The sequence below is a fragment of the Kribbella caucasensis genome (assembly GCF_004361855.1).
Lineage (GTDB): Bacteria > Actinomycetota > Actinomycetes > Propionibacteriales > Kribbellaceae > Kribbella > Kribbella caucasensis.
In genome coordinates this window covers 56,010-169,810 of record NZ_SNWQ01000016.1, presented here as the reverse complement: position 1 = coordinate 169,810, position 113,801 = coordinate 56,010, and the positions used below count along the sequence as shown (strand labels likewise).

Below are 113,801 nucleotides of genomic sequence, written 5' to 3'. Positions count from 1 at the left end.
ACATGACCCAGATCGGCGCCGACAAGGCGTGGGCGATCAACCCCGGTTCGAAGGCGATCACCGTCGGCGTACTGGACACCGGTGTCGACGACCAGCACCCCGATCTCAAGGCGAACTTCGACGCGACCCGGTCCGCGTCCTGCGCCTACGGCAAGGTCGACACCCGGCCCGGATCCTGGCGGCCGGTCGGCGAGCACGGGACACATGTCGCCGGTTCGATCGCGGCGGCCAAGGACGGCAAGGGCATGGTCGGCGTCGCCCCCGGCGTACGGATCTCCTCCATCCGGGTCGCCGAGGCGGGCAGTCAGCTGTTCTTCCCGGAGAACACGGTGTGCGCGTTCATGTTCGCCGCCGACAAGGGCGTCTCGGTGACCAACAACAGCTACTACACCGACCCGTGGTTGTTCGTCTGCCCGACCGACCCTGACCAGGACGCGATCGCCGAGGCGGTCCGCCGCTCGGTCGCGTACTCGGATTCCAAGGGCGTGGTCAACGTGGCCGCCGCCGGCAACGAGAACTACAACCTGGCCGAGAAGTCCGCCGACGACACCAGCCCGAACGACTCGACCCCGGGACCGCGCAACGTCTCCAACGACTGCCTCAACCTGCCGGGCGAACTCCCCAACGTCGTCGTGGTCGCGTCGGTCGACACCGACAACCTGAAGTCCGGGTTCTCCAACTTCGGCGACAACAAGATCACCGTGGCCGCGCCCGGTGAGGAGGTCTACTCGACCATCCCGGGCGGCGGCTACCAGACCCTGCAGGGTACGTCGATGGCGTCGCCGCACGTCGCGGGTGTCGCCGCGTTGCTGCGCAGTGTGAACCCGAAACTCACGGCCGAGCAGGTGCGGGAGCGACTCGGCGGACAGGCCAACGACCTTCCGTGCCCGGCCGCGTCAGGTGGCGAGTGCACCGGTTCCGACGCGAACAACTCGTACTACGGCGAGGGGCTGGTCGACGCCGCCGAGGCCGTCGGAGTGGCAGGCAGTACGTCGGGCACCGGGGTGACTGTGACGGAGCCGGGTGAGCAACTCGGGTTCGGTGGGTTGCCGGCGATTCCCTTGCTGATCAAGGGGATGAGCGGCAAGGGCGGGATCAGCTACACCGCGACGGGACTGCCGCCGGGCTTGTCGATCGACCACGAGCGAGGCTGGATCATCGGGGTGCTCACACCGGGCGCAGGCCGGTACAAGGTGACCGTGACGGCCCGCGACGCCGAGGCGCGCACGGCCTCCGCGAGTTTCTTCTGGAACGTCTGGAGCTTCTGAGCTCTGTCTTGGCCTGGAGCCTCAGAAGCCCTCGTCGATGAGCAGCGGGATCGCCATCTCGTCGTCGGTGAGGGAGCCGTGCAGGCCGATCAGGGCGGCCTCCTGCGGGAAGCGCTGGCCGGCGACCAGCGCGATCGAACCGAGCGACGCGACCACCACATCACCGATCCGCGGCGACACGCGCTCCTCGACCGGACCGAACCAGCCGCGCCCAGCCGCCTCCTCACGCGTCAACACCAGCGCCTGATCGCCGAGCCGCTCCTGGTACGTCGCCACGACGTCCGGGGTCGCGCCGTCCACGCAGTACAGGTGCCTGAAGCGGGACTCGCCGCCGATCAGCCGGAGTCCGTTCAGCAACGCGGGGTCGGCGTCGAGGTCGATCCGGTTGTCGGGCTGGACGTCGACCATCCCGTGGTCCGCGACGACGACGAGCACGGCGTCCCGCGGCAGCGATGAGCGGACGCGCTGGGCGAAGGTATCGGCGGCCGCGAGTTCCTTCCGCCACTGCCACGACTCGCACCCCTGCCCGTGACCGGTGTAGTCGAGCTGCGAGTCGTACACGTACACCAGCGATGAACTCCCCTCCCGGCTCGCGAACCTGGTCGCGTCGAGCCGGTCGTCCACGGTGTCCGCGCCGCGGTGGGCACTCCCCCGGAACGCGGCAGCCGTCAGCCCGGACGTGTCGAACCGCGCCTTGCTGACGTTGCGCGTGGCAACCCCCGCGGCCGCGATCCGCTCGAACACGGTCCGATGCGGCTGCCAGATCCGGGGATCGACCGGTTTGTCCCAGGCCAGCGCGTTCAGCAACGCGCCGGTCTCCGGGACGATCGAGCTGTAGCCGACGATGCCGTGTGCACCCGGTGGGAGACCCGTACCGAGGCTGGTGAGGCTGGCGGCGGTGGTCGACGGTACGCCGGAGGTCAGGGCCCGACCGGTCAGCGAGGACAGGTACGGCGCGAGGTCGGCGTTGCGTCGCAGGAGGTTCCAGCCGAGGCCGTCGAGCAGCAGTACGGCGTACCGGGGTGCTGGTGGTAGGCCGAGCGTGTTCTGCTCACCGGGAACCGACAGGGCGCCGGCGACCGACGGGAGGACGTCCGCGAGTGACCCGCCGCCGTAGGCAGGAAGCATAGGCGTCGGGCCGGACACCCCGGACTACCTGCTGGTCGCGGAGGAAAGCGCCGCCGCGAAGTCGAGCACCTGCTGAATGCCGGCCGGGCCGTCGGCGGCGGAGCTGATCCGCAACGAGATGTCGTCGGCCGCGACGGAGCCGGTGTACCCGTGGTCGGCCTCGCAGTTCGGGTCCGCGCAGACGGCGGGCTCGAGATCGATCCGGTTCACCATGCCCCAGCCGATCGTCAGCACCACCTCACCGCCCAGCGCCGGATCCGAGGTGCCGGCCGCCGCCGTACGCCGCGATCCGTAGCCGGCCGGATTCGGGACCACCCGGTTGATGACGACGGCGTTCACCCGGTTCAACGGGATCGCCTCGGTCGAGGTGGACGCGTACGGCGCCTGGATCAGGTCGTCGGCGGCGTGCTCGTCGGTATGGCCGACGATCAGCCGGGACGGGGTGAGCGCCAGGATGGTGATGTGCCGGCGCACTTCGTCCCGGTCGAAGGTCGGTTCGTGCTGCAGCACGAACGCCCGGATCGGCTCCCCTGCGATCGCCACCGCGAGCGAGTCCGATACCACTTCTGGGTAGTAGCCGCACCGGTCGATCGACTCGCGCAGCTCGGACGAGGCATCCGCAAGCTCCGGAACCGGCGCATTCAGGTCACGCATCTGCCCATCCTCGCATGCACCCCGCTCAACCCCACTTTCCGCTCACCTTCCCCCGGCCCGACCCGCCGATCCGGCCCGCGCTTGGCTGGCAGCAGCGGCACCTGGTTGCCGCCGACCGGACGAGGCGTACCACTCGATAGAACGGGGAGGTTCGTTGCGAGACCGGGGTGAGTTTCTTACCTCAACAAACGGCCAGAAACCCACCCCAGACGGTAGTACGCACGTACTACGTCCGCCTAGCCGCTCGTCTTGAATGCGGACGGATACGCGTCGCGGTAGCTGACCAGCTTCCCGGCCGGCGTCTCCACGGATTCAGCCGCCAGTACGCCGCGGACGATCGCGCGTGCCAACGTCCGCGCACCGGCGGCGAAGATCGTCTCCAACGCCGGCAACGCCTCGCTATCGGTCACGCTCAACCGCGGCGTCCCCGCCGGAGCAGTGGACAGCGCGAACACCGAGTCGCCGTCGACCAAGGTGTGGATCGGATCGATCGCCCGAGCGAGTCCGTCATGGGCGACCATCGCCATCCGCCGCGCGGCCGTCTTGTCCAGAGCGGCGTCGGTCGCGACGATCGCGATCACCGTGTTCATCCCGGGAAGAGACCCAGTCGGCGGCTCGGGAGCCGGTTCCACCGGAGTCCGCAGTCCCGCGAACTCCTCCCCCAGCCCGTACCGCTCTCCCAGCAACCGCCCGTCGGCGCCGACCGTGGACCCGACCGCGTTGACGATCACGAGCGCGCCGACCGTCGTACCGTCGTCCAGCCGCACACTCGCCGACCCGGTGCCACCCTTCAGCCGGCCCGCACGCGCACCAGCCCCGGCCCCATGGTTGCCCTCAGCAACCGGACCGTCGCCGGCCGCCTCGATCGCCTCCCGTCCCCACTCGGCCGTCGGCCGCGCCTGGAACCCACCACCCCGGCCGAGGTCGAACACCACCGCCGTCGGCACGATCGGTACGACGTCACGCTCGCCCGGCCCGACCCGCACCCCCTGACCACGCTCCTCCAGCCACCCCATCACCCCGCCGGCCGTGTCGAGCCCATAGGCGCTACCACCGGTCAGCACGATCGCGTGCACGCCGGCGTTGGAGTTCACGGGGTCGAGCAGGTCGGTCTCGCGGGTCCCCGGGGCGCCACCGCGTACGTCGACACCCGCAACCGCAGTACCGGGAACGTGGACGACCGTAGTACCGGTCAGGTACGGCGGATCGAGGCGCTGGACTTGTCCGACGAGGACTCCGGGGACGTCGGTGATCCCGTTGTGCGGGCCTGGCTGCATGGGGACAGGTCTAGCACCTCAACTAGTCAAATTCGTTCCCCACCCCACCGCCCTGGTCAGGCGAAATCCGGTTGCGGGCTTGTTTAGCGTGGATGGCATGAACGCCGATCACCTCTGTGGACTCCTGGCCGAACCGTCGAGACTGCGCACGTACGCCGCTGTCGTCCTCGGCGCGCGCACTCCGGAGGAGATCACCGGGGCGGCCGGACTCGAGCTGCCGGTGGTCGCGAAGGCGCTCCAACGGCTCGGCAAGAACGGTCTGATCCAGTCCGATGCTGACGGTCTGTACGCCGAGGAGTCGGTCTTCAAGGACGTGGTCCGCACGTCCCGCCCCGAACGCGAGCCGCTGGACCCCGACCCGTCCCGCGACGCCGTCCTGGCCTCGTTCATCCGGGACGGCCGGCTGACCCACTTCCCGACCGTGCCGGCCAAGTTCCGGATCGTGCTCGAATACCTGGCCACCTCGTTCGACCCCGGCACGGAGTACCCGGAAGCCACCGTCAACGCCATCCTGAACAGCTGGCACCCCGACCACGCAGCCCTCCGCCGCGAGCTGGTCGACGCAGGTCTCCTCACCCGGGCCAACAGCCTCTACCGCCGAACCACCTGACCCGCTCGCTCCAGCGTCCCCACCTCAGGCATTGCCCGCAACAACCCGAGCACGCCCTTCACTGCGTACTCCCGATGCTCGGGTGCCAACGCTGTATCCAACGCGGCGCCCACCTGACCGTTCAGATGGTTCAGCAGGATCGCCAGCCCGGTCGCGAATCCTTCCGGGCCGGCGATCTCCCCCGGTCCGCCAGCTGCCCGATAGGCATCAACGATGAGGCGCAGGTTGCCCTCGGCACCGACATGGTTGACCAGTACGGCGCCGAGCTCCCGCCACGGCGCCATCTGCCCCGCGTTGTCCCAGTCGACCAAGACACTTCCCGCTGCCGACCGCAGTACATTCGTGTTCGTGAGGTCGCGGTGACACCAGACCATGTCGCCGATGGGCGCACTGTTGACCAGACTCGTCAGCTCGGCACAAAGCGGAACCAGCCGCCCCAACTCACCCGCCCAGTCCACCCCAGCCGCTGCCGCGCGATCCACCAGCTCATCCCACTCGACGTCGACGTGGTGATACCACGGCTCAGGCGTGTGGTCCCCGGTCTGCCAGTCCAGCGAATGCATCGCACCCATCTGCCTGGCCACCCAGGCGCTCACGTCCACATCCGAATGGTCCGGCGCATCCCCATCAGCCCACTGATAGAGACGCCAGGTGGTTCCGTTGCAGTCGGCAACGTACCCACCGGTCGGAGTCGTCAGCGGTTCGGGGCTCGGTACTCCGGCTGTGGCGCAGGCCGCGCGAAAGGCGACCTCCTCGGCGACGGCCTCCTCCTGCCAGTCGAACCAGAACGGTTCCTTCGCCGCGTAGGAGCCGGCGGAGGTGGACAGCTTCCAGACGGCTCCCATCGCGCCACGGGTGACGCGCTCGAAGCCAACCGGCCGACCGACACCGAAGGCGGCCGCGATGGACTGGGCGGACTCGACGGTCATGGATGGTCAGGTTAGCCGACGTACGGGGGTGTCCTGGCGGGGTTTTTCGTTGGGCGCGATGCGGATCGCGGTGTCCAGTACCGTGGCGCCGGTGGCTGCGACCAGGACCGAGCGGAGGTCGAGGCGGACGACTTCCTCCAGTTCCAGCGTGAGGCGGGAGACGCGGTGCAGCAGGTTCTCGATCGCGGCGATGTCGACCGGATCAGAGCCCCGGTAGCCGTACAGCAGCGGGGCGGCGCGGACCTCGCGGACCATCTCGGCCGCGTCCGCGGTGGTCAGCGGCGGCATCCGGTACGAGCGGTCGTGGAGCAGATCCGTCGCCACGCCGGACAGGCCGAAGGTCACGACGGGGCCGAAGGCAACATCTTCCAGCGCCGAGATCACCACCGGGACACCGGGCGGCGCCATCTTCTGGACGACGAACTGGGCGCGGCCCGGATCACTGGCGACGCCGAACGTCCGGGTCATCTCGTCCCACGCTCCGCGCATGTCCTCCTCGTCGTGGATGTGCCGCCAGATGTCGGCCAGGTCCGGCCGCATCCGCCACTGCTCCGCGGTCGCCTTGAGGATCACCTCGAACCCGAGGTCGGCGGCCCGCGCGACCGCCTCGTCCGCCGACTGCACCGGGAAGGCGGGCAGCACACTGATGTCGTAGAAGCTCAGCAGTCGTTGCCGATCCGCCTCGTCGAGGTCGGCCCCGGACGGATGACGCTGCAGGAACTCCTGGACGAAATCCTCGGCCCCGGCGGTGTCGATATCGGGCAGGTCCGGGATCCGCGAGTCCGCCCGGCGCCGCCATTCGGCGTACTGGGTGGCCTTGGCCAGCGCGCCCACGGCGTACTGCGGGGAGGAGAACGACGGGATCGAGCCGCGCGCGGCGCCACCGTTCTCGTCGGCGACGCGCAGTTGCTCGGGGACGCTCCGCGAGGCGAGGAAGGTGGAGACGACGGGCTTGTCCGAGCCGGCGGCCGCGGCGGCGACAACCCGCGCGACCTCGTCACCGTTCGACAGGACCGGCGGGGTGAAGACCACCACGACCGAGTGGACCCGGTCGTCGGCGAACACCTCGGTCAGCGCCTGCTCGAAGTCGGCCGCGGACGCGTCGGCGTGCAGCGTGTAGGGCTCCCCAGCCACATCCAGCCCGCACGCCGCCATCGTGTCGAGGGCGAGCAGCGTCAGGGCGTCGGAGTTGCTGACGATCGCGACCCGGCGTCCCTTCGGCAGCGGCTGGTGCGCGACCAGTTGCGCCACGTCGAACAATTCACCGGCCGTATCGACGCCGATCAGCCCACTCTGCCGGAACAGCGAGTCGACGGTTGCCGCTGGCAACTGGCTGCGCCGGACGGTATGCCCGAGCGGGACACCCTGCGTCGCCCGGCCGGACTTGAGCGCGATCACCGGCTTCCGCCTCGCCAGCCGCCGCGCGACCCGGCTGAACTTGCGCGGATTGCCCAGCGACTCCAGGTAGAGGAGGACCACCTCGGTCGCCTCGTCGGAGTACCAGTACTGCATCAGGTCGTTGCCGGACACATCGGCCCGGTTCCCCGCCGACACGAAACTCGACAGACCCAGTCCACGACCGACCATGTCCGCCAGGATCGACACCCCGAGCGCCCCCGACTGGCAGAAGAACGCGACCCGCCCCCGGCTCGGCATCAGCGGCGACAACGTGGCGTTCAGCGTCACCCCGGGAACCGTGTTGATGACGCCGAGCGCGTTCGGCCCGATCACGCGCATCCCGTACGAGCGGGCCAGCCCGACCAGCCGGCGTTGCCGTTTACGCCCTTCGTCCCCGATCTCCGCGAACCCGCTCGACACCACGACAAGCCCGCGCACCCCCTTCGCCGCGCAGTCCAGGACGACGTCGACGACCGCCTCGGCCGGTACGGCGACGACGGCCAGGTCGACCGTGTCGTCCACGTCCCGGATCGTCGCGTACGCCGGTACGCCATCGATCTCGGCCGGCCCATCGGACTCCCAGCCCGCGTTCACGGCGTACAGGCGGCCCGGGAAACCACTGTCGCGGATGTTCCGCAGCAACGCGTTCCCGATCGTGCCCGGGCGCCGGCTGGCCCCGATCACCGCGACGCTGGCCGGGGTCAGCAGCCGCGCGATCGACAGCGCCTCGGACCGCTGTTCGCGCGCCTGCATCACCCCGAACGACGTGTCGGTCGGCGCGATGTCGAACTCGACCATGATCACGCCGTCCTCGAACTCCCGGGCCACCTTGTACCCGGCCTCGGTGAAGACGGTGATCATCTTCCGGTTGTCCGGCAGCACCTCGGCGACGAAGCGCGTGATCCCGTGCTCGCGCGCCGCCTGAGCGAGGTGCTCCAGCAGCAACTGGCCGAGCCCGCGACCCTGGTGCGCGTCCTCGATCAGGAACGCGACCTCGGCGGACCGCCGGCCGGTCCGCTCGTACCTTCCGACGCCGATCATCGCGTCGCCGACGGTCACGATCAGCGCCTGCCGGTCCTGGTAGTCCACCTGGGTGAACCGCTGCACGTCCCGGTCCGAAAGTTGCGGGTACGGCGCGAAGAACCGGTAGTACTTCGACTGCTCGGACACCCGCCCGTAGAACTCGACCAGCAACTCCGCGTCCGCGGGCGTGATCGGCCGCAGGTGCGCCGTCGCCCCATCGCGCAGCACCACATCCGCCTCATACTCCGCTGGGTAGTCCGCGGGGAGGTCAGCGCCGGGTTGGCGCGGTCGCTGTCGCTGCTCCGGCCGTGTCACCCGCACAGTCTATTGACAGTCCAAGTGCTGACGACGCCATTTCTCGCCCCTCAACCTCAGCTGAAGGTGCACACCGGGTTCCGGTTGAGGTACAGGCGCGCGGGTGCGATTGCCTGCCGCACCCGGCTCGGCAATAGTGCGAGGCATGAGCGAGGAACAGAGCACCTCGGACAACACCCGTACCTTTCGCGAGGCGCGCGACTTCCTGATCGCGCACCGGGAGGACTACGAGACCGCGTACCGCGACTTCAACTGGCCCGTGTTCGATCGGTTCAACTGGGCCCGGGACTGGTTCGACGCGCTCGCGGTCGAGCAACCGGAAGTCCCCGCGCTGACCATCGTCGAAGAGGACGGCGAGGTGAACTCGCTGACCTATGCGGAGATGGCGGAGCGCTCCCGCCAGGTCGCGGGCTGGCTGAACCAGGCAGGGCTCCAACCTGGCGATCGGGTGCTGATCGTGCTCGGCAACACCGTCCCGCTCTGGGAGACGATGCTCGCCTGCATCCGGGCCGGTGCGGTGATGATCCCCGCGACCACGTTGCTCACCGACGCGGACCTGGCCGACCGGATCGAGCGCGGCGGCGTACGGGCTGTTGTCACGAGCAGCGCGGAGGCCGGACGCTACGAAGGGATCGCGGACTACTGCCTGCGCGTCGCGGTCGGCGACCGGGTCGACGGATGGCTGCACTACGACGACTCCGCGCAGTACGACGGGCCCGTGCCCGACGTGGAGACCGCGGCCCACGACTCGTTGCTGCTGTACTTCACCTCCGGGACCACCAGCCAGCCGAAGCTCGTCGAGCACACGCAGGTCAGCTACCCGGTCGGCCACCTGTCCACGCTGTACTGGATCGGCCTCCAACCCGGCGATGTGCACCTGAACGTCTCGTCACCCGGCTGGGCCAAGCACTCATGGAGCAACGTGTTCGCGCCCTGGAACGCGGGGGCGACGGCCTTCCTCTACAACTACGCGCGCTTCGACGCCGAGAAGATGTTGCGGGTGCTGCAGACGTACGGCGTGACCACGTTCTGCGCGCCGCCGACGGTCTGGCGGATGCTGATCCAGGCCGATCTGACGGCCGTCGACGTGCAGATCAGGGAGTGCATCTCGGCCGGCGAACCGCTCAACCCCGAGGTGATCGAACAGGTCCTGAACGCCTGGGGCGTCACGATCCGGGACGGCTACGGCCAGACCGAGACGACCGCGCAGATCGGCAACCCGCCGGGTCAGCCGGTCAAACTGGGTTCGATGGGCCGCCCGCTGCCGGGGTACTCGATCGCCCTGGTCGACCCGGGCACGGGTGAGGTCGGCGACGACGGTGAGATCTGCATCGAGCTCGCCCCGCCGCCGGTCCCGTTGATGCGTGGCTACCGGGATGCCAAGGACCTCACCGACGAGGCGATGCGCGGCGGTTTCTACCACACCGGCGACGTCGCCAGCCGGGACGAGGACGGCTACATCACGTACGTCGGCCGGGCGGACGACGTGTTCAAGGCGAGCGACTACCGGATCTCGCCGTTCGAGTTGGAGTCCGTGCTGATCGAGCACCCGGCCGTCGCGGAGGCAGCCGTCGTCCCGTCGCCCGATCCCGTCCGGCTCGCCGTGCCGAAGGCGTACGTCGTACTGGTAGCCGGTCGCGAACCGAGCCGGGAGCTGGCCGACGAGATCCTGTCGTACTGCCGCGAGCACCTGGCGCCGTACAAGCGGATCCGGCGGATCGAGTTCGCCGAGCTGCCGAAGACGATCTCCGGCAAGATCCGCCGGGTCGAGCTGCGTACCGACGAGGCCGCCAAGGTGGATCGCGGCGAGCGGGCCGAACACGCCTACGACGAATCGGACTTCCGCCCGGGCTGAACGTGATGGAATGACCCGATGTCGCTCGACACGGGTCTGGGCATCGCGGCCGTCGCCGTACTGCCGTTGCTGGTCGGGATCGGTGTCATCGGGTCGCGGCTCGCGTCGCTGCGACACGACAAGGGCATCGTCACCGCGGCGCTCCGCGCGATCCTGCAACTGGCCGCCGTCGGTCTCGTCGTCGGGCTCGCGCTGCACTCGATCTGGGCGACCCTCGCGTTCGTCTTCGTGATGCTCGCGGTGGCGTCGGTGACGAGCGGCCGGAGGATCCGGTCGACCGCGCCGGTCCCGGGCCAGTACGCGTTCTGCGCGCTCGCGATCGGCGGCGGGGCGGCCGTGGTGATGCTGCTGCTCATCCTGCCCGGCGTGGTCCCGCGCAATCCGGAGACGATCCTGCCGATGGGCGGCATCATCGTCGGCGGCACGATGACCGCGACCACGCTGGCCGGGCGACGGTTGCTGCAGGAGTACGGCACCCGGTACGGCGAGTTCGAGGCCGGACTGTCGATCGGGCTGATGCCGCCGGACGCGTTCAAACTGGTCGCCGGACCGCTCGCCGGGGACGCGTTGCTGCCGGTGCTCGACCAGACCCGCACGGTCGGACTCGTCTCGCTGCCCGGCGCGTTCGTCGGGATGATCCTCGGCGGCGCCTCCCCGATCGAGGCGGCCGCGTTGCAATTGGTGGTGCTGCTCGGACTGATCACTTCCGAGGTGCTGGCGATCTGGATCATGACGGAGTTGCTGTCCCGGGCGTCGTTGCCCGACGGGCGTACGGTTTCCTCATGAACGACGACAACAGCATCTTCAGCCGCATCAACAAGCTGGTGGCCGAGGAGCACGAGCTGCGCAGCAAGCACACGGCCGGCGACGTGACGGACTCCGACGAGCGCGGCCGGCTGCAGGCCCTGGAGACCGAGCTGGACCAGTGCTGGGACCTGCTCCGCCAGCGCCGCGCCAAGCGCGAGTTCGGCGAGGACCCGGACAGCGCCCAGGCCCGCTCGTCCGAAACCGTCGAGGGCTACCTCGGCTAGAAACAAGTCGGCGGCGCCGCCCGAGCAGACAGCGCCGCCACTCAATTTCTGTCCCCACCCCACCGCCCCGGTCTGGTCAAATCCAGTCAGAAACCGCGCAGTTTCTCCGGGGTGATGCGGATCAGCACCGGGTACTCGCGGTGGAACTGCTCAGCGGGCATGTCGAGCCCCGCCAGGCCGCTGGCGTACTTCGCGTCGTAGTCGGCCAGCTCGTCGGCCGTCGGCCCTGCTTCGTCGATCACCGCTTCGCCAGTGATCACGCCGACGTCACCGCCGGTGTGGGTGGCGTTGAAGTTCACCGCGACCCGGCCGTTCGCGGCGATCTTGTGCACTTTCGCCTTCGCCGCCTGGCTGAAGACGAGGATCTCCCGGCCGGTCCAGGTGAACCAGACCGGGTTCGGCGCCGGTGTACCGGACCTTCCGACAGTGGTCAGCCAGACCACGTCCTCATTCGCGAGCTGCTTCTCGATCCGGGCGCCGAATCCGGTATTCGTGTCGATCGTGAACATTGAAGCCTTTCGGTCGCAGGGCTCACGGACCCAGCCGGCCCCACTCGATCGCCGGGCAGCGGTTCATCACCATCGTCAGTCCCGCGGCCGTCGTCCGGGTGTAGGCGTCCGGATCCACTACATCAAGCTGGAACCACACAGCCTTCGCGTTGATTCCGGCCGCCTGGTCCGCGATCTCACCGGCGAGTTCCGACCGGACGAAGACGTCCACGCAGTCCACCCCGAAGGGGATGTCCGCCAGCGTCGCGTACCCCTGCTCGCCGTGCACGGTCTCGGCCGACGGGTGCACCGGCACGATCCGCTTCCCTTTGCCCTGCAGGAACCGCGCCACGCCGTACGCCGCCCGGCTGGTGTTGTTCGACAGGCCCACCACCGCCCAGGTCTGGCAGTCGGCCAGGATCTTCCGGATGTCGCTCTCGTCGGCCCAGCTCTCCATGCCTCGATCCTCCCTCGCCCGGCAAATTCCAACCTCCAGCCTCCGACCTCAACCCGGGTTGAGGTCAACGGCGCAGATAAGTGAGCACGGCGGAGACCCGGCGATCGTGTCCCTCCTCGAGCTGGAGCTTGGCGAAGATGTTGCCGACGTGTTTGCGGACCGCGGCCTCGCTCACCACCAGCTGCTCGGCGATCGAGGAGTTCACCCGGCCCTCGGCCATCAAGGCGAGCACCTCGAGCTCACGTGGGGTCAGCGCGGCCAGCGGCCCGTCGTCCCGTCGCCGCGCGAGCAGCTGGCGGACCACCTCGGGATCCACCACCGTCCCGCCGTCCGCCACCCGGTCGAGCGACGCGAGGAACTCGGTCACATGCCCGACGCGATCCTTCAGCAGGTACCCGATCCCGCCGCTGGTCGACTCGAGCAACGACGACAGGTACGCGTCCGCGACGTACTGGGACAGCACCAGGATCCCCATTGCCGGGAAGTCGGCCCGGATCGCGGCCGCCGCGCGCAGTCCCTCGTCGCTGTGCCCGGGCGGCATCCGGACATCGGTGATCACCACGTCCGGCGGATTTTTCCGGACCACGGCCAGCAGGGTGTCCGCGTCGCCGACGGAATCGCGGACCTCATGACCGGCACGATCGAGAATGCTCGCCAGCCCCTCGCGCAACAGCATCGAGTCCTCGGCCAGCACGATGCTCAGTCGTCGAGCCGGCACGGGCACTCCATTCGCAGTCGGGTCGGCCCACCGGGTGGGCTGGACAGGTCGAGTGTGCCCCCTAACGCGTCCAATCGGGTCACCAGGCCGGTCAATCCGGTACCCGCGGCCGGATCCGCTCCGCCGACGCCGTTGTCGGTGATCGCGACCACCAACCTGTCCCCGTCGATCCATCCGTCGACCTCGCACCGGGTCGCCGACGCGTGCTTCGCCACGTTGCCCAGCGCCTCGCTGATCACGAAGTACGCCGCCGCCTCGATCGGCCTCGGCAACCGCGACGGCAACGCCATCCGCACATCCACCGGCAGCGGACTCCGGTCGGCCACCTCTCGTACGGCGGCCTCAAGCCCAAGGTCGACCAGGACGCGCGGGTGGATCCCCCGGACCGCCTCGCGCAGATCCGCCAGCGCCGCCTCAGCCTCCGTATGTGCCTTGACGACCAGGCGCTTCCCTTCTCCCTCAGGTAGATCGAGCTCGGCCAGTCCCAGCGTCATCGTCAGCCCGACCAGCCGCTGCTGCACCCCGTCGTGCAGGTGCCGCTCGATCCGGGCGCGCTCGGTCTCGAACGCGTCCACCAGATCCAGCCGGGACCGGCGCAGCGCGGCCACGTTCCGCTGCAGCTCCTCCTCACGGGGACCCAGCAGCGCCTTCGCCAGCTCCGCCTCGGTCCCGGCAAGACAGCCCAGGATGTACGACGTCACGGCGTACCAGGCGGGGCCGAACGTGACGACGAACAGGATCCCCTCACCGTCGCTGTCCAGGGTCCACGGACCCATGGCCAATGCGTCGTGCTCCGCGATGACCGGCGCCGCCAAGGTGACTCCGAGGACGGTCGCGCTGAGGCCGGCGAACACCGCACTGACCAAGGCGACGAAGGTGCCCAGGAGTACGCCGTACCCGAGTGCCCGCACCGACGCCTGTTCGCGTCGGCGGAACTTCAGCCGCTCGCGGCGGGACATCCGCGCCGGCATCACCGCATGCGGGCTGGCGACACCGCCCGGCAGCATCAGCCGTACCCGCCAGCGCTCCACGACGCCGATCAGCACCCCGAGCAAGGGGAACGCGGTCAGCATCAGAATGCCGATGATGAGCGGGCTCAGCACCGTACTCACGCCGACGGCGGCGACCAGGACGGCGATGGTGATCGCGCCGACCGGCACCGAGCTGAGCAGGTAGGCATAGCTGCGCCACGGCCAGGACGAGACGAGATACCGCCTCGAGGCCAGGGCCACCCACACACTCTTCACCGGGTCAACCCTAGGGGCGGACCGGTCCCGGAGTCGGTAGCTTGCGCGCTACCACGGGTCTCCCCCACGGGCCAGGGTGGAAACAGTCGCGCCCCGGTTCGCTGGAACCATGACCACTACCGCGCCGATCCACCCAAACGTCCACGTGGGCGAGCCGCCCGCCCTACTGCTCGACGGCATCACCAAGACCTACCGGTCCAAGGCCGGCGCGGTCGACGCGCTCCGCGGCGTCACGTACCACTTCCACCGCGGCTCGTTCACCGCCGTGATGGGCCCGTCGGGCTCCGGTAAGTCCACCCTGCTGCAGTGCGCGGCCGGACTCGACAAGCCGACCACCGGCACGGTCCTGCTCGGCGGGACCGGGCTGCACGGCCTCAGTGAGGTCGCGCTGACCAAGCTGCGCCGCGAGCAGATGGGATTCGTGTTCCAGGCCTACAACCTGCTCCCGTCGCTCACCGTCTACGACAACGTCGCCCTGCCGCTCCGGCTGACCGGCAAGCGGCCCCGACGCGATGAAGTCCACCAGGTACTCGACCAGGTTGGCCTCGGCGGCATGGCCCGGCGCCGTCCGGCCGAGCTCTCCGGCGGCCAGCAGCAGCGCGTCGCGATCGCCCGCGCTCTGATCACCCGGCCCGCGGTCTTCTTCGCCGACGAACCGACCGGCGCACTGGACAGCACCGCCAGCCGCCAGATCCTCAGCTTGTTGCGCGAGGCAACCGACCGGGCCGGTCAGACCGTGGTCATGGTCACCCACGACCCGGTCGCAGCCGCGTACGCCGAACGAGTGCTGTTCCTGTCCGACGGCCTGGTCGCGGGCTCACTCGACCGGGGTACCCCGCAGCAGATCGCCGCCGCGATGAGTGACCTGGAGCGATGATGTTCTTCCTGAGTCGTCAGACGGTCCGCCGGCACCGCTCCCTGTACGCCGGCTCCTTCGTCGCCCTCGCGGTCGGCGTCTTCCTCCTCGGCCTGGCCGCCACCGCGACCGCCGCCACCATCGCGTACGACGCGCCGCCGGGCAGCAGCATCCCGGTCAGCCTGCCCGGGTACGACGGGGAGCCGGCGCGCACGGTCGACGTGCCGTTGTCCGGCGAGGACGCGTCCGGGTTGCAGGTCGTACTCAGCATGGTCGGCGTGATCTCCGGGTTCATCACGATCTTCGTCATCGCCAGCACGTTCGCCTTCGCGGTGGCCGCGCGGCGCCGTGAGATCGGACTGCTCCGGCTGATCGGGGCCACGCCGGGACAGATCCGGCGGATGGTGCTCGGCGAGGCGCTGGTGGTCGCGTTCGCGGCTTCGGCGACCGGCACCGTACTGGCTCAGCTGGCGACTCCCCTGCTGCTCGCAAAGGCGTCATACACGGAATTGGCACCGGTGAAGCTGGAGCCGGCCAGTCCGTGGCTGCCGCTGGCGATCGCGATGGGGGCCGGGATGGTCGTGGCGATGCTCGGTGCACGGTCCGCGGCCCGTCGTGCCGGGAAGGTCGGGGCGGTCGACGCGTTGCGGGAGGCCGCTCTCGAACCACCGCGGATCGGACCGGTACGGATCGGGTTCGGCGTCCTGTTCCTGGCCGGTGGGATCGTGTTGCTCTCGTTGATCCGGCCGTCGTCGGGTGAGGCGGCAGCGCCGTTGGCCATGTTCACGCCGATGCTGCTCGTGATCGCGCTGACCCTGCTCGCGCCGCTCGTCGTGCCGTGGATCGGGCGACTCTGGGCGATCCCGCTGGTCGCGTGGACCCGGGTCTCCGGGCGGCTGGCGAGGAGCAACGTGGTCGCCGCGCCCCGGCGCAGCGCGTCCTTGGCCGCGCCGATCCTGGGGATCTCCGCGATCGCCGGTTCGATGGTGCTCAGCCTCAGCTTCGTCGCCGACGCCGCGGCCGCCACCATCCGGGACAGCGTTCTCGCCCCGATCGTCGTCACCGCGCCTGCGGAAGAGAGCGCCTCGCCTGCCGCCGGCTCCGGCCGCCCGGATCGCGAACTGCGCGAGCGCATTCTCCAGACTCCCGGTGTCGCCGCCGTCGACGGCAGCATCCCGCTCCGACTCATCCGGACCGACTCGGACTCGGCAGAGCTCGAGGATGCCGAGGGGATCGATCTCACGGTCGCACCCAAGGCACGCAGGATGACGGCCGTCGAAGGCGACCTGTCCAAGCTGGCCGGCAAGACCGTTGCCATTGGCAAGGAGATGGCCGGCTTCGAGCAGTACGAGGTCGGCGACGAGATCCCGGTCACCTACACCGACAGGAGCACCGACCGGCTGAAGATCGTGGCGATCCTGGCGGACGCCTTCGGGGTCAACGCGTCCCTGATCATCCCCGAGGACCTGGCCCGTGCGCACGCGCCGAACGCTCAGCCGGCCCAATGGTTCGTGCTCCCGGCCGATGGGGTCAGTCCGGACTCGGTCGTGGCCGGCCTTGACCAGAATCTGGCCGGCAGCGGAGCGGACGCCGTACCGGCCGCTGTCTGGGAGGCTGCGCAGGATGAAGGCGTCCGGCAGGGCAACCAGCTGGGCCTGATTCTGCTGCTCGGACCAGCGGCGCTCTACAGCGCGATCGCGATCGTCAACACGCTGCTGATGGGCAGCCTGCAGCGGGGGCATGAGTTCGTGACCTCGCGGCTACTCGGTGCGACACCGGCCCAGATCCGGCGGATGGTGTTGTGGGAGTCGACCCTGGTCGGCGTGGTCGCGCTGAGCTTGGGGACGGCAATCACGGTCACGGTCGGGATCCTGATCCGGCACGCGATGACCGACGGCCTGGCCGACGTCGCGGTGACCGTACCGTGGGGGCCGCTGCTCGGGATCGCGGGCACCTGTCTGGTCCTGGCTGTCGGTGCGGCGCTGGCGCCGACCGCGGTGATCCTCCGTCACTCCCACCCGTCGGCAGCCGCCGCGGAATAGCCTCACCCCGCCGGTCTTCGCCCACTCGTCGGCGCGGCGACGTAGGGTTGGCGCGATTGGGCCGGGTCGCTGCCGTGGTTAGGGGCTCCGACCAGGGACAATGGCGCTGCCGCCACCACCGCCGCGGCGCGTCTCAGCAGCACGCACGAGGAGTTCGCAGACCCGCATGGCACGCCGTTCCAGCACCACCACCGAACCGGAAGACTTCGAGGAGCGCATCCTCGATATCGACGTCTCCGACGAGATGCGCACGAGCTACCTGGAGTACGCCTACTCGGTGATCTACGCCAGGGCGCTGCCGGACGCGCGGGACGGGCTGAAGCCGGTACAGCGCCGGATCCTGTTCTCGATGGCGGAGAACGGTATCCGCCCCGAGCGCGCGCACGTGAAGAGCGCCCGCGTCGTCGGTGAAGTGATGGGTAAGTACCACCCGCACGGCGACGGCGCGATCTACGACGCCCTGGTCCGGACCGCACAACCGTGGTCGATGCGGGTCCCGCTGATCGACGGCCACGGCAACTTCGGATCTCTGGACGATGGTCCGGCGGCCATGCGTTACACGGAATGCCGGATGGCGCCGTCGGCGATGGCGATGACCAACGGCCTGGACGAGAACGTCGTCGACTTCAAGCCGAACTACGACGGCCAGGAGAACGAGCCGTCGGTGCTGCCGGCCGCCTTCCCGAACCTGCTGGTCAACGGCGCCGCCGGGATCGCGGTCGGTATGGCGACCAACATGGCGCCGCACAACCTGATCGAGGTGATCCAGGCACTGCGGCACCTGATCAAGACGCCGGGCGCGGACCTCGACGACCTGATGCGGTTCATCCCCGGCCCGGACCTGCCGACCGGCGGCAAGATCGTCGGACTGGACGGCATCAAGGACGCCTACGCCACCGGCCGCGGCAGCTTCAAGATGCGCGCCACCGCCCGGATCGAGAACGTCACCCCGCGGCGCAAGGGCATCGTGGTCACCGAGCTGCCGTACACGGTCGGCCCGGAGAAGGTGATCGAGAAGATCAAGACCCTGGTCCAGGCGAAGAAGCTGCAGGGCATCGCGGACGTCAAGGACCTGACCGACCGCAACCACGGCACCCGGCTGGTGATCGAGGTCAAGAACGGGTTCGTCCCGGAGGCGTTGCTGGAGCAGCTGTACAAGCTGACGCCGCTGGAGGACGCGTTCCACATCAACAACGTCTGCCTGGTCGACGGCCAGCCCCGCACCCTCGGCCTGCGCGAGCTGCTCGACGTCTACCTGCAACACCGGTACGACGTGACCCGGCGGCGCAGCGAGTTCCGCCGGCAGAAGGCCCAGGACCGGCTGCACATCGTCGACGGCCTGCTGATCGCGATCCTGGACATCGACGAGGTCATCCAGATCATCCGGACCAGCGACGACGCGGCCTCCGCGCGGGCCCGGCTGATCGAGATCTACGACCTCAGCGAGATCCAGGCGAACTACATCCTGGACATGCCGCTGCGCCGGCTGACCAAGTTCTCCAAGCTCGAACTGGAGACCGAGAAGGCCGAGCTGGAACGCGAGATCGAGAAGCTGACCGCGATCCTGGAGGACCCGGGACTGCTGAAGAAGATCGTCTCCGAGGAACTGGCCGACATCGCCAAGACCTACGGCACCCCGCGGCGTACGGTCCTGCTGGAGTCGTCGGGCGCGACCAAGACCGCTGCCGTCCCGCTCGAGGTGACCGACGACCCGTGCTGGGTGCTGCTGAGCTCCACCGGCCTGCTCGCACGGACGAACGGGGTCGAACCCTTCGTCGAAGGCGAGAGCCGGGCCAAGCACGACGCGATCATCTCGGCGATCAAGAGCACCGCCCGCGGTCAGTACGGGCTGGTCACGAGCGCCGGCCGGCTGATCCGGCTGGAGTCGCTCGACCTCCCCGCCGTACCGACCACCGCGAACGCCCCGAACCTGCAGGGTGGCGCGCCCGTGGCCGAGTTCGTATCCCTGGAGCCCGGTGAGAAGGCGCTGGCCCTGAGCACGATGGACCCGGAGTCCGTCGGCGTCGCACTCGGTACGGCGGGCGGCGTGGTCAAGCGGGTCGTCCCGGATCACCTCAGCAACCGTGACTCGTGGGAGATCATCCGGCTCAACGACGGCGACGAAGTGGTCGGCGCGGTCGAGCTGGTCACCGGTGAAGAGGAGCTCTGCTTCATCACCAGCGACGCCCAGCTGCTGCACTTCCCGGCCTCGGTGGTCCGCCCCCAGGGCCGTACGGCGGGCGGTATGGCCGGCGTCCGGCTCACCGGCGGGGCCAAGGTCACCTATTTCGGCGCGGTCGACAGCGCGAAGGACAACATCGTGCTGACCATCTCCGGGTCCTCGTCCGCCCTGCCGGGCACGGAGATCGGCGCGGTCAAGGTGACGCCGCTGACGGAGTACCCGGGCAAGGGTCGTGGCACCGGCGGCGTCCGCTGCCACCGGCTGCTGAAGGGCGAGGACGGCCTGCTGCTCGCGTACATCGGCGCGGGCCCGCTCCGCGCCAGTGCGAGCAGCGGCGCCCCGGTCGAACTGCCGCCGCTGGACGCCCGCCGCGACGGGTCCGGCGTGCCGGTGGCCCAGCCCATCGCCGCCTGCGCCCCGAACCTGGCAGGCTGACCCCATGAAGAGACTGGTCGCGCTCGGCGCGGTGCTGGTGCTGGCGATGACCGGCTGCAGTGACAACAAGGACGATGGTGGCGACGGCCAGAAGACCGGGGAGGATCCGGTCGCCCTGCTCACCGAGGTCAAGAAGACCATCGACGAGGCCGCCAGCGTGCACCTGGTGCTGACCGGCCGGGACCTGCCGGACACGGCCCAGACGCTGGCGAAAGGCGACGGGGTGGCGACACACGCGCCGGCGTTCAAGGGCAAGCTGACGGTGCGCGCGGCCGGTTCCCCGATCGATGCCGACGTGGTCGCGGTCGGCGGCAAGGTGTACGCCAAGCTGCCGTTCACAACGAGCTTCGCCGAGCTGCCGCCGTCCCAGCTGGCCGGGCTCGGCGCGCCGGACCCGGCGATCTTCCTCGACCCGGCGAAGGGGATCACGTCGGTCCTGCCGACGCTGAAGGATCCGGTGATCAAGGGTGAGACGCGGGAAGGCTCCAAGGTGCTGACCGAGGTCACCGGTGCGGTGCAGGGCAAGACGCTGCAGGGCATCTTCCCGAAGGCGCCGGCCGACCAGGACTTCCCGAGCAGCTTCAAGATCGACAAGGACACCAAGCAGTTGGTGTCGGCAACGATCAGCGGCCCGTTCTACGACGGCGCCACCAGCAGCTACGACGTCACCCTGGACCGGTACGGCGAACAGGTCGAGATCACCAAACCGTGAGCGAGGATCCGGCGACCGGTGAGTCGGGACCCGGCGGAGCTTCGGCGGCCAGTTCGGCTTCGTTCGACAGTCCGCGGACGCGGCTGACGCTGGCCTCGATCGCGGTCGCCTTCGCGGCTGCGGACACCTACGTCGTCGTACTGGCGTTGCCGGACATGATGGCCGGGGTCGGGCTCTCGGCCGACGAGTTGCAGCGGGCGGCCCCGATCATCTCCGGCTTCCTGCTCGGCTATATCGCTGTACTCCCCCTGATCGGCCGGATCGCCGACGTGGTCGGCCGCACGCCCGTGCTCGTCGGAGCTCTACTGCTGTTCGCGGTCGGCTCCCTGATCACAGCAGCGGCGTACGACCTGCCCCTGGTCGTGACCGGCCGCTTCCTGCAAGGCGTCGGCGGTGGCGGCCTGGTCCCCGCCACACTGGCCTTGGTCGCAGACCTCTGGCCACCCCAGAAGCGCGGACTCCCACTGGGCGTCGTCGGCGCGGTGCAAGAGATCGGCTCGGTCCTCGGCCCATTGTTCGGCGCCGCCGTCCTCGCGATCGCGGACTGGCGCTACATCTTCTGGATCAACCTCGCCGTCGCCGTCGTGCTGGCCGTCTTCCTCCGCGGCCGGCAACGACCACCGCTGTCCGCCGCCGTCGGACTCCTTGCCTGCATAGGACTCGGGCTCACCCTCACGGCACCCCAACGACTGGCCTCGGGTGTCACGCTCGGCCTGCCCTTCGTCCCCTTCACCGGTGAGTCCCGGCTCCTCACGCCCATCGGTCTCGTCACCCTGCTTCTGTTGCTCCTGTGGATCGCGCTGCTCCTCCGCAAGATCCGCCTGCGCGCGTTGCTCGACGAGATCGACCTAGTCGGCGCCCTCCTGCTGGCCGTCGCCCTCTCCGGCGTCGTACTGGCCTTCGCCACGGCCGATCCCGAGCGCGAGGTGATGGCGCCCGCCGGCCCGTGGCTCCTGGTCGGCGCCGGGATCTTCGCGATCGCGTTCGCCCTGTGGCAGCGCCGTACCGCGCTCGCGATCGTTCCGCCCGGCCTCCTCGGTCCGAAGCCGGCCTGGGGCTCCCTCCTCGTCAGCTTCCTCGTCGGCTCGGCCCTGATCGCGGCCCTCGTCGACGTCCCGGTCTTCGCCCGTACGACGCAGGGCGGTGGCCAGCTCGCGGCCGCACTCGTGCTGCTGCGGTTCCTGATCGCGTTACCCGCCGGCGCAGTCGTCGGCGGCTGGCTGACCCGTCGATACGGGCTGGGACTGATCACCGGAGCCGGCCTGGCGCTGTCGGGCGCGATGTTCGTCTGGATGGCGTACTGGGACCGCGACGCCCTCGACCACGCGCCGGCGACGATCGCCCTGCTGCTGTGTGGGTTCGGCTTCGGTCTCGCGCTGTCACCCGTCAACACCGCCATGCTCGGCGCGACTCGACCGGACAGCCACGGACTCGTGAGCGCGCTGGTCGTGGTCGCCCGGATGGTGGGCATGCTGGTCGGCGTCTCCGCGCTCACCGCGATCGGCCTGCGCCGGTACTACACGATCGTCGCGGACGTGCCCTCGCCCAACGAGCTGTGCCCGGACAAGCCCGGCCAGTGCCGCCCGTTCCTCGACGCACTCCGCGAGGCGGCGATTTCACAAGTGCACACGATCTTCGCCGGCGCGGCCGTCTGCGCGTTCGCGGCCGCCGTACTGGCTGTCCTGCTGCTCGGGCGGCGGCGCGCTGTCCACCCGTGAGAAGGGTGATGGGGCGAACGGGCTGCGGCGCGCTGTCCACGCGTGAGGACGGTCATGGGGCGAGCGGCCCGGCTCGCGTACCGTGATCCGTGTGACTGCGAGAACCGCCGCCCTCGACAGCGCCGGGCTCTGCTCGGCGATCTGCCGAGAGCTGGACGAACCGATGCCGGGGACGGCCGTTGTGGCCGCCGGCTGGGTCGTCGTGGAACAACCCGGGCCCTGGGGCCGCAAAGCGCCGACCCAGAGCCACCTCGATCCCGATTTCGGCGCCAAGATCGATGCCGACTGCAAGAAGGTGGATCTGCGCTTCGGGCTGATCCGCTCCCCCGGCAAGCACGCCGACGCCGTACCGCGCGCCCATCAGGTGTACGTCGCGAGCACCGCGCCCGGCCGGACGTGGTTACTCGGCGGCTGCGTCGACGAACCGGCCGCGCTTGCCTCGTTGGACCTCGACGCGGTCAGCCGGGGCGATCTGGACGCCGTACGGGCGTCGTTGCCTGAGCTGTCGCCGGTCACCCAGCCGGTCCTGCTGATCTGTACGAACGGCAAGCGCGACGAGTGCTGCGCCTTGTTCGGGCGTCCCCTGGTCACGGCGATGGCGGCCGTCGCTCCCGGACGCGTCTGGGAGTCGAGCCACCTCAGCGGGCACCGGTTCTCACCGACCGCGGCCCTGCTGCCCGCCGGGACCCTGCACGGCCGGCTCACCGTCGAGTCGGCCACCGCCGTCCTCGCCGCGGCCGATCGCGGTGAGACAGTCATCGACACGCTGCGCGGCCGGAGCACCTGGACCAAGCGCGGCCAGGTCGCCGACATCGCCGTCCGCGACCTCAGCGGCGAGGTCGCGCTGGAGGCGCTCAGCGTCATCGCGGAGGACCTCGAGACGGTCACCGTCCGGCACACCGACGGCCGGACCTGGATCGTCGACGTCGCCGCCGAACCCGCCGACCCGCCCCGTCCGGAGTCCTGCGGAAAGGAACCCTACGACATGTCGATCCTGCGTGCCGGTACCGTCCGTTCCGGAGCCCACCGATGACCAGAACCCCAGTCGACAACCACGAGGCCGGTGACCTGGCGGCCGAGGGCGTTGAGCCCGGCGGGCCAGCGGCCGAGGGCGTTGAGCCCGGCGGGTTCGAGGCCGAGGGTGTTGAGCCCGGCGGGTTCGAGGCCGGTGAGTTCGGGGCCGGTGAGCTCGAGGCTGGTGGGTTCGAGGACCTGCTGGCGGCCAACGCGGAGTACGCGAAGAGCTTCGCCTACAGCGGTTTCGACGGGATCGCCCATGCCGGTATCGGCGTGGTCACCTGTATGGACTCGCGGATCCCGCCGCTGGAGATGCTCGGCCTCAAACCGGGTGATGCCAAAGTACTGCGCAGCGCGGGCGGCCGGGTCACCGAGATCACCATGACCGGGCTCGTCCTCGGCGTACAGCTGCTCGGGGTCCGCCGGATCATGGTGATCCCGCACACCCGTTGCGCGATGGCCGCGATGTCCGAGGACGAGATGCGCGCCAAGGTCGAACGCGCCGCCGGGAAGCCGGCCGGGTACCTCCCGCTGGCCGTCATCCCCGACCAGCTGAAGGCACTCCGCCGCGACGTCGCCGCCGTCCGCGAACACCCGCTGATCGGCGACGACATCCTCGTCGGCGGCTTCATGTACGACGTAGACACCGGCCGCCTAACCCAAATCACCTAACCCAGCCGCCCGCCGTACCGCCCGCCGAACACCCCGCCCGCCCCGGCCACATCTCAGAGGCTAGCCTCTCAGCTTGATGGTTACCCCCTGAGAATCCGAGGGGGCAACCATTCATCTCGGAGGCTAGCCTCTGAGATGCCGCTTGGTCGGGGGCTGGTGGGCCCGTGAGATGACCGGCTAGCTGGGGTTGAGGGTTACCTTGCCGGTGTCGAGTTCGTAGTAGGCGCCTACGAGTCTGACCTTGCCGGACTTTTCCAACGGGCCTAGCACGGTGGACTTGCGGAGTTGCGCGAGTACGAGGTCGACGTTGGCGTGTACGGCGTTGTCCAGGCGGTCCCCGCTCTTCCCCTTGACCTGACGGACGGCCGGCGCGAGCGCGTCGACGAGGTACCCGATCTCGCCTGCCTCCGCCTCGGTCCGCTGCGCGTCGAGTGCCTTGATGGTCGCGGTGAGAGCGCCGCACCGTTGATGCCCGAGCACCATCAGCAGCGGCGTGCCGAGTTCGGCGACCCCGAACTCCAGGCTCGCCGTCACCGAGTGGTCCAGCACCTCACCGGCGCTGCGTACGACGACCAGGTCGCCAAGTCCCTGGTCGAAGACGAGCTCGATCGGCACCCGCGAGTCAACACAACCGAGCACGGTGGCGAACGGATGCTGTCCCTTGCTCACGGCAACCCGGCGCTCCTCCCCTTCGTCGACTTCCTCGCTCCGGTTCGCCACGAACCGCTGGTTCCCCTCGACCAATCGCTGTAGCGCTTCCTTGCCGTTGGCAACCGGCGGCTGAATCGTGGGGGCGGCCGCGGGGCGCGCGGAGCCGGGCGTAGAGTGCGCTACCGGTGTTCCGGCGGCGCTGTCATCGGCCGCACAGGCGGTCAGAGCCGCCGCGCCCAGACCGGCGCCGAGCGTGCTGCTCAGCGTCGTGGTCAGGAAGCGGCGACGTGTCGTGGGTCGTCGGCCGGAGGCCTGTCGGACAGTGGTCTGCTGCATAGTGGCTGGTTGCATAAGGGCTTGTCGGACGTTCGCTTGTCGGGTTGGGGCTTGGCGGGTGGTCAAGTTTCTGCTCCTCACGAGATCCGGCCTGGGTGCAGACCGCATATCCGAAGGTAACCCCTTGCATACTGTCTGCAACACCGGGGTCGTGTTTGAATCTCTCGGCTGCCCGTTAGGGATCTGATAGGAAACCCTTATGAGACTCCGCCCAAGCTCACTCTCCCGCTCCCTGCTGGTCGGCGCCCTCGCGTTGACGACCGTGCTCACCTCCGCCCAGGCCCCCGCTCTCGCCGCTCCGGTCCGGACCGGCTGCTTCGATCCGGCCGTCATCGGGACCGTCGAGGAGCAGCGCCTCGACAACGGCATCGCCGGCGGCCCGTCCGTCCCGGCCGAGATCCTGGCCCGCTCCGGCTTCGACAAACACGTCGAGGTCTTCACCAACGTGCTGTGCAACCTGCCCAACCGCTTGGCCGCCCAAGCCGCCGTACGGGCTCAAGGCGAAGCCCTCTGGCGCGCCGCGACCCACCGCGCCCAACACCCGCAACTAGCGCCGGCACTCCCGCCGACCGACGACCGCGGCCTCTACTGGGCCCGGATCTCGATGGCCCTCGCCCTGCGCCAGTGGCAACCAGGCTTCAACCTCAGTACGACGGACCGCGCCGAACTGATCCGCACCCTCGAGTACTCCTCCCGCGGCATCACCAGCACCCGCTTCTCCCCCGGCGTCAAGAAGATCGTGGTGACCGGCTTCGACCCGTTCACGCTCGACGCGGACATCCGGATCGGCAACCCGTCCGGCGCCAGCGCGCTCTCCCTCGACGGTCAGCGCTGGCAGCTCGGCGGGACGACGTACGAGATCCAGACTGTCGTGTTCCCGGTCCGGTACACCGACTTCGACGAGAACATGGTGGAGAACGCACTCGCCCCGCACTACCGGCCCGGACCGCAGCACGCCGACATGGTGATGACCGCAAGCCAGGGCCGCGTCGGCATCTTCGACCTGGAGGTGTTCAACGGGCGCCGTCGGTCGGTCAGCTCGATCGGTGACAACAACAACCTCTGGGGTGGCGGCACGCAGAGCGCACCCGTGGTGTCGCCGAGCATGCCGCCCGGTCCCGAGTGGCTGACCGCGAGCCTCCCGACCGCGCGCATGGCGCAGGCGGACGTCACGCCGTTCCGCACCCGGGTGAACACGTCGGTGCTGGAGATCCCCGCCGGTCAGACCGTCCCGGTGCGGCAGCCGCTCGGGCCGACGCCAGGGTCGATCGCGTCGGAGGGCGCCGGCGGCGGCTACCTCTCCAATGAGGTTGCCTACCGCAACACCTTGCAGCGGGATCTGCTCGACCCGCTGATGCCGGCCGGCCACCTGCACGTCCCGGTGCTGCAGTTCGACGCCGCCAACAAGACCGAGATCACCGACCCGACGTACGAGGCCAACCGCGACGCCATCGTCCGCGGCGTCCACTCCGTACTACGAACCGCCCTCGGATAGGTCCAACAGGTCGGCCGTGCGAACCGGCTGACCTGTTGCGAAGGACCGGTTCGCGGCCAGGCCGGTCACCAACGCCAGGGCCGCCTCCCGGGCATCGGCCACGTCGGCACCATGCGTCGGGTCGTCGTCCAGGAGTGCGGCGAGAACCCTGACGTCCGCGCCACCGTGACCGGCGTGGTCGTGGTCGACCGTGTGGTCGACCGGAGGCGCCCACAACGGCCGGACCGTGATCCTGGTCCGGCCGGCCGTCGGCGCGGCCAGGTCGCCGTGTACCGCGCCCCGCGCAGACTCGACCCGTTGGTGCGGCATGGTCCAGGTGGACTCCTCGACCTCGAGCTCCAGCCGGCCACGATCCCCGTTGAACATGACCCGATACCCCTCGGCCGGCGAGTACGCCGTGAGGTGGTACGTCATCGAGGCGCCGGTGTCGTATCCCACCAACAAAGCCATGTCGTCCTCGATAGAGACCCCGGGCGCGAACACGTTGCGATCCCGGTAGTAGCCGTCCTCGGCTTCCGCGTCCAGGTACAACTCGCGCAAGGTCGCGTTGTCCGCCAGGTGCAGCGCGAACGGATCGTCCAGTGCCTCGGCCGATCCGTTGGCCCGCTCGTACGTCCGGGCGTAGCCATGACGGCGACCGGCCTCAGGACCGTAGAAGCACAGTCGACCCTGGCCGTAGACCACCCGTGGTTCGGCTCCCAGCCACCAGTTGACCAGGTCGAAGTGATGGCTCGCCTTGTGCACCATCAGACCACCCGAGTTCGCCTTGTCGCGGTGCCAGCGACGGAAGTAGTCCGCGCCGTGCGACACGTCGAGCAGCCATTCGAAGTGCACCGATTGAACCGACCCGATGGCACCCGAAGCGAGCAACTCGCGAACCCTGCGATGCACCGGATTGAAGCGATAGTTGTAGGCCACCGACAACTCACCACCCGTCTCCCGGACGGCGTCGAGAATCCGCTGTGCCTTGACCTCGTCGGTGGTCATCGGCTTCTCACTGATCACCCGTACGCCGGCCCGCAGCGCCGCCTCGATGTATCCGTTGTGGGTCGCGTCGACGCTCGTCACCACCAGCAGCTCGACGCGCTCGACCCGGAGCATCTCCTCGAACCGCGTAGGCGGCCACAGGTGCGCGGCAGGCCGCCCAGCCGATACCAGCATCCGGTTGTGGAAAGCCATCCTTACCGGGTTCGGGTCGCAGAGTGCCACCAGTTGGTAGGCGTCGCGCTTGGCGAGCCCCTCGGTGAACAGCTGGGCGCGGTTGCCGGTGCCGACGATCGCGGCCCGGACCGGGGTGGACATTCATTGCCTCCAAGGGGTGGTTGCTCGACCCGTCACTGCTTCACCGCGCCGGCCAGGCCGTTGACGAAGAACCGCTGCAGGAGCAGGAAGAGCGCGATGATCGGGGCGAGGGTGATGACGGTGCCGGCACACAACAGCGTCCACTCGGTGGAGTTCTCCCCGATGAACGCGTACATGCCGATCGCCAGCGTGCGCAGCTCGGGCCGGCCGAGGGTGAAGACCAGCGGGATGAAGAAGCTGTTCCAGGCCGTGATCGCGGTGAACAGGCCGACCGTCGCGAGCATCGGGCCGGACAACGGGAGCATGATCCGCGCGAAGGTCTGATGGAAGTTCGCACCGTCGACCAGAGCCGCGTCCTCCAGTTCCCGGTCGATGGCCATGAAGTAGCCCATGAACAAGAACGTGCCGAACACGACCCCGCCGGACGCCTGCACGATGATGACCGACCACAGGCTGTTCAGCAGGTGCAGCCGCTGCATCAGGTCGAACACCGGGATGATCGTGTAGCCGTGCGGCAGGAACAGCGTCGCCGACACCAGTCCCAGGCAGAACCCGCGGCCCGGGAACCGTGTCCGGGCCAGCACGTAACCGGCCATCGAGGTGACCACCAACGTGACCAGGACGGTTCCGATCGTGATCAGCAGCGTGTTCAGGAAGTACTGGCCGAACGACGCCTCGCGCCACGCGTCCAGGTAGTTGGCCCAGAGGAAGTGCGACGGGAGGGGGCTGAGACCGCGGCCGAAGAACTCGTCGTCGCTCTTCAGCGAACTGCCCAGCGCCCAGAACAAGGGGTACAGCCAGGCCAGTCCGCCGATCAGCAAGGCGGCATGGGTGAGCAGCGCGACAGCCCGTCGGCGGCCGCGGTACCCGACCGAGATCGTTGCCATTGGCACCCCTAACCTTGCCGTCCGGTGCTGGTCCCGCGGCGCTTCGCCAGGGAGCGCAGGACCAGTACCTGGACGATCGAGAAGACGATGAGCAGCAGCCCGTAGATGAACGACGCGGCCGAGGCCAGGCCGATGTCGGGCTGGACCGCGTTGGCGTTACTGCCGCCGAACGCGAGGTGGTAGATGTAGGTGTTGACGACCTCGGTGGAGAAGTACGGTCCGCCGCTGGTCAGCACCTGAACGAGGTCGAAGATCTGGAAGGTGCCGATCACCGCGAGCACCACGATGACCACCCCGACAGCCCGCAGCATCGGTACCGTGATGTAGCGGAACATGGCCAGCCGCCCGGCCCCATCCAGCCGGGCAGCCTCGTAGAGCTCCTCCGGGATGGTCTGCAGTCCGGCCAGGAAGTAAACCAAGTTGTAGCCGAAGGTGTGCCAGATCCCGACCAGGATGATGATCGCCATCGCGAAGTTCGGGTCACCCAGCCAGTCGATGTGCTGATCGATCAGGTGCAGGTCCAGCAGCACCGAGTTGATCGAGTCGCCGAAGTTCGACACCAGCAACTGGATGACCACACCGATCACCGCGGCCGACGTGACCACCGGCAGGAAGAAGAGTGTGCGGTAGAACGATGCGAAGCGGAGCCGCCGGTTGTTCAGCACCAAGGCCAACGCGAGCGCCAGTACGAGTTGCACGGGCACCACGACTGCGGCGTACACGAAGGTGTGTCCGAGCGATCGCCAGAAGATGCTGTCGTTCACGATCTGCCGGAAGTTGTCCAGCCCAACGAAGTTGGACGGGTCACCGATCCCGTTCCACCGGTAGAACGTGTACCCCAGCGACGCGATGATCGGATACACGATGAACGCCAGCAGAAGCACCATCATCGGCGCCAGGTAGACATACGACCAGAGATAGGTACGCCGTCGCGCCCGCCGGCGGGCGGTCGGGCTGGCTGCCCGCGGTGGGCCGGACGTACCGGTCCCGTCGCGGACAGCCGTGGTCATCACCATCAGGCGCCCGGCTTGGTGGTGTACGCCTTGGTCAGATCCCAGTCGGCGAAGGCGAAATCGGTCAGGCTCGCCCCGGCTCCCACCGCCTTCACCGCGTCGGCCAGCGCCTGGTTCATCTTGTCCGTCAGCGAGGTCAGCGCACCCTGGACGTCCTTGATCTGGCCGGTGTACACCCCGGCCAGGACGTCGTTGATGTCCGGCTTGACCGCGGCCAGCTCCAGCTTCGTCAGCTCGGGGTTCCGGATGGTGGGCTGCGGTCCGACCACGGCGGTGCCCGCGAGCGCGACGTACTGCGCGAAGGGGGCGAAGGTGACGCCCTTCGGATCGTTGTTCTCCTGATAGACCGACAGTCCCTGGCCCTGCTCGACCCAGCGCTTGCCGGCCTCCCGGCTGTACAGCCAGTCGAACCAGGCCCAGGCCTCGTCTGCGTGCTTCGACTTCGAGGACACGGCGACGAACTTCCCACCGGGCGGACCGTAGAACAGCGCCTTCGGGGTACCGCTCGGCGAGGGCAGGGTGACCAGGCTGTAGTCGGTGAACTTGTGCTTGGTCCACTCCGGCTGGTTCCAGACGCCGCCGATGGTCATCCCGAACCGGCCCCGCTCGAAGAAGGCCCGGGCCTGTTCGTCGTTGATGCTCATCGAGTTGGGGTAGAACCAGCCCTTGTTCTTCCACTCCATCAGCAGATTGATCACGTCGAGGTAGTTCCGGTCGGTGCCGAACGTCCACTTGCCGACCCGGTAGTCCATCCCGTCGATCCCGCCGACGGCCGCACCACCGGGCGACCCGGCACCCCGGACGAACAGGTCGAGCCACCAGGCCAGCGACGTGTTCGTCGAGTTGCCGAAGCCGAACGCCGACACCTTGCCGCCGCTCTTCGAGGTGATCGCTTCCGCCGCCCGGCTGACGTCGTCCCAGGTCTTCGGCAGCAGCACGCTGCCGTCCGGGTTGGTCAGGCCGGCGTCCTTGAAGACCCCGTGGTGGATGTAGAGCTGCAGCGACGGCGCCGGAGCCGCGAAGGGCGCCGTGTAGACCTTGCCGTCGAAGACGTCGACACCCTCGACGAAACTGTTCTGCGGGAACCGCGACTGCCAGGACTTCGTCGCCCACTTGTCCACCGGCAGCAGCCAGTCCTGCGAGACCTGCTGGGTCAGCGGCGGGTTCTTGGGGACCATCAGGATGTCCGGCGGGTTGTTACTGCGGTAGGCCAGTGAGACCAGATCGGCGTACTTGTCGCTCACCTGGGTGGTCTTCTTGACGGCGATCCCGTTGTTGGCCTGCTGGAACAGCTTGATCTCGTTGTCGACCCAGCCGGCCTGGCTGGCGTACCAGTCCCAGTAGGTGATCGTGACCGCCGCCTTCGACCCCGGGTTGTCGGAGTCCGACGAACAGCTACTGAGCGCGCTGCCGACCGCGCTTGCGCCGGCCAGGGCTGCCGCGCCTCGCAGCAGCGACCGTCGAGAGATGGATGATGACATGGGTTACCTCCGATGAGATGCGGCAGCTGCGGCGCCGCAGGCCGGCGTGGTGGACGATGCGATCTGGGTGACTGAGCCGAGCCGCCAGGTGAGTGAGCTGCCGTTCCAGGTGACAGCGACTCGGCGCGGCCGCTGGTAGGGCAGGAACGAAACGGTCTGGCCGCGGTCGGACGGTCCGGGGTTGAAGGCGTTGTCGCTGCCGATCGGCACCGGGATGTAGTAGTCGTTCGCGTTCGAGTAGCCGAAATACGCGGTGTAGGTGTTGTCGAACGAGTTCCGCACGACACAGGCCGCGGTCGGCTGGACCGGGTTGAAGGCGGTCTGTTCGATCCCGGCCGGTTGCAGTGCCGCGTCGTCGACGTACAGGTTGTCGGTGGTCGGCGTACTGACGACCCACTCGGCCTTGGTGAGAGCGCCGGTCCAGCTGACCGGAACGTTGTTCGCGGCAACCTTCGTCCAGCCGGACGCGTTCACCGCTGCCGAGGCCAGCGGGACGAACGTGACGCTCCCGTCGGACTTCGTGAGCTTGAGCCGTACCTGCGCCGTACTCGACCCGGCCGCAAGCCGAACCCAGGCGGACGTCTTGTACGACGCACCGTTCGTGACCGTCACGACCTGAGCCGGCCCGACGTCGGCTGCCCGCCCGCTCGCCAGAACGGAGCTCGCGCCGAGGTGCATCTGGGCAGTGGTGCCTTGTACGACGCACGGTGTGGCGCACGTCCAGTTGTCGGCGGACTGCTCGGCATCGCCGTTGATCAACAGATCGCGGCCGGCCACTGTCTTGGCCATCGGCGCGAACGACGCGTCGTCGACCAGCAGGTTGGTGGTCCCGGTCGTCGTACTGATCCACCACTCGGCCTTGGTAAAGGTGCCGGTCCAGGCGACCTTGACGTTGGACGCGGAGATCCGGGTCCAGCCGGTACTGCTCACCGGCGCCGTGCCGAACCTCACCGTCGTGGATCCGGTCGACGTGGTGACCTTGACGCTGACCATCGCGGTGTCGGTCCCGCTCGTCCCAGCGAGTCTCACCCACGCCGACGAGTCGTACAGGCCACCGTTCACCACCGAGACACCCTGCGCCGGCCCTGCCCACGCGGCACCCCGGGCCGTCACCGACAGGTCGCCGGAGCCGGTGTGCGGAGTGGTCGACGCGTTCTTGAGCGTGCACGTCCCCAGGCAGTACCAGCCCGTCGTATTCGACTGGTTCTCGAGCGTCCCGTTCCCCAGGACCGAAGGCGTCGGCAGGTACGGCGTCATCGCCGGTGGAGCCTGGGCCGGTGGCGGCGTACCGTCCGTCGGGGTGATGGCGATGTCGTCGAGCGTGCACTCCGCCGAGGTCGGATTGGGGTTGGACCAGGCGAACACCTGGGTCCACTTCGTCCCGGCCGGTGGGGTGAAGGCGGCCAGTTTCTGCGTGTACGCGCGTTCGTCGGCGTAGCTGAGCTCGTACTGGAAGGACGGGGCGCCGACGGTGGATCCGCCGCGCACGCCGATGTAGCACTGGGTGCCGCCGCCCGAGAGCCTGCCCCAACCGGACAGCAGGTAGCTCGTACCAGTGGTGAGACCGGTGATGTTCTGAGTCACTCCCGACCCCGGGCTGAGGGACAGCGCGGAGTGTCCGCTGTGCGCGTTCAACGCAGTCCCCGGTCCGGTACCGAGCGGGGTCCAGCCACGGTTGCCACTCTCGAAGTCGCCGTCGCCCACCGGGTTCGGCTGCTCCGTCCGTACGGTCGTGGCGTTGCCGTCGATGATCACCTTCGCGGAGGCGCCGGCCGTCGTGGGCATCGGCACCTTCACCTGCTTGGAGATGCCGTTCACCGTCACCGTGACCAGGTAGTCGCCGAGGAATCCACGGGTGCCGAAGGTCCCGGCGGCGTTGGTCTGCCCGGAGACGCTGGTGTGCCACTGCCGCTTGATCAGGTCCTCCCAGACCAGCCCGTTCGGCTTGGGCGACCAGTCCGCGTTGTAGAGCGCGACCCTGGGGTTGTAGATGTTGTTCGCCCAGATGCCGAAGTTGCTGATCTGGTTGACGTTCGGATTCGAGAACATCACCGTCATGAAGTCGCGGGTGTAGTCCGCCTGCAGTTGCAGGTCGTCGGTGTCGACGTCGAACTCCGTGATCGCCGCCTTCACCCCGAGCCCGGCGAACTGGTCGACGATCGTCATCAGGTCGTCGGGTGAGGTCAGCTGCAGCCCGTTGAAGTGGCTCTCGAACCCGATCAGGTCGATCGGTGCGCCGGAGGCCTTCAGCGACTGGACGATGCCGTAGACGTGGTCACGGTGCCGCTTCTCCCAGCCGTTGTTCTCCAGCAGCCCGTAATCGTTGAGCGCAAGCGGTACCGTCGGGTCGGCCTGGTCCGCGAGCTGGAACCACGAGGCGATCTCGTTCGGGCCGAGGATGTCCTGCAGGCTGTGCTCGGAGTACGGCTCGTTCACCACGTCCCACTCGTCGACGAGCCCCTTGAGCGTTGTCGCTTCGTCGGTGATGTGATTGTTCACCCGGGCCCGGAGTGCGGCCGGATCGTTCTGCAGCGTGACCAGATCCGGCGGCATGTACCCCCACGACGGCCAGATCAGGGTGTGGCCGCGGACCCGCAGACCGCGTTCCCGCATCCACTGCAGGGCCGGCATCGTGATCGTGTCCCGCTCGACCTGGTTCTCCCAGTGGTTGCTCCACTTCAGGTTGTTGCCCAGGGCCCCTTGATTGAACAGCGTGGAGACCTTGCTCTGGTACTGCGCCAGGTCGCTCGCGCTGATCCCGCTCGACGGGTCCCCGATCAACCGCGCGCCGTCGGAGGCAGCGCCGAACTTGAAGGCACTGGTCTGCTGTACGGCGGACACCGTCGCGCCGCTGACCGGCTGACCCTCCGTGTTGACGACGGACAGGGCCAGATTCCCCTTGCGGTACTGGTCGATCCGGGCATTCGCCGCGGTCCGCCAAGCGGCGTTCGCGTCGCGTCCTTCGTAGGTGATCTGGGGATAACCGGCCGGCGTCCCCGGGCCCCAGTCCTGCACCGACACACCGGCGATCTGGAACTTCTGCGCGCCGTACCCGAGCCAGAGGTTCAGGTGCGCCGCCGTCGTCGTACCGGCCGTGTACGTCACCGCGGCCCGGAACGGGAACTCGAACTTCTGCCACGTAGAGCCGTAGAGCAACGCGGCGTTCATCGACTTCTTGTACGGGCTGCCGTCGGTCTCGAAAACCAGGTGGGCGTTGCCGGTGGAGCTTCCGGCGATCGGCTCGATCACGCGAGCCCAGACGTTGGCGACCATTGCGTCCCCGGCAGTCACGGTCGCCGCGGCCGGTACGCCGAGGGTGATCTCGTACTCGCCGTCCAGCCCGGGGCTCTGCGGGCCGTTCGGGACCGTGACCTCCAGCGCCTCAGTGAAGTCGGGGTTGCCAGTGATCGGTACCAGTTCGGTCGAGTCGGTCGGCAAGTTCTTGAACTGGGTGAAGTTGGCCAGCGGATCGGCCGGCAACACCTCGAACGGCGTCGCGTCGGCTCTCGCGGGGAGCTGGGTCAAGAGCGCGGCCAGGACTGCCAGGGCCGTGCAGACAGCGGTTCGTCGGATGGGTTTCGGGCGGGTGCTGAGTCTCGAGAAGGGCCTCATGATCCGGATTCCTTCAAACTGGCACGCGGCAGGGCAGGCTCTGCCCACCAACCGGTCCACCAGGGGCCGTCGGAGTGCGGAGTCCTCGGCGGGACTGCCGGATGCGCGGTGATGGCGGCGCCGGTCCGGCGCCAAGGAGTCGTGTGCTCGGTCGGGAGGGCGGACCTCGACCCAGGGGCGGATCAGGCCTTGGTGGTCTGTGACCTGCCGCGCCGGGAGCGGGTCACGGGCACCGGCCCGCAACTCGCCCTGACGATCAGGCTGGTCGGCATGGACAGGCGGACCGGATCCGGCGAGACCCGCTCGCGGTTCAGTTCGCCCGAGTTCTCGTTCGCGTTCTCGTGGTTCGCGTTCTCGTCGTTCGCGCGGATGGCGGTGAGCAGCAGGTCCGCGGCCCGCTTCCCCATCTCCACGAACGGCTGCTGGATGGTGGTCAGCGGCGGCCGGATCTGAGCGGCGGACTCGATGTCGTCGAACCCGATCACCGACACGTCCTCCGGCACCCGCAGGCCCGCCTCGGACGCCGCCGTCATCACCGCGTACGCCGTCACGTCGGAGTGCGCGAAGACCGCGGTCGGCCGCTCGTCCGCGGGCATGGCGAACAGCTCGCGCGACCTGGCCTTGATCTGGTCCGGGACGAAGTCGCCCGGCTTGGTGAGCTCCGGGTCGGGCTGGATGCCGGCCGAGCGGAGCGCGTCCAGGTAGCCGCGGTACCGGTCCTGGCAGCACCGGTACTCCATCCGGCCCTGCATACAGGCGATCCGCTCGTGACCCAGTTGCAGCAGGTGGTCCATCGCCGTCAGCGCGCCTTCGTAGTTGTCCGCGGTGACCGACGGCAGGGCGACCTCGGAGCCGATGGTGTTCACCAGAACCACCGGCATGCCGTCCTGATGCAGCTGGACGAGCGGCTCCAGCGGCTGCTCATGACTGACGACGAGCAGCCCCGACGACATGCTGGAGGTGAGGATCCGGTCGATCAGCGGCCCGTAGTCGCGGTCGTTGGTCGCCGTGTAGAGGATGATGTCGAACCCGGTCCGCTCGGTCACCGCGGCGACGCCGATGTTGATCGAGGCAACCATGTGCCAGGACAGCCCGGGCACGATCATGCCGATCAGCCGGGTACTGCCCTTGGCCAGAGCGGTCGCCGCGAAGCTCGGCACGTAGTTGTGCCGCCGGATCACCGCGAGCACGTGACGCCGGGTGGCCGGATCGACCTTGGGGCTGTTGTTCAGCACGAGCGAGACAGTGGACTTCGAGAGGCCGGACAGCGCCGCGATGTCACGGATCGTCAGTTTCGCCACGCCGCCCACCTCCTTGGTCCGGGTTGCCGTTGGACTGGTCCAACGGCGTTCTCCGGAACGTAACAGCGGCCCAGCCGAACGTCAATATCCAACGTTTACATGGCTTCACGGCTGTCAGCCATTGCGCTCACCCAGGCTTCATGTCAACATCGCTCGCAGTGTTGGACCGGTCCAGCACACGTGATCCCGCTCCCCCGAACCCGATCGCCCTGACCCGATCGCCCTGACCCGATCGCCCTGACCCGATGGTCCCGACCTGCTCGCCCGGACCCGCTCGCCCGGAAGGCCTCCGATGCCGCCCTACTCGCTCGCCGATCTCGACTTCGACCTGCTTCGCGCCGTACCGCCTGCCGAGCTCTGGGTCGGCAGCGGCACCGGCACAGTCACCCCACTGCCGGGCACCGTCTGCGGAGTGGGCGGCTGGTTCGCTCCCCCACAGGCCGCACCAGACAGCCGCCTGACGATCTCGTTCGACCTCGACGGCCGCCGGGTCGCCGACGGCGGACCGCCAGGCGCCGGCGATCGCGGTCTGCTCGCCGCCGGCGGCACCTGGCGACCGGACCGCCTCGTGCGTCACGGCACCTACCACCAGTACGGCAGTGGCGGGCTGGTCTCCGTCGCCGTCCAGAGCACCCTCACACCGCGACACAACTCCCCCGGCTACGTCCTCGCCATCACGATTCGCAACCGCACCGACCGGCCCCTCCCGATCACCGTGCATCCAAGGTTGTCGTCGACGAGAACCCACCACGTACCGCTCTCGGATTGGGGTTGGGTTCCGCCCGGACCCGGTACGAACGGCGACGGCATCACGGTCGTCGACAGCGGACTGTCGGCCACACTCGCCCCAAGCGGCGAAGCCACCTTCGTCCTAGGCGTCCAGACCGATCGCGAGATCGGAGACCCGGCGACCGATGCCGAGCAGACCACCCGCCGCTGGGAGGACCTGGCCACCCAGGCACTCGCCCAGGTGCCAGTCCTGACCAGCGACATCCCCGGCCTCGAGCAGTACTACCGCCGCTCGCTGGCGAGCGGCCTCGTCTGCTGGTGGGACGATCCGTCCTTCATCACCAATCCCTTCATCGCCACCTCCGGCCTCGACGGTGGTGCGCTCTGCGCCTACGCATGGGACACCGGCGGCTACGCCCCCAACCTGCTCAGCCTGATGCTCGGCGACCAGGTGGTGGACGTGATCGAGGCGATGCTCCGCGCCGACCTCGCCCAGCACTACGCCATCGCACCGGACGGAACCGGCCTCGGCGTCGCCTACGCCTACAGCGGCTGGTCGCTCGTCGCCCTCTCCCGTGCAGCCGCCGCCGAGCGGCACCTGGCCAGCAAGCTGATCACCCGCCTGTACGACGTACTGTCCGACCTCGACCAGCAGTTCCCCCCGGACGACCAAACCGGAGTGCTGCGCGATTACGGCGATCAACACAATCTGCTCGAGATGCGTGGAGCCGGGTGGGAGCACGTCGTCGCCAGCCCCAACGCCGAGCGAGCGTGGTCACTCGACGCCCTCGCCGAACTCTCGGAGGCGACAGGTGCCGCCCTGCCGGTCGCCAAGCTCCGCGAATCTGCCGACCGGATCCGGAGCGAGGTGATCCGCCAACTCTGGGACGACCAGGCCGGCTGGTTTCGCAGCCGCTATCCCGACGGACACACCGAGCTGGCGTATTCGATCCAGGCCTTCGACGTACTCCGCTCCGGCGCTTGTCCACCCGAGGTCGCCACCGCGCTGATCAAGCAGATCCGGCCGGGGTCCTTCCTGGGCGACTACGGGGTGAGCAGTGTCAGCGCCGAGGACGACCGGCACTACGAGACCGGTGACATCGACTGGTCCGGCGCTGGCGCCTACACTGGCGAGGCACCGCAGCTCGCGCTCACCCTGTGGGAGCGCGGCGAGTCGGAGCTCGCCTGGGACGTGCTGCGCCGCGTGCTCTGGATGGGCGACCACTACCCGTACTTCCCACAAGACCACTACTGCGACAAACCGGGTGCACCCGCATCCGGCCGACGAGCCAACGTGATCGCCGGTCTCACCGGGGCCGAGGCGATCCTGTACGGACTGGCGGGCCTGCGCCCCCAACCCGACGGCTCCCTGCTGATCCGGCCCCAACCGCTCCCGGCCGGCACCGTCGAACTCCGCGGCCTGCTCTTCCGCGGCCGGACGATCGACATCGTCATCTCACCCGACCGCCACCAGGTAACCGCCGATGGCCACGCACTCACCCCCGGACCGGGCGGCCAGGTCCTGGCCGTCCCGCCCAGGTAAGACCTCAGACGTCGATGCGGTTCTCGTCCAGGTCGTAGGCGCCCTGGACGATGAACTCCTTGCGCGGGGCCACGTCGTTGCCCATCAGCAGGTCGAACACGTTCGCCGCGGCCTCGCCGTCGTCGACCGTGATCCGGCGCAACGTCCGGTGCCGCGGGTCCATCGTGGTCTCCGCCAACTGGTCGGCGTCCATCTCACCGAGACCCTTGTAGCGCTGCGGGGGCTCCTTCCAGCGGACGCCCTTCTTCATCAGCTCGGCCGTCTTCCGCTGATGTTCGGCGTCGCTGTAGGTGTAGACGTACTTGTCCTGCCCCTTCTTCGGGTTCGTCAGTTCGAAGCGGTGCAGCGGCGGGACGGCGGTGTACACCCGGCCGGCGTCGACCAGCGGCCGCATGTACCGGAAGAACAGCGTCGCCAGCAGGCAGCGGATGTGCGCGCCGTCGGAGTCGGCGTCCGCCATGAAAATGATCTTGCCGTAGCGGACCTGCTCCAGATCGAAGGTCCGGCCGGAGCCGGCGCCGACCACCTGGATGATCGAGGCGCACTCGACGTTCTTCAGCATGTCGCCGACCGACGCCTTCTGCACGTTCAGGATCTTGCCGCGGATCGGCAGCAGCGCCTGGAACTCCGAGTTCCGGGCCAGTTTCGCGGTGCCGAGGGCCGAATCACCCTCGACGATGAACAGCTCCGACCGGTCCACATCGTTGCTACGGCAGTCCGCCAATTTGGCCGGCAGCGCGGACGACTCCAGCGCCGTCTTGCGCCGTTGCAGCTCCCGGTGCTGTCGTGCGGCCACCCGAGTCCGGGAGGCAGCGACGACCTTCTCCAGTACTGCGCGGGCCTGCGCCTTGTGCTCGCGTTTGGTCGAGGTTAGAAAGGACTCGAGCTCGCTCTGGACCACCTTCGCCACGATCCGCGAAGCGGCCGGCGTACCGAGCACTTCCTTGGTCTGGCCGTCGAACTGCGGCTCGGCCAGCCGGACCGTCACCACCGAGGTGAGGCCTTCCAGCACGTCGTCCTTGATGATCTCCTCACCGTTCTTCAGCAGCCTGGTGCTGCCCAGCACGGTGGTGAACGCCTTCGACACGGCCCGCTCGAACCCGGCCACGTGGGTGCCGCCCTTGGGCGTGGCCACGATGTTCACGAACGACCGCAGCTCGGTCTCGTACCCATCGCCCCAGCGGACCGCGATGTCGACGTCCAGGTCGCGCTCGACGTCGGTCGGGGTCATGTGCCCGGCATCGTCCAGCATCGGCACGGTCTCGCTGAAGTGCCCCGTCCCGGTCAGCCGGACCACGTCGGTGACCGGCTGGTCGGTGGCGAGGAACTCGCAGAACTCGCTGATCCCGCCGTCGTGCTTGAACGTCTCCTCGGTCACTTCGTCGCCGCGCTCGTCCCGCACCACCAGCGCGAGGCCGGGCACCAGGAACGACGTCTGCCGGGCCCGGGTGACGAGCTCGTCGTAGTTGAAGGCCGCGTCCCGGGTGAAGACCTGCCGGTCCGCCCAGTACCGGATCCGGGTGCCGGTGACGCCCTTCTTGGCCCGGCCCTTCTTCCGCAGCCCCTTGGCCGGCGTGAACGACGCGTTCGCACCCTCGGTGTCGAACTCGCCGGCCACCCCGCGCCGGAACGACGTGGTCCAGACCACTCCGCCGCGATCGACCTCGACATCGAGCCGGGCCGACAACGCGTTCACCACCGAGGCGCCGACACCGTGCAGACCACCGGAGGCGTTGTACGACCCGCCGCCGAACTTGCCGCCGGCGTGCAACTTGGTGAAGACCACCTCGACACCGCTGAGCTTCGTCTTCGGCTCGACGTCGACCGGAATACCGCGGGCCTGGTCCCGGACCTCGACCGATCCGTCCTTGTGCAGCACGACATCGATCCGCTCGCCGTGTCCGGCCAGGGCCTCGTCCACCGCGTTGTCGATGATCTCCCACAGGCAGTGCATCAGACCGCGGCTGTCGGTCGAGCCGATGTACATCCCCGGCCGCTTACGGACCGCCTCGAGGCCCTCGAGGACCAGCAGGTGACGGGCGTTGTACGTCGGGTCGAGCTCGGTACTGCGAGGCGTCGGGGCGGCCACTGGGCTCCTTCACTGGTTCACAAGCAGACATCGAGCGGCAGCCATGGCCACCGCACTCCCACAGCCTACGCAGCCGCACCCCCAATTCGTGGCAGGCGGGCCGCTTCCGGACAGCGTGGTGCTCCGGTTTTGGTGTGCGCGGCATCATGGCCGGGTACTGAAGAAACGCGACGGGATCCGTGCCAGGAAAGGTGTTTCGGCAGATATCGATCTGGACTCGATCCGGCCGTGTTTCGACACTCCGAATCGGCGCACACAGTGAGCATCCGATGGCGCACAGTGAAAGAGGACACGCCCGACACCCACCGGAAACACGAGATCACCCGAATCCGAAACGATTCCCCGTCAATATGCGTCATAAGGGAACAGGTGGTTCGTCTCACATTCGGACACGCTGCACCTACCGGGAAGCGATCCGCATGTCAGGATGTTGCTATCTGGTGAGTACGGAACTAGATGAGATGAGGCCTCAAGTGACTACAGCACTCGCCCCGAGTTCGACCCTGTCGGCTGCGGACCGTTGTGACCGCTGCGGCGCGCAGGCCTACGTCCGTGTAACCCTGACCAGCGGTGGGGAGCTACTCTTCTGCGCCCACCACGGCCGGGAACACTCGGAGAAGCTGCGCAACATCGCGATCACCATCCACGACGAGACAGGCCGGCTCGACGCCGCTCCGGCCGTCTCAGCAGCGGAGGACGAGCAGTAACCCCGGCCTCATAGCGCCGAGGACGGCGCACCCAAGCAGATCTTAATCGATGGCGGTCACCCGATCCGGGTGGCCGCCGTCCGTCATTCAGACCATCGGCCGTCATTCAGACCATCGGTACGCCGGGCGCCGGTCCGTGCCGGCGGAACTCCTGCCACGCGCGCGCCAACCGGCCGACCGCATCGTCCAGTACTTCCGCCGAGTAGGCGAACGGTATCCGCAAGTAGTCGTCGTGTTCCCCGGTCGGATCCATCGCCCGCCCGGGAACGAGTTCCACCCCATGCCGGAGGGCGATCTGGGCGAACACCCGGGCATCGGTCCCGGGCAACCGCACCCACAACGCCGACCCACCTTCGGGCACTTCCCACGTCCATTCGGGCAGCTGTTCGGTCAGCAACTGGCCGATGTGCGCACGTCTCGCGGTGGCCAGTCTCCCCCGGTCTGCGGTGACCTCCGGCAGCCTCGGCAGCAACCGCGCGGTCAGGGCCTGATCGATGATCGGGCTGCCCAGATCGGCCAGCGCCTTGTGCCGGGCGAGCCGCTCCGCCAGCGGTCGCGGCGCCCTCACCCAGCCGATCCGCAATCCACCCCACACGGCTTTCGACACCGAGCCGATCGTCAGCACCTCGGCCTTGGCCGGCGCGAAGGCGGCCAGCGGCGGCGGGATTTCCGGTCCGGCCGGATCCCAGGTGGAATACGCGTTGTCCTCGACCACGATCACGCCGTACTTTGCGGCCAGCTCCCCGACCTGCCGGCGGCGTACGGCGGACATCAATCGTCCGGTCGGGTTGTGGAACGTCGGCATCACGAAGAGCATGGCCGGCTGGTGTTCCTTCAACGCCGCCTCGAGCAGGTCCGGGCGGATGCCCGCATCATCCAGCGGTACGCCGACCACCCGTCCACCGGCCGCGCCAAAGAGGTCGAAGCACCCCGGCCAACTGGGCTGCTCGATCACGACGGCGGCCCCGGTCCGCAGGTACATATGGGTCGCCAGCGCGATCGCCTGATGCGCGCCACTGGTCACCACGATCTCGTCCGGACTCGTCGGCAGTCCGCCCTCGTCGAAGTGGTCCGCGATGCGTTCCCGTAGTACCTGCAGACCGCGCGGGTGGTAGCCGACGTCCTGCAGGAGGGCGGGCAGGTCGGTCCGCGCCAGCTCCGCGAGTTCGTCGGCGAGCTCCGGGATGCCGGGATCGACGGCGTAGGTCATCGCGATCACCTCGCCGAGACCGACCGTGATCCGGTGGAACAGCGACTCGCCGTACCCGGGCGGCATCCGCTTGTCCGCCGTCGACCGCCCACGGCTCGCGGACCGGGCCACCGTCGTACCGCTTCCGCGCCGGCTCTCCACGAGCCCCCGAGCCCTGAGTTCGTCGTACGCCGCGACGACAGTGCTGCGGCTGATCGCCAGCGCCTCCGCGAGCCAGCGTTCGGCCGGGAGGCGGGCGCCGACGGGCAGGTCGGCCGAGCCGATCAGCGCGGCGAGCTCGTCGGCCAGGCGGCGGTACAGCCCGCCGGATCGGCCGGTCAGCTTGCGGCCGATCAGCTCCGCCAGCACGGCCGGGTCACCAGAACGGTCCACTTGTCCCCTCATTGGCTCGGGTGGATGCGATCCAATTTCGTCAGGCTAGCTGGTGAAAGCAGTCCACTTCGAGTGCGGAGGTTGTTGGGATGGGGATCGGGCAGGCTCTCGGGTTCGCCGGGGCGACGGTGGTTCTGGTCGGGATGCCCGGGCCGAACAACCTGTACATCTCCCTGCGCAGCCTCGCGCAGGGCCGTCGGGCGGGCGTGGGTGTCGGCCGTCGCGGTGGAAACCGGGACCATCGTCTACGTCATCGTCGCGGCCCTCGGGCTGGTCGCTGTCGTACAGGCGTCGCCGGTCGTCTTCGCCGTGATCTCGCTCGCGGGTGCGGTGTATCTGGCCTGGCTCGGCGTGAAGACCTTGCGGTCGAAGTCGTCGTACGGGTTGGGCAACCCACGGGTGGAACCGCTCGGCCGGGTGTTCCGGGAAGGCGTGCTGGTCAATCTGCTCAACCCGAAGACCGCGCTGTTCTTCCTGGCGTTCCTGCCCCAGTTCACCACTCGCGGCGGCGGGTCGGACCAGGTCCGCAACGAGATGCTCCTGCTCGGGCTCGCGGTGGTCGTGATCGCGCTCGCGTTGGACCTCTCCTACGCACTCGGCGCAGACGCGATCGGCCGGCGGTACAGGTCAACGCGCGGCCGGCGTACGGGCGGCTGGCAGCGTTACATGGTCGGTGGGATCTACCTATGCATCGCCGCCTTCGCCGCCCTCACGGCCTTTCACTGAACCGTTAGTGTGCCGTCCTCCCACGTCACCGAGAGGGTCCGCTCGCCGATCTTGATGCCGCTCAGCTCTAGCCGGCGCCACGGGAACGGATCGGCCGGCGTGATGTCGAGCAGACCGTTGGGGACATCCGGTGAGATCCCGAGCGCGGCCACCACCACCGCGACGGCCGACGCCGCGGCCCACGCCTGTGGTCGGCAGGACAGCGGATAAGGCGTCGGGCTGTTCTCCACGCCGGCCCCCGCCCCGCCGTACAGCTCGGGCAGCCGGTAGGCGAACCCTTCGGCCGCGTTCAACAGCCCTTGCGCGTACTTCGTCGCGGTGGCGACCTGGCCGGCCGCGTACATGCCTTGGACGGCCATCGCGGTGTCGTGCGGCCAGACGCTGCCGGTGTGGTAGCCGAGCGGGTTGAAGCCGGTCGTTGCCGAGGACAACGTTCGCATCCCGAACCCGCTGTCCAGGTGCTCGTCGGCCAGCAGGGCGGCGACCTTCGCTTCCTCATCCGGGTCGAGCAGGCCGGTGCCGAGGAGGTGGCTCATGTTCGAAGCAGGTCCGGCGACCGGGCGTTTGTCACCGTCCAACGCGATCGCGGGGTAGCCGTCGACCCAGAAGGTGGCGCGGAAGCGTTCCTTCATCGCGGCTGCCCAGTCGAGCCAGTAGTCGGCTCCGTCCAGGTCGAAGGCGGTCAGCAATTCCGCGCCGGCGATCGCCGCGGCGTACGCGTAACCCTGGACCTCGCAGAGGGCGATCGGTGCGGTCGCCAGTGTGCCGTCGGGCCACTGAACGGAGTCGACGGAGTCCTTCCAGCCTTGGTTGGCCAAGCCGTGACCCGACTCGTCGATGTACTCGAGGAAGCCGTCGCCGTCCGGGTCCGCGTAGTCCTTGATCCAGCCGAGCGCTCCCTGCAGTGCGGGCAGCAGCTCCTGGACCTCGTCACGCGGCATGCCCCAGCGCCAGGCCTTGTGGAGCGTGGTGATCCACAGTTGGGTCGCGTCGTGCGTGCCGTAGTACGCGGCCGGGAGGACCAGGCCGCTGCCGTGATCGGCGACCTCCGCGCGAAGCTCATGCGGGATCTTCCCCGGTTGCTCGGCCGCGCCCGGATCGACCTTGGTGCCCTGCCGCCGGGCCAGTGCCCGCAGCGTCCCGGCCGCGAGCCCCGGGTCCACCGGGATCAGCATGGCCGAGGAGATCAGCGAGTCTCGGCCGAAGAGAGTCAAGTACCACGGCGGTCCGGCTCCGAGGTACCGCTCCCCCGCGTCATCCGGCCCCCGGTCGGCCGCGAGGGTGAGGCCGGCGACGTCGTCCAGCGATCTGCGCACCCAGCGGGCGAGCCGGGCGTCGTCACAGTCGACCGTGACGTCGGCGTAGGTCAGCCGGTCGGCGGGTGGCTCGATGGAGAACCCTTCGGTCGCCGGGAAGGTGGCACCGATCGTGATCGAGATCGTCGCCTCCTGGCCGGGATCGACCCGCAGACTCCAGGCTGCCTCCCCTGGTGCCTTGCCGTCGGCGGTCGGCGCGGGATCGAAGACAGCGCTCACTCTGGTGCCGGCAGAGTCGTTCCAGTGGAAGCCGCTGCCGTCCCGGGTGGGTTCGAGATCGGGCAACTCTTCGGCGGCCTCGCTGCGGACCGCGGCGGTGCCCGCGAGGTCGGTGCCCAGGGCAACTACTAGGGTGCCCTCGACGGTCGTCTGGGAGCGGTTAACCAGGGTGATCCGCTCGCGCAGGCCGGACCCGTCCAGCTCGCGGATCCGGTGCAGGGTCACCGTCGGGTCGTGGCCGGAGCCGCCGAGGCCGCCCACGACCGCGGCGTACGAGCTGGTCCAGGCGCTCGGTTCGTCGACGTGGATCGGGACCGGTTCGCGCCCGTCGACGGTGATGGACAGTCTGGACAGGATCCGGCGGTCGCGGGCGTAAACCCCTTCGGCGCCGGAGCCGGTCAGCTGGCCCGACCGGGGAGACAACACCACCCAGGGAGCGGCGATCGCGGTGACCAGTTCGTGCAAGTAGGGCATGTGTCCACCCTAAGCCGACCGTTTTACGGCAGAGTTGGCGCGGTGAACAGTGTGGCGACGTTCCTGGTCGGGGTGGCGATCTTCGTCGGCATCCTCGGCATCGTGGTCCCGGTGCTGCCCGGCGCGTTGCTGAGCCTGGCGGCGATCCTGATCTGGGCGCTGGAGGTGCAGAGCGCGACCGGCTGGACGGTGCTGGCGGCCGCCGTGGTGCTGATCGGTGCCAGCCAGGTGGTCAAGTACATCGTCCCCGAGCGCCGGCTGCGCGAATCGGGGGTGCCACGACGATCGATGTTCGTCGGCGTGGTGCTCGGGATCGTCGGGTTCTTCCTGATCCCGGTGGTCGGCATGTTCGTCGGGTTCCCGATCGGCGTGTACGTGTCCGAGCGGCAGCGCATCGGCAACCACGACGAGGCCTGGACCTCCACCAAGCACGCGCTCCGCGCCACCGGGCTGTCCGTCCTGATCGAGTTCATCGGTACGTCGCTGGCGGCCGCCGTCTGGCTCGTCGCGGTGCTGTTCCTCGTCTGAGTCCTCAGGATTCTTAGGCAGTTGCCAGGTTGGTGGGAGGTCTGCTTCAGCTCCCGGCGTGATGGTGGGGAGACCAGTACCAGGGGAGGCCTGGTACGCAGTACGGGAGGCAGTTCAGCATGGCGTCGATCCAGAAACTCACCGACAAGCCCTGGCGGTTGGCCGGCACCGCCGCGGCGGTGATCGTCACCACCACAGCGGGCGGAGTCGCCTGGGCCACCACCAGCGCCGACCCGTCCCCTTCCCCATCGGCCTCACCCTCAGCCTCGCCGTCCACGCCTGGTGAGCAGAGCGGTCCAGGCAAGGGGTTCGGCCGGCACGGCGACATGGGCATGTTCGGCGGCGGCGCGTTGCACGGCGAGTTCACGGTGGAGAAGGAAGGCGGCGGCTACCAGACCGTCGCCACCCAGCGAGGCGAGGTCACCGCGGTCAGCAAGGAGTCGATCACGGTGAAGAGCGCGGACGGCTACACGAAGGAGTACACGCTGACCGAGGACACCCTGGTGAACGCGGCCCGCGACGGTATCGACGACGTGAAGACCGGCAACCAGGTGATGGTGTCGGCGATCGTGGCCGACGGCAAGGCGACCGCGACCAGTGTCAACGACGGCACCGTCCGCGACGCGGCCCGGGAGAAGTGGGGGTTCAAGCGCGGTCCGCGATGACACTCACAGCCGATTGCCAGGAACCTGCCAGGGATCCCATGGGTGCCGGGTCCAGACTGTAGGGCATGAGCCCGCATCTGCTGGTGGTCGACGACGAGCCGAACATCGTCGAGCTGCTGTCCGCGAGTCTGCGTTTCGCCGGCTACGAGGTGACCACGGCGACCCACGGCGCCGAGGCGTTACGCAAGGCACGTGAGGTCGAGCCCGATCTCGTCGTACTGGACGTGATGATGCCCGGTCTCGACGGGTTCGAGGTGGTCCGGCGGCTGCGCGGTGAGGATCGGCACGTGCCCGTGCTGTTCCTCACCGCTCGCGATGCCGTCGAGGACAAGGTGCTCGGCCTGCAGACCGGTGGCGACGACTACGTCACCAAGCCGTTCAGCCTGGACGAGCTGGTCGCCCGGGTTCGCGCCCTGCTGCGCCGGTCCGGTCACCGGGAGACTGCGGTCACCGAGGCCGCAGTACTGAAGTACGGCGATCTCGAGCTGAACGAGGACAGCTACGAGGTGTTCAAGGGCGGAGTACCGGTGCAGCTGTCGCTGACCGAGTTCAAGTTGCTCCGCTGCCTGCTGGAGAACGCCGAGCGAGTGATGTCGAAGGGGCAGATCCTGTCCGCCGTCTGGAACTACGACTTCGCCGGTGACGCCGGGGTGGTCGAGTCGTACATGTCCTACCTGCGCCGGAAGGTGGACACCGGTGAGCCCAAGCTATTGCACACTGTACGCGGCGTGGGCTACGTACTGCGCACTCCCCGGGGCGCCAACTGATGCACGGCCACCGGCGCCTGGCCGATCGGTATCCGCTGCGGATCACCATCGTCCTGGTCCTGCTGACGCTGGTGACCGCGGCGCTGCTCGCGTCCGGCTTGGTGGCGACCACGATCATGCGCGGCTACCTGACCGACCGCGTCGACGCGCAGCTGAGTTCTGTATCGCAGCAGGTCTCCGACCGGCCCCGGTTCGGACAGGAACCGCCGCCTGCCGACAACGGCAAGGGGCCCCGGCTGCCGAGCGCGTTCGTCATCCAGGCCTTCCAGGCCGACGGCACCGAGGCGCCGGCGGGTCAGTTCCGGCAGCCGCTGCGCGAATCGGAGGCTACGCCGGAGCTGCCCAAGCTGACCCTCGCCCAGGTCGAAGGCCGGGACGGCAGACCGTTCAACGTGCCGGCCACCAGTGGGGATGACACCTGGCGGGTGCTCGCGGTCCCGCTGCCGGGCGGCAACGGCTACGTGATGATCTCGCAGAGCCTGGGCGACATGGACCGGACGATCCAGCGCCTGGTCGGCGTGCAGATCGCGACCGGGATCATCCTGCTGGTGCTGCTCGCCGGCATCGGGACATACGTCGTACGGCGGAGTCTGCGCGGACTTGAGGACGTCGAGCACACCGCCGTCGCGATCGCCGGTGGTGATCTCAGCCAGCGTGTCCCGCAGCGGGATCCGCGGACCGAGGTCGGGCGGTTGTCGTTGGCCCTGAACCAGATGCTAGGCCAGATCGAGACCGCCTTCGCCCAGCGGACGGCATCCGAGTCGGCCGCTCGCAGGTCGGAGGACGCGGCTCGCAGGTCGGAAGAGATCGCCCTCAGGTCGGAGGAGAACGCACGGCAGTCCGAGGAGCGGATGCGGCGCTTCGTCGCGGATGCGAGCCACGAGCTGCGGACACCGTTGACGTCGATCCGGGGGTTCGCCGAGCTGACCCGTCAGAAGGGCGGTGCCGCCGATCCGACCACGATGAAGCGGATCGAGGACGAGGCGAAGCGGATGGGCCTGCTCGTCGACGACCTGTTGCTGCTCGCCCGGCTCGACCAGCAACGTCCTCTCCAGCACAAGCCGGTAGACCTCCTCACCATTGCCGGCGACTCGGTCCACGACGTCCAGGCCGTTCAGCCCGATCGCCCGGTGAGCTTGAAGATCCTGCCCGACTCGGGTGCGCCGGTCGTCGAGGGCGACGAGGCACGGCTGCGTCAGGTGCTCGGCAACCTGGTCAGCAACGCGCTGCACTACACACCGGTCGACGCGCCCATCGCGGTCTCGGTCGGCACCCGCGACGGTGAAGCGATCCTGGAGGTCGCCGATACGGGTCCCGGCCTGGACGACCAACTGAAGGCGCGAGTCTTCGAACGCTTCTACCGTGCCGACTCAGCCCGCGCCCGCTCGACCGGTGGCTCAGGCCTGGGCCTGTCCATCGTCGCTGCCCTGGTCGCCGCGCACCGCGGTCGGGTGACCGTCACCGACACACCTGGCGGCGGAGCCACCTTCACGGTCCATCTGCCGATCTCCGCCTGAGCGGGATCAGGCGGGATCAGAGGGCGGGGAAGCTCCGGGTTGCTGATTCGCCGTGCTCCAGGACCTGGGCCGCGGGGCCGAGGACATTGGGGTCGGGGGCGGTCGCCAGTTCGAAGTCCTTGTCGGAGTAGTCGTAGAGGCTGAGGACGTGGCGCATCGCTTCCAGGCGGGCGCGCTTCTTGTCGTTGCTCTTGACCACCGTCCACGGCGCGTGCGACGTGTCCGTGTAGTGGAACATCGCTTCCTTCGCCTCCGTGTAGTCCGCCCACTTGTCCAGCGACGCCAGATCGGTCGGCGACAGCTTCCACTGCCGGACCGGGTCGATCTGCCGGATCGTGAACCGGGTCTGCTGTTCGGCCTGCGACACCGAGAACCACAGCTTGACCAGCAGGATCCCCGACCGGACCAGCATCCGCTCGAACTCCGGCGCCTGCCGCATGAACTCCTCGTACTCCTCGTCGGAGCAGAACCCCATCACCCGCTCGACGCAGGCGCGGTTGTACCAGGACCGGTCGAACAGCACCATCTCCCCCGCAGCCGGCAGGTGTTCGACGTACCGCTGGAAGTACCACTGGGTCTGCTCGCGCTCGGTCGGCTTCTCCAGCGCCACGATCCGGGCGCCGCGCGGGTTCAGGTGCTCCATGAACCGCTTGATCGTCCCACCCTTGCCGGCCGCGTCCCGGCCCTCGAACACGATCACCAGCTTCTGCTTCGAGCGTTTGACCCAGTACTGCAGCTTCAGCAACTCGATCTGGAGCAGCCGCTTGTCCCGGTCGTACACGTCGCGGCTGAGCCGTTCGGCGTACGGATATCCCTCGCGCCAGGTGTCGACCGGCGTACCGTCCGCGCGGAGCAGGACCGGGTCGTCGTCCTCTTCGTCGAGAACGCGGAACCCCAGCTCGTGAACCAGATTCGGAGTGCTCATGGCGCCAAGGTTCACCGCCCCGAACAGGCCGCCGATGAACCCCCGCCAACGCCCGGGTGAACAAACGCCCGGTACTACGGACGCCGCCGCACCTTCACCGTGCAGTCGACCCGCGTCGTCGCCTCGCCGTCCGGGCCGGCCTGCTCCCGCTCATGCTCGCGGCTCACCAGGATCTCCCACTCGCCCTCCCCGAGCCGTAGGTCCTCGATCACCTCGGCCGGCTTCGGGGAGGGCACCTCGGGATGCGCTTCGTGCTGCCAGGACGGGAAACCGAGATGGCCCTCGATCAGCAAGGTCCCGCCCGGCGCCACCGCATTCGCCGCCGCCCGCAGGATCTCCTCGCGCGGCAGTTCCGCCAACGAGTGCAGGAACTGAGCCGACACGAGATCGTACGAGCCCTCCGGGAACGACTCCCCCAGCTCGTGCTGCTGCCAGTCGATCCGGCCCGCCACCCCGGCGGTCTCAGCATGGGCGGCAGCCCGGGACAGGGCGACGGACGAGACGTCGACCGCCGTCACGGTCCACCCGCGCCCGGCGAGCCAGATCGCGTCGCGCGCGGCGCCGGGACCGTGAACACGATCGCGGGACCGTGAACACCAACACCACCTGTCCGAGCTCCCGACAACCTGTTCACGGTCCCCACCCAAGACCGCGGCCACTCCCGCTGAACTCACCGCTGGAGGACAGTGCGTTCCAGCAGGGTCCAGGTGGTTGTCGTTAGCAGGTACAGGCCGGCCGCTAGGGGGATGAACGCGGCGGTCACGAGGGTGCCGTACGGGAGGATTCGCGCGAGTCGGCGCGACAACGCCGGTGCGGACTCGTCCAGTTGGCGTACCTGCCGACGCGAGGAGAAGTAGGCGACGACCGCCAGCAGCACGGCCAGTACGACGTACGCCGGGGTCGCCGCGATCAACGGCCAGTGCAGGCCGAGTCCTGCGCCCAGCACTGTCCCCGCCAGCAACTGGTTCGCCTGTCCGGCGACGATCGCCGTCGAGAACACTGTGTAGAGCAACCAGAAGAACGGCAACTGCGCGAGCATCGGCAGGCAGCCGGCTTGCACGGTCGTACCGGAGGACTGCTGCAGTTCGGCGATCTCCCGCCGGAGTCGCTCGGGATCGTCTTTGTGCTTCGCGCTCAGGTCACGGATCTGCGGAAGCAACGTCGTCCGCGAGCGTTCGCCGCGCAGAGCCGCGAGGCTGAGTGGCAACAGCAGCAAGCGGACGGCCACTGTACAGAGCACGATCGCCACGGCAGCGGCGTACGGGCCGGTGAGGGGTTCGACGAGTGAGGCGAGCGAGCTGACAAGGGTGTAGGCAGCGCTGATGGGCGCGTCGAAGAAGGAAGGCATGGCAGAGCTCCAAAGGATGAAGAGGGACGGGATAGCACTGGATGGGCTGCCGAGAAGTTGGCAGCCGGGTGCTAGCGTCCGGGAGCTCTGGGGCGGGGGCGACCGGGAGTCGACGGGTTGCGCAGGCGCAAGTACTCGGCCCGGCGGGAGCGCTCACGCAAAGCCGTGTGCGGCAGCGGGACGACCACCGGCGTGGAAGGCCGCGATACTAGCCGAACGGCGAACAGAACAGCCGCCGCCGTGAGAACGGCGGCGGCTGAAAGCGCCAGCGACGGAGAGTCGAGGGCAGCGATCGTCGACGCGAGAGCGACGGCGATCAGCTGCCCCATCGAATCAGTCCAGGTAGTCGCGGAGGACCTGCGAACGGGACGGGTGCCGCAGCTTCGACATCGTCTTGGACTCGATCTGCCGGATCCGCTCGCGGGTGACGCCGTAGACCTTGCCGATCTCGTCCAGCGTCTTCGGCTGGCCGTCGGTCAGGCCGAACCGCATCGAGACGACCCCGGCCTCGCGCTCGGACAGCGTGTCCAGCACCGCGTGCAACTGCTCCTGCAGCAGCGTGAAGGAGACCGCCTCGGCCGGCACGATCGCCTCGGAGTCCTCGATCAGGTCACCGAACTCGGAGTCGCCGTCCTCGCCCAGCGGGGTGTGCAGCGAGATCGGCTCGCGGCCGTACTTCTGCACCTCGATGACCTTCTCCGGGGTCATGTCGAGCTCCTTGGCGAGCTCTTCCGGAGTTGGCTCGCGACCGAGGTCCTGCAGCATCTGCCGCTGCACCCGGGCCAGCTTGTTGATCACCTCGACCATGTGCACCGGGATCCGGATGGTCCGGGCCTGGTCGGCCATCGCGCGGGTGATCGCCTGCCGGATCCACCAGGTGGCGTAGGTGGAGAACTTGTAGCCCTTGGTGTAGTCGAACTTCTCCACCGCGCGGATCAGACCGAGGTTGCCCTCCTGGATCAGGTCCAGGAACAGCATGCCGCGACCCGTGTACCGCTTGGCCAACGACACCACCAGGCGCAGGTTGGCCTCGAGCAGGTGGTTCTTCGCCCGCCGGCCGTCCTCGGAGATCCAGTCGTACTCGTCCCGGACCTTGTCCTTGAGCTTGGCGGCCTCATCCGCCAGCTGCTCCTCGGCGAACAGGCCGGCCTCGATCCGCTTGGCGAGCTCGACCTCCTGCTCGGCGTTCAGCAGCGGGACCTTGCCGATCTGCTTCAGGTAGTCCTTCACCGGGTCCGCGGTGGCACCGGCGACCATCACCTGCTGCTCGGGCTCGTCGGTCTCGTCCGCCTCGGAGACGACGAAGCCCTCGTCCTCGGTCAGCTCCTTCTCCAGCGGCTTGACCGCGTCCGGGCTGAAATCGGCCTCGTCGACCTCGTCCAGCGCGCGCGGCTTACCGGTCTTCGGGTCGATCGCCAGACCCGCCTCGGACACGGCCTTCTTCGCCGGCGCCTTCTTCGCGGCGGCCTTCTTCGCGGGGATACCGTCCTCCTTGGTGGACGCAGCTGCCTTCTTGACCGCCGACGGGGCGGCCTTCTTCACGGTGGCCTTCTTGGCGGCAGGGTCGGGCACTCTGGCGCTGGTCCTCGGAGCCGTGCTGCGGGCGGTGGCGGCCACGGCCCGGGCGGACTCGGCGGGAAGGTTCTCGGACGAGCTGGACGACACGAATTACCTCTCGTCTGACGCAGGGTTTCTGTACGGCGGTACGACGTTGCGGTGGTGCTGTTGTTGCCTTGGATTTTGTGGCTGCTCGCTGGTCAGGCGGCGGCAACAGTACATTGTAATCCGCGAACCAAGCCCCGCCCTCGCGCGACCCCCGGAACGGCGTGCCTTCCCCGCTGCCGCCACCCCTGCGGATGGCTGCGGCGGGGAAGGCCCTTCAACGCTCAACTGCTCTGAAACGCTCAACTGCTCTGAAACGCTCAACTGTTCCTGGTCTGCCGCAACGGCCGGGCGACCACCCGCTGCTGGGTCACCTGTTGTTCCAGCTTGAACTGCCTCACCTTCACCAGTGATGCCACGTCGATCACGTCCGCCACCGACTTGTACGCGCCATCCTCACCGTACGGTTCGGACGCCTCGCGCCAGCCGCGTGGCCGGACCTTGAGCTGCTTGCCGAGCAGGGCGACGAAGATCTTCGCCTTCTGCGCCCCGAAGCCCGGCAGGGCCGACAGCCTGGCCAGCAGGTCGTCCCCTGACTTGACATCGGCCCAGACCCCCGAGGCGTTACCGCCGTACTCCTCGTCCAGGTGCTTGGCCAGGGTCTGGATCCGGGCCGCCATCGCGGTCGGGAACCGGTGGATCGCCGGCGGCCCGGCCACCACCTCGACGAAAGCGTCCGGATCGTAGGCGGCGACCGTGGACGGGTCGAACGGGCCGTCCAGCCGCTTGGCGATCGCGACCGGACCGGCGAAGGCGCGCTCCATCGGGATCTGCTGATCCAGCAGCATTCCCACCATCAGCGCGAACGGGTCCCTGCTCAGCATCTCGTCGGCGTCGGGCTGCTGTGCGAGGCACAGCTTCCTGCTGCGTGTCGAAGTCACCTCAGTCCTCCCCTTCCTCGGCCTTGACGGCCAGCACCGGACACGGAGCGTCGAGCAGCACCCGCTGGGCGTTGCTGCCGAGGATGAGCTTGCCGACCGGGGATCGGCGCCTCAGACCGATCACGATGAACTCCGCATGGACTTGCTCGGCGACGGCCACCAGGTCCTCCGCCGGGTCGAGTCCACGCACAAGTTGCCGCACCTCATAGGGCACACCGGTCGAGTCGAGCTGCTCCCGTACCTCCGTCAACGCGGCATCACTCGCCGCGGCCTCGTCGCTGTCGAAATTGCGACCGCCCCGGTGGGAGTTGACCACCACCAGCTTGGCGTCCCGGAGGCTTGCCTCCTCTGCTGCCCGCCGCAGGGCTGCGCGCCCTTCGGCCTTCGGCACATAACCCACGACGATGGTCGTCATCGACTTGCCTCACCTCCGGGTGTCTGTCGACCCGTTCCGAACGATACTGCCCTGAACTCGTCGCGGCATCTGTGGAAATGCGCCATCTGTGTCGCGACCGTGACCGTTGTGGAGTTGTGTCCCAGAGCGGGCGGGTCCGGGGCATACTCGGCCTGCTCGATGCCCGACTACTACCCGGCCGGGCACCGTCTAATCTTTTGGTCGCGACACCCTTGCAGTGTTTCCCCGATCGCGCCAGTACCGTCTTGCGTGTCGCGACGGACGGCGCATTCCGCCGGCGCCGAACCCCTTGTACTGCGCGCTCCCGGGTGCGGCTCCGTTGCCGACGGCAAATGCCTCCTGATGTCCATCGTTGTCTGTCGTTGGTTACTTGATCGGGTGGCCTAACCGGTTCAGTCGACCGGCCACTCGTGCACCGGAGTGTTCGCGTGCATGTGATCGCGGTACTTGCGCAGCATGCCGCGCAACGCGTCCCGGCGACCGTGCGATCCCTTGGTATACAACCGATGGAACTCATCGGCCTGCCATGCGGCACCGTTGCGATGAGTGAGGCAACGCTGCTCGATGATGCCGAGCAAACGATCCCGGACGGCACCGTCGACACCCCACGCGTCGAGTCCCCGAGATGCCAACGGCAACAGGCGGCGCAGTACGAGTTCGGTCGCGCGCGCGGTGCCGACACCAGGCCAGAACACTTCGGCATCGATACCGTGCCGGGCCGCTTCGTGGAAGTTCTCTTCGGCCGCGCTGAACGACATCTGCGACCAGATCGGACGTTCGTCGTCGGCGAGTGCTCGGACCAGGCCGAAATAGAAGGCGCCGTTGGCCATTGTGTCGACGACAGTCGGGCCGGCCGGCAGTACGCGATTCTCCACCCGCAGATGCGGTCTCTCCCGGACAACGTCGTACACGGGGCGGTTCCAGCGATAGATCGTCCCGTTGTGCAACCGCAACTCCGAAAGGGCCGGCGTGTCACCGCGATCCAGAACGGCGATCGGATCCTCGTCGGAGGTGACCGGCAACAGCGCCGGGTAGTAGCGCGAGTTCTCCTCGAAGAGGTCGAAGATCGAGGTGATCCAGCGTTCGCCGAACCAGACCCGCGGCCGGACGCCCTGGGTCTTCAGCTCGTGCGTGCGGGTGTCGGCTGCCTGCTCGAACAACGGGATCCGGGTCTCCCGCATCAGCTCCTTGCCGAACAGGAACGGCGCGTTGGCCCCGACTGCAAGCTGGACACCGGAGATCGCCTGCGCCGCGTTCCAGTACTTGGGGAACGCCTCCGGGGTGACCTGCAGGTGGAACTGTGTCGACGTGCAGGCGGCCTCCGGAACGATGGTGTCGGCGGTGACCTGCAGCCGCTCGACGCCGTCGATCGAGATCTGCACGTCCTCGCCACGGGCGGCGAAGATCTGGTCGTTGAGCAACGCGTACCGCGGGTTGGTGCTGAGTGCCTCGCGGTGGATGTGCTCGGTCATCAGGGTCGGCAGGATGCCGACGGTCACCATCGACGACCCGGTCCTGGACGCCTTTTCCTCGGCCGCGTTCAGGCTGTCCCGGATCGACTTCTCCATCGTGTCCAGCCCGACGCCGTCGATCTGCCCGGGCGGCACGTTGATCTCGACGTTGAACTGGCCCAGCTCGGTCTGGAACGCGTCGTCCTCGATCGCGCTCAGCACCTCGGTGTTCTTCATCGCCGGATCGCAGTTCTCGTCCACCAGGTTCAGCTCGATCTCGATCCCGGTCATCGGCCGCTCGTCGTCGAACCGCGACTCGCGCAGCATCCGGGCGAACGCGTCCAGGTTGCGATGGACCTGTGCGCGGAACGCGGTCCGGTCCGCTCGGGTGAACTCGACCTTGTCGACTTCCTCGCCCATCTGCGCCTCCCTGGTTCCTGCGGTGCGCCGCTGTCCTCAGTCTGCCCGAACCTGTCCCCCGATGTGACCTATTCCGCGTCGGATCAGCGTGGGAAGACGATGAAGTGGTCCCGGACGATCCGCCGCGGCGTCTCACCGGCCTGCTCGAGGACGCCGGCCAGCTCGCCCAGCACCTCCGGCCCGAGCTGCAACGGGTGCTCGCCTGGATGGACGTCGGCGCCCATTTCGTAGTCCACGCCGGGCTCGTCAGGCATCTCGATGTGCGCGCCCAGGACCCAGGACACCGGATTGCCCGCGGCAACGAACCCGGCCAGCCTTTGGATGCTGGCCCGGAACGCGGGCCAGTCGGGGACGTACAACCGTCCCGGATACAAGGAATCCCCTGTCAAGAGCAGTCTCGTACTCCGGTCGTAGAGCGCGATGTCGGTGCCCTGGTGACCGGGGATCGGGATCACGTCGAGCACCCGATCGCCGAGATCCAGCTCGACGATCTGGTCCGGCCAGTCCGTGATCCCGAAGAACTCGGCGACCTCGTCGACCGACACCCCGACCACCTCGTCGAACTGGTCGTCACCGCCGATGTGGTCCCCGTGACCGTGCGTGCGCGCGACGATCAGCTCGACATCCGTTTTCGCGAGCAACTCGTCGACGACTGCTCGCATGTCGGCGTGACCTGTGCCGGTGTCGAGTAGGAGGGCGCGCTCGGATCCGATCAGCAGGTAGCAGAACGGTCCCTCGAAGTTCGTCCGGAGGGCCTGCCGGATGATCGCGGTGCGGTCGTCGTACCAATGCACCTGATGGTCGGGGCCGGTGCCGGTCGTGCCGTCGTCCCAAACCTCCGGAAAGCTGCCCATGACCGGCATCCTGCCAGGCGGTGCGGAAATGTCGGTGCTGCCAGGGAGACTGTGGGAGTGCGCACCGATCCGTCCATCCTGCATGTCGACCTGGACGCGTTCTTCGCGGCCGTCGAGCAGCGGGACAAGCCGTCGCTGCGCGGGAAGCCCGTCGTGGTCGGCGGCATCGGGCTGCGCGGCGTCGTCTCGACCGCGTCGTACGAGGCCCGCAAGTACGGCGTGCGCTCGGCCATGTCGACCGCGGAGGCCCGTTCGCGTTGTCCGCACGCGGCGTATCTCGGCGCGCGGTTCGACGTCTACCGGGAGACGAGCAAGGCGGTGATGGCGCAGATGCGCGCGTTGTCGCCGCTGGTCGAGCCGTTGTCGCTGGACGAGGCCTTCGTCGATCTGTCCGCCACCGGGCTGACCGGCTTGACCGTCGACGACGTGCACGCGATCGCCGAGGACCTGAAGGCCGCGATCCGGGAGGCGAGCGGCGGGCTGACCGCGTCCGTCGGCGCCGGTACGTCGAAGCTGATCGCCAAGATCGCGAGCGACCTGGACAAGCCGGACGGGATCGTCGTGGTTCCGCCCGGCACCGAGGCGGCGTTCCTCGCACCGATGCAGGTGACTGTGATCCCCGGCGTCGGGCCGGCGACCGCTCAGCGGTTGAGCATGGCCGGTGTGCGGACGGTCGCCGATCTGCAGCAGCTCGACGAGGAGGAGCTCGTCCGGCAGGTCGGTTCAGCACACGGCTCGAGTCTGCATCGGCTGGCGATCGCGGCCGACGATCGCGCGGTGGTCAGCGACCGGGAGACCAAGTCGGTCAGTGTGGAGGACACCTTCGAGACCGACCTCCTCGACCGATCGTTGCTGTCGGCAATCGGTGACCGGATGGCGCACCGGGTCTCCGAGCGGTTGCAGAAGGCGCAACTGTCCGGCCGGACCGTGACGGTGAAGACGCGCATGCACGACTTCACCACCCACACCCGCTCGTCCACCCTGGCCGGTCCGACCGACGACGCGCGGGTGATCGCCCGGGTCGCCCGGCGGCTGCTCGAGGAGAGCGACATCTCCGGCGGCATCCGGTTGCTCGGCGTCGGCGTCTCCTCGCTGGCCGACTGGATCCAGGACGACCTCTTCACCGAGTCCGAGGACCCGCCGCTCGACCTCACCGATCTGCCCGAGCGTCCAAGGGAACGGGTCGACGGCTACCACCCGGGCCAGGACGTCATCCACACGCAGTACGGCGAGGGCTGGGTCTGGGGCTCGGGCCGCGGCCGAGTCACCGTCCGCTTCGAAACCGCCGGTACTCCGGCCGGCCCGGTCCGGACGTTCGCGGTCGACGATCCGGAGCTGACCAAGCTCGTCAGACAGCCCCCCGAAGACGAACCGACAGACACGTGACGCAGCCCTCCAGCTTCTCGAACTCGCTGATGTCGACGACGACCGGCGTGAAGCCGAGTTCGCGGAACAAGTCGGCCGTCTTCGGGGCCGAGGCCGCCATCAAGAGGTGCTTGTCGTCGAGTAGGACGACGTGGGCGCCGGACTCCTCGGGTACCGCGCGGAACGACTTGAAGGCTGATGCGTCGTCGACCAGTGGTTCGTAGCCGATGACCGTGCCGTCCGGCAGTGCGGTGACGGCGGACTTCAGGTGCAGCACCTTGGTCACCGGTACGGCGATGACGTCGGCGCCGAGTGGTTCGAGGTGCTCGCGGAGCTGGGTGATGCCCGCCTCGTTTGTGCGGCCACCGAGACCGGCGTACACGGTGGTGCCGACCTTCAGGATGTCGCCGCCGTCGAGCGTGCCCGGTTCGCCGATGCGGGCGATCCGGTATCCCTGCGCGGCGACGGCTGCCTCGGCCGCGGCCGCCTCCGGACGTCGCTCGGTCGCACCGGCGTGCGCGATCACCGCGAGGTCGCCGTACACCACCATCGTGTCCTCGACGAACACCCCGTCCGGGCACTCGTCGATCGGCGGCACCTCGATCGTCGACCAACCTGCGTCGCCCAGCGCATCGACGTACTGCTGCCACTGCCGTACTGCGAGGTCGGTGTCGACCGGGACGCGTTCGATGTGGGTGACCAGTCCCTCCGCCAGACGCGGACTGGGACGACGAACAAGCGCACGAACGGTTGCCATAGGCGCACCCTAACCGCCCTCGTTCGCAGGCGTGCGCGGGTAGCTGGATAGGGTCGGCGGGTGGATCGCCGTCGGTTTCCGCTGCTGCGGTATCCGGCGTATGTGCGGTTCTGGGTGGCGGATGCGGTGTCGATGGTGGGGTCGACGGTCACCGGGCTGGCGTTGCAGGTTCTCGCGATCGTCACCCTGCAGGCGAGCGGCACCGAGGTCGGCATCCTCAACGCCGCACGATGGTTGCCCTATCTCCTCTTCGGCCTACTCGCCGGCGTCTTCGTCGACCGCCACCGCCGTCAGCCCGTCCTGGTGACGGCCGACCTCGCCCGCGCCGTCGTACTCGGCGTGATCCCGCTCGCGGCCGCCCTCGACGTCCTCTCGCTGCCGCTCCTCATCGCGGTCGTACTCGTCTTCGGCAGCTTGTCGCTCGCCTACGACGCCGCCCACCAGTCGTACCTACCCGCACTCGTTCCGGGCGACCTACTCACCCCGGCGTACGCGCGGCTCGAGCAGACCATGGCCGTCGCGCAGACCGGCGGCCCAGTGGTCGCGGGTGCGCTGATCAAACTCATCGGCGCATCGGTCGCGATCCTGGTCGACGCAGTGTCCTACCTCATCTCGGGCCTGGTCCTGGCGACTGCCCGGCCACTCACCCCAGAAGTTGCCCACGGCGCCGATCAGCCGCGCGACCTGCGCCAGGAGATCCGCGACGGCCTCGCCTGGGTCTATCGCAACAGCACCCTCGGTCCGCTCGCGGCGGCCTCACATCTCTGGTTCGTCTGCCAGGGCCTGGTCACGACCGTCTACGTACTGTTCGTGCTCACCACCTTGGACCTGAGCGCATTCGTCCTCGGCCTGACCTACGCCTTCGCCGGCCTCGGCTCGCTGATCGGCGCCACGGCGTCCGGCTGGTTCGGCCGCCGGCTGGGGGTCGGCCCTGCGATCATCCTGGCCCGTTGGCTGGCGGCGATCGCTTTCCTGCTGATCCCACTGGCCGGCAGTGGCGTGGCAGGTGTTGTCGTGCTCTGCGCCAGCCAGTTCCTGTTCGGGATCTCCGTCGGCATCGACAGCCCGATCGAGATGAGCTACCGGCTGGCGATCACGCCGGCCAACCTGCTCGGCCGGATGAACGCCACCATCCGATCAGTCAATCGCGCCGCGATCGTCATCGGCGCGCCCCTCGGCGGTCTGCTCGCCGACCACCTCGGCCATCGCGAAGCGCTCTGGATCGGCGCCGGCGGCATGGTTGTCCAGGCGATCCTGCTGCACCGCTCGAAGTTCCGGCACGCGCGCCTGTCAGAGGGCGATTACTAGACCCTCCTCGGCGGCCAGCACCTCGCCGTCGAAGATCTCGCCGGCCTCGGCCACCGAGATCGCCCGATCCGAGCCCGGCCAGAAGTGGGTCAGCAACAACCGCTTCGCACCGCTCGCGTACGTCGCTGCCTCCCCCGCCGTCATGATGTACCGCGGCGTGGTCTCGGGCGGCGGCCCCTGCAACGTGGCGTCGGAGATGTAGAGATCCGCGTCCTTGGCCAACGCCCGCAGCACACCTGTCGGCCCACTGTCGCCCGTGTACGCGACGATGAGATCGGGCGCCTCGAGCCGTACGCCGAGGTTGGTCACGTAATGCGGCAGATGCACACTCCCCAACCGAAATGGCCCCACCTCGGTGCTCGCCGCGAGATCCCGTACGTCGAACACGGTGGCCGGATCCGGTCGCGGTTCGAGCGCCCGCAGTACGTCGACCACCCCGGGCGGACAGTAGAGCGGGATCGGCGCGGCCTCGGTCGCCTCGTAGTGCCGGACCCGGGCCAGCGCGCTCACGTCGACGCAGTGGTCCGGGTGCTGGTGCGTCACGATGACGGCGTCGACCGCACCCAACGGGCAGTACTCGAGCAACCGCGGCAGCGTGGCGTACCCGAGATCGAGTACCACCTTGAACCCGTCGTACTCGAGCAGGAATCCGGCGCACGCCCGGCCCGCCTCCGGCCAGGCGCCACCCGACCCGAGGACCGTGAGTTGCCTGCTCATCGTGCGCCGAAGGCCTCGTCGGTGGAGACGATCTCCTTGCCCAGCGGCAGCAGCGAGATCGGGATCAGCTTGAAGTTCGCCAGGCCGAGCGGGATCCCGATGATGCTGACGCAGAGCGCGATGCCGGTGACCAGGTGGCCGAGCGCGAGCCACCAGCCGGCCACGATCACCCAGATCACGTTGCCGATCACCGACGCGGCACCGGCGCCGGGCTTGTCCACCATGGTCCGGCCGAACGGCCAGAGCGCGTAGCCGGCGATCCGGAACGACGCGATGCCGAACGGGATGGTGATGATCAGCACGCAGCAGATCAGGCCGGCGATCACATAGCCGACGGCCAGCCAGAATCCGGCCAGCACCAGCCAGATCAGGTTCAGGATCGTTCTCATACCCGCCAGCCTGCCACCCGGCGGGTGTGCTCGAGGGTCAATCGGGCGACAAGTCCGGGATCATTCCGGGGCAACCAGTGGCCGCCCCTGACCACCTGCACGCTGAGGTTGGGTGCCCAGCGGGCGATGTCGGTCTGCAGGGGCATGGTGACGAAAGCGTCGCCGTCGGGCGATACGGCCAGCACCGGTACGTCCGTACGGCGAACCCGAGGGCTCAGGAGCCGGGGCAGGACGTTTGCCCGGTACAACTCCAGACCGTTGACGTAGTCGGCCACAGAACGCTCACCGGGCGCACTCTCGATCCCGCCGGCGACGCGTTCCAGGCGGCCGAAGACACGATGCGCCCAGCCCTTCCGCCAACCGCGTTCCGGGATTCGTGGCAGGTGGAAGTAGAAGACGTACCAGGAGTGGAGTAGTTGCCGGATCAGTTCGTCGGGCCGCCGGCGGGCCCTGGTTCGGAGGAAGTGGCCGGCATGGTCCAGCGACGGCCCAGAGATCGACACGTACGAGGCGATCCGCCCGCGTAACCGATCGCTCGTGACGAAGTGCCATGCCTGGATCGAACCCCAGTCGTGCGCGAGCACCTGCACCGGCCGATCGGGCGACACCTCGTCCAGGACCGCCCGGAAGTCCTCTTCCAACCGCTCCAGCCGGTACGCCGACCGCGGGCGTGGGTGGTCCGAGTTCCCCGCGCCCCTGACGTCGTACGTGATGACCCGGAAGTGGTCCGCGAGGCGGGTGGCGACGGGTTCCCAGAGGCGCGCGTTGTCGGGGTATCCGTGCACGCAGATCAACACGGGCGCCGCCGGGTCGCCGTACTCGTAGAGCGCGCTGTACTCGTAGAGCGCTATGGCGGTCCCGTCGGCCGAGGTGACCCGGCTCTGCGTGGCGATCAGTACTCCTCGGTCGCGACCACGCGGAACGTGATCCCCGCCTCCACCAGGCGCTTGCGCAAGGCGGGACCCATCGCGACCGCGGTGGTGACCTGGCCGGACGTCTTCGGCAGATCGTCGAGCGCCAGACTGAACGCGCACTCGCTCAGCATCTTCGCTGTCTCGACATAGCCGGGATCGCCACCTGCGACCTCGGTGATCACCCGCTTGCCGCCACCGGAACCGATGAACCGGGCCTTGAACCACGACTTCGCCCGGCGCTGTTCCGACGGACCTTCACCGGCCTGAATCCGTTGCAGCAAGGCGTTGCGGACCGGCGGGATCTGAGCGGCGACCGCCAGAGCGCCGATCCCGACGATGCCTCCGGCAACAATCGGCAACCGCTTGACGGCGGCGTAGTGCGAGTAGCGGAAATCCGGGCCGTAGTCGTCCAGCAACAGGGCGGACTGCCGGACGATCTGCGGGTCGACCGTCGGCAGCGGGACGGCCCAGAACCCTTGACTGCGGTGGATCCGGCCGGGTGCGAGCTTGACGGTGCGTCCGCTCAGCTGCGGTTCGGCGCGACGCCGGGCCTTCAGTGCGTCGAGGTTCTGCTTGCCGCGGGAGAGGGCCGTGATCACGGTCTGCAGCGTCCCGCCCGACGGTCGGCCGCCTCCGCGGATCAGGCCGTCCACCCGGATCGGGACCCGCTTCGGCAGCTGCTCCACGGTGTACTGGACGCCGAGGTCGTACGGGATCGAGTCGAAGCCGCAACAGTGCACGATCCGCGCACCGGTCTCGACCGCCTTGGCGTGGTAGGCGACGTACATCCTGTCGACGAACTCGGACTCGCCGGTGAGGTCGAGGTAGTCGGTGCCGGCTTCCGCGCAGGCGGCGACCAGCGGTTCGCCGTACCGGATGTACGGGCCGACGGTGGTGACGACGATCCGGGCCGACTCGGCGACCGTCTTCAGGGTCTCGGGTTTCTCGACGTCGGCTTCGAGGAGATCGACAGTGACGCCGAGTTTCGAGCGGATCGCTTCGAGCTTGGCGGGGTTGCGGCCGGCCAGGGCCCAGCGGAGTCCGGCCGGCGCGTGCTTGGCGAAGTACTCCGCGGTGAGCGCGCCGGTGAATCCGGTCGCGCCGAACAGCACCACGTCGTACTGGCGGTCGGTCATCGTCGGGTCGCCCTCTCGTCATTCCGGCGCGTCATCGTCGGGGCCAACCAATCGTGGGACCGGCGGGTCATCGCTTGGCGGCCTTCTCGGCGTCGGCGAGGCCGCCGGCGCCGGACGCGCGAGTCGAGGCTGCCACACCACGAGCCTCGATGTCGGCCAGCGCCGCGCGGTCCGCCTTCGCCACGCTGAACCTTGAACCGAGCTCGACCACGTGCGGGATCAGGGCACGGAAGATTTTCAGCGGGCCGATCCAGCCGGGCACATGAACGACGCGAGAACGCTTCCGGATCCCCTGGGTGAACTTGTCCACGGCCAGCTCCAGCGGGTAGACCCGGTTCGCGAGCGGGATCCCGGTGCGGACCTTGCCGAACACGGGGTGCTCGTCGACCCCGCGAACCATGTCGGTGTCGACGAAGGTCAGGTGGGCGACACCGACCTTGACGCCGAGGTGCCGCAGTTCGGTCCGGAGGCTGTTGCCCATCGCCTCCACACCCGCCTTCGACACGTTGTACGACGCGAGCCCGGGGATGTGCACGATCGCGGCCAGCGACGAGACGAGCAGCAGGTATCCCTTGCTCTCCAACAGGTACGGCAACGTCAGCCGGACGGTCCGCCAGACGCCGTACAAGTCGACGTCGAGAACCCGCTCCCAGACGTCCGGGTCCATGCTCCGGCTGAATCCCGGCGCGGCGATCCCGGCGCTGGCGACGACCACGTCGATCCGGCCGTACCGCGCGACGATGCCCTCGACGGCGGTCCGCAGCGAGGCGAGGTCGGTCACGTCCGTCTCCCACCAGCCGGCGTCCGGGCCGCAGTCCTCGGCGACCTTCTTCAGTTCCTCCGGCTCCAGCCCGACCAGCGCGAGCTGATCCCCCTCACCAGCCAGCCGGCGGGCCACCGCGGCACCGATCCCCCGGGACGCTCCTGTGATGAGTACGACCTTGCCGGGCATCGCGACCTCCGAGCAGTCTGTTGAGTGGATACTCAACAGTAAGTGCGTGTTGACCGTTTACTCAATAGACTGGCCGTATGACCCAGACCTCGTCCGCCCGCCTGCGCCCCGACCAGCGGCGGGCACAGATCCTCGAGGCGGCGCGCCGGGTGCTGGAGGCGGATCCGCATCGCGAGCTGACGGTCGAGCTGGTCGCCGCCGAGGCCCAGGTATCTCCCGCCCTGCTCTTCCACTACTTCGGGTCGAAGAAGAAGTTCCAGTTCGCGGTGATCGAGGCCGCGGCCACCGAGCTGATGCTGCGCACCGCGCCCGACGTGTCGCTGCCGCCGGACGAGCAACTGCGCAGCGGCATCAAGGCGTTCGTGCGATCCGTGCTCGAGGTCCCACAGCTGTACCGGGCGACGCTGTTGATGTCGGCCGCCGGCGATCCCGCAGTACGGGCTCTGCACTCCGAGGTCCGGCAGGTGTTCAGCCAGTGGGTCATCGGTGCGCTCGCGCAACTCGGGGTGGAGACGACACCGACGGTCGAACTCGTCTGCTACGGCTGGCAGGGCTACATCGAACAGACCCTGCTGACCTGGATCGACAACCCGACGATCTCCGCCGACGACCTCGAACAACTCTGCGAGCGGTCCCTGTCCGCCGTACTCACCACCGTGAACAACTAGCCCGGCCCGCAACTCACCGTCCGCGCCACCGCCGCGGCCACCCTCGCACACCATCGCGGCACCTCGTGCGGGATCGGCGCCCCCCGCACAGGATCTGGGGACCTCGGACAGGATCCGGGGACCTCGGACAGGGCGTGTTCCTGTCCAAGGCCCCGCTTAGTTGTCCGAGGTCCCGAACCTCGCATATGACTGGCGCCCCTCGCACAGGAACGGGGGGATCCCCGCACAGGAACTCGGGAGGTCAGTCAGCAACTGGGGAGGTCGGCCAGGAACTGGGGAGGTCGGCCAGGAACTGGGGAGGTCGGTCAGGAACTGGGGAGGTCGGACAAGGTATTTCGTGTCCGAGGTCCCGGCTTCTTGGCCGAGGTCCCGGTTCTTGGCCGAGGCCCCGGTGCGTGTCCGACCTCCCGGTTTCGTGTCCGAGGTCTCGGTTTGTTGGCCGAGGTCCCGGTTTCGCCGCCCGCCCGGGCCGGCGGCGGTGGGCCGGACGGGTGTCCTAGGGTTGCGGGGTGATGACGGTTGCGACGGTGAATGTGAATGGGATCCGGGCTGCTTATCGGCGCGGGATGGCGCCCTGGCTGGCTGATACGGATCCCGATCTGCTGCTGATGCAGGAGGTGCGCGCGACGGACGAAGTACTGCGTGATCACCTCGGCGGCGACTGGCAGATAGCGCACTCGGAGCCGGTCCACGAGGGGAGCAAGGGGCGCGCGGGAGTCGCCGTGGCGAGCCGTCGGCCGATCAAGGCGGAGCGGGCCGAGGTGGGGCCCGAGCGGTTCGCGGGATGCGGTCGGTGGGTCGAGGCCGATGTGGTGCTGGACGACGGGTCGGTGCTGACGGCGGTGAGCACGTACGTGTTCACGGGTGAGTTCGAGACGCCGCCGCGGCAGGAGGAGAAGTACGCGTTCCTCGACGCGATCACGGCCCGGCTGACCACGCTCCGGGCCGACGGGCGGCACGTGCTGATCTGCGGTGACCTCAACGTCGCCCATCGCGAGGTCGACCTGAAGGCGTGGAAGGCGAACCGGAAGAAGAGCGGGTTCCTGCCCGAGGAACGCGCCTGGCTGGACCGGTTGTTCGAGGCCGGCTGGGTGGATCTCGGTCGCCGGTTCGGCGGCGAGGGACCCGGTCCGTACTCGTGGTGGTCCTGGCGCGGCAAGGCGTTCGACAACGACGCAGGCTGGCGGATCGACTACCAGATCGCCTCCCCCGAACTGGCCGCCGCCGCGCGTTCGTGTGTAATCCACCGCGCTCCGACGTACGCGGAACGCTGGAGCGACCACGCACCCGTCGTCGCGACGTACGGCCTCTGACTGACCCCTTCGGACACACCTGGGGAAACTCCAGTACGCCGGGGGGCGGGGTGCGGGTAGTCTCGCGGCATGTCCGACCTGAAGCCCCCAGTCGCCACCCGGAAACCGGTCGAGCGCAGCCACCACGGAGACACATTCGTCGACGACTACGAGTGGTTGCGGGACAAGACCGACGACCAGGTGCTCGACTACCTGCGCGCGGAGAACGCGTACACCGAACAACGCACCGCCCACCTCGAATCGTTGCGTGAGGCAATCTTCAAGGAGATCTCCGAACGCACCCTGCAGACCGACCTCAGCGTGCCCGCGCGGCGCGGCGGGTACTGGTACTACAGCCGCACGATCGAAGGCAAGCAGTACTCGATCAGCTGCCGCGTCAAGGCCGACGGTGACGAACCACCTGCGACCGACGGCGAGATCCAGGGCGAGGAGGTGCTGCTGGACGGTAACGAGGTGGCCGGCGACTCGGAGTTCTTCTCGCTCGGCACGGTCGACGTCTCCCCCGACGGCCGACTGCTGGCGTACTCGGTCGACCTGAAGGGCGACGAGCGGTTCACGCTGCGGATCAAGGATCTCGACACCGGTGAACTGTTGCCGGACCAGCTGCCCGAGGTGCACTACGGCTCGGCCTGGTCCGCGGACGGCTCGACGATCTTCTACACCAAGGTCGACGATGCCTGGCGGCCGTACCAGGTCTGGCGGCACGCCCTCGGCACCGACGACGACGTGCTGGTCATGGAGGAGCCGGACGAGCGGTTCTGGGTCGGCGCCGACCTGACCCGGAACGAGCGGGCCATCCAGATCACCCTCGGCAGCAAGCTCACCAGCGAGGTCTGGCTGCTCGACGCGTCGGACCCCGCGAGCGCCCCGTTTGTGGTCGCGCCGCGGCGGGAAGGCGTCGAGTACGACGTGGAGCACGCCGGCGACCAACTGCTGATCGTGCACAACGCGGACGCGGTGAACTTCTCCCTCGCGACGGCGCCGCTGGACTCCCCCGGCGACTGGACGACCTTGATCGAGGGCGACGAGTCGAGCCGGCTGCTCGGGGTCGACGCCTTCGCCGACCACGTGATCCTCTACCGGCGACGGGATGCGTTGACCGAGCTGGCGATCATGCGGCGCGACGGCGGCGGTTTCGGAGCACCCCAGGCGCTCACGTTCGACGAGCCGATCTACACCGTCTCCCCGGGCCGGAACGACGAGTGGCACGACACGCGGTACCGGTTCGGCTACACGTCCCTGGTCACGCCCGGTTCGACGTACGACGTGGACGTGGCGACCGGTGAACGCCGGCTGCTCAAACAACAGCCCGTGCTCGGTGGGGTCGACCTCGACGCGTACACGCAGTACCGGGAGTGGGCGACCGCGCCCGACGGGACCAAGGTGCCGATCTCGCTCGTCGCGCGGAAGGACGTCGCGAAGGACGGGAACGCGCCGGTCGTCCTGTACGGGTACGGGTCGTACGAGAGCTCGATGGACCCGTGGTTCTCGATCCCGCGGTTGTCGCTGCTCGACCGGGGCGTGGTGTTCGCGATCGCGCACGTACGTGGTGGTGGCGAGCTCGGCCGGCACTGGTACGACAACGGCAAGATGCTGACCAAGAGGAACACCTTCACCGACTTCATCGCTGCGGCCGAGCACCTGGTCGGGGCGGGCTGGACCAAGCCCGAGCGGATCGTCGCGCAGGGCGGCAGCGCCGGTGGACTGCTGATGGGCGCGGTCGCGAACCTGGCACCGCGGGCATTCGGCGGGATCGTCGCCGAGGTGCCGTTCGTGGACGCGCTGAACACGATCCTGGACCCGTCGCTGCCACTGACCGTGATCGAGTGGGAGGAGTGGGGCAACCCACTGGAGGACGCCGAGGTCTACCGGTACATGAAGTCCTACTCGCCGTACGAGAACGTCTCGGCCCAGCAGTACCCGCGCATCCTGGCGATCACCAGCCTGAACGACACCCGGGTCTTCTTCGTCGAACCGGCCAAGTGGGTGGCGAAACTGCGGGCCACCGCGACCGGTGACGTGGACGTGCTGCTGAAGACCGAGATGGAGGCCGGCCACGGTGGCCGCAGCGGCCGGTACGACGCCTGGCGGGAGGTCGCGTTCTCGCTCGCCTGGGAACTCGACACCCTCGGCCTGGCGACGTGATCTAGCCGAAACACTTACCCGGAAGGGCCTTCCTGGGAATTTCCCGGCAGGGCTCTTTCGTTGGTGGGAGCTGTGTGATGCAACACATTCTCGGGCAGCTGTAGCGCCTGCCCGCAACAGTTCTCGGCTTTCCGGCGTCTCTTGCGGTGACACCGACGGAACGGTGCCAGGAACTCTCAGGGAATGTTCAGGCTGTTTACACACTCATCGTGGAATCTTGAACCTCACTCGAGCGTTGCTCTCCATGTAACGACGAAGGGAGTTTCGGTGGCTCGCATGGCTCGTGTCCGGACCACGGACGAAGGTATCGACGGCAAGGACAGCGTCGGTCTCTACCTGGAAGAGATCGCTCGTACCCCTTTGCTGACCGCGGAAGAGGAAGTCGAGCTCGCTGAGACGGTCGAGGCAGGTCTGCTCGCTGAGCAACTGCTGGCCGACGGGCGGGTTGGACGTAAGAAGGGCGGTGCGCCCAAATATGCGACAGAGGAAGAGCTGGAGTGGCTGGCCGAAGAGGGTCAGCGCGCGCAGCAACGGTTCGTGACCGCGAACCTTCGCCTGGTGGTTTCGATCGCCCGCCGGTACGGACGGTCCCAGATGCCGCTGCTGGACCTGGTCCAGGAGGGCAACACGGGCCTGATCCGCGCGGTGGAGAAGTTCGACTACCGCAAGGGCTTCAAGTTCTCGACGTATGCCACCTGGTGGGTCCGGCAGGCCATCACCCGCGGAATCGCGCAGCAGGCCCGGGTGGTCCGGCTGCCGGTGCACGTGGTGGAGCAGCTGAACCAGATCGGCTCGGCCCGGCGGACGCTGGAGCGCAAGCTCGGCCGCGAGCCGGAGATCGACGAGATCGCGGCGGAGCTGGACCTGGACGAGGAGCGGGTCACCGAGCTGATCCGGATCGGCCGGGACCACATCAGCCTGGACAATCCGATCGACGACGAGGGTGAGACCTCGCTGGGCGACCTGATCGCGGCCGAGACCGCGCCGGGTCCGGACCAGCTGGTCGCCGACGCGTCGGACCGCTCGGGCCTGTTCAGCCTGGTCGACCAGCTCGACCCGCGGTCGGCGGATGTGATCCGGCGCCGCTACGGCCTGCACGACGGCCGGCAGGCGAAGCTCGCCGACATCGGCGCCGTGCACGGCATCTCGGCCGAGCGCGTCCGCCAGATCGAGCGCGAGGCGCTGAGCCGGCTCCGGATGCTGGCCGACCCGACGCTGGCAGCCTAGGTTCGACCGGCTGCCGAGGTCTGAGCCGCCCGGCAGCCGACCAGCCAACCAGAACCCCCAACCACAGGACCCCCGAGCCGCTCAGGCGGCCGGGGGTCCTGCTCATGCTTGGAGCAGAGACCCCCGCCAAGGGGTGTCTCTGCTTTCAGGGGGATCAGCTCGGACAGCCAGAAGTGGTCGTACTCGATTGGCTCCAGCCGCCGGGTGGGCGGCGTGTCGTAGAACACCATCTTGACGTCCTCCCCGCCGTGAACGACGGGGATTCCAACCACCACCCGGAAGGTGGCGAGTTGAGGTTCACGCTTCGGCGAGACCCGTGGCGGCGTCTCTCGGCGTGCGCTGACGGCCCGTCCGGCCGCGATTTCGACTGCCGCGTTCCCGTCCGCGTTCGCCTCATGTCCGCAGGCTGTGCACCGGAGCACCGCTTGGTTCTCGCGGCTATCCGGTGCGCAGCGCCAGCAACGCAGCCTGCTGCGCGGGGAGTCGGGTACATCCGGAACCGAGACATGCCACCTATCCAATCAGCCGGGACCGACAGTCCCCGATTTCCGAGGGAGGGAGTCGCGGTTCCTCCCTGCCCTGAAGGTGACCAGCGCCTGACCAGCGCGCGTCGGGTACGTGACGCGTCGGGTCAGGCACCGGTGCACCAGGCAACGATGTCGACAGCTTTCAGGCGGCCGCGCTGGTCCCGTCTGGCCGCTTCCGTCAGGCGGCGCTCGTCAGGCCGCCTTGTTCCAGGTGGCGATCAGGTCGGGGAGCTCCGCGAGGCGGTGGATGGTGGCGTCCGGGGTCCCTTCGGTGTGTCCGATCTGGTGGCTGGGGATGTTGCTGTGCGGGATGTGGACCGCCCGCATACCGACGTTCTGAGCGCCCCAGATGTCGTCGAAGAGGCGGTCGCCGACGTACACGCAGGTAGCGGGGTCCGAGGCGCCGGCGGCCTGCATCGCCGCCCGGAACGCCTCCGGGTGCGGCTTGGACCACGGGATCTCGCTGGTGTAGACGGCACCGTCGAGGAGCTCGAGGACGCCGTCCCGGGCGAAGATGTCCTCGTGCCACCGGCGGGACCAGATCGTGTTCGACAGCACGCCGACGTTCAGGCCGAGATCACGGAGGTCCTTGAGCATCTGGACCGCGTCCGGCGCGAGCTCGGTGTGCGGATGCCACTGCCGCTCGTACTCCGCGAGCGCGGCCGGCGTCATCACCACGTCCGCGAGCAGGCAGACCTCCTCCAGCGTGCTGCTGACGTGCTCGTCGCGCGAGCGCCGCCAGACGGAGTCCTCGGCCGCGAGTAGCTTGGCGGCCAACTCGTCAGCGCGCGCAGGGTCGATCACCTCGGTCACCGATCGCCAGATGGTGAGCAGGTCGATGTCGTGCCAGGTGGCCAGCGTGCCACCCCAGTCGAAGAGAACGGTCTCGATGGGCTGGCTGGTCAAGTTCTTCACGGCCGACAGGTTGCCAGAAGCCGCCGACAATCTCTCCCGGTTATCCGTGCTCGGCTGGGACCTCCGCGCTGACCCGCGCCACCCGCTGCCGCTTGGCCAGCCAGAGCACCGCGAGAGTGAAGACCGCCATGCTCGGGATGTCGGTCGCCAGCAACGTCCACGGCGCGCCACCCTGATCGGCCCAGCCGTCCAGGTCACCAGTTGCCGCTGGCAACAGAAACGCGAGCAGGTTGTTCAGCGCGTGCAGGGCGATCGCAGCCTCGATCCCACCGGTTCGCACGGTGACGTAACCCATCACCATCGCGAACAGGAAGATGTCGGCCATCGCCCAGCCGGTGTAGCCATGCGCCGCCACGAACACCGCACTGCTGATCACCAGCGCCGGCCACGGAGTACGTAGTACGAGCCGGGCGGTGCGGATGAAAGCGTTGTTGCTCGTGCCCTGCGGGGCGTAGGCGCCGATGGCCTGGATCAGCCAGCCGCGGAACATGAACTCCTCGGCCGCCGACTGGAACGGCACCAGCAACACGATCACCAGGGCCGGCCCGATGAAGGCGGCGAAACCGACCCAGGAACCCGTGGCCCCCGGCTCGGTGCCTGCGTTCGGGAAGAGGGCGTCGGCGAGCAGTTGCAGGACGTACGAGACGGCGAGGTAGCCGGCTGCGGGCAGGCAGCACAGGAGTAGCCAGCGCCACCGGATCCTGTTCAGCACCGACGCGACGCTCCACGCGGGCCGTCGCTGCACGACCCATGCGGTCAGAGCGACGGCCGGGGAGAGGACCGCCAGCATGACCAAGGTCAGGGCGAGGTTCTCCAGGTCGTTGGGGAAGATGTCGTTCCCCTGCGGCTCCGGTACTTCTCCGCCGGTGAACATCGCGTGCACGATCGCCCACGCGATGACCACGGCAGCGGTCAGGAAGATCGCGGCGGCCGCCAGCATCGCCGTACCGACCAAGGGGCGCCACCAGGTGTGCTTGGCGTTGCGCGCGAGCTGGTGGTACGGCGTACCGGGCGGCGCGGGGATGGTCCGGGGCTCGACCGGACGCATCCCGTAGGGCACGGGGCCGTGCGGTCCTTGTGCCCATGGTGGTTGGCCACCAGGAGGCTGCCCTGTCCACGGTGGCGGCTGCTCCGGCGACCAGTACGGCGGCAGCGGCTGCTGTTGGTAACCAGGCGGCGGCTGGTAGCCGGGTTGTGGCTGCTGGTAGCCGGGTGGTGGCTGTTGCGGATATGGGCCCGGTTGCTGCGGTGGTTGACCGCCCTGCTGTGGCGGCGGGTAGTTCCCCGGGTGGGGGTGGTCCTGCGGCCGCTGGGGCGGTGGGTAGCCGCTGGGTTGCTCGGGCGGACCGGACTGCGAATCCATGCAGCGACTCTATGAGATCGAGGCAACCAGCTGTGGACAACCTTCCGCGGCCAGTGACCCGAACCTGGCATGCTGACGCTGACTCAGCGCGAGAACTGGAGGAGACTGTATGGCGACCGATCCGACTGCCGGCCCAACTACGCGGGCACTGCCCCAGTCCGTGCTCATGCCACTGACCGGGGCGGCGATCTTCCTGGTGGTCCGGATCGAGCCGGGCGGCGAGGAGACCACGCGGGACCTGCTGGAGCGGGTCAGCGGGCTCACTCGATCGGTCGGGTTCCGGGTGCCCGCGGGCAATCTGTCGTGCGTGACGAGCATCGGATCGGATGCATGGGATCGGCTGTTCAGTGGACCGCGACCGCGGGAGTTGCACCCGTTCGTGGAGCTCGACGGCGGGAAGCACAAGGCGGTGTCGACGCCTGGCGATGTGCTGTTCCACATCCGGGCGGCGCATCAGGACCAGTGCTTCGAGCTGGCGCGGCTGATCATGTCCGGCCTGGACGGCGCCGCGACGGTGGTGGACGAGGTGCACGGGTTCAAGTACTTCGAGATGCGCGACCTGCTCGGCTTCGTCGACGGGACCGAGAACCCGACCGGTACCGAGGCCGAGGAGGCAGTCCTGATCGGCGGTGAGGATCCCGAGTTCGCCGGTGGTAGCTACGTGATCGTGCAGAAGTACGTGCACGATATGAAGGCGTGGAACGCCCTGACCGTCGAACAGCAGGAGCACGTGATCGGCCGGACCAAGCTCGACGACATCGAACTGCCCGACGACGTGAAGCCGGCCAACTCCCACATCGCGCTGAACGTGATCGAGGACGACGACGGCAACGAACTGCAGATCCTGCGCGACAACATGCCGTTCGGGACGATCGGGTCGCAGGAGTTCGGCACCTACTACATCGCCTACGCGAAGGATCCCGCGGTGACGGAGCTGATGCTGCGCCGGATGTTCCTCGGCGAACCGGCCGGCAACTACGACCGGATCCTCGACTTCTCCACCGCGCTCACCGGCACCCTGTTCTTCACCCCGTCCGCCGCCTTCCTCGACGACCTCCCGCCGGCCCCCTGACCCCCGTTCGAAGGACCTGAAACTGTCGGTGGGATGGGTGAGACTGGGGTCATGTTGCTAGCGGATGTGGTCGCCACGTCGACCTCGTTGAGCCAGACCCGGTCCCGCCGGGCGAAGGCCGACCTGATCGCGTCCTTGCTGACCAGGGCGACCGATCCGGTGGAGACCGAGATCGTGGTGACGTACCTGTCCGGCGAGCTCCGGCAGCGTCGTACGGGGGTCGGCTGGCGGACGTTGGCCGATGCGCCGGGGCCTGCGGAGAGCCCGTCGCTCACCGTCGAGGAGGTCGATCGGGCGTTCGCGGAGCTGGCCGACATCGCGGGCGCGGGCTCGCAGGCGCGGCGGCGGGAGGGCGTCGATGCGTTGTTCTCGCGGGCGACCGCCGAGGAGCAGTGGTTCCTGCGGCAGCTGGTCGGCGGCGAGTTGCGGCAGGGCGCGCTCGACGGCGTGATGGCCGATGCGGTCGCCAAGGCCACCGGGATCCCGCTGGAGAAGATCCGCGCGGCCACGATGCTCCGCGGAGCCGCCGCGCCGGTCGCGGTCGCGGTGCTGACCGAGGGCGAGGCGGGGCTCGACCAGTTCAAGCTGGAGGTGGGCCGCGGGGTGCAGCCGATGCTGGCGCAGTCCGCGACAAGCGTGGCCGAGGCGCTGACGAAGACGGGTTCGCCGGCCGCGATCGAGTGGAAGCTCGACGGGATCCGCATCCAGGTCCACCGCGACGGTGATGACGTGGTCGTCTACACCCGCACTCTGGACGACATCACCGGCCGGGTGCCCGAGGTGGTCGCCGCCGTGCTCGAGTTGAAGGCCGACCAGCTGGTTCTCGACGGCGAGCTGATCGCACTCCGTATGGACGGTCGGCCCGAGGCGTTCCAGGTCACGGGCTCCCGTACTGCGACTCGGGCGGCGACCGGTCCCGAGACGGTTCCGCTGACGCCGTACTTCTTCGACATCCTGCACCTCGACGGTCAGGACCTGCTTGGCCTCGACAGCACCAAGCGGTTCGAAGCGCTGAGCGCTGTGGTGCCTGAGGAGAGACGGATTCCACGCTTGGTCACGGACGATCCCGGCGCGGGGCAGACGTTCTTCGCCGACGCGGTCAAACGCGGGCACGAGGGCGTGATGGTGAAGTCCCTGACCGTTCCGTACGAAGCGGGCCGGCGGGGTTCCGGCTGGGTGAAGGTGAAGCAGACGCACACCCTCGACCTGCTGGTGCTCGCAGCCGAGTGGGGCCACGGCCGGCGTACGGGCTGGCTCTCGAACCTTCACCTCGGGGCGCGCGACGAGGAGACCGGCGAGTTCGTCATGCTCGGCAAGACGTTCAAGGGGCTGACCGACGAGTTGCTGCGCTGGCAGACGGAGCGGTTCCAGGAGCTGGAGGTCAGCCGGGACAGCTACACGGTCTACCTGCGGCCCGAGATCGTGGTCGAGATCGCGTTCGACGGCGTACAGACCTCGCCTCGGTATCCGGGTGGGGTGGCGCTTCGGTTCGCCCGGGTGCTGCGATATCGCGAGGACAAGACCCCCGACCAGGTCGACACCCTGCAGTCTGTGCGAGCCATTCACGAACCCGAGTCCGAGGAGGACCAGTGACGGAAGATCCCGATGTCGTCTCCCGGCGGATCGCGCACGAATCGCTGGCGGAGGACGACCCGACGGGCTGGTTCGAGCGGTTGTACTCGGCGGCTGTCGACGGGCAGGCCGTCGTGCCCTGGGATCGCGGATCGGCTCATGTGCTGTTGACGGATTGGGTGGAGACCGCGCGGCCGGACGGCACCGGCAAGACCGCCGTCATCGTCGGCGCCGGCACCGGTTGGGACGCCGAGCTCATCGCGGACCGCGGCTACGACACGACCGCGTTCGACATCTCCCCCACCGCGATCGACACCGCCAAAAGGAACCACCCCGACTCCAAGGCGCAGTACGAGGTCGCCGACCTGCTCAACCCGCCCGCCGAATGGCATCGCGCGTTCGACCTGGTCGTCGAGATCTACACGGTGCAAGCCTTGCCGATCGTCCTCCAGGCCGACGCGATCAAGCACGTCGGCGACCTGGTCCGTGCCGGCGGGACCCTCCTGGTCATCGCAGCTGCCCGTGACGACGACGTCGCTGATGAGGACGTCGAGGGGCCACCCTGGCCGCTCACCCGCGCGGCGATCGAGTCATTCACCACCGACGACCTCCGCCTGATCCAACTCGACCGCACCCCCAGTCCCACCGACCCCACCATCCACCGCTGGCGAGCCGAATACCTCCGCGACTAGCCGCGCTGCCGCCTTCTTTAGCCGATCCCGTTTTCGTCGACCCCGACGGGGTGATGGTGGGATCGGCATGTTGCCGCGTGCCCAGCCGTCGTTGAGCTCCGGCTCGGGTGGACGAGTGCGGGGACCTTGAACAACATCACGGGACCTCGGTCATGTCGTGCCGTGTTCACGGTCCCGCGTTGTTGTTCAAGGTCCCGGCTTCCGCCCATGCCGAACCCCAGCACACCGGGCCGGGAGGCGGTGAGCGCCTGACTCCGTGGCCGCCCCTGCGGAGCCTGGCAAATCTGTTCGGAATCGACTCGAACATAGGTTCGAAAATGAGGTAGAGTAGGGCCATGGCCGGGCGGAGTGAGCCAGGGCCGACGGCTCTGCGGATCATGCTTGGCGCGCACCTGCGACGACTGCGGGAGCGCGCCGGAGTCAGCCGGTCCGAGGCAGGGTGGGCGATCCGGGGCTCGGAGTCGAAGATCAGCCGGCTCGAGCTCGGCCGGGTCGGGTTCAAGGAGCGCGACGTCGTCGACCTGCTCAGTCTGTACGGCGTGACCGATCCGACCGAGCGAGACCGCCTCCTCCAGTTGGCCAAGGATGCGAACAACCGGGGTTGGTGGCACCGATACGGGGATGTCACGCCCGACTGGTTCGACGCCTACCTCGGGCTCGAGGCCGCCGCCGAACTGATCCGGACGTACGAGATCCAGTTCGTCCCCGGCCTGCTCCAGATCCCGGAGTACATGCGAGCCGTCGCCCGGCTCACGCCGTCGGCGGAGCGGTCCGAGGCGGAGGTCGAGCGGTTCGTCGCGCTCCGCCGATCACGGCAGCAGGCGCTCGATCGCGATCCCCCACTCAAGCTCTGGGCCGTCATCGAAGAGTCCGTACTGCGTCGCCCGATCGGCGGCGTCGAAGTCCTGCGGGCACAGCTCACGGCACTCCTCGACGCCATCCAGCGGACGAACATCACCCTCCAGGTCGTCCCCACCAACAGCTCGGGCCATCCGGCCACGGGTGGCGCGTTCAGCGTCCTGCGGTTCCCCGAGCCCGACCTCGCCGACGTGGTCTACCTCGAGCACCTCACCAGCGCGGTGTACCTGGACAAACGCGACGACGTCGACGCCTACACCCGGATCCTCGACATGCTCGCCGCAACCGTTCCCCCACCCGACCAGACCGAAGCCCAACTGACCGCCATTCTCGAGACCCTGCCCGTCGACTGATCCTGTACCACGCCAAAGCGGAGCAAGTCGCGCCGAGCGACGCCTAGTACAGCGGACGCGCGCAACACGTCGGGCCGAGCGACGCGTAGTACGTCCGGTCAGGGAGCCGGCGGGCAGTGGGTCGGGGTGGTCACTCCGGCTGCTGTTTTCGCTCTTGTTCACGGACGTGGTCGAGGCGTCCCTGGTCCTCGCCCGCGTCGAGCAGGTTGTCCTCGGGTGCGCCGCTGTGCCGATACTCCGCCTTGACGACCTCCGGGTGGTGCAGGTCGAAGGCCGGGCTCTCGGACCGGATCCGCGGCAGTGAGATGAAGTTGTGCCGCGGCGGCGGCGAACTCGTTGCCCACTCCATCGATCGGCCCCAGCCCCACGGGTCGTCGACGTTCACCCGCGGCGACCGGCGCGACTTGTAGACGTTGTACAGGAACGGCAACGTCGAGACCCCGAGGATGACCGACCCGACCGTCGAAACCTGGTGCAGGACCGTGAAACCTTCCCCACCCCCGTACGTCGCATACCGCCGCGGCATCCCCTCGACGCCCAGCCAGTGCTGCACCAGGAACGTCGTGTGGAAGCCGATGAACAGCAGCCAGAAATGCAGCTTGCCGAGTCGTTCGTCAAGCATCCGCCCGGTGATCTTCGGCCACCAGAAGTAGAACCCCGCGAACATCGCGAACACCACGGTCCCGAACACGACGTAGTGGAAGTGCGCGACCACGAAGTACGAGTCGGAGATCTGGTAGTCCAGCGACGGGGAAGCCAGGATCACCCCGGTCAGACCGCCGAACAGGAAGGTCACCAGGAACCCGACGGCCCACAGCATCGGCGTCTCGAAGGACAGGGATCCGCCCCACATCGTGCCGATCCAGTTGAAGAACTTCACCCCCGTCGGCACCGCGATCAGGAAGGTCATGAGCGAGAAGAACGGCAGGTTCACCCCGCCGGTGACGAACATGTGGTGCGCCCAGACGGCGATCGAGAGCAGGCCGATGCTGAGGGTCGCCGCCACCAGGCCGACGTACCCGAAGATCGGTTTGCGGCTGAACACCGGCAGGATCTCGGTGATGATGCCGAAGAACGGCAACGCGATGATGTAGACCTCGGGATGGCCGAAGAACCAGAACAGGTGCTGCCAGAGCAGCGCCCCGCCGTTCGCCGCCTCGAAGACGTGCGATCCCAGCAGCCGGTCGGACTCCAGCATCAGCAGGGTCGCGGCCAGGATCGGGAAGGCGATCAGCACCAGCATGGACGTCACCAGGATGTTCCAGCAGAAGATCGGCATCCGGAACATCGTCATCCCCGGTGCCCGCATGGTGATGATCGTGGTGACGAAGTTGACCGCACCGAGGATGGTGCCCAGACCGGCCATCCACAGACCCATGATCCACAGGTCGCCGCCGACACCCGGCGAGCGTTCGATGTCGGACAGCGGCGTGTACGCCGTCCAGCCGAAGTCCGCCGCGCCGCCCGGCGTCAGGAAACCCGCCGAGGCGATGATGCCGCCGAACAGGAACAACCAGTAGCTGAACATGTTCAGCCGCGGGAACGCCACGTCCGGGGCGCCGAGTTGCACTGGCATCACCACGTTCGCGAACCCCACGAACAGCGGTGTCGCGAACAGCAGCAGCATGATCGTGCCGTGCATCGTGAAGAGCTGGTTGTAGACCTCTTCGTTCACGATCTGCAGACCCGGCTCGAACAGCTCCGCGCGGATCACCAGCGCCATCACGCCGGCGAACAGGAAGAACGCGAACGACGTGACCAGATACAGGTTCCCGATCATCTTGTGGTCGGTCGTGGTGAGGATCTTGACCACGACCTGGCCCAGGGGCTTGCGTACCCCCACAGTGGCCCGCGTACTGGCGGTCCGTGCACTGACAGTGACCATCCGGTCTGTCCTCCTCCGGCCGAGACCGAGGTACCCACCTGCCAGCGAACCATCTCCTGGGCCACCACTACAAGACCTAGAAGATCTCCCCGTACGCCGGCCCGCGCGGCCGACCACCGCTTCAGGGGTTGCGTTCGGTTTCCTGTTCGTAGGCGGCGACGGCGGTGGGGAGGGTGAGGAAGATCCGGTTCTGGCCGAGGCGGTCGACGAAACCGGCGGCTGACAGGTCGTCGCGGAGGTCTTGTTTGACCCGGGCAAGGGCGAGCACGATGCCGCGATCGGCGAGCTCCTCGCGCAATGCGTCCAGGGCGTCGATCGCGGTGATGTCGATCTCGACGTTCGCCTCGGCGTTCAGCAGCAGCCAGCGCACCGGGCCGGGCGAATCGTCGACCGCCGCGAGCGCCCGCCGGCGGAAGTTCTCGGCGTTGGCGAAGAACAACGGCGAGTCGTACCGGTACACGACCAGCCCGGGCACCGGCCGTGCCTCCGGATAGTCGTCCACGTCGTGCATCCCGGGCACTCCGGGCGCGATCCCGAGAATCCCGTCGTGCGGCCGGGCGACCCGGCGGAAGAGGTCGAGGACCGACAACCCGACCGCCATGAGTACGCCGTACAGAACGTCGAGCGCGACAACGCCCGCGCAGGTCGCCAGCGCGAGGATCAACTCGCTGCGGCGGAACCGGCTGATCCGTTTGAACTCGGCGAGATCCACCAGCCGTAGTGCGGCGTAGATGACGAGCGCACCGAGAGCTGCTTTCGGGAAGGTCGACAGCAGCGGTCCGGCCACGAGCAGCGTCAGGACGACCGTGACCAGGACGACGACCGAGTAGATCTGGCTCTTCGCGCCGGCCGCGTCGGCGACGGCCGTCCTGCTTCCGCTGCTGCTGACCGGGAAGCCCTGCACCGCTCCGGCTGTCAGGTTCGCCGTGCCCAGCGCGAGCAGCTCCGCATCCGCATCGACCTGAGCATGGTGCTTCGTCGCGAAAGCCCGGCCGGTCAGCACGACGTCCGTGTAGCCGACGAGCGCAACCCCGAAAGCGGGCAGGACGAGAGCCCCGAGGTCGCCGACCTCGATCGAGGGCAGCGCCGGGCTGGGCAGACCGGCAGGGACCGCGCCGACCAACGCCACCCCTCGATCGCCCAGACCGGCCAGCCCGGTGACGATCGCGGCGAGCACCATCGCCAGCAACGGCCCCGGCAGCCGAGGCACCCAGCGGGACGCGGCAAGCAGTAGACCGAGCACGCTGACCGACAGAACAACGGTCAGCGGATGCCAGGAGCCGACCTGCCGGACAGCCGAGGCGACCTCCGCGATCGGGCTGTCTCCGGACACGTCGGAACCGGTGACCTTGCCCAGCTGGCTGGTGATCATGAGCACCGCGATCCCGGCCATGTAGCCGACCAGCACCGGCCGGGACAGCAGATCCGCCACGAAGCCGAGTCGCACGACCCAGGCCAGCACACAGATCACCCCAACCATCAACGCCAACGCCGCGGCGAGGACGGCGTACCGCTTGGGATCTCCCCCGGCCATCGCGCCAACAGTTGACGCCGTCAGCAGCGCGGTCGTGGATTCAGGTCCGGGCGACAACAGCCGCGACGAGCCGAGCACCGCGTAGACGGCGAGCGGTCCGAGGACGGCCCATAGACCAGCCACCGCCGGCAGCCCGGCCAACTGGGCGTAGGCCATCGCCTGCGGGACCAAGTAGGCGGCGACCGTCACACCAGCAATCACGTCGGCGCGCAGCCAGCCCAGCTGGTAACCCCGCAGTCCTTCGAGGCCCTTCGCGATCATGGCTCAGTATGCCGGTAACACCCAACTGACCCGTTGCAGACGTGAAGCCTGAATAGTCCCCTCCGCCGGGTCTCGTACAGTCGAAAGCCGAGGAGGTCGGTTGATGGCTACCAGGGCGAAAGCAGCGCGCGACGGCAAGGTCGAGCGGTTGCCGAAGAAGGTGTACGAGGGCGAACTGCTGCGGTTGCAGGCCGAGTTGGTCAAGCTGCAGGAGTGGGTCCGGGTCGAGGGCGCGCGAGTCGTGGTGATCTTCGAAGGACGGGACGCGGCCGGCAAGGGAAGCACGATCAAGCGGGTGGCGGAGTACCTGAACCCCCGGGTCGCGCGGATCGCGGCCCTGCCCGCGCCCACCGAACGGCAGCGCACCCAGTGGTACTTCCAGCGCTACATCGAACACCTCCCGGCGGCCGGCGAGATCGTCCTGTTCGACCGCAGCTGGTACAACCGGGCCGGCGTCGAGCGGGTGATGGGGTTCTGTACGAATCAGGAGTACACCCGGTACCTGCACCAATGCCCGATCTTCGAGCGGCTCCTGGTCGAGGACGGCGTGCTGTTGCGCAAGTACTGGTTCTCCGTCAGCGACAGCGAACAGGAGAACCGCTTCCGCAGCCGGCTCGAGGATCCGATGCGCCGGTGGAAGCTCTCCCCGATGGACCTGGAGTCGATCTCCCGCTGGGAGGACTACTCCCGCGCCAAGGACGAGATGTTCGTCCACACCGACATCCCCGAAGCCCCGTGGTACGTCGTCGAGAGCGAGGACAAGCGATCCGCGAGGATCAACATGATCGCCCACCTGCTCAGCACCATCCCGTACCACGAAGTCCAGCGCCCGCCCCTCGCCCTACCCCCACGTCCCCCGTCCAAGGGCTACCAACGGACACCCCGCGAAATGCAAACCCAGGTCCCCAACCACGCCGCCCAGATCCACCAGTAGCAGCCCCTGAACGAGCGGGCCGCCGGGATGTCACCTGCTACCCGACGTCGGGATCAACGGTCATCCCCACCGCCGCCTTCCGGGCGACTGCTTGGTAGCTTGGCCGAGACCTGACGGTAGATGCCGTCAAGCGCGTGCTCGAGCGCCGATCTGTTCTGCTCGTCGAGCCAGCTGGTGCGGAGCCTCTCGTTGAGCCCGCCGGGTGTTTCGTGGGCCCGGCCGAGTTCTGTCAGCGCCAGGGTGCGAGGGAAACCAGTGACGTGACACCGCGCCGTTCGCGCACGGCAGGAAGCGGAATGGCACGCACGATGTCGGGGCCGTCGCGTAGACGCTCACCCAGCGCGTGGTGGGACCACCCAGCCACCGCGCTGATCAGCACACGGTCGGAGTGCACGCGCAACTCCCTGTCATCGGATGGCCTTGGCGGATTTGTCCCAGTTTTCGTGCAGGCGGTCGAGGTAGGACTGGGCCTGACGACCTGGATTCGTGCCCCTGGCGAAGGCTCGCATGTTGCCCCCGCCGGCGTTGTAGCCCAGGGCAAGCAGCTCGTCCTTGCTCAACCGGCTCTTCCGCGAGGAAGGCAGTCGCTTGGCCAGATCGTGCAGGTGCCAGGCCGCGGCTTCGATGGCCAGCTCCGGGTCGTCAGGCAGCTCTTCCCACTTCCGTACGGCGAAGGCGCGGCCGCGCTTGGTGTCGTCGAACGCGGGCCGGTGCATGTTCGCGATGCCGAAGGCGGGATCGGAATCGATCTTCGCCCAAGACCGCTCCAGGTCCGGATCGTGCGGCTTGTACGACTCGTTGTACAGGATCGCCATCAGCAGTTGCGGGTTGATGCCGGCCCGGCGGGCGTGAGTACGCACCTGCGGAGCGAACCGAGCCGGGTCGTAATCCTCAAACCACTCCTCGGTGGCCGGCGTCGTACTGGCACTTGGCGACGGAGCAGACGGAGCAGACGGTGCAGACGGAGTGGCTGACGGACTGGGCTCGCCAGAAGTCGCGGTCTGGGGCGCCGGAGTGTCGTCGCCACGCGCAGCCCAGGCGCCCACGACAACGGCACCGACCGCGACCCACCACCACCGCTTTCCCACCCGCGTCTCCCGTCCACAGTGGCGTCAGACGCCCCAAACCTAGACGAGCGGACGCGGCCGACCGGAGTACGGCGCGACGGCCGACTCGAACCTGATTTCGCCAGGGGTTAGTATTGACAACGCATCGAACATCGGTCCCGCTCTCAGTGAGGCTGATTGCCCCGGGGGGCGCCCGCACCTTCAGCCGGAACTCACGGCCATCGACCAGTGGTCGTCGGTCCCAAACGGTGGCGGGTCCCTCGTAGTCCAACTGTCGATCGCTCGCAGGAGCGGCGGACTGAGCCATCGCGCCGGTGGCCGATCCGGACATTGTCATCGACGGCGTGCGGTGTTGTGTTCCGTCACGGCAAGGGTGCCGTGGCGACCCTGAGGAGGACTTCTTGGCCCAGCGAGGCCAGCGCCGGTCAGGCGCTTCGCATACCGCTCCCCGACGTCGGCGTCGGGTCCGCGAGGTCGACTCCGACGGCCTCATCCCGGTCCTCGCCCGTGCCGTGCGGGAGGTCGAGGGGGCCGTTCAACGTGGCGCCATCCGGCCGTCGGTCCGGACGAAGTTCCAGGTCGTGGCCCTGCTGGTCCGCGAGGAGCGGGCCCGGGTGAACGCCGACCAGAGCTACACCGACGCCTACCGCGCGGAGCAGCTCAGGCGCCTCGACGGGGTCGCGACGATCCTCGCCAAGACCGCCGCTCGCGACACCTCGCTCCTCGCGCTGCTCGCCGAGGACGCCGTCATGTCCGACAGCGCCGTCTCCCTCAAGCGCGAGCTCCAGCTGGCCGCCGGTATGGAGCCGCCTGCCGAGGCTCCGGCACCAGTCGAGCCGGAGACCACCGCCGCCCCACCCGCGCGTCGGGTCGTGCCGCAGTCGGTCGTCTCCCGACAGCTCGCCAACCCCTTCCTCGCCCCCGACTTCAGTTCCGCCGCTCCTCGCGAGGCGCGACCGCGACGACTGGCCGGCTGGGAGCTGATCGGCCCCCTGTTCAAGTCCTTCGAGTACGCAGCCGCCTCGGCAACCAAGTCCCTGCCCAAGCCCTCGACCCTGCGCATAGCGGCCGGCCTGGAACTGATGCCACATCAGGCGCAAGTGGTTGCCGCCACCTCGGCGGGCCATCGGACCTTCCTGCTGGCCGACGAGCCAGGTCTGGGCAAGACCGCTCAGGCCCTGCTCGCCGCGCAGGCCGCGAACGCGTACCCGCTGCTCGTCGTCGTACCGAACGTCGTGAAGACCAACTGGGCCCGCGAGGCCCAGACCTGGACGCCGAAGCGGGCCGCGACCGTGATCCACGGCGACGGAGACTCCATCGACGGCTTCGCGGACATCGTCATCGTCAACTACGAGGTGCTCGACCGGCACGTCGGCTGGCTCGGCGACCTGGGCTTCCGCGGCATGGTCGTCGACGAGGCGCACTTCATCAAGAACAAGAAGTCCCAGCGCTCGCGGAACGTCCTGCAACTGTCCGAGCGGATCCGGGCCCGTACGGTTCGTCCGCTGCTGATGGCCCTCACCGGCACCCCGCTGATCAACGACATCGAGGACTTCGCCGCGATCTGGCAGTTCCTCGGCTGGATCGACGAGAAGACCCCCGGCGCCGAGCTGATGGAATCGCTCGAGCGAAGCGACCTGACCCCGGCCGACCCCGGGTTCTACGCGGCCGCCCGCGCCAGCGTGATCGACCTGGGCATCGTCCGGCGCCGCAAGGTCGACGTGGCCGCCGACATCCCCGCCCGCCGCATCGCCGACCTTCCCGTCGAGCTCGATGGCGCCGTCGGCCGGTCGATCCGCGACGCCGAGCGCGAGCTCGCCGACCGCCTCGTGGCGCGCTATCACAGCGCACTCGCGACGCGGACCTCCGGCGAGGTCGTGGACGGCATCGACCACGGCCTGGTACGCCGCGTCGCCGGCTGGGAACGGTCCGACTCGGACAAGGCGAAATCCGGCGAGAACATCTTCAACCTGGTACGCCGTATCGGCGCAGCCAAAGCCGGGATGGCCGCCGACTACGCCGCCCAACTCGCGCACAACGTCGGCAAGGTCGTCTTCTTCGCCAGGCACATCGAGGTGCTGGACGCCGCCGAGAAGGTCTTCACCGAACGCGACATCCGCTTCTCCTCGATCCGCGGCGACCAGACCCGGACCAAGCGCCAGAAGAATGTGGACGCGTTCGTCAACGATCCCGAGGTATCCATCGCGGTGTGCTCGCTGATGACAGCCGGCGTGGGCCTCAACCTGCAGGTCGCCTCGAACGTCGTGCTCGCCGAGCTCTCCTGGACCAACGCCGAGCAGACGCAGGCCATCGACCGGGTGCACCGCATCGGCCAGGACGAGCCGGTCACCGCGTGGCGCATCATCGCCGCGCAGACCGTCGACACCAGGATCGCGGACCTCATCGACGCCAAGGCAGGGCTCGCCGCCAGGGCACTCGACGGGTCCGACGAAGAAGTCTCGTCGTCGGCGGACGTCCAGCTCGAGGCGCTCGTGGCACTGCTGACAAACGCCCTTTCGTAGCCAGCCGACGTCAGTCAGTGTCCTACCGCCCGCTGCTCTGGCTTGCGGTAGCGACGTTCTCGACGGGCATCGACGGCTATGTGCTGGCCGGTCTACTGCCAGCCATCGCCGGCGATCTGCACGTCAGCGAGGCACTCGCCGGGCAGTTGATGTCGGCGTTCGCCCTGACGTCCGCGCTGGCGGCGCCGCTGCTCGGCACCGTGACCAGCCGCTGGGAACAACGCAGCACCATCGCCCTCTCCCTGGGCGTCTTCGTGCTCGGCAACCTCATCGTCGGAATCGCGCCCAGCTATCCGATCGCGCTCGGCGGCCGGGTGGTGGCTGCACTCGGTGGATGCCTGCTCAACGCCGCCGTCACCGGGTACGTGATCGCGTGGACGCCCATCCGGCATCGCGGCAAGGCGCTGTCCTTCGTTCTCGGCGGATGGATGACGGCGACCGCACTCGGCGTACCGGTCGGCCTGGCGCTCGGACAGTCCAACTGGCGGTTCCCGATGATCCTGGTCTCCGTGGTGGGCACCATCGCCTTGGCCGGCATCCTGCTCAAACTTCCCCGGCTGCACCTCCCCGCGCGCACCCTCGCCGCGCGCCTGCGCCCCCTCGCCCAACCACGTCTGCTGGCCGGTCTCCTGGTCACGACCGGCATCCTGTGCAGCAGCTACACCTGCTTCACCTACGCCACGCTGATCCTGCGTCCGGCATTCCCGGCCGAGTGGATGATCATCGTGATCATGTTCGGGTACGGCCTGGCCAGCATGCTCGGCAATGCGGTGACCGGCCGGCTCGCGGACCGGTTCACCCCACTGCCCGTGCTCACGGTCATCCTGACCGCGTTGCTGTTGAACTCTCTTTTCGGCGTGCTCGCGTCCACGTCCGGAGTACTGGGGGTCGCGGGCCTGGTGTGGTTCTTCGCCGCCGGAATCGGAAACGGCGGCGCCGCCGTCCCTCAACAGGCCCGCCTGGCAGCCCTCGCCCCGGACTCCGCCCCCATCGTGATGGCCCTCAACGGCAGCGCGATCTCCCTCGGCAGCGCCCTCGGCGGCGCATCTCTCGCCGCCGGCTCCTCCCCCTACGGCTTGCTGACCGTCGCCGCCATCATCTTGGCCATCACGTTGGTCCTTCACCAGGTCGTGGCGAAGCCCAGCTGACCCTTAAGCAGGCTTGGCGTATCCCCGGACGCCGGTGTCCAGCAAGACGCATGGCTCGTCGCTCGTAGTCCACGCGTCGTGTCCGGGGTCGATGTCCATCACGTCGCCGGGCCCGACGCTGAGCTCGCGGCCGTCGTCGAACCGGACGGTCATCTGCCCGGACAGACAGAAGCCGGTGTGGTGGACCATGCAGGAATCGGTTCCGGCGATGGGCTTGACGTCCTCGGACCAGCGCCAGCCTGGCTCGAACACGCCGCGGCCAAGGGTGAAGTCGCCCAGAGTGACGACGTCCATGTGCCCGTGGTCCTTGAAGGGACGTACCTCGTTCGGGGCGTCGATGCTCCGCGTGTCGGACATACTGCCTCCTTCTCCCGGTCTGCTTGATGTATTACGAATGGCCAACAGGGAGATCCACACCCCCCAGATCCGTTCAATCCCCCACTTGAAATAGGACTCCGGAGAGTGAGCACTGTCAAGACGCCGACCAACGCCCGCCGATTACGGCTCGTCTACGTGGTCGCTCACGGTGATCCGGTGAGATCCGCGACGAGTTTCTCGACGCGGTTGCGGATGTCGTCGCGGACCTGGCGGACAACCTCGATCGGCTGGCTCGCGGGGTCGGTGAGCTCCCAGTCTTCATAGCGTTTGCCGGGGAAGATGGGGCAGGCGTCGCCGCAGCCCATGGTGATGACGACGTCGCTGGCCCGGACGGCCTCGGTTTCGAGGATCTGCGGTACGGCGCCAGTGATGTCGATGCCGACCTCGTGCATGGCTTCGACCGCAGCCGGATTGATCTGGTCGGCCGGTTCTGATCCGGCGGAGCGTACTTCGACCCGGTCACCGGCGAGGTGGCGCAGCCAGCCGGCGGCCATCTGTGATCGGCCCGCGTTGTGGACGCAGACGAAGAGAACTGCAGGCTTGCTCACGAGGATGCTCCTGTGTGGGTGGGTGTGACGACGTCGTCGGCCGCCTGGCCCGCGTTGGGATAGAGGACGATGACGAGCGCGGCGCCGAGGATGGCACCGAAGGCTTGGAAGGCGATGAAGGCGGGCACTGAGCCAGGGGCGATACCGGCGAAGGTGTCGCTGAAGGCGCGTCCGATGGTGACGGCCGGGTTGGCGAACGAGGTGGATGAGGTGAACCAGTACGCCGATCCGATGTAGGCGCCGACGGCAAGTGGTGCGAGTTGCGCGCGGCCGGACCAGGCGAGCGCGAAGATCAGCAGGATCAGGCCAGCGGTGGCGACGGTCTCGCCGATGTACAGATGTCCCGCGGAACGATCGGTGGTCGACCAGGAGACCGCGGCTTCGCCGTACATGAGGTTGGCCAGGATCGCTCCCGCGATGCCGCCACCGATCTGGGCGGGGATGTAGGCGGCGAGGTCGCGTAGGGAGAGCCCGCTGCTGGTGCGTTGGCCGAGCCACCAGTCGATCACGGAGACCGCGGGGTTGAAGTGGGCGCCGGAGACCGGGCCGAGCATGAGGATCAGCACGGCCAGGCCGAGCGCGGTGGCGAAGGCGTTCTCTAGAAGCTGCAGGCCGATGTCGCCGGGCGACAGGCTCGCCGCCGCGATGCCGGAGCCGATGACGACCGTCACGAGCAACCCGGTCCCGAGCGCCTCGGCGACGGCGCGCCGCCACAGCGGCTGGGCGTGGCTCATCCGCGGCTCACCGGTACGGCGAGCTCGTCGAGCAGGACGCGGACGCGGCGTTCGATCTCGTCACGGATCGGGCGTACGTCGGCAACGTCGAGGCCGGCCGGGTCGTCAAGGTCCCAGTTCTCGTACCGAGTACCGGGGAAGATCGGGCACGCGTCGCCGCAGCCCATCGTGACGACGACGTCGGCGGCGCGGACGATCTCGTCGGTCCAGGGCTTGGGGTACTCGCCGGCGATGTCGATGTCGCGTTCAGCCATCGCGGCGATCGCGGCCGGGTTGACGTCGATACCGGGTTCGGAGCCTCCCGACCAGGCCACGGCGTTGTCGCCGGCCAGGTGCTGGAAGAAGCCTAGCGCGATCTGGGAACGGCCGGCGTTGTGGACACAGAGGAACAGCACGACGGGCTTGCCGTCGTCATGGTGTCCCTCGACCCGGGCGAGTGCGCTGAGGCGTTGCCGGGCGAAGCGTTCGGCCAACAGGGGAAGGAAGTTGGGAACGGTGCTGCCGGTGGCGAACTGGTCGTAGCTGGTGTGCAGGAACCGTTCGATGGTCTCCGGACCGTAGATGTCGGAGAACTCATCCGTGAGCCGCGCGGCGGCGGTGCGGAGCGCGAGTTGCTGGTCGATGGACAGGTCTTCGTGTCGGTGCCAGGCGAGTTCGGTCATCGTTTGCTCCCGGTGGAGTCTGCCGCTCCGGGCGACAGTGCGGGCGCCAGCCGTTCGATCCGGTCGGCGAGTTCGGTGTAGGCGACCTCAAAGGCCGCGTCGGTGTCGGCCGGTGCAGGGTCGGCGATCGACCAGTGCAATCGCGGTCGTTGCTCGGCGGGCAGGTGTTCATGGGCGTTGTCGCAGACCGCGATGAGCAGGTCGTCGCGTCGTACGACGTCCTTCAGGCTCGCGGTCCGCCACCCCTGGGGATCCAGACCGTGTCGACGCGCGATCTTGAGCGCACGAGGGTGCACGCGCTCGGCGGGCTCCGTGCCGGCGGACACGGCGGGGACGTGGCTGCGGCGCGACCAGATCGCCGCGGCAAGCTGGGAGCGAGCCGAGTTCTGCGTGCAGACGAAGACGACCCGCTTCACCGCGGTCAGCGCGGGCGTGGTGATCGCCGTCAACGCTCCGGGCCGCAACCGCACATAGGTACGGCGCCGGTCTCCCTCGGAACGCGTCCGTACGACGAGACCCGCGTCCTCCAAGACCTTGAGATGGTGGGCGACCAGGTTCGTCGGCAGTTCCAGCGCGGCCCCGAGCTCCCCCGGCGCCGCGTCGCCGGCGACCAGGGTGTCCACGATCGCCAGCCGCGCGGGATCGCCGAGCGCCGCATGGATGCGGGCCCGATCCGCCAGGGTGAATAGCTCAGTGTTCATTGCCTCAATAATCACTGAGCTATTTCTCGGAGTCAAGCCGAGACACGCTTCCCGCAGCCGGGCAGTCTTGGCCGGCCGGTGGTCAGCGCGTCAATGCGGTCTCCGGGACGGCGAGGAGGGTCGAAATCCACTGGAGGCGTTCGGGGACGGGCCAGTAGTAGACCCAGGTCCCGCGCCGCTCACAGTCGACGAGACCTGCCTCCCGCAGCACCTTCAAGTGATGCGAGATGGTCGGACCGCTCACCTCGAACTGCGGGGTCAGGTCGCACACGCAGATCTCGTCACCTGCGGACGTGATCATCGACAGCAGCCGCAGCCGGACCGGATCCGCCAGCGCCCTGAACACGGCCGCCCCGTCGGCTGCCCCGGCCGAATCGAGGGCCGCGTCGGAGATCGGCGTACAGCAGGAAGCGCCGGAAACCGGCGTCAGGGTGATCTCCTGTTTCGACATGCCTCTATCTTGACTCTTGTCTAATCACGAGGCAAGGTGGGACTCGTTGATTAGATGAACTTCAAGACAGGGAGTGGATCGTGGTCGAGCAAACAGCGGCCCCCGTGGTTGTCATCGGTGCAGGGCCGGTGGGGTTGGCGGCAGCGGCGCATCTGGCCGAGCGCGACCTGGGCTTCGTGGTGCTGGAGTCCGGGCCGAGTGTCGCGTCGGCGATCGAGGATTGGCGGCAGGTGAAGCTGTTCAGCCCCTGGCGATACGACATCGACAACGCGGCCCGCCGCCTGCTGGAACGCGCAGGCTGGACCGAGCCGGACCTGGGCAAGCTCCCGACCGGCGGCGACCTGATCGACGCCTATCTGCAGCCGCTCACCAAGGTTCCGCAGCTCAACGACCGGATCCGCTACAACGCCGATGTCGTGGCGGTCACCCGTGTCGGCTTCGACCGGATCCGCACGGCCGGACGTGAGGCCGCGCCGTTCCTGGTCCGCCTTGCCGACGGCACCGAACTGCTCGCGTCGGCCGTGATCGACGCCGCAGGCACCTGGCGCAAGCCGAACGTGCTCGGTGGTTCCGGAATCCCGGCTCGCGGCGAAACCGATCACGTCGACGGCATCGCGACCGCGTTGCCCGACGTACTCGGCACCGACCGTGACCGCTTCGCGGGCCGTCGTACGGCGGTCGTCGGCGCCGGCCATTCCTCCGCGACAACCCTGCTCGACCTGGGCGAACTGGCCCAGGACGCTCCCGGCACCGAGATCGTCTGGGTGGTCCGCGGCACCGACCAGGCCCGCACCTACGGCGGCGGCGAGGCCGACGAACTCCCAGCTCGCGGCGCCCTCGGCAGCCGCCTGAAGAAACTCGTCCAGTCCGGCCAGGTCGAGTTGGTCAGCTCGTTCCGGATCGAGGCCGTCGACCGCACCGCCGACGGGCGGATCGAACTCACCTCCGGCGAGCGGACCGTTGTGGCCGACACCGTCGTGAATTCCACCGGCTTCCGCCCCGACCACGACATGGTCTCCGAACTACGCCTCGACCTGGACCCGATCCTCGGCTCCACCCGAGCACTGGCACCGCTGATCGACCCGAACAAGCACTCGTGCGGCACTGTCCCGCCCCACGGCGTCGACGAACTCGCCCACCCGGAGCCCGGGTACTACGCGGTCGGGGCGAAGTCCTACGGCCGCGCGCCCACGTTCCTGCTGGCCACGGGCTACGAACAGGCCCGATCGGTGGTCGCCGCCGTGGCCGGTGACTGGGAGGCCGCCCGGGATGTCCAGCTAGATCTGCCGGAAACCGGCGTGTGCTCGTCCAACCTCGCGTACGGCGGCAGCGCCGACGAGGCCAGCGGTTGTTGCGGGCCTGCACCCCAGGCGATCTCGGCACCGGCCGGTCGCGGCCTGGCCACCGGCATCAGCGGTGGACTGCTGACAGTCATTGAGGACAGGCCGACGACCCAATCGAGCTGCTGCGGCTGATGACAGCCACGACCGGCACTGCGCCCAGCCTTGCCGGTCGTGGTGGTTTCCGCAGCGACGTGGTCGCCGCGCTCGCGGTGACCACGACCGTCAGCTATGGCGTGCTGTACTACGCCTTCGGCGCGCTCCTCGAACCGATGCGCCTCGACCTCCGCATCTCCACGACCACTGCCACCGGTGCGCTGACACTCGCCTCGCTGGTGAGCGCGGTCCTTGCGATCCCGGTCGGACGCTGGCTCGACGCACGCGGTGGTCACGGCGTCATGAGCGCCGGCTCGGTGATCGCCGCCGCCTCGGTGCTTGCTTGGTCGCAGGTTCACGACGCGTATCAGCTCTATGCGGTGTTCGTTGCCCTCGGCATCGCCTCGGCGATGGTGCTCTACCCGCCCGCCTTCGCCGTGATCGTCGCCGTCACCGCACCAGAACGCCGTACGACGGCACTGCTCGGCGTCACCCTGGTCGCCGGGTTCGCCAGCTCGATCTTCATCCCACTCACCGGCCAGCTGATCCACGCCCTCGGCTGGCGACAGGCTCTCGTAGTACTGGCTAGCGTGATCGCCATCGTGACCGTGCCGCTCCATGTCCTGGTACTACGTCGTACGGACCCGTCTGGTCAGCTCTTGAAGACGGCTGCCGCACCGACGCGCGTACTACGTGACGCCGGGTTCTGGCTGCTCGCCGTGGCCTTCGTGCTCCACAGTTCCGCGCTCGCGGTCATCGGCGTACACCTCGTCACCTACCTCACCAAGCTCGGCCACTCCCCCACCACCGCCGCGACCCTGACCGGGCTGCTGGGCCTGCTGTCGGTCACCGGCCGGATCGTCACCACCATCCTGCGCCGATGGTTGCCGATCACATCGATCACCGCCGTCATCATCACCCTGCAAGGCATCGCCCTGAGTCTCCTCCCGGCGGCGGGCGACAGCGTCATCGGCGCTGCCGCCTGCCTGATCGCGTTCGGGCTCGGGTTCGGCGTCGCCTCGATCGCCAAACCCGCGATCCTCCTCGACCGGTACGGCGACCACGGCTACGCCACCATCGCCGGCTTCCTCGGCACCCCAATCACGATTGCTGCCGCCACCGCACCACTGGCCGCCGCGGCCCTCGCGACGGCACTCGGCTACACCCCACTGATCCTCACCGCAGCCGCCGCCTGCGTACTCGGAGGACTCGCCCTCGCAGCCACGCGGCACCTGCCAAGGTCTACTGAGGCCTGATGTTGTGGTTGCCGGCAAACAGATTGCTGGGGTCGTACTGGCTCTTGACCGCCGCGAGCCGCTTGTAGGTCTCCGTCGGATAGACCGCAGCGACATCCTCCTCGGTAGCCGAAGCAAGGAAGTTCGCGTAGGCGCCGCTGATGTGAGGTGTGAGTCTCCCCCAGATCGCCTCCAGACCCGGACGAGCAGCCTCAACCACCGGCTTCGGACCCCCAGTCGCCGTCACGAACATCAACTCCGCCTGCCGATGCGCGTACGCCGTCGCGTCGTCGGGCACGCGTGATACCGCACCACCAACGCTGCGAACTGAAATTGCCGGCGACCCCTCCGACGCCCCCACCTCGGCAAGAATCTGAAGGACGTCAGACACCGATTCCTCGTCCACAAAAGCGCTCCGGGTAACGAACTGGATCCCCGGCGGCGGAACCAAGCCCTCCTCCAGAATCTCCGCGTACGGTTTCAGCGCCACATCGTCCTCGATCACCGTGCCCAGCCGCCGAATCGGATCGAGCACCCGCGCCGCAACCTCCGAGTCATCGCCATCAAAGGCAACGTGGATCTCGATCGGCGCCGCAGGTCCACCCGCAAACGGATTGGCAAAGACCGCAATAGCCGTGAGGTCCTCTGGAGCGGTCCTCATGTACTCCGCCCACCCCTGCAGCACGGCGCTCACCTCCGCCGCCGCGAACGCGATCTTCCCGAAGAACACGTCCGTGGTCGGATGCGCCACAAACTCAAAGGCAGTCACGATCCCGAAGTTCCCGCCCCCACCGCGAATCGCCCAGAACAACTCCGAGTTCTCCTCTGCGCTGGCCCGCACTACCTCCCCACTGGCCGTGACCACCTCAGCGGCGACCAAGCTGTCCAACGCCAGCCCGCACTTCCTGACCTTCCACCCGATCCCACCAGTCAACGTCAACCCACCGACACCAACACTCTTCGTGTCCCCCGACGAGATCGCCAACCCATACGGAGCCAACGCCCCCGCAACCTGCCCCCAGTTGGCCCCGCCGCCAATACGGACCAGATGCCGTTCTTCGTCAACAACCTCCACATCCGCAAGCCTGCTGAGGTCGATCACAACCCCACCATCGTTGGTCCCAAACCCCGCGAACCCATGCCCGCCCCCGCGCACAGACAGCACCAGCCCCGCTTCGACAGCGAACCGAACCCCCGCCTGCACGTCCCCCACGCTCTCCGGCCGCAGCACACCGACCGGACTCCCCCAAGCCAACACCGCCCGGCTGGCCGACTCATACTCAGCCGCACCCGGCTCAACAACGTCCCCACCAAAGCCCTGCCGAAGCCCCTCAAACACTGAACTCATGACATCCCTTCCACACAGATGAATCCGCATCCCTCACAGACCCGACGAGACACCCGCCAAAAATGTGACTCCCCCACCTGTGACCTGCGTCTCTCACCCCTGACGCTTGCGGCAGCACGGCGGCTATCCGAGCAGGCGACAGGCGTGCCGAGACGATCTCAGACCCTGTGACTTTGACCTGCGGGAACATCCGCGGATGCCCCAAGAAGCCGCGCAGCCGCGGGAGCCCGCCCGCGAACTGGATCACCGACTGTGCTGCGTGCCGCGGACCATGCGGATCTCCCGGACCCCGCCCTCGACCTGGGCTGTCCCGTCGGCGACGAAGCCGTGCTTGCGGTAGAACGCCTGTGCACGAGGGTTCGGGTCGGCCACCCACAGCGCCACCGACTCCTCCGGATCGACGACCGCCTCCAGCAGCGCCGGCCCAGCACCCGTGCCGTGGTCGGCCGCATACACATAGAGCACATACAGCTGCCTCGCCCACGCCGCCCCGGCGTCCAAGGGCGGGCCTGACATAGCGATCCCGACCAGCGCGCCGTCCCGCTCAGCGACAGCCACGCGGTTCTCGCGATAGCGCTCGTCGGTCAACGCGGCAGTCCAAAACCGCTCCCGAGCAGCCAGGAAGCCTGGGTCGTCGAGCACTGCGTCCGGCATGAGTCCCCGATACGTCTCCTGCCAGCACCGCACATTCACGCGTGCCATCTGCGCGACGTCCGCGACTCGAGCCGGGCGAACAGTCAGCGAGGAACTCACCGCCGAATCGTAGGCCGCCAACCGCCGCCCGGCCTAAATCTCGCGCAGAACAACACAGGTCGGCGAACTTCTGCATCAGCGTGGCCGGCGGAAGGCGTTCACCGTCGCCGAGATGGTCGGCGCGTGGGACTGGCTCGTAAGCGACGTCGAGCGAGGCTACGGGGATCGAGGGTCAGCCTCTGTACCTCGAACTCAGCCAACCCGATCCCGCGTTCCCGGCCTTCCAGCGCTGCCCACGCCTGGCCACCGGCTGATCGAGAACGGCCCTGCCGATCCGACGGCCGGTAGGTTTTGGCGTATGCGATTTGATCGGTTCACCGTGATTTTGTTGACGTTGCGGACGGATGCGCCTGTCATGACGGATGAAGAGGCGGACGAGCTTCAAGATCGGCACATGGCGTACGGGGCTGATCTGCAGGCTCGGGGGCTGGTGCTGGCTCGTGGACCGTTGATGGAGCAGGATGACGAGCGCTTCCGCGGGTTTTCCGTATGGTCGGTGGACGCGGAGACCGCCCGAAAGCATGCCGAAGGCGATCCGGCGGTGCGGGTCGGCCGGTTGGCGGTGAACGTCATGACGTGGATGATGCCCGCCGGCAACATCCAGTTCACCAAGGTGCAGGCGCCCCGATCGGTCGCCGAGGCCATGACCGACTAAGGCCTCCTGCAGAATTCCGATCGGCCTCGTCGAGGTCGGCGACGTTGCCGGAGGGCGGCCCGCTAACGGCGCGCCATCCGGCCCATGATCTGGACGACCTGCCGGCGCGGGATCACCCTGCCGGCGAGGGCGAGCGGGCGGCCGTTGGTGACCACCGATGGCGGTGCGGAACGGCGGTCCAGGGTTTGGAGTGCCGTCTTGACGACGGCCTCAGGGGTGGCTCGTTTCGCGCCGTAGTCGGGCGATCCGCGGTCCCGCCTCACAACCAGAGAAGAAGATGACATGACCGATCGCCTCCCCGCCGTCGACCTGCCGAACATGGTCGCCGCCCGCTTCCTGGACGCCGTCAACGTCATCTGAACGCGAGTCACCTCAGCTTGATGACGACCTTGCCTTTGGTGCGGCCGCTTTCGACGTAGGCGAGGGCTTCATTGGTCGAGTCGAAGGGGAAGACTTTGTCTACGACCGGGCGGATGGCGCCTTCGTCGATGAGGGAGGTGATCTTGCGCAGTTGGTCGCCGCTTGCCTTCATGAAGAGGAACGAGTAGGTCACCTCGCGGCGTCGCGCTTGCCTCTTGATTCGGTAGCTCAGGAGGGTCATGGCGAGTCGCAGGAAGCGTGAAGCTCCCATCTCCTTCGCGAAATCCGGATCGGGCGGGCCTGAGATCCCGATGAGCTTGCCGCCGGGACGGAGTACTCGCAGAGATTTCTCGGTGGTCTTGCCGCCCAAGGGGTCGAGGACGACGTCGTAGTCGTGCAGGACGGTTTCGAAGTCTTCGTTCTTGTAGTCGACGATGACGTCTGCGCCGAGGCTCTTCACCAGGTCGACGTTGGCGGTGCTTGTCGTTGTGGCCACCGTTGCGCCGAGATGCTTGGCCAGCTGGATCGCGGCTGTTCCCACACCACCCGAGCCCGCGTGGATCAGGACCTTCTGCCCGGGCCTCAGGTTCGCTCGCTCGACCAGGGCCTGCCATGCCGTGAGCGCGACCATCGGAAGGGAGGCGGCTTCTTCCATGGTGAGTGATTGCGGCTTCTCCGCCAGGTCGTCTTCGTTGACCGCGATCAATTCCGCGAAGGTGCCGATGCGGTCTTTGTCGGGTCGCGCATAGACCTCGTCGCCTGGCTTGAATCGCTGCACACCTGGCCCGACCTGTACGACGACTCCGGCCAGGTCGCTGCCCATGATCAACGGCAGGCGATAAGGCAGGATGAGCTTGAACTCGCCGTCCTTGATCTTGGCGTCGATCGGGTTCACGCCGGCGGCGTGGATCTGAACCAGAACGTCGTACTCCCCCAGCTCAGGAACCGGCATCTCGGCGGCCCGGAGGCCGCTCTTGTACCGGTCGATGATGAATGCCTTCATGATGTCCTCTTCAGCCGCGGGTGGGGGGTGGTGCCTCAACCATGACAGCTGAGTATAGAAAAGTAAACTCAGAGTCGGCTAGAGTGGTTCCATGGATGCTCGGAACGACGCCGATGAGGACGCCGCCGGCCTGGACCCTCGCCTCGATCGGGACACGTCGAACTGCTCGATCGCCCGCACCCTCGAGATCGTGGGTGAGAAGTGGACGATCCTGATACTGCGCGAGGTCTGGTACGGGTCGTCGCGCTTCAGCGAGTTCGAGCACGTCCTCGGCTGCCCCCGCAACCTCCTCGCGGAGCGGCTGAAAATGCTTGTGCAGGAAGGGATTCTGGCCACCGAGACATACAAGGAACCAGGCGCCCGCAGCCGGCCCAGGTACGTGATCACGCAAAAGGGCATGGACCTGGTACCGGCCGTGATGGGACTCATGCAGTGGGGCGACAAGTACCGAGCCGACCCGGAAGGGCCGGCTGTGGAGGCACGGCACCGAGGCTGCGGCGGCCACGTCGACATCCAGATTCGCTGCGATCGTGACCACCACGTTCAGCTCGAAGACATCGAGTCGATCCCCGGCCCCGCCTTCCGCCTACGACCCGCAGTGTGACGCCGAGTCCTACGCAGTATCGAGTACCGCGAGAGCGTTCTGGACGCCCTGCTCGAGGATCTGATCGGCGAGCTCCCGGTCGGCCACGGCGCGGGAGAGTTGCATGGTGCACCACGAACACCTACGACCTCGACCAACGACTCCCGAACAGCCAACTCGTCATCTACCCCGATGCCGGACACACGGCGGTGTGTTCCAGTTCCACCAGGACTTCGTCAAGCGGGCCGTGGAGTTTCTCTGACCGCCTCCGCCATCACGTCCTCGAAAGTACGCCGCCGCTGCGCGTACACCGGCATCGGAGTATCGGCCTGCACCATGTTCGCGTCGAACGGGGTGTTGATCGGGCCGGGCTCGACGAGCAGGATCCGTACGCCGTGTTCGCGGACCTCGTGGTCCAGGGACTCCGAGTACCCCTCGACCGCATGCTTGGTCGAGACATAGACCGCCATGAAGGGGTTGGGACGAGCCCGCCGAGCGAGGAGATGTTGATGATCCGCCCGCGGCCCCCGGCGCGCGTGTTAGATATCATCACGGTCAGACGGAAGTGCCCTCCAGGGATTCGTGCTGCGCGGGTGCCCACGCTGCGGTCTCGCCGTGGATCCGTCCCTTGGTGGTGGACAGGGGCTGTCCACTGGCCGAGGAGCGGGTCGCGATGATCTCCGCGGCGATGGAGATCGCGGTCTCCTCCGGGGTCCGAGCGCCGAGATCCAGACCGATGGGTGACCACAGCCGGGCCAACTCGGCATCGGTCACCCCGACCGCCCGCAGGCGGGACAGCCGCTCGTCGTGGGTACGGCGCGAGCCCATCGCGCCGATGTAACCGGCTTCGGTGCGCAAGGCAACTTCCAGCAACGGCACGTCGAACTTCGGATCGTGGGTCAGCACGCACAGTGCGGTACGGCGATCAACCAGTCCCTGCTCGACCGCCTCAGCGAGGAACCGGTGGGGCCAGCTGACCACCACCTCGTCCGCCTCGGGAAACCGCAGCCGGGTGGCGAACACTCCTCGCGCGTCGCAAACCGTCACGTGGTAGCCGAGAAACTTGCCCGTACGAGCCATGGCCGCCGCGAAGTCGATCGCGCCGAACACGAACATCCGCGGCGGTGGCGTGAACGCCTGGACGAACACCGCGACCTCGGTGCGCTGACACTCCCCCTGCGGACCGTAGTGCCGGATCGCTGTAGCCCCTTGGTCAAGCATGGCCACCGCATCCTCGACCACGGCAGCATCCAAACCCGAGTCACCGAGACTGCCAGTGACCCGGTCCGGCCAAACGACCAACCGATGCCCAAGGCAATCTCCCGTACTGACCACAGTCGCAACCGCAACCGGCCGCCCCGACGAAATCGCGTCGGAGACCGCATCGAACTCGGCGAACGAGGCCAGGTCGACCGGCTGCACCAGAACCTCGATCACGCCCCCACAGGTCAGTCCCACGGCGAACACATCATCATCGGAAACGCCGTACCGACGTACCGACGGCAAGCCGGTCTGGATGACCTCCCGAGCTACCTCATATACATCGGCTTCGACACAGCCGCCGGACACGCTGCCCACCACGACGCCGTCGCCGGATACGGCCATGGCCGCGCCGGGTTGGCGAGGCGCCGAGCGGAACGTGTCGATCACGGTGGCTACTGCGAAACGCCCGCCGTCGGCGTACCACTCCCGGATGTGCGGGAGAAGGTCACGCATGTCCAGCCCCGTCGGCCGGGACTGGGTAGAGCTGTTCGCGCAGTGTCTTCTTGGAGAACTTCCCGGTGCTGGTCTTGGGGAGCTCGTCGATGAACCGGATCTCGTCGGGCAGCCACCATCGGGCGACCCGAGGGCGCAGGTGCTCCAGGATGTCCTCGGCGACCAGCACAGCGCCAGGCTTGACGACCACACAGGCGACCGGGCGCTCCGACCATTTGACGTCCGGTTTGGCGATCACTGCCGCTTCCCGTACGTCGGGGTGGGCCATGATGTGGTTCTCCAGCTCCACCGAGGAAATCCACTCGCCGCCGGACTTGACCAGGTCCTTGGCCCGGTCGACCAGCCGCAGGTAGCCGTCCTCCTCGACCACCGCCACGTCCCCGGTGCGCAGCCAGCCGTCGTCGGTGAAGTTCGGATCGCCATCGCTGCCGAAGTAGCCGCTGGCGATCCACGGACCGGCGGCATGCAACTCCCCCGCGGACACACCGTCCCAGGGTTGTTCGGCCCCGCTGTCCGGATCCACGATGCGCAGATCCACGAGCGGAACAGGCTGCCCTTGGCTGGCCCGCACGTGCTGCAACTTCGCCTCGGTGAGATCGGCATGATGCGAGCGCAAGGTGGCCGCGGTACCGATCGGACTGGTCTCGGTCATCCCCCAGGCCTGGGTGATGGGCAGCCCGATCGCCTCCCGCCATGACTCTGACAGCGAGGCCGGTACCGCCGATCCGCCGGCGACGACCAACCGCAGGCTGCTCAGGTCGTGCTCCTTCAGCAGCGGCACCGCGCCCATCCAGATAGTCGGTACGCCGGCGGTGAACGTCACCCGATGCCGTTCGATGAGCCCCAGCAACGCGGCCGGGGTCATCGACGGTCCGGGGAACACGAGATCGGCACCGGCCAGTACGGCGGCGTACGGCAGACCCCACGCGTTGACGTGAAACATCGGTACGACCGGCAGCAGGACGTCCCGCTCGCTCAGCCCGAACACATCCGCCGTCAGCGGCATCAGTGAGTGCAGCACGGTGGACCGATGTGAGTAGAGCACGCCCTTCGGGTTGCCGGTGGTGCCGGAGGTGTAGCACAAAGCGGCTGCGGCGTTCTCGTCGTCGATCTCGAAGCGTCCCTGCTTCGGCTCGGCCTCGGCGAGCAGGGTCTCGTAGTCCCGTACCCGCGGGTCGGCCGGAATCGGAGTGTCCGCACCGTCGTCCATCACCACAAAGAACCGCACTGACGGCAGTTGATCGGCCAACGGCCACAGAACCGGTAGCAGCGAGCGGTCGACGAAGATCACCTCGTCCTCGGCGTGCTGGACGATGTAGGTGAGTTGATCGGCGAACAGCCGGATGTTCAACGTGTGCAGGATTCGCCCGGTGCACGGGACGGCGAAGTACAGCTCCAGGTGACGCCCGGTGTTCCAGCCGAAGCTGGCTACCCGGGCCTGCGGACCGAGGTCCAGCCGGTCGAGGACGGTCGCCAGCCGCCGTACCCGCTGTGCCCACTCGGCATAGCTGACGGTGTCCTCTCCGGTGGCGGTCGCGGTCAGGACCTTCTTATGACCGAACAGCCGCTCGGCACGGTGGAACACGTGCGGCAGCGCCAACGGCCGATCCTGCATCAAGCCATGCATCACATGTCCTCCGCGCCGGCCTTGATGGCCTCGCGGATCCGGGAGTAGGTGCCGCACCGGCAGATGTTGCGCAGCTCGTCGAGGTCCGCCTCGGTGAGCTCGCGGCCCTCCGCCTGGGCCTGCTTGACCTTGGCAACGGCCGCCATGATCTGGCCGGGCTGGCAGTAGCCGCACTGGGAGACATCCATGTCGAGCCAGGCCTGCTGCATCGGGTGCAGCTCCTTGCCGACGGTCGCCGGCAGGCCCTCGATGGTCGTGATCTCGTCGGCCGGCTGGATGTCCTTCACCTGCACGGAGCACGGGTTGAAGGCCTTGCCGTTGATGTGCGAGGTGCACGACTTGCAGACCTCCAGCGCGCACCCATACTTCGGGCCGGTGACGCCGAGAAGGTCGCGCAGTACCCAGAGCAGCCGGACGTTGTCCTCGGCATCGACGCTGATCTGCTTGCCGTTGAGCTTGAAAGTGTGCGTTGCCATGGATTCCTCAGAACGTGTGGTCGAGACCGTCGGTCGGTGACTGGGGCGTGGACGGCTCCAGAGGGTGAGGTTCGAAGCCGAGCTTGCCGTGGTTGATCGGGAAGTAGGTCGGCATGGTCCCGGTCGCGCGGGCATAGGCACACGCGACCGCGGCGAAGGCCGGTGCCACGGCCAGCTCGCCGGCGCCACTGGGACTGTCACTGGTGTTGGGCATGATGAGCACCTGTACGTCCCGCGGCGTGTTCCACTGGCGGGTGTAGAAGTAGTTGTCCCAGCTGCCTTCCAACGGAATGCCGTCCTTGATGTGCAGGCTCGAGGTCAGCGCGAGCGCGATGGCGTCCTGCAGGCCACCGATCATCTGCGCTTCCAGCCCGCGGGGGTTGATGCAGAACCCGGGATCGACCACGATCAGTGCCTTGGTCACCCGCGGACCGCTCACGCCGTCCGGAATGGGCCTGTTCACCGTTTCCGGCCGGCAGTCGATCTCGACCAGCGCCGCGACCGCACCCCTGTACTCCGCGTGCAGGCCGACGCCCTGCGCCATGCCTTTCGGCATCGCCTTACCCCACTCGCCGACCTCGGCAGCCTTGTTCAGAGCCGCCAGCAACCGCTTGTCCCGCAGGAAGTTGCGGCGGAAGCGCACCGGGTCCTGGCCCAGCTTCGCGGCGAGCCGGTCGACCACGAGCTCCTCTGCGCACACCACGTTCGGCGAGTAGATGTTGCGCATGCTGCCGGTGTTGAACTTCAGCGGAATCTCGTTGAGCAACTGGGTGGTGACACCGAAGTTGTACGGCGAGGACTGGCTGAGCGTGAAGATCGTCTCAGCGAAGGAGAGGTTGCCCGCGACGGGCAGGTGCGCGGCGGTCGAGGTGATCATCTCGCCGAGTCCGTGACCGAAGTCGGTCTGCACACTGGTGTGCCGCTGCTCGTAGCTGAGCACGTTGCCGGCCAGGTAGTTCACTCGCACGCGCGACGTACACATCGGGTGGGTGCGGCCCTGGCGGAAGTTGTCCGTGCGCGACCAGGACAGCTTCACCGGCTTCCCCATCTTCTGGGAGATCTCCGCCGCCTCGGCTGCCACATCATGGAACAGATGCCGGCCGAACGAGCCGCCGGCCTGATTGACGTGCACCTTCACCGCGTGGATCGGCAGGCCGAGCTGTTTGGCGATGTCCTCCTGGGCGACGATCGGCACCTTGAGGCTGGCCCAGATCTCCGCGCTGTCCGGGCGGACGTCGGCGATCGCACAGTCCGGTTCGAGCGGGCTGTTGCTGGCGAACGCGAAGACGAATTCGGCGTCGATCGTGTTCGACAGCAGTGGCGGCACGGCCATCGGCAACTGGGCCGCGCGCAGTTTCGCCAGCACGGTGGCGTCGGACTCGTTGTCCACCGTGCCCGGACCCCAGGTCGCGTCAACCACCTGGATGGCGTCGATGCACTGGCCGAAGGTATCGCCGCGGATCGCAACACCGTGGCTGATGGCAACGACGTCGGTGATGCCCGGCATGGCACGCACGGCGGCGAGGTTGTTGATCGACTTCACCGTGCCGTTGATCGTCGGCGGCCGGGCCACCATGGTCGGCTTCGCGTTCGGGACTTGCCGGTCCATCCCGAACTGCTTGCGGCCGGTGACGATGTCGACAGCGTCGACACGGTTGTGCGGGCGTCCCAGGACGGTGAACTCGGACCGGGACTTGAGCTCGGCGGACACCGTGATCGTTGTGGAGGTCGCCGCAGCCTCGGCCAATGATCCGTACGTCGCCGTCCGGCCGGTTGGGCCACTGACCACACCATCGCGAGTCGTCAAATTGCTTGCCGGCGTACCCCACTGCGCGGCTGCCGTTTCCACGAGACGCTGCCGGGCGATCGCGGCGGCCGTGCGTACCGGCAGGAACATGCTGCGCATCGAGTTCGACCCACCGGTCAGCTGATTCATCAGCAACTCCGGCCGCGCGTCCGCGAGGCCGATGCTGACCTTGTCCATCGGCAGGTCCAGCTCCTCGGCGACCATCATCGCGATCGCGGTGGTCATGCCCTGGCCCACCTCGGCCCGCGGTACGGCGAAGTACGCGGTGCCGTCCGTCCTCAGCTGGACCGAGATCAGCCCGGACGTCGGCGCGGCGGCGAGGTTCTGCAGATCGCCGAGGTCGAAGATCTGCTCCGGCTGGGGCAGCGTGGGCACCGCGGCATCCGCCGTCTGCGGGTCGTTCGAGTTGGCGATCCAGGTCACCCCGACCGCCAGGGTGGGCGCGGCGATCAGATAGCCGAGGACGCGACGGCGTCCCAGCCGACCGCGTTCGTCGGCTGCCATCTCTGCTGACTGGTTCGGCGAACGACGGTGTTCGGCCATGAGTATTCCTCCGTGTTCGACCAATGCTGGGAACGCAGTCTGGCACCGCGAACGGCGGAGCGGCATGGCCAGAACGCCTACGTTTGGTTCAGTCCGGCTGTGCAAAACGCACAGCCGGGAATCACCGGCTCGGCAGCGGGAACAGCCGGATGGCACGCAAGGCGAGCCCGAGCTCCACCTGAAAGGCGGCGTCGGTCAGGTCGCGGCCGGTGATTTGATGGATTCGGTGCAGCCGGTTGATCACCGTGTTGCGATGGCAATGCGCCAACTCCGCGGTGCGTCTGACGGATCCGCCCGCGGCCACCCACTGTTCCAGAGTGTCCAGCAATAGTTGACGTTCGGCTGCTGGGATCGTCATCAGCGGCACCAGCCACGGCTCGACGAGTTGCTCGGCCAGCTCCGGAGCACTGAGGAGCAACGCCTCGGGCAGGCGTTCCGTCAGCGACGCAACACCAACTTCACCAGCCGGCAGGGTACGCCGAGCAAGCATCGCCATCCGATAGGCAGCGTCCACATTGGCCAACCCTGAGACGACGTTGGACAGACCGGCGGGCGCGTGCACCATATCGCGCAGCGATCGGAGTACCGTGTCCGGAGAATCCGTGCCCAGGGCAAGCAATCCGACGACTGTGTGCGCACGCACCTGCCACGCCGACCGGACTCGAACACCGGCCAACCGCCGTTTGAGCGAGGCGGTCGTGCAGTCGTCGTCGATCAGGTTGTCGATCGCCACGACGGTGTAGGGGCCATCCACCGGGACGTCGAGGACCGTCGCCGCTTCCTGCACGAAAGCCCGGTCCTTCGCGCGGCCGTGGAGCAACCCTTCCCAGAGCGTAGATCTGCGTCGCTCGTCGGCGCGGACGAGGTGGCGTTCGGCGGTGTGGTAGGCGGCCGCGACCTGCGAGGACGTGGTGTCGACGACCTCCCAGACCTTGCTCGCCACCTCCAGCAGGGCCTCGGAGTCGTCCACGCCCTGCGCACGGGCCTCGTGAATCAGCGCTTCCCACACCAGTCGCCCGCCGAGGCGGAACGAGCGGAGCACGTCGTCCAGCGGCATCCGCTGCTCAGCCCGGCGACGTCCCGTTGCGCGCGCCGCATCGAAGAAGTCGTCGGTTGCGGACTGGTCCGCGCCGGCGATCATCTCCATGACCCGGGCGACGTTGTCGTGGCACGACTGCCACAGGTCGTCGGCCGGAACCGAGTCCACGTCGCGATAGGCGGGGTTCTGCTCGTAGATGGTCGCCACCAGCGCGTCGGTCACCTCGGGCAGGTGGAGCAGCACGCTCCGAGCCAACGACTCCGCGGTCGGCGGAGGCACCGGCCGTACGACGTCCTGACGCGCAACCTCACTCATGGTCGGCACAGCATCGCACACCGTTCCCATGCCTCACAGTCCTCGCGACCTCGCGGAGACACGGCAAAATCAGGCATTGCGGATGGGTGATAACGAAGTTATGTTTCCCTGCATGAATCGCGACATGGTGGGTCGACGGCTGGTTGTCACCGGTGCGGCACGTGGCATCGGGGAGAAGGTGGCACGGCTGGCCGCAGCGCGAGGCGCTCGTCTGGCGGTGATCGGACTCGAGCCCGATCGCTTGCGAAGTCTCGTCGACGACCTCGGTCCCACGGCGTCCTGGCGGGAGGCCGATGTGCGCGACGCCGCCGCCGTGCGGTCCGCGATCGACGACTGCGCACAGGTGATGGGCGGCATCGACGCCGTCGTGGCCAACGCCGGGGTGGCGGCGTACGGGACTGTGCGGCAGACGGCCGAGGCGTCGTTCGAGAGGGTGCTCGACATCAATCTGAACGGCGTGTTCCGCACCCTCAAGTACGCGACTCCTCATCTTGAGCAGAGTCGTGGTCACGTGATGGTGGTGGCGTCCGCGTTGTCCTTCATGCCGCTCGCCGGGATGGCGTCGTACGCCGCGAGCAAGACCGGGGTCGAGATGCTCACCCTGGCCTACCGCCAGGAAGTGGCGCACCTCGGGATCACGGTCGGACTTGTGCACCCGTCGTGGATCGACACCGACATCGTTCGAGGCGCCGATGCGGACCTCCCCTCGTTCCAGCGGCTGCGCAGTCGGCTGCCCTATCCGGGCAACGTCACCACGAGCGTCGATGAGGCGGCCGCGGCGATCGTCGACGGACTCGTACGCCGGCGCAGTCGCGTCTACGTCCCGCGCGCGGTCATCGTCGCCAACTGGGCCAAGGCCGCACTGAACTCGCCGTTGGCATGGCCTTGGACGAGGCGCTTCGCGGCCAAAGCGGTGCCGGCCCTGGAGAGCGAGGTCGAGGCCCTGGGCCGGAATGACCAACTCGTCCCAGGGACCGATGACCGTCACGCCTGATCTTCGTCAGCTTGGCCAGATCGAGTCGTAGAGGCGTGCGCCCGCCTCGTGTGACGCCCGGGCACGGTCCAGTTCGTCGCCCATCCCTACAACGAGATTCACTCCCATCGGGAGCAGTACTTGCGTGACACTGTCGTCGAAGTCGACGAAGTGGTCGGCCAGTTCGAGACTGATGTAGCCGTGGACGAAACTCCACAACTGCGCGGCCACGACCTCAGGATCCTCCGGTCGGACCCGACCGGAGTTCACGAGCCGTGCGCACGCTTCGGCGACGTGCGCGTAGGCACCCCGGAAGGCCGGCGAGCGTCCACTCAACCGGGCAGCAGAGTCCGAGATCGGTCGGTACGTCGCGCGGGTGGAAAGTCCGAACATCAGGTCGTACAGATGCGGATTCTCGCAAGCGACCCGTCGGCAGGTCAAGGACTGAGCACAGAGGTCGGCGACCGGATCCTCCGTCACCGGCACCCGGGCGAAGGCCCTGTCGAGCTCAGCGAATCCATGGTCGACAACGGCCCGGATGAGTTCGGGGATGCCGCCGAAGTGGCTGTAGACCACCATCGTCGACAGGCCGCTCGCGGACGCCACGCTCCGTGCCTTGATGGCGGATGGTCCTTGCTCGGCCAGCAGTCGGGTCGTGGCTCGAACGAGCCGTTGCGGCACACCATCGGGCGCCGCAAGTCCAGACCCGTCTGCCGCGTCTCCACTTGACTCCACGTTGCTGCCCTCTCGCCTGTCCGAGGTCTTGTCAGGCCCCAATAACTTAGTTATGTTAGCGCCTATAACTTCGTTATTCACGGAAGCAGGGCCATGACACCCAACGACAAGCCTCATCTCGAGATCGAGGATCGCGACACAGTCCTGATCGTCCGCGTCGCCGGCGGCCCGCACGCGTTGTTCGGCGTCGACATCGCCGATCAGCTGGATCGGCTGGTGGACCGGGCTGACCGCGACCCGAACGTCCGCGCTGTGGTCTTCACCGGGACACATCCCGAGCGGTTCGTCAGTCATGCCGACGTCCGATGGCTCCAGGAAGAGGGCGCCGCGCTTCCTCCGTTCGGCCGCCGGTCCGCGTCCGCCGTCGTACGGATGGCCAAGATCGCGAACAGAGTCCGTGCCCTCGAACCCGTGGTGCGCAAGACCCCGCTGTGGGGAGGCGTTCAGCTCGCCCGACTGCATGAGACGTTCCTGCGGATGAACGGCAGCGGCACAATCTTTGTTGCCGCCCTCAACGGTTCTGCCCTCGGTCTCGGCGCCGAGTTCGCCTGGGCCTGCGATCTGCGCGTGATGGCTGACGGCGACTTCTTCATCGGCCAACCGGAAGTGCTCCTCGGCATCATTCCCGGGGGCGGCGGCACCCAGCGGCTGGCCCGCCTGATCGGCACCCACGAGTCCTTGGTCGCGATCTTGGAAGGCAAGCCGTTCACACCGGCGGAAGCTCTCGCCAACGGGGCGGTCGACGAGGTCGTCCCGCCGGACGAGGTCGTCGCCAGAGCAGTCGAGCTCGGCGAGCACTTCGGCTCGCGGACCAAGGCAGCGGTGGCGGCGATCAAGAGGTCGGTGTACTTCGGCGGTTCGATGTCACTGCCCGCAGGTCTGCACGTCGAGAACACCGAGTTTCTCGTCGCTGATCAGTCGAAGGTTGCTCAGCAGTTGATGATCGACTACCAAGCGGCCACCGACTCGATCGGCGAGCTGCCTCTCTACGACGCGGAGACGTACGGACGCGCGCTCGCGTCGGGCAGCGTGCCTGCGGCTGCGAAGCACGAATGGGCGGCGAACCGGCGATGACCACTCCCCCGCCCTTCACCCGCGTGGACGTGTCCTTCCAGTCCGGCGACAGCACCTGTTCGGCGTGGCTCTATGTTCCCGACGGAGTTGTCTCGCCGCCTGTGGTCATCCTCGGACATGGCCTCGGCGCCACTCGCGAGATGCGTTTGGACGCCTTCGCGGAGCGCTTCGCGGCGGCCGGCATCGCCGCGTTGGCGTTTACCTATCGTCACTTCGGCGACAGTGGGGGCCAGCCTCGCCAGCTGCTGTCGATCAAGCGGCAGCTCGCCGACTGGGATGCCGCGATCGCCTATGTGCGGACCCGGCCTGACCTCGACGGCTCCCGCATGGCGGTCTGGGGCAGCTCGTTCGGCGGTGGCCACGCGATCACAGTCGCCGCACGTCATCCTGAACTGCGGGCGGCCGTGGCCCAGTGCCCGTTCACGGACGGTCTCGCGTCCGCGGTCGCGTTGGGCCCGGTTGCCTCGCTCAAGACAGCTCCTCAGATCGTCAGGGATCTGGCGGCCAAGGTTCGTGGCGGTGCGCCCGCGATGATTCCGCTGGCAGCTGCCCCGGGTTCGCCGGCACTCATGAACGCACCGGATGCACTGCCCGGGTATCAGGCGATCAGCCCGCCGGGGAGCACGTTCCGGAACGAGGTAGCGGCACGCGTCGCTCTCGACATCCTCACCTATCGGCCCGGGCGTGCGGCGAAGACCATCGCCTTCCCCATCCTCTTCTGCGTCAGCAACACCGACACCGTCACGCCTCCCGCTCAGACCATTCGGTACGCGCGTACGGCGCCCCGCGGGGAGATCAAGAGATACGACGCCGGCCACTTCGACTTCTACCTCGGTGATCCCTTCGAAGCCCTGATCCGTGACCAGCTCGAGTTCCTCACCCGCCAGCTCGCCCCGACCTCGGCCACGTCAGCTCCTTGACGGGCACGCCAAGACAGGTTCCCTCGCCATGAACTTCGCTTCTCTCCCCGACCGCCGCGCCGACCTCGACCCGGACGGGCCCGCGGTCGCCGACAGAGCTCAGTCGCTCACCAACGCGCAGTTGCTGGACCGTGTCCGCGCGGCAGCTTCGCACCTCCAAGGCCTCGGCATTCGTCCTGGTGATGTCGTGGCTCTCAAGCTGACCAATCGCATCGAGTTCGTTGTTCTGCTGTTCGCCACCTGGCGGCTCGGCGCGACTGTCACACCGATCAACCCGAGCCTCACCGACAACGAGGTCGCACGACAGCTCGACGACTCCGGCGCGCGGTTGATGGTGGTCGAAGATGACGGCGCTCCGCTCGACGGCATCACCACACTTGTCGTCGGTGATCTGTCCACAGTGGGGACGGCTGAAGAACCGCAGATCGACTCGTCCACGCTGGCCCTCCTGATCTACACCAGCGGTACGACCGGCGTACCCAAGGGCGTGATGCTCGACCACGCCAATCTCCTCGCCATGGCTGAGATGGGGCGCGAGTCGCTGCAGGTCGGGCCGGCGGATCGCTGCCTGCTGATCCTGCCGCTCTTCCACGTCAACGGCATTCTGGTGAGCGTCCTGATGCCTTTGCTCGCCGGAGCGAGCGTCGTGATCGCCGACCGCTTCAATCCGCAGACCTTCTTCGACCTTGTCGAGTCCGTGCGCCCGACCTTCTTCAGCGCGGTGCCGACGATCTACGGCATGCTTGCCGCTCTCCCGGACGGGGTTCAGCCGGACACGTCGTCGCTGCGCTTCGGAGTCTGCGGCGCGGCACCTGCCACGGCCGAGTTGCTGACCCGGTTCGAGGCTCGGTACGGGTTCCCACTCATCGAGGCATACGGGCTGTCCGAAGGAACCTGCGGCTCCACCATCAATCCGATCGCGGGCCCTCGACGGGCCGGAACGGTCGGGCTTCCCTTTCCGGGGCAGGAGATCCGCATCGTCGACGAGGACGGCGTCGAGCAGGCGCCGGGCGTCGACGGTGAGGTCGTCGTACGTGGTCCCAATGTCATGCGCGGTTATCTCGGCCGTCCCGAGGAAACGGCCGAAGTCATCGTCGACGGCTGGCTGCATACCGGCGATATCGGCCACCTCGACGTCGATGGCTACCTGACCTTGGTCGGACGATCGAAGGACATCATCATCCGCGGTGGAGAGAACATCTACCCCAAGGAGATCGAGGACGTTTTGGCGGCCGACCCGTCAGTGCTCGAGGCAGCCGTGATCGGCGTACCCGACGACAAGTGGGGCGAGGTGGTCGTCGCCTACGTCCAGCCACGACCGGACTCGACGGTCGATCCCGCGGCGCTCAAAGCACTCTGCGCCCGACACCTCAGCGGCTACAAGCGCCCGAGCTCGTACGTCGTCGTCGAGTCCATCGCCAAGAACGCGGTCGGCAAGATCGACAAGCCTTCCTTACGAGCAACGCACGCCGGGTCGCGTCGCTGACAGGTCGTGTCAGCGGCGGGCGTGGCGGATCTTCAACCGGCCGAACCCAATGGCACCGGAGATCCGGATCGTTGGGCCGCCTGAGCCGGAGCCGGCGTGGCGCGAGGGCTTGTACAGCGTGGGTTTCCAGCCGGTGCGCAGATCCTCGAAGTCGACGATCGCGTCGCGCGGGACCGTGATCTTGGCCCTTCCGGTGCCGAGTTGCAGCTCGATGTCGACGACCGGATGCTCGATGATCGCTCGGGACAGGTCCAGCTGCACCCGGCCGAATGCGGACTCGACCTTGACGGTCCGAGGTACCCGCCAAGCGCCCCGCCGCTGGATCCGCCCGCTGGCGGCGGCAATCGTCGAGGTGGTGCCAGGACTCTCCGCCGGGAGCGAGGCCAGGGCCGACGCGAGTTGGCTGTGCGTCTTGGCGGTCAGCACCTGGTGGAGGTGTTCGTCCATCTCCTCGTGCGAGACGTGCCCTTCTACGTACGCCTCCTGCAGGCGCCGTACGGCCGCGTCGCGGTCGTCTTCACTGATCACTGACGGGCGATCTTCCGGTGGAGAGGTCACCGGTTCACTTTAGTACGGCAAAAGGAAAGGCAAGGAGAGTACAAACTCCTTGCCACACTCAACATATAGCGCACGGGGGGCCTTGCGGCAAGCCCGGGGTCGTGCTGGAGAATCGCCAGCCGAAGGCAGAACCTGCGGAAATCAGTGAATCGGGGTCTTCATGATTGACGTGATTGTTGCCGGTGGCGGACCGACCGGCGTGTGGCTGGCGAGCGAGTTGCGGCTGCAGGGCGTACAGGTCGTCGTACTGGAGAAGGACGCCGGGCCGACCAAGGTTGCCCGCGCGACCGGCATACACGTGCGCACCATCGAGGTGATGGAGCAGCGCGGTCTGCTGGAGCGGTTCGTCCCGCTCAGCACGCAGTACCCGATCGGCGGCTTCTTCGCCGGAATCAGCAAGCCCACGCCGGTGCGGCTGGACACTACACACCCATACATTTTCGGCATCATGCAGCCCGTCACCGAGCGGCTGCTGACCGAGCACGCCATCGAGCTCGGCACCGAGATCCGCCGTGAGTGCGAACTGGTCGGGCTGAGCCAGGACGACGACGGGGTGACCGTCGAACTGGCCGACGGCACGCGGCTGCGCTCGCGCTACCTGGTCGGCTGCGACGGCGGCCGCAGTACGGTGCGCAAGCTGATCGGCATCGACTTCCCCGGCGAGCCCGCCAGGCAGGAGTGGCTGCTGGGTGAGATGGAGGTGGGCGTGCCGGTGGAGACGCTGGACGAGGTCATCACCGAAGTCCGTAAGACGGTGAAGGCGTTCGGCGCCATGCCGCTCGGGGACGGGGTGTACCGCGTCGGCGTACCGGCCGACGGGGTTGCCGAGGACCGCACGGTTCCGCCGACCCTCGACGAGATCAAGCAGCAACTGCAGGTGTACGCCGGCACCGACTTCGGCGTGCACTCGCCGCGTTGGCTGTCCCGCTTCGGCGACGCCACCCGGCTGGCCGACAGCTACCGGACCGGCCGCGTGCTGCTGGCCGGCGACGCGGCACACATCCACCCGCCGGTCGGCGGGCAGGGGCTCAACCTCGGCGTCCAGGACGCGTTCAACCTCGGCTGGAAGCTGGCCGCCGAGATCAACGGCTGGGCACCGGAAGGCCTGCTCGACACCTATGAGTCCGAGCGGCGCCCTGTGGCCGCCGACGTGCTGGAGTTCACCCGCGCGCAGATGGAGCTGATGTCCCCCGAGCCGGGCCCCCAGGCAGTACGCCGGTTGGTGTCGGAGCTGATGGACTTCGAGGACGTGCACCGGTACCTGATCGAGAGGATCACCGGGATCGGCATCCGCTACGACTTCGGCGAGGGCCATGAACTGCTCGGCCGGCGGATGCGGGACGTGGAGCTGAAGCGGGGACGGCTGTTCGAGCTGATGCATAGTGGCCGCGGGCTACTCCTCGACCAAACCGGCCGGCACTCGGTGGAAGGCTGGGCAGATCGGGTCGACCACGTCGTCGACGTCAGCGAGGAACTCGACGTACCCGCGGTGCTCCTGCGGCCGGACGGCCACGTGGCATGGGTCGGCGAAGACCAGCAAGAGCTGCTCACCTACCTACCGAAGTGGTTCGGCGCTGCTGCCAACTGAGCCCTTCAGCGGGGGTACTTGGCGCGCCAGGCGACGTAGTCGGCGACTGCCTTGGCTACGTCGAAGTTGGGTGCGAAGCCGGTGTCCTGGGTGAGCCGGGTGGTGTCGAGGTATGGGTTGCCGCCGGGGCCGGCCTGCCGCCCGGGCAGGAGGTCGAGCCGCAAGCCGGGGGTGATCGCCTGCAGGGCGTCCGCGAACTCGCGGTTGGTGAACGGCCGGCCGCTGGAGACGTTGTAGGTGTCGTGCCGCAGGTTCTCGGTGGTCATCAGGAGGGCGATCGCGCGCCCGGCGTCAGGTGCGTAGCAACAGTCACCACCGTCATCGGCGTACAACGGCTGCGGCTTCTCACCACGGAGCACGGCGCTGATGTAGGGCGGAATGTAGAAGAACGGTGATTCCGGGTCGACGAGCGGTCCCCAGATGGTCCCGATCCGGAGCACCACTGGCTGGACGCCGCTGCCCTGGAGGCTGTGCGTGGTGAGTGGCTCGACGGCCTTCTTGAAGGCGATGATCAGGTGCGGCAGATCCGCGGTGGGCAGCGCGAGGTCCTCGTGCCAGGGGATCTCGGTCCGGCCGATGTACACGCCGAGGCTGCTGGCGACGGCGAACCGGCGCACGCCCCAGGTGCGGGCGGCGTCCAGCGCGTTGAGCAGGCCAGTCAGGTCTGTGCGGAAGTAGCTGACCGGGTCGTCGGGGATGGAGCCGGCGAGGTGGACGATGCCGCTGATGTCGTGGCGATCGGCGAGGGCGAGGAAGGCGTCCCGGTCGGTGACGTCGAGGGCTTCCACGGTGACCTTGCCGGCGAGGAACGACGGGACCTCGGCCCGGCGGTGGGACGTGACGACAACCTCCTGTCCGAGGTCGATCAGCGCGCGGGCGGTGTGGGCGCCGATCATGCCCAGCCCTCCGGTGACGAGGATCATCGGACCACCTCGTAGTGCAGGTGGGTCACGCCGGGTGCCGGGATGGCCTCCAGCAGCCGGAGGTTCACGTGCTCGGGCAGCTCACGGAAGAAGCTGTGGCCGCCGCCCAGCAGGATCGGCACCTGGTGTAGGACGAGTTCATCGACGAGCCCCGCCTTGAGCGCCTCGGTGGCCAGACCGCCACCCATCAGGCTGACTTCCTTGTCGCCGGCCGCCTCCCGAGCCGCTGCGATGGCGTCCTCGATGCCGGTGGTGACGAGCGTCTGCCTCTCGCTGATCTCGGGCACGGGCCCGCGGCTCACGACGAAGAGTGGCGCCGTCGGGTGCGGACCACCGCCGCCGAAATGGCTGGAGTGCTCGTAGGTGGTGCGCCCCGCGACAGACGCCCCCACTCGTGCCGCGAGGGTGTCGAAGAACCGGGCGCTCGGCTCACTGAGCTTGAACCCGTCGAAAACCTGGCTCGGCGTGTCCCCGTCGAAGTACCAGTCGAACAGCATGGGCGCGTCGCCGAGACCGCGTCCGAACTCCTCCTCGCCGTCGGGTGTGCGACCGCTGATGTAGCCGTCGACCGAGACGGCGTGGGCACTGATGACCTTGCTCATGTCGTTCCTTCGTTGTTGATCAGATGGCTTGGGGGAAATCGAAGAACCGG

101 protein-coding genes and 1 pseudogene (2 of these 102 cut by a window edge) are annotated in these 113,801 nt (G+C 68.1%); 42 read left to right on the top strand and 60 right to left on the bottom strand.

What is annotated here, in order from left to right:
* Positions 1 to 1,268, top strand: the 3' portion of a protein-coding gene (locus EV643_RS29510) for a S8 family peptidase (RefSeq protein WP_238165883.1). The gene continues 373 nt to the left of window position 1, outside the view; only the last 1,268 of its 1,641 coding nucleotides appear in the window; its start codon lies off the left edge, out of view; the stop codon is at positions 1,266 to 1,268.
* A gap of 21 nt (positions 1,269 to 1,289) precedes the next feature.
* On the opposite strand, the gene EV643_RS29505 is transcribed toward EV643_RS29510, so the two are convergent.
* The 3 genes from EV643_RS29505 to EV643_RS29495 form a co-directional block, all read right to left on the bottom strand.
* Positions 1,290 to 2,396, bottom strand: coding sequence for an alkaline phosphatase family protein (locus EV643_RS29505; protein ID WP_238165882.1), 1,107 nt, complete (start codon positions 2,394 to 2,396; stop codon positions 1,290 to 1,292).
* A 24-nt stretch (positions 2,397 to 2,420) separates the two neighbouring features.
* Positions 2,421 to 3,050: a DUF5998 family protein gene (locus EV643_RS29500; protein WP_133803426.1), complete on the bottom strand. Its 630-nt coding sequence runs from the start codon at positions 3,048 to 3,050 to the stop codon at positions 2,421 to 2,423.
* 236 nt (positions 3,051 to 3,286) lie between these two features.
* Positions 3,287 to 4,327 carry a P1 family peptidase gene (locus EV643_RS29495; RefSeq protein WP_133803425.1) on the bottom strand — a complete coding sequence of 347 codons (1,041 nt, stop codon included), beginning with the start codon at positions 4,325 to 4,327 and terminating at the stop codon, positions 3,287 to 3,289.
* A gap of 97 nt (positions 4,328 to 4,424) precedes the next feature.
* On the opposite strand from EV643_RS29495, the gene EV643_RS29490 reads away from it, so the two are divergent.
* Entirely contained in the window at positions 4,425 to 4,937 is a 513-nt protein-coding gene (locus tag EV643_RS29490; RefSeq protein WP_133803424.1) for a DUF2087 domain-containing protein, read from the top strand.
* On the opposite strand, the gene EV643_RS29485 is transcribed toward EV643_RS29490, so the two are convergent.
* Together EV643_RS29485 and EV643_RS29480 are read right to left on the bottom strand one after the other, a co-directional pair.
* Positions 4,919 to 5,866, bottom strand: coding sequence for a phosphotransferase enzyme family protein (locus tag EV643_RS29485; RefSeq protein ID WP_133803423.1), 948 nt, complete (start codon positions 5,864 to 5,866; stop codon positions 4,919 to 4,921). The two genes, EV643_RS29490 and EV643_RS29485, sit on opposite strands and share 19 nt — an antisense overlap.
* 6 nt (positions 5,867 to 5,872) lie before the next feature.
* On the bottom strand, positions 5,873 to 8,602 hold the full coding sequence (locus EV643_RS29480; RefSeq protein ID WP_133803422.1) for a bifunctional acetate--CoA ligase family protein/GNAT family N-acetyltransferase: 2,730 nt from the start codon (positions 8,600 to 8,602) through the stop codon (positions 5,873 to 5,875).
* A 145-nt stretch (positions 8,603 to 8,747) separates the two neighbouring features.
* Here EV643_RS29480 and EV643_RS29475 point away from each other — a divergent pair, with 145 nt between their 5' ends.
* From EV643_RS29475 to EV643_RS29465, 3 genes are read left to right on the top strand one after another with little or no spacing between them, the layout of a single operon-like run.
* Complete coding sequence (locus tag EV643_RS29475; protein WP_133803421.1) at positions 8,748 to 10,457, top strand: AMP-binding protein; 1,710 nt, start codon at positions 8,748 to 8,750, stop codon at positions 10,455 to 10,457.
* 18 nt (positions 10,458 to 10,475) lie between these two features.
* The gene (locus tag EV643_RS29470) at positions 10,476 to 11,243 is read left to right on the top strand and encodes an ABC transporter permease (RefSeq protein ID WP_133803420.1); all 768 of its coding nucleotides are present in this window, start codon (positions 10,476 to 10,478) and stop codon (positions 11,241 to 11,243) included.
* A complete protein-coding gene (locus EV643_RS29465; protein WP_133803419.1) occupies positions 11,240 to 11,488 on the top strand; it encodes a DUF2630 family protein in 249 nt (82 codons plus the stop codon). Before EV643_RS29470 ends, EV643_RS29465 begins: the two co-directional genes overlap by 4 nt.
* 86 nt (positions 11,489 to 11,574) lie before the next feature.
* Here EV643_RS29465 and EV643_RS29460 read toward each other — a convergent pair whose 3' ends face one another.
* The 4 genes from EV643_RS29460 to EV643_RS29445 form a co-directional block, all read right to left on the bottom strand.
* The gene (locus tag EV643_RS29460) at positions 11,575 to 11,997 is read right to left on the bottom strand and encodes a TIGR03667 family PPOX class F420-dependent oxidoreductase (RefSeq protein ID WP_133803418.1); all 423 of its coding nucleotides are present in this window, start codon (positions 11,995 to 11,997) and stop codon (positions 11,575 to 11,577) included.
* A gap of 22 nt (positions 11,998 to 12,019) precedes the next feature.
* Positions 12,020 to 12,433, bottom strand: coding sequence for a CoA-binding protein (locus tag EV643_RS29455; RefSeq protein WP_133803417.1), 414 nt, complete (start codon positions 12,431 to 12,433; stop codon positions 12,020 to 12,022).
* A 64-nt stretch (positions 12,434 to 12,497) separates the two neighbouring features.
* Positions 12,498 to 13,151 (bottom strand): response regulator transcription factor, encoded by a 654-nt coding sequence (locus EV643_RS29450; protein ID WP_133803416.1) that lies wholly within the window; start codon positions 13,149 to 13,151, stop codon positions 12,498 to 12,500.
* Positions 13,133 to 14,398, bottom strand: a complete 1,266-nt coding sequence (locus EV643_RS29445) for a sensor histidine kinase (protein ID WP_133803415.1) — start codon at positions 14,396 to 14,398, stop codon at positions 13,133 to 13,135. The genes EV643_RS29450 and EV643_RS29445 overlap by 19 nt, the downstream gene beginning before the upstream one ends.
* 109 nt (positions 14,399 to 14,507) lie before the next feature.
* Here EV643_RS29445 and EV643_RS29440 point away from each other — a divergent pair, with 109 nt between their 5' ends.
* The 7 genes from EV643_RS29440 to EV643_RS29410 all read left to right on the top strand — a co-directional run bounded on the left by EV643_RS29440 (position 14,508) and on the right by EV643_RS29410 (position 24,032).
* Positions 14,508 to 15,275 carry an ABC transporter ATP-binding protein gene (locus EV643_RS29440; RefSeq protein ID WP_133803414.1) on the top strand — a complete coding sequence of 256 codons (768 nt, stop codon included), beginning with the start codon at positions 14,508 to 14,510 and terminating at the stop codon, positions 15,273 to 15,275.
* The gene (locus EV643_RS29435; protein ID WP_238165881.1) at positions 15,272 to 17,296 is read left to right on the top strand and encodes an FtsX-like permease family protein; all 2,025 of its coding nucleotides are present in this window, start codon (positions 15,272 to 15,274) and stop codon (positions 17,294 to 17,296) included. Before EV643_RS29440 ends, EV643_RS29435 begins: the two co-directional genes overlap by 4 nt.
* Before the next feature lie 166 nt (positions 17,297 to 17,462).
* Positions 17,463 to 19,913 (top strand): DNA gyrase/topoisomerase IV subunit A, encoded by a 2,451-nt coding sequence (locus EV643_RS29430; RefSeq protein WP_133803412.1) that lies wholly within the window; start codon positions 17,463 to 17,465, stop codon positions 19,911 to 19,913.
* 4 nt (positions 19,914 to 19,917) lie between these two features.
* A complete protein-coding gene (locus EV643_RS29425; protein WP_133803411.1) occupies positions 19,918 to 20,625 on the top strand; it encodes an LppX_LprAFG lipoprotein in 708 nt (235 codons plus the stop codon).
* Entirely contained in the window at positions 20,622 to 22,343 is a 1,722-nt protein-coding gene (locus EV643_RS29420; protein ID WP_133803410.1) for an MFS transporter, read from the top strand. The genes EV643_RS29425 and EV643_RS29420 overlap by 4 nt, the downstream gene beginning before the upstream one ends.
* A 91-nt stretch (positions 22,344 to 22,434) precedes the next feature.
* On the top strand, positions 22,435 to 23,376 hold the full coding sequence (locus tag EV643_RS29415) for a ferredoxin family protein (protein WP_238165880.1): 942 nt from the start codon (positions 22,435 to 22,437) through the stop codon (positions 23,374 to 23,376).
* Positions 23,373 to 24,032, top strand: a complete 660-nt coding sequence (locus tag EV643_RS29410; RefSeq protein ID WP_370452402.1) for a beta-class carbonic anhydrase — start codon at positions 23,373 to 23,375, stop codon at positions 24,030 to 24,032. The genes EV643_RS29415 and EV643_RS29410 overlap by 4 nt, the downstream gene beginning before the upstream one ends.
* Positions 24,033 to 24,209: 177 nt before the next feature.
* Here EV643_RS29410 and EV643_RS29405 read toward each other — a convergent pair whose 3' ends face one another.
* Positions 24,210 to 25,019, bottom strand: a complete 810-nt coding sequence (locus EV643_RS29405) for a carbonic anhydrase (protein ID WP_133803409.1) — start codon at positions 25,017 to 25,019, stop codon at positions 24,210 to 24,212.
* Between the two features lie 199 nt (positions 25,020 to 25,218).
* On the opposite strand from EV643_RS29405, the gene EV643_RS29400 reads away from it, so the two are divergent.
* Positions 25,219 to 26,514 (top strand): pyroglutamyl-peptidase I, encoded by a 1,296-nt coding sequence (locus tag EV643_RS29400; protein WP_133803408.1) that lies wholly within the window; start codon positions 25,219 to 25,221, stop codon positions 26,512 to 26,514.
* On the opposite strand, the gene EV643_RS29395 is transcribed toward EV643_RS29400, so the two are convergent.
* The 6 genes from EV643_RS29395 to EV643_RS29370 all read right to left on the bottom strand — a co-directional run bounded on the left by EV643_RS29395 (position 26,494) and on the right by EV643_RS29370 (position 36,110).
* Positions 26,494 to 27,816, bottom strand: a complete 1,323-nt coding sequence (locus EV643_RS29395; protein WP_133803407.1) for a Gfo/Idh/MocA family oxidoreductase — start codon at positions 27,814 to 27,816, stop codon at positions 26,494 to 26,496. The genes EV643_RS29400 and EV643_RS29395 overlap by 21 nt on opposite strands.
* A gap of 32 nt (positions 27,817 to 27,848) precedes the next feature.
* Entirely contained in the window at positions 27,849 to 28,703 is an 855-nt protein-coding gene (locus EV643_RS29390) for a carbohydrate ABC transporter permease (RefSeq protein ID WP_133803406.1), read from the bottom strand.
* Positions 28,704 to 28,711: 8 nt separating this feature from the next.
* The gene (locus EV643_RS29385) at positions 28,712 to 29,713 is read right to left on the bottom strand and encodes a carbohydrate ABC transporter permease (RefSeq protein WP_133803405.1); all 1,002 of its coding nucleotides are present in this window, start codon (positions 29,711 to 29,713) and stop codon (positions 28,712 to 28,714) included.
* 5 nt (positions 29,714 to 29,718) lie between these two features.
* Positions 29,719 to 31,197: an ABC transporter substrate-binding protein gene (locus EV643_RS29380; RefSeq protein ID WP_166665621.1), complete on the bottom strand. Its 1,479-nt coding sequence runs from the start codon at positions 31,195 to 31,197 to the stop codon at positions 29,719 to 29,721.
* Positions 31,198 to 31,200: 3 nt separating this feature from the next.
* On the bottom strand, positions 31,201 to 34,809 hold the full coding sequence (locus tag EV643_RS29375) for an endo-1,4-beta-xylanase (RefSeq protein ID WP_238165879.1): 3,609 nt from the start codon (positions 34,807 to 34,809) through the stop codon (positions 31,201 to 31,203).
* Positions 34,810 to 34,991: 182 nt separating this feature from the next.
* Positions 34,992 to 36,110, bottom strand: a complete 1,119-nt coding sequence (locus EV643_RS29370; protein WP_133803404.1) for a LacI family DNA-binding transcriptional regulator — start codon at positions 36,108 to 36,110, stop codon at positions 34,992 to 34,994.
* 292 nt (positions 36,111 to 36,402) lie between these two features.
* On the opposite strand from EV643_RS29370, the gene EV643_RS29365 reads away from it, so the two are divergent.
* On the top strand, positions 36,403 to 38,382 hold the full coding sequence (locus tag EV643_RS29365) for an MGH1-like glycoside hydrolase domain-containing protein (RefSeq protein WP_133803403.1): 1,980 nt from the start codon (positions 36,403 to 36,405) through the stop codon (positions 38,380 to 38,382).
* A 4-nt stretch (positions 38,383 to 38,386) separates the two neighbouring features.
* Here EV643_RS29365 and EV643_RS29360 read toward each other — a convergent pair whose 3' ends face one another.
* Positions 38,387 to 40,471, bottom strand: coding sequence for a DNA gyrase/topoisomerase IV subunit B (locus EV643_RS29360; protein WP_133803402.1), 2,085 nt, complete (start codon positions 40,469 to 40,471; stop codon positions 38,387 to 38,389).
* A 461-nt stretch (positions 40,472 to 40,932) separates the two neighbouring features.
* Between EV643_RS29360 and EV643_RS29355 the strand changes: the two genes are divergently transcribed.
* Positions 40,933 to 41,178, top strand: a complete 246-nt coding sequence (locus tag EV643_RS29355) for a DUF7455 domain-containing protein (RefSeq protein ID WP_370452401.1) — start codon at positions 40,933 to 40,935, stop codon at positions 41,176 to 41,178.
* Positions 41,179 to 41,284: 106 nt separating this feature from the next.
* Here the strand turns inward: EV643_RS29355 and EV643_RS29350 are convergent, their stop codons facing one another.
* On the bottom strand, positions 41,285 to 42,760 hold the full coding sequence (locus tag EV643_RS29350) for an aminotransferase-like domain-containing protein (protein ID WP_202869806.1): 1,476 nt from the start codon (positions 42,758 to 42,760) through the stop codon (positions 41,285 to 41,287).
* Positions 42,761 to 42,970: 210 nt separating this feature from the next.
* Between EV643_RS29350 and EV643_RS29345 the strand changes: the two genes are divergently transcribed.
* Positions 42,971 to 43,486, top strand: a complete 516-nt coding sequence (locus EV643_RS29345; protein ID WP_238165878.1) for a LysE family translocator — start codon at positions 42,971 to 42,973, stop codon at positions 43,484 to 43,486.
* On the opposite strand, the gene EV643_RS29340 is transcribed toward EV643_RS29345, so the two are convergent.
* Positions 43,480 to 45,495 carry an amylo-alpha-1,6-glucosidase gene (locus tag EV643_RS29340; RefSeq protein ID WP_133803399.1) on the bottom strand — a complete coding sequence of 672 codons (2,016 nt, stop codon included), beginning with the start codon at positions 45,493 to 45,495 and terminating at the stop codon, positions 43,480 to 43,482. The two genes, EV643_RS29345 and EV643_RS29340, sit on opposite strands and share 7 nt — an antisense overlap.
* A gap of 42 nt (positions 45,496 to 45,537) precedes the next feature.
* Here EV643_RS29340 and EV643_RS29335 point away from each other — a divergent pair, with 42 nt between their 5' ends.
* The 4 genes from EV643_RS29335 (at position 45,538) to EV643_RS29320 (ending at position 48,972) form a co-directional block, all read left to right on the top strand.
* Positions 45,538 to 46,023 carry a DUF456 domain-containing protein gene (locus EV643_RS29335; RefSeq protein WP_133803398.1) on the top strand — a complete coding sequence of 162 codons (486 nt, stop codon included), beginning with the start codon at positions 45,538 to 45,540 and terminating at the stop codon, positions 46,021 to 46,023.
* 119 nt (positions 46,024 to 46,142) lie between these two features.
* Positions 46,143 to 46,688, top strand: coding sequence for a hypothetical protein (locus tag EV643_RS29330; RefSeq protein WP_133803397.1), 546 nt, complete (start codon positions 46,143 to 46,145; stop codon positions 46,686 to 46,688).
* Between the two features lie 65 nt (positions 46,689 to 46,753).
* Positions 46,754 to 47,455 carry a response regulator transcription factor gene (locus EV643_RS29325; RefSeq protein WP_133803396.1) on the top strand — a complete coding sequence of 234 codons (702 nt, stop codon included), beginning with the start codon at positions 46,754 to 46,756 and terminating at the stop codon, positions 47,453 to 47,455.
* Positions 47,455 to 48,972, top strand: a complete 1,518-nt coding sequence (locus EV643_RS29320) for a sensor histidine kinase (RefSeq protein ID WP_133803395.1) — start codon at positions 47,455 to 47,457, stop codon at positions 48,970 to 48,972. The genes EV643_RS29325 and EV643_RS29320 overlap by 1 nt, the downstream gene beginning before the upstream one ends.
* Before the next feature lie 16 nt (positions 48,973 to 48,988).
* On the opposite strand, the gene ppk2 (EV643_RS29315) is transcribed toward EV643_RS29320, so the two are convergent.
* From ppk2 (EV643_RS29315) to EV643_RS29280, 9 genes and pseudogenes are all read right to left on the bottom strand, one after another.
* Positions 48,989 to 49,897: a polyphosphate kinase 2 gene (gene ppk2 / locus EV643_RS29315; RefSeq protein ID WP_133803394.1), complete on the bottom strand. Its 909-nt coding sequence runs from the start codon at positions 49,895 to 49,897 to the stop codon at positions 48,989 to 48,991.
* A 74-nt stretch (positions 49,898 to 49,971) separates the two neighbouring features.
* Positions 49,972 to 50,556, bottom strand: coding sequence for a class I SAM-dependent methyltransferase (locus EV643_RS29310; RefSeq protein ID WP_255513052.1), 585 nt, complete (start codon positions 50,554 to 50,556; stop codon positions 49,972 to 49,974).
* 11 nt (positions 50,557 to 50,567) lie between these two features.
* On the bottom strand, positions 50,568 to 51,245 hold the full coding sequence (gene yidC, locus EV643_RS29305) for a membrane protein insertase YidC (protein WP_133803392.1): 678 nt from the start codon (positions 51,243 to 51,245) through the stop codon (positions 50,568 to 50,570).
* 71 nt (positions 51,246 to 51,316) lie between these two features.
* Positions 51,317 to 51,574 carry a DUF6412 domain-containing protein gene (locus EV643_RS45980; protein ID WP_238165876.1) on the bottom strand — a complete coding sequence of 86 codons (258 nt, stop codon included), beginning with the start codon at positions 51,572 to 51,574 and terminating at the stop codon, positions 51,317 to 51,319.
* 4 nt (positions 51,575 to 51,578) lie between these two features.
* Positions 51,579 to 52,883 (bottom strand): annotated as a pseudogene (locus tag EV643_RS29300) (RNA polymerase sigma factor); the annotation flags it as partial.
* A gap of 284 nt (positions 52,884 to 53,167) precedes the next feature.
* Positions 53,168 to 53,788, bottom strand: coding sequence for an HhH-GPD-type base excision DNA repair protein (locus tag EV643_RS29295; protein WP_133803390.1), 621 nt, complete (start codon positions 53,786 to 53,788; stop codon positions 53,168 to 53,170).
* Between the two features lies 1 nt (position 53,789).
* Complete coding sequence (locus EV643_RS29290) at positions 53,790 to 54,203, bottom strand: universal stress protein (protein ID WP_133803389.1); 414 nt, start codon at positions 54,201 to 54,203, stop codon at positions 53,790 to 53,792.
* A gap of 392 nt (positions 54,204 to 54,595) precedes the next feature.
* The gene (locus EV643_RS29285) at positions 54,596 to 56,074 is read right to left on the bottom strand and encodes a glutamate-cysteine ligase family protein (RefSeq protein ID WP_133803388.1); all 1,479 of its coding nucleotides are present in this window, start codon (positions 56,072 to 56,074) and stop codon (positions 54,596 to 54,598) included.
* A gap of 83 nt (positions 56,075 to 56,157) precedes the next feature.
* Complete coding sequence (locus EV643_RS29280; protein ID WP_202869805.1) at positions 56,158 to 56,928, bottom strand: MBL fold metallo-hydrolase; 771 nt, start codon at positions 56,926 to 56,928, stop codon at positions 56,158 to 56,160.
* Positions 56,929 to 56,985: 57 nt separating this feature from the next.
* On the opposite strand from EV643_RS29280, the gene EV643_RS29275 reads away from it, so the two are divergent.
* On the top strand, positions 56,986 to 58,314 hold the full coding sequence (locus EV643_RS29275) for a DNA polymerase IV (protein ID WP_133803386.1): 1,329 nt from the start codon (positions 56,986 to 56,988) through the stop codon (positions 58,312 to 58,314).
* On the opposite strand, the gene ddaH is transcribed toward EV643_RS29275, so the two are convergent.
* Entirely contained in the window at positions 58,277 to 59,050 is a 774-nt protein-coding gene (gene ddaH, locus EV643_RS29270) for a dimethylargininase (protein WP_133803385.1), read from the bottom strand. The two genes, EV643_RS29275 and ddaH, sit on opposite strands and share 38 nt — an antisense overlap.
* A gap of 60 nt (positions 59,051 to 59,110) precedes the next feature.
* Between ddaH and EV643_RS29265 the strand changes: the two genes are divergently transcribed.
* A complete protein-coding gene (locus EV643_RS29265; protein ID WP_133803384.1) occupies positions 59,111 to 60,358 on the top strand; it encodes an MFS transporter in 1,248 nt (415 codons plus the stop codon).
* Here the strand turns inward: EV643_RS29265 and EV643_RS29260 are convergent.
* The 5 genes from EV643_RS29260 to EV643_RS29240 form a co-directional block, all read right to left on the bottom strand.
* Positions 60,341 to 61,075: an MBL fold metallo-hydrolase gene (locus EV643_RS29260; RefSeq protein ID WP_133803383.1), complete on the bottom strand. Its 735-nt coding sequence runs from the start codon at positions 61,073 to 61,075 to the stop codon at positions 60,341 to 60,343. The genes EV643_RS29265 and EV643_RS29260 overlap by 18 nt on opposite strands.
* Entirely contained in the window at positions 61,072 to 61,464 is a 393-nt protein-coding gene (locus EV643_RS29255) for a YccF domain-containing protein (RefSeq protein WP_133803382.1), read from the bottom strand. The genes EV643_RS29260 and EV643_RS29255 overlap by 4 nt, the downstream gene beginning before the upstream one ends.
* Positions 61,461 to 62,315 (bottom strand): alpha/beta fold hydrolase, encoded by an 855-nt coding sequence (locus tag EV643_RS29250; RefSeq protein ID WP_255513051.1) that lies wholly within the window; start codon positions 62,313 to 62,315, stop codon positions 61,461 to 61,463. Before EV643_RS29250 ends, EV643_RS29255 begins: the two co-directional genes overlap by 4 nt.
* Before the next feature lie 41 nt (positions 62,316 to 62,356).
* Complete coding sequence (locus tag EV643_RS29245) at positions 62,357 to 63,514, bottom strand: saccharopine dehydrogenase family protein (protein WP_133803381.1); 1,158 nt, start codon at positions 63,512 to 63,514, stop codon at positions 62,357 to 62,359.
* Between the two features lie 67 nt (positions 63,515 to 63,581).
* Positions 63,582 to 64,466, bottom strand: coding sequence for an SDR family oxidoreductase (locus tag EV643_RS29240; protein WP_133803380.1), 885 nt, complete (start codon positions 64,464 to 64,466; stop codon positions 63,582 to 63,584).
* Between the two features lie 77 nt (positions 64,467 to 64,543).
* On the opposite strand from EV643_RS29240, the gene EV643_RS29235 reads away from it, so the two are divergent.
* From EV643_RS29235 to EV643_RS29220, 4 genes are all read left to right on the top strand, one after another.
* Positions 64,544 to 65,134 carry a TetR/AcrR family transcriptional regulator gene (locus EV643_RS29235; protein ID WP_133803379.1) on the top strand — a complete coding sequence of 197 codons (591 nt, stop codon included), beginning with the start codon at positions 64,544 to 64,546 and terminating at the stop codon, positions 65,132 to 65,134.
* A gap of 512 nt (positions 65,135 to 65,646) precedes the next feature.
* The gene (gene xth, locus EV643_RS29230; protein WP_238165873.1) at positions 65,647 to 66,447 is read left to right on the top strand and encodes an exodeoxyribonuclease III; all 801 of its coding nucleotides are present in this window, start codon (positions 65,647 to 65,649) and stop codon (positions 66,445 to 66,447) included.
* A gap of 69 nt (positions 66,448 to 66,516) precedes the next feature.
* Positions 66,517 to 68,592: a S9 family peptidase gene (locus tag EV643_RS29225; RefSeq protein ID WP_133803377.1), complete on the top strand. Its 2,076-nt coding sequence runs from the start codon at positions 66,517 to 66,519 to the stop codon at positions 68,590 to 68,592.
* A gap of 267 nt (positions 68,593 to 68,859) precedes the next feature.
* Positions 68,860 to 69,819, top strand: coding sequence for a sigma-70 family RNA polymerase sigma factor (locus EV643_RS29220; protein WP_133803376.1), 960 nt, complete (start codon positions 68,860 to 68,862; stop codon positions 69,817 to 69,819).
* 719 nt (positions 69,820 to 70,538) lie between these two features.
* Here the strand turns inward: EV643_RS29220 and EV643_RS29210 are convergent.
* Both EV643_RS29210 and EV643_RS29205 read right to left on the bottom strand, forming a co-directional pair.
* Complete coding sequence (locus EV643_RS29210) at positions 70,539 to 71,261, bottom strand: HAD family hydrolase (RefSeq protein WP_133803375.1); 723 nt, start codon at positions 71,259 to 71,261, stop codon at positions 70,539 to 70,541.
* Positions 71,262 to 71,301: 40 nt separating this feature from the next.
* Positions 71,302 to 72,624, bottom strand: coding sequence for a CPBP family intramembrane glutamic endopeptidase (locus tag EV643_RS29205; protein ID WP_133803374.1), 1,323 nt, complete (start codon positions 72,622 to 72,624; stop codon positions 71,302 to 71,304).
* A 109-nt stretch (positions 72,625 to 72,733) separates the two neighbouring features.
* On the opposite strand from EV643_RS29205, the gene EV643_RS29200 reads away from it, so the two are divergent.
* From EV643_RS29200 to EV643_RS29185, 4 genes are all read left to right on the top strand, one after another.
* Positions 72,734 to 73,696 (top strand): Dyp-type peroxidase, encoded by a 963-nt coding sequence (locus EV643_RS29200; protein WP_133803373.1) that lies wholly within the window; start codon positions 72,734 to 72,736, stop codon positions 73,694 to 73,696.
* 51 nt (positions 73,697 to 73,747) lie between these two features.
* Positions 73,748 to 75,289, top strand: a complete 1,542-nt coding sequence (locus EV643_RS29195) for an ATP-dependent DNA ligase (RefSeq protein ID WP_133803372.1) — start codon at positions 73,748 to 73,750, stop codon at positions 75,287 to 75,289.
* Entirely contained in the window at positions 75,286 to 75,960 is a 675-nt protein-coding gene (locus tag EV643_RS29190) for a class I SAM-dependent methyltransferase (protein ID WP_133803371.1), read from the top strand. The genes EV643_RS29195 and EV643_RS29190 overlap by 4 nt, the downstream gene beginning before the upstream one ends.
* 335 nt (positions 75,961 to 76,295) lie before the next feature.
* The gene (locus EV643_RS29185; RefSeq protein ID WP_133803370.1) at positions 76,296 to 77,171 is read left to right on the top strand and encodes a Sco1979 family transcriptional regulator; all 876 of its coding nucleotides are present in this window, start codon (positions 76,296 to 76,298) and stop codon (positions 77,169 to 77,171) included.
* Positions 77,172 to 77,301: 130 nt separating this feature from the next.
* Here the strand turns inward: EV643_RS29185 and ctaD are convergent, their stop codons facing one another.
* Together ctaD and EV643_RS29175 are read right to left on the bottom strand one after the other, a co-directional pair.
* Positions 77,302 to 79,056, bottom strand: coding sequence for an aa3-type cytochrome oxidase subunit I (ctaD, locus tag EV643_RS29180; RefSeq protein ID WP_133803369.1), 1,755 nt, complete (start codon positions 79,054 to 79,056; stop codon positions 77,302 to 77,304).
* 121 nt (positions 79,057 to 79,177) lie between these two features.
* A complete protein-coding gene (locus EV643_RS29175) occupies positions 79,178 to 80,851 on the bottom strand; it encodes a SulP family inorganic anion transporter (RefSeq protein ID WP_133803368.1) in 1,674 nt (557 codons plus the stop codon).
* Between the two features lie 103 nt (positions 80,852 to 80,954).
* Here EV643_RS29175 and ppk2 (EV643_RS29170) point away from each other — a divergent pair, with 103 nt between their 5' ends.
* On the top strand, positions 80,955 to 81,785 hold the full coding sequence (ppk2, locus tag EV643_RS29170; RefSeq protein WP_133803367.1) for a polyphosphate kinase 2: 831 nt from the start codon (positions 80,955 to 80,957) through the stop codon (positions 81,783 to 81,785).
* 407 nt (positions 81,786 to 82,192) lie between these two features.
* Here ppk2 (EV643_RS29170) and EV643_RS29165 read toward each other — a convergent pair whose 3' ends face one another.
* A complete protein-coding gene (locus EV643_RS29165; protein WP_202869804.1) occupies positions 82,193 to 82,645 on the bottom strand; it encodes a transglycosylase SLT domain-containing protein in 453 nt (150 codons plus the stop codon).
* 608 nt (positions 82,646 to 83,253) lie between these two features.
* Here EV643_RS29165 and EV643_RS29160 point away from each other — a divergent pair.
* Both EV643_RS29160 and EV643_RS29155 read left to right on the top strand, forming a co-directional pair.
* Complete coding sequence (locus tag EV643_RS29160) at positions 83,254 to 85,374, top strand: DEAD/DEAH box helicase (RefSeq protein ID WP_133803366.1); 2,121 nt, start codon at positions 83,254 to 83,256, stop codon at positions 85,372 to 85,374.
* Positions 85,375 to 85,391: 17 nt separating this feature from the next.
* Positions 85,392 to 86,522, top strand: coding sequence for an MFS transporter (locus EV643_RS29155; protein ID WP_133803365.1), 1,131 nt, complete (start codon positions 85,392 to 85,394; stop codon positions 86,520 to 86,522).
* A 3-nt stretch (positions 86,523 to 86,525) separates the two neighbouring features.
* Here EV643_RS29155 and EV643_RS29150 read toward each other — a convergent pair whose 3' ends face one another.
* The 6 genes from EV643_RS29150 to EV643_RS29125 all read right to left on the bottom strand — a co-directional run bounded on the left by EV643_RS29150 (position 86,526) and on the right by EV643_RS29125 (position 89,996).
* Entirely contained in the window at positions 86,526 to 86,879 is a 354-nt protein-coding gene (locus EV643_RS29150) for a cupin domain-containing protein (protein WP_133803364.1), read from the bottom strand.
* A gap of 164 nt (positions 86,880 to 87,043) precedes the next feature.
* A complete protein-coding gene (locus EV643_RS29145) occupies positions 87,044 to 87,448 on the bottom strand; it encodes an arsenate reductase ArsC (protein WP_133803363.1) in 405 nt (134 codons plus the stop codon).
* Positions 87,445 to 88,182, bottom strand: a complete 738-nt coding sequence (locus EV643_RS29140; RefSeq protein WP_133803362.1) for an aquaporin — start codon at positions 88,180 to 88,182, stop codon at positions 87,445 to 87,447. Before EV643_RS29140 ends, EV643_RS29145 begins: the two co-directional genes overlap by 4 nt.
* Positions 88,179 to 88,844, bottom strand: a complete 666-nt coding sequence (locus EV643_RS29135) for an arsenate reductase ArsC (RefSeq protein WP_133803361.1) — start codon at positions 88,842 to 88,844, stop codon at positions 88,179 to 88,181. Before EV643_RS29135 ends, EV643_RS29140 begins: the two co-directional genes overlap by 4 nt.
* The gene (locus tag EV643_RS29130; protein ID WP_133803360.1) at positions 88,841 to 89,545 is read right to left on the bottom strand and encodes an arsenate reductase/protein-tyrosine-phosphatase family protein; all 705 of its coding nucleotides are present in this window, start codon (positions 89,543 to 89,545) and stop codon (positions 88,841 to 88,843) included. The genes EV643_RS29135 and EV643_RS29130 overlap by 4 nt, the downstream gene beginning before the upstream one ends.
* Positions 89,546 to 89,627: 82 nt before the next feature.
* Positions 89,628 to 89,996, bottom strand: a complete 369-nt coding sequence (locus EV643_RS29125; RefSeq protein ID WP_133803359.1) for an ArsR/SmtB family transcription factor — start codon at positions 89,994 to 89,996, stop codon at positions 89,628 to 89,630.
* 80 nt (positions 89,997 to 90,076) lie between these two features.
* On the opposite strand from EV643_RS29125, the gene EV643_RS29120 reads away from it, so the two are divergent.
* Entirely contained in the window at positions 90,077 to 91,471 is a 1,395-nt protein-coding gene (locus tag EV643_RS29120; RefSeq protein WP_133803358.1) for an FAD-dependent oxidoreductase, read from the top strand.
* Positions 91,471 to 92,688 (top strand): MFS transporter, encoded by a 1,218-nt coding sequence (locus EV643_RS29115; RefSeq protein WP_133803357.1) that lies wholly within the window; start codon positions 91,471 to 91,473, stop codon positions 92,686 to 92,688. The genes EV643_RS29120 and EV643_RS29115 overlap by 1 nt, the downstream gene beginning before the upstream one ends.
* Here EV643_RS29115 and EV643_RS29110 read toward each other — a convergent pair.
* Positions 92,675 to 94,015 carry an FAD-binding oxidoreductase gene (locus EV643_RS29110; RefSeq protein ID WP_133803356.1) on the bottom strand — a complete coding sequence of 447 codons (1,341 nt, stop codon included), beginning with the start codon at positions 94,013 to 94,015 and terminating at the stop codon, positions 92,675 to 92,677. The genes EV643_RS29115 and EV643_RS29110 overlap by 14 nt on opposite strands.
* A gap of 243 nt (positions 94,016 to 94,258) precedes the next feature.
* Entirely contained in the window at positions 94,259 to 94,768 is a 510-nt protein-coding gene (locus EV643_RS29105; protein WP_202869803.1) for a GNAT family N-acetyltransferase, read from the bottom strand.
* Positions 94,769 to 95,066: 298 nt separating this feature from the next.
* Here EV643_RS29105 and EV643_RS29100 point away from each other — a divergent pair, with 298 nt between their 5' ends.
* Positions 95,067 to 95,423 (top strand): YciI family protein, encoded by a 357-nt coding sequence (locus tag EV643_RS29100; protein WP_133803355.1) that lies wholly within the window; start codon positions 95,067 to 95,069, stop codon positions 95,421 to 95,423.
* A 62-nt stretch (positions 95,424 to 95,485) separates the two neighbouring features.
* Here EV643_RS29100 and EV643_RS29095 read toward each other — a convergent pair whose 3' ends face one another.
* Positions 95,486 to 95,707 carry a hypothetical protein gene (locus EV643_RS29095; RefSeq protein WP_133803354.1) on the bottom strand — a complete coding sequence of 74 codons (222 nt, stop codon included), beginning with the start codon at positions 95,705 to 95,707 and terminating at the stop codon, positions 95,486 to 95,488.
* Positions 95,708 to 95,790: 83 nt separating this feature from the next.
* Positions 95,791 to 96,786: an NADP-dependent oxidoreductase gene (locus EV643_RS29090; protein ID WP_133803353.1), complete on the bottom strand. Its 996-nt coding sequence runs from the start codon at positions 96,784 to 96,786 to the stop codon at positions 95,791 to 95,793.
* A gap of 91 nt (positions 96,787 to 96,877) precedes the next feature.
* Between EV643_RS29090 and EV643_RS29085 the strand changes: the two genes are divergently transcribed.
* Positions 96,878 to 97,390: a winged helix-turn-helix transcriptional regulator gene (locus tag EV643_RS29085; protein ID WP_202869802.1), complete on the top strand. Its 513-nt coding sequence runs from the start codon at positions 96,878 to 96,880 to the stop codon at positions 97,388 to 97,390.
* Positions 97,391 to 97,605: 215 nt separating this feature from the next.
* Here the strand turns inward: EV643_RS29085 and EV643_RS29070 are convergent, their stop codons facing one another.
* The 6 genes from EV643_RS29070 to EV643_RS29045 form a co-directional block, all read right to left on the bottom strand.
* Complete coding sequence (locus EV643_RS29070) at positions 97,606 to 97,839, bottom strand: SDR family NAD(P)-dependent oxidoreductase (RefSeq protein WP_202869801.1); 234 nt, start codon at positions 97,837 to 97,839, stop codon at positions 97,606 to 97,608.
* 85 nt (positions 97,840 to 97,924) lie between these two features.
* Positions 97,925 to 99,085 (bottom strand): XdhC family protein, encoded by a 1,161-nt coding sequence (locus tag EV643_RS29065; RefSeq protein ID WP_133803352.1) that lies wholly within the window; start codon positions 99,083 to 99,085, stop codon positions 97,925 to 97,927.
* Positions 99,078 to 100,712: a long-chain fatty acid--CoA ligase gene (locus EV643_RS29060; protein ID WP_133803351.1), complete on the bottom strand. Its 1,635-nt coding sequence runs from the start codon at positions 100,710 to 100,712 to the stop codon at positions 99,078 to 99,080. Before EV643_RS29060 ends, EV643_RS29065 begins: the two co-directional genes overlap by 8 nt.
* Positions 100,712 to 101,188 (bottom strand): (2Fe-2S)-binding protein, encoded by a 477-nt coding sequence (locus tag EV643_RS29055; protein WP_133803350.1) that lies wholly within the window; start codon positions 101,186 to 101,188, stop codon positions 100,712 to 100,714. Before EV643_RS29055 ends, EV643_RS29060 begins: the two co-directional genes overlap by 1 nt.
* A 7-nt stretch (positions 101,189 to 101,195) precedes the next feature.
* Positions 101,196 to 103,538, bottom strand: coding sequence for a molybdopterin cofactor-binding domain-containing protein (locus EV643_RS29050; protein ID WP_133803349.1), 2,343 nt, complete (start codon positions 103,536 to 103,538; stop codon positions 101,196 to 101,198).
* A gap of 121 nt (positions 103,539 to 103,659) precedes the next feature.
* Positions 103,660 to 104,892 carry a PucR family transcriptional regulator gene (locus EV643_RS29045; protein WP_166665620.1) on the bottom strand — a complete coding sequence of 411 codons (1,233 nt, stop codon included), beginning with the start codon at positions 104,890 to 104,892 and terminating at the stop codon, positions 103,660 to 103,662.
* A 112-nt stretch (positions 104,893 to 105,004) separates the two neighbouring features.
* On the opposite strand from EV643_RS29045, the gene EV643_RS29040 reads away from it, so the two are divergent.
* On the top strand, positions 105,005 to 105,886 hold the full coding sequence (locus tag EV643_RS29040) for a short-chain dehydrogenase/reductase (protein WP_133803347.1): 882 nt from the start codon (positions 105,005 to 105,007) through the stop codon (positions 105,884 to 105,886).
* A gap of 6 nt (positions 105,887 to 105,892) precedes the next feature.
* On the opposite strand, the gene EV643_RS29035 is transcribed toward EV643_RS29040, so the two are convergent.
* Positions 105,893 to 106,717: a TetR/AcrR family transcriptional regulator gene (locus EV643_RS29035; RefSeq protein WP_133803346.1), complete on the bottom strand. Its 825-nt coding sequence runs from the start codon at positions 106,715 to 106,717 to the stop codon at positions 105,893 to 105,895.
* Here EV643_RS29035 and EV643_RS45975 point away from each other — a divergent pair.
* The 3 genes from EV643_RS45975 to EV643_RS29020 are packed head-to-tail and all read left to right on the top strand — an operon-like array spanning position 106,694 to position 110,080.
* Positions 106,694 to 107,674 carry an enoyl-CoA hydratase/isomerase family protein gene (locus tag EV643_RS45975; protein ID WP_133803345.1) on the top strand — a complete coding sequence of 327 codons (981 nt, stop codon included), beginning with the start codon at positions 106,694 to 106,696 and terminating at the stop codon, positions 107,672 to 107,674. The genes EV643_RS29035 and EV643_RS45975 overlap by 24 nt on opposite strands.
* Positions 107,671 to 108,594: an alpha/beta hydrolase gene (locus EV643_RS29025; RefSeq protein WP_133803344.1), complete on the top strand. Its 924-nt coding sequence runs from the start codon at positions 107,671 to 107,673 to the stop codon at positions 108,592 to 108,594. Before EV643_RS45975 ends, EV643_RS29025 begins: the two co-directional genes overlap by 4 nt.
* A gap of 28 nt (positions 108,595 to 108,622) precedes the next feature.
* Positions 108,623 to 110,080, top strand: a complete 1,458-nt coding sequence (locus tag EV643_RS29020) for a class I adenylate-forming enzyme family protein (RefSeq protein WP_133803343.1) — start codon at positions 108,623 to 108,625, stop codon at positions 110,078 to 110,080.
* A gap of 9 nt (positions 110,081 to 110,089) precedes the next feature.
* On the opposite strand, the gene EV643_RS29015 is transcribed toward EV643_RS29020, so the two are convergent.
* Positions 110,090 to 110,638, bottom strand: coding sequence for a DUF1707 SHOCT-like domain-containing protein (locus tag EV643_RS29015; protein ID WP_133803342.1), 549 nt, complete (start codon positions 110,636 to 110,638; stop codon positions 110,090 to 110,092).
* A 160-nt stretch (positions 110,639 to 110,798) separates the two neighbouring features.
* On the opposite strand from EV643_RS29015, the gene rox reads away from it, so the two are divergent.
* Entirely contained in the window at positions 110,799 to 112,226 is a 1,428-nt protein-coding gene (gene rox, locus EV643_RS29010) for a rifampin monooxygenase (RefSeq protein WP_133803341.1), read from the top strand.
* A 5-nt stretch (positions 112,227 to 112,231) separates the two neighbouring features.
* On the opposite strand, the gene EV643_RS29005 is transcribed toward rox, so the two are convergent.
* The 3 genes in view from EV643_RS29005 to EV643_RS28995 are tightly spaced (at most 19 nt apart) and all read right to left on the bottom strand, a layout consistent with a single transcriptional unit that may run on beyond the window.
* Complete coding sequence (locus EV643_RS29005) at positions 112,232 to 113,149, bottom strand: NAD-dependent epimerase/dehydratase family protein (RefSeq protein WP_133803340.1); 918 nt, start codon at positions 113,147 to 113,149, stop codon at positions 112,232 to 112,234.
* Positions 113,146 to 113,751: a dihydrofolate reductase family protein gene (locus EV643_RS29000; protein WP_133803339.1), complete on the bottom strand. Its 606-nt coding sequence runs from the start codon at positions 113,749 to 113,751 to the stop codon at positions 113,146 to 113,148. Before EV643_RS29000 ends, EV643_RS29005 begins: the two co-directional genes overlap by 4 nt.
* Positions 113,752 to 113,770: 19 nt before the next feature.
* Positions 113,771 to 113,801, bottom strand: partial view of an FAD-binding oxidoreductase gene (locus EV643_RS28995; RefSeq protein ID WP_133803338.1) — the 3' portion only. It continues 1,295 nt past the right edge of the window; 31 of the gene's 1,326 nt are visible here — the last part of the coding sequence; its start codon lies off the right edge, out of view — the gene reads right to left on this strand; its stop codon occupies positions 113,771 to 113,773.

What these genes read in the sequence shown, in the direction of transcription:
- EV643_RS29390 (WP_133803406.1), bottom strand. Translation starts at nt 28,703, where the DNA reads ATGGCAACGATCTCGGTCGGGTACCGCGGCCGCCGACGGGCTGTCGCG.
- EV643_RS29185 (WP_133803370.1), top strand. Translation starts at nt 76,296, where the DNA reads ATGGCCGGGCGGAGTGAGCCAGGGCCGACGGCTCTGCGGATCATGCTT.
- EV643_RS29100 (WP_133803355.1), top strand. Translation starts at nt 95,067, where the DNA reads ATGCGATTTGATCGGTTCACCGTGATTTTGTTGACGTTGCGGACGGAT.
- EV643_RS29245 (WP_133803381.1), bottom strand. Translation starts at nt 63,514, where the DNA reads ATGACCGACCGCCAGTACGACGTGGTGCTGTTCGGCGCGACCGGATTC.
- xth (WP_238165873.1), top strand. Translation starts at nt 65,647, where the DNA reads ATGACGGTTGCGACGGTGAATGTGAATGGGATCCGGGCTGCTTATCGG.
- EV643_RS45980 (WP_238165876.1), bottom strand. Translation starts at nt 51,574, where the DNA reads ATGGGGCAGCTGATCGCCGTCGCTCTCGCGTCGACGATCGCTGCCCTC.
- EV643_RS29440 (WP_133803414.1), top strand. Translation starts at nt 14,508, where the DNA reads ATGACCACTACCGCGCCGATCCACCCAAACGTCCACGTGGGCGAGCCG.
- EV643_RS29290 (WP_133803389.1), bottom strand. Translation starts at nt 54,203, where the DNA reads ATGACGACCATCGTCGTGGGTTATGTGCCGAAGGCCGAAGGGCGCGCA.
- ppk2 (WP_133803367.1), top strand. Translation starts at nt 80,955, where the DNA reads ATGGCTACCAGGGCGAAAGCAGCGCGCGACGGCAAGGTCGAGCGGTTG.
- EV643_RS29130 (WP_133803360.1), bottom strand. Translation starts at nt 89,545, where the DNA reads ATGAACACTGAGCTATTCACCCTGGCGGATCGGGCCCGCATCCATGCG.
- EV643_RS29005 (WP_133803340.1), bottom strand. Translation starts at nt 113,149, where the DNA reads ATGATCCTCGTCACCGGAGGGCTGGGCATGATCGGCGCCCACACCGCC.
- EV643_RS29475 (WP_133803421.1), top strand. Translation starts at nt 8,748, where the DNA reads ATGAGCGAGGAACAGAGCACCTCGGACAACACCCGTACCTTTCGCGAG.
- EV643_RS29200 (WP_133803373.1), top strand. Translation starts at nt 72,734, where the DNA reads ATGGCGACCGATCCGACTGCCGGCCCAACTACGCGGGCACTGCCCCAG.
- EV643_RS29135 (WP_133803361.1), bottom strand. Translation starts at nt 88,844, where the DNA reads ATGACCGAACTCGCCTGGCACCGACACGAAGACCTGTCCATCGACCAG.
- EV643_RS29070 (WP_202869801.1), bottom strand. Translation starts at nt 97,839, where the DNA reads ATGGCGGTCTATGTCTCGACCAAGCATGCGGTCGAGGGGTACTCGGAG.
- EV643_RS29385 (WP_133803405.1), bottom strand. Translation starts at nt 29,713, where the DNA reads ATGACCACGGCTGTCCGCGACGGGACCGGTACGTCCGGCCCACCGCGG.
- EV643_RS29280 (WP_202869805.1), bottom strand. Translation starts at nt 56,928, where the DNA reads ATGGGCAGCTTTCCGGAGGTTTGGGACGACGGCACGACCGGCACCGGC.
- EV643_RS29020 (WP_133803343.1), top strand. Translation starts at nt 108,623, where the DNA reads ATGAACTTCGCTTCTCTCCCCGACCGCCGCGCCGACCTCGACCCGGAC.
- EV643_RS29090 (WP_133803353.1), bottom strand. Translation starts at nt 96,786, where the DNA reads ATGAAGGCATTCATCATCGACCGGTACAAGAGCGGCCTCCGGGCCGCC.
- EV643_RS29035 (WP_133803346.1), bottom strand. Translation starts at nt 106,717, where the DNA reads ATGAGGCTTGTCGTTGGGTGTCATGGCCCTGCTTCCGTGAATAACGAA.
- EV643_RS29340 (WP_133803399.1), bottom strand. Translation starts at nt 45,495, where the DNA reads ATGCCCTACTTGCACGAACTGGTCACCGCGATCGCCGCTCCCTGGGTG.
- EV643_RS29175 (WP_133803368.1), bottom strand. Translation starts at nt 80,851, where the DNA reads ATGATCGCGAAGGGCCTCGAAGGACTGCGGGGTTACCAGCTGGGCTGG.
- EV643_RS29320 (WP_133803395.1), top strand. Translation starts at nt 47,455, where the DNA reads ATGCACGGCCACCGGCGCCTGGCCGATCGGTATCCGCTGCGGATCACC.
- EV643_RS29050 (WP_133803349.1), bottom strand. Translation starts at nt 103,538, where the DNA reads ATGGCCGAACACCGTCGTTCGCCGAACCAGTCAGCAGAGATGGCAGCC.
- EV643_RS29495 (WP_133803425.1), bottom strand. Translation starts at nt 4,327, where the DNA reads ATGCAGCCAGGCCCGCACAACGGGATCACCGACGTCCCCGGAGTCCTC.
- EV643_RS29240 (WP_133803380.1), bottom strand. Translation starts at nt 64,466, where the DNA reads ATGCCCGGCAAGGTCGTACTCATCACAGGAGCGTCCCGGGGGATCGGT.
- EV643_RS29055 (WP_133803350.1), bottom strand. Translation starts at nt 101,188, where the DNA reads ATGGCAACGCACACTTTCAAGCTCAACGGCAAGCAGATCAGCGTCGAT.
- EV643_RS29095 (WP_133803354.1), bottom strand. Translation starts at nt 95,707, where the DNA reads ATGTCATCTTCTTCTCTGGTTGTGAGGCGGGACCGCGGATCGCCCGAC.
- EV643_RS29140 (WP_133803362.1), bottom strand. Translation starts at nt 88,182, where the DNA reads ATGAGCCACGCCCAGCCGCTGTGGCGGCGCGCCGTCGCCGAGGCGCTC.
- EV643_RS29380 (WP_166665621.1), bottom strand. Translation starts at nt 31,197, where the DNA reads ATGTCATCATCCATCTCTCGACGGTCGCTGCTGCGAGGCGCGGCAGCC.
- EV643_RS29430 (WP_133803412.1), top strand. Translation starts at nt 17,463, where the DNA reads ATGGCACGCCGTTCCAGCACCACCACCGAACCGGAAGACTTCGAGGAG.
- EV643_RS29435 (WP_238165881.1), top strand. Translation starts at nt 15,272, where the DNA reads ATGATGTTCTTCCTGAGTCGTCAGACGGTCCGCCGGCACCGCTCCCTG.
- EV643_RS29485 (WP_133803423.1), bottom strand. Translation starts at nt 5,866, where the DNA reads ATGACCGTCGAGTCCGCCCAGTCCATCGCGGCCGCCTTCGGTGTCGGT.
- EV643_RS29285 (WP_133803388.1), bottom strand. Translation starts at nt 56,074, where the DNA reads ATGGGCGAGGAAGTCGACAAGGTCGAGTTCACCCGAGCGGACCGGACC.
- EV643_RS29490 (WP_133803424.1), top strand. Translation starts at nt 4,425, where the DNA reads ATGAACGCCGATCACCTCTGTGGACTCCTGGCCGAACCGTCGAGACTG.
- EV643_RS29500 (WP_133803426.1), bottom strand. Translation starts at nt 3,050, where the DNA reads ATGCGTGACCTGAATGCGCCGGTTCCGGAGCTTGCGGATGCCTCGTCC.
- EV643_RS29025 (WP_133803344.1), top strand. Translation starts at nt 107,671, where the DNA reads ATGACCACTCCCCCGCCCTTCACCCGCGTGGACGTGTCCTTCCAGTCC.
- EV643_RS29400 (WP_133803408.1), top strand. Translation starts at nt 25,219, where the DNA reads ATGAGACTCCGCCCAAGCTCACTCTCCCGCTCCCTGCTGGTCGGCGCC.
- EV643_RS29255 (WP_133803382.1), bottom strand. Translation starts at nt 61,464, where the DNA reads ATGAGAACGATCCTGAACCTGATCTGGCTGGTGCTGGCCGGATTCTGG.
- rox (WP_133803341.1), top strand. Translation starts at nt 110,799, where the DNA reads ATGATTGACGTGATTGTTGCCGGTGGCGGACCGACCGGCGTGTGGCTG.
- EV643_RS29000 (WP_133803339.1), bottom strand. Translation starts at nt 113,751, where the DNA reads ATGAGCAAGGTCATCAGTGCCCACGCCGTCTCGGTCGACGGCTACATC.
- ddaH (WP_133803385.1), bottom strand. Translation starts at nt 59,050, where the DNA reads ATGGCAACCGTTCGTGCGCTTGTTCGTCGTCCCAGTCCGCGTCTGGCG.
- EV643_RS29375 (WP_238165879.1), bottom strand. Translation starts at nt 34,809, where the DNA reads ATGAGGCCCTTCTCGAGACTCAGCACCCGCCCGAAACCCATCCGACGA.
- EV643_RS29235 (WP_133803379.1), top strand. Translation starts at nt 64,544, where the DNA reads ATGACCCAGACCTCGTCCGCCCGCCTGCGCCCCGACCAGCGGCGGGCA.
- EV643_RS29065 (WP_133803352.1), bottom strand. Translation starts at nt 99,085, where the DNA reads ATGCGTGACCTTCTCCCGCACATCCGGGAGTGGTACGCCGACGGCGGG.
- yidC (WP_133803392.1), bottom strand. Translation starts at nt 51,245, where the DNA reads ATGCCTTCCTTCTTCGACGCGCCCATCAGCGCTGCCTACACCCTTGTC.
- EV643_RS29395 (WP_133803407.1), bottom strand. Translation starts at nt 27,816, where the DNA reads ATGTCCACCCCGGTCCGGGCCGCGATCGTCGGCACCGGCAACCGCGCC.
- EV643_RS29115 (WP_133803357.1), top strand. Translation starts at nt 91,471, where the DNA reads ATGACAGCCACGACCGGCACTGCGCCCAGCCTTGCCGGTCGTGGTGGT.
- ppk2 (WP_133803394.1), bottom strand. Translation starts at nt 49,897, where the DNA reads ATGAGCACTCCGAATCTGGTTCACGAGCTGGGGTTCCGCGTTCTCGAC.
- EV643_RS29425 (WP_133803411.1), top strand. Translation starts at nt 19,918, where the DNA reads ATGAAGAGACTGGTCGCGCTCGGCGCGGTGCTGGTGCTGGCGATGACC.
- EV643_RS29205 (WP_133803374.1), bottom strand. Translation starts at nt 72,624, where the DNA reads ATGGATTCGCAGTCCGGTCCGCCCGAGCAACCCAGCGGCTACCCACCG.
- EV643_RS29195 (WP_133803372.1), top strand. Translation starts at nt 73,748, where the DNA reads ATGTTGCTAGCGGATGTGGTCGCCACGTCGACCTCGTTGAGCCAGACC.
- EV643_RS29060 (WP_133803351.1), bottom strand. Translation starts at nt 100,712, where the DNA reads ATGCATGGCTTGATGCAGGATCGGCCGTTGGCGCTGCCGCACGTGTTC.
- EV643_RS29405 (WP_133803409.1), bottom strand. Translation starts at nt 25,019, where the DNA reads ATGCAGCAGACCACTGTCCGACAGGCCTCCGGCCGACGACCCACGACA.
- EV643_RS29045 (WP_166665620.1), bottom strand. Translation starts at nt 104,892, where the DNA reads ATGAGTGAGGTTGCGCGTCAGGACGTCGTACGGCCGGTGCCTCCGCCG.
- EV643_RS29225 (WP_133803377.1), top strand. Translation starts at nt 66,517, where the DNA reads ATGTCCGACCTGAAGCCCCCAGTCGCCACCCGGAAACCGGTCGAGCGC.
- EV643_RS29085 (WP_202869802.1), top strand. Translation starts at nt 96,878, where the DNA reads ATGGATGCTCGGAACGACGCCGATGAGGACGCCGCCGGCCTGGACCCT.
- EV643_RS29470 (WP_133803420.1), top strand. Translation starts at nt 10,476, where the DNA reads ATGTCGCTCGACACGGGTCTGGGCATCGCGGCCGTCGCCGTACTGCCG.
- ctaD (WP_133803369.1), bottom strand. Translation starts at nt 79,056, where the DNA reads ATGGTCACTGTCAGTGCACGGACCGCCAGTACGCGGGCCACTGTGGGG.
- EV643_RS29150 (WP_133803364.1), bottom strand. Translation starts at nt 86,879, where the DNA reads ATGTCCGACACGCGGAGCATCGACGCCCCGAACGAGGTACGTCCCTTC.
- EV643_RS29330 (WP_133803397.1), top strand. Translation starts at nt 46,143, where the DNA reads ATGGCGTCGATCCAGAAACTCACCGACAAGCCCTGGCGGTTGGCCGGC.
- EV643_RS29110 (WP_133803356.1), bottom strand. Translation starts at nt 94,015, where the DNA reads ATGAGTTCAGTGTTTGAGGGGCTTCGGCAGGGCTTTGGTGGGGACGTT.
- EV643_RS29125 (WP_133803359.1), bottom strand. Translation starts at nt 89,996, where the DNA reads ATGTCGAAACAGGAGATCACCCTGACGCCGGTTTCCGGCGCTTCCTGC.
- EV643_RS29505 (WP_238165882.1), bottom strand. Translation starts at nt 2,396, where the DNA reads ATGCTTCCTGCCTACGGCGGCGGGTCACTCGCGGACGTCCTCCCGTCG.
- EV643_RS29355 (WP_370452401.1), top strand. Translation starts at nt 40,933, where the DNA reads ATGAGGCCTCAAGTGACTACAGCACTCGCCCCGAGTTCGACCCTGTCG.
- EV643_RS29325 (WP_133803396.1), top strand. Translation starts at nt 46,754, where the DNA reads ATGAGCCCGCATCTGCTGGTGGTCGACGACGAGCCGAACATCGTCGAG.
- EV643_RS29465 (WP_133803419.1), top strand. Translation starts at nt 11,240, where the DNA reads ATGAACGACGACAACAGCATCTTCAGCCGCATCAACAAGCTGGTGGCC.
- EV643_RS29260 (WP_133803383.1), bottom strand. Translation starts at nt 61,075, where the DNA reads ATGAGCAGGCAACTCACGGTCCTCGGGTCGGGTGGCGCCTGGCCGGAG.
- EV643_RS29040 (WP_133803347.1), top strand. Translation starts at nt 105,005, where the DNA reads ATGAATCGCGACATGGTGGGTCGACGGCTGGTTGTCACCGGTGCGGCA.
- EV643_RS45975 (WP_133803345.1), top strand. Translation starts at nt 106,694, where the DNA reads ATGACACCCAACGACAAGCCTCATCTCGAGATCGAGGATCGCGACACA.
- EV643_RS29410 (WP_370452402.1), top strand. Translation starts at nt 23,373, where the DNA reads ATGACCAGAACCCCAGTCGACAACCACGAGGCCGGTGACCTGGCGGCC.
- EV643_RS29365 (WP_133803403.1), top strand. Translation starts at nt 36,403, where the DNA reads ATGCCGCCCTACTCGCTCGCCGATCTCGACTTCGACCTGCTTCGCGCC.
- EV643_RS29455 (WP_133803417.1), bottom strand. Translation starts at nt 12,433, where the DNA reads ATGGAGAGCTGGGCCGACGAGAGCGACATCCGGAAGATCCTGGCCGAC.
- EV643_RS29460 (WP_133803418.1), bottom strand. Translation starts at nt 11,997, where the DNA reads ATGTTCACGATCGACACGAATACCGGATTCGGCGCCCGGATCGAGAAG.